The organism is Emticicia sp. W12TSBA100-4 (assembly GCF_040253585.1).
In the GTDB taxonomy this organism is placed as follows: Bacteria; Bacteroidota; Bacteroidia; order Cytophagales; family Spirosomataceae; genus Emticicia.
Genome location: NZ_JBELAU010000001.1, coordinates 345,884 through 461,226 on the forward strand (window position 1 = coordinate 345,884; position 115,343 = coordinate 461,226).

104 protein-coding genes and 1 tRNA gene (2 of these 105 running past the window's edge) are annotated in these 115,343 nt (G+C 36.4%); 57 read left to right on the forward strand and 48 right to left on the reverse strand.

Annotated features, from left to right (window positions below; translation table 11 throughout):
• Positions 1-589 carry the 5' portion of a DUF2157 domain-containing protein gene (locus tag ABR854_RS01585; protein WP_350263588.1) on the reverse strand. 380 nt of this gene lie to the left of the window's left edge, so only the first 589 of its 969 coding nucleotides appear in the window; its start codon is at positions 587-589; its stop codon lies off the left edge, out of view.
• A 239-nt stretch (positions 590-828) separates the two neighbouring features.
• On the opposite strand from ABR854_RS01585, the gene ABR854_RS01590 reads away from it, so the two are divergent.
• Entirely contained in the window at positions 829-2,145 is a 1,317-nt protein-coding gene (locus tag ABR854_RS01590; RefSeq protein WP_350263589.1) for an erythromycin esterase family protein, read from the forward strand.
• A gap of 44 nt (positions 2,146-2,189) precedes the next feature.
• Here ABR854_RS01590 and ABR854_RS01595 read toward each other — a convergent pair whose 3' ends face one another.
• Both ABR854_RS01595 and ABR854_RS01600 read right to left on the reverse strand, forming a co-directional pair.
• Positions 2,190-3,047 (reverse strand): DMT family transporter, encoded by an 858-nt coding sequence (locus ABR854_RS01595; protein WP_350263590.1) that lies wholly within the window; start codon positions 3,045-3,047, stop codon positions 2,190-2,192.
• Positions 3,048-3,077: 30 nt separating this feature from the next.
• Positions 3,078-4,064, reverse strand: a complete 987-nt coding sequence (locus ABR854_RS01600) for a phosphotransferase enzyme family protein (protein ID WP_350263591.1) — start codon at positions 4,062-4,064, stop codon at positions 3,078-3,080.
• A 155-nt stretch (positions 4,065-4,219) separates the two neighbouring features.
• Between ABR854_RS01600 and ABR854_RS01605 the strand changes: the two genes are divergently transcribed.
• Positions 4,220-6,016, forward strand: coding sequence for a 3-coathanger stack domain-containing protein (locus ABR854_RS01605; RefSeq protein ID WP_350263592.1), 1,797 nt, complete (start codon positions 4,220-4,222; stop codon positions 6,014-6,016).
• Between the two features lie 68 nt (positions 6,017-6,084).
• On the opposite strand, the gene ABR854_RS01610 is transcribed toward ABR854_RS01605, so the two are convergent.
• Positions 6,085-8,049 (reverse strand): alpha-1,4-glucan--maltose-1-phosphate maltosyltransferase, encoded by a 1,965-nt coding sequence (locus tag ABR854_RS01610; RefSeq protein ID WP_350263593.1) that lies wholly within the window; start codon positions 8,047-8,049, stop codon positions 6,085-6,087.
• A 174-nt stretch (positions 8,050-8,223) separates the two neighbouring features.
• Between ABR854_RS01610 and ABR854_RS01615 the strand changes: the two genes are divergently transcribed.
• The 3 genes from ABR854_RS01615 to ABR854_RS01625 all read left to right on the forward strand — a co-directional run bounded on the left by ABR854_RS01615 (position 8,224) and on the right by ABR854_RS01625 (position 11,151).
• The gene (locus ABR854_RS01615) at positions 8,224-8,772 is read left to right on the forward strand and encodes an SPOR domain-containing protein (RefSeq protein ID WP_350263594.1); all 549 of its coding nucleotides are present in this window, start codon (positions 8,224-8,226) and stop codon (positions 8,770-8,772) included.
• Between the two features lie 168 nt (positions 8,773-8,940).
• Complete coding sequence (locus ABR854_RS01620; protein ID WP_350263595.1) at positions 8,941-9,684, forward strand: SPOR domain-containing protein; 744 nt, start codon at positions 8,941-8,943, stop codon at positions 9,682-9,684.
• Between the two features lie 204 nt (positions 9,685-9,888).
• Positions 9,889-11,151, forward strand: a complete 1,263-nt coding sequence (locus ABR854_RS01625) for a T9SS type A sorting domain-containing protein (RefSeq protein ID WP_350263596.1) — start codon at positions 9,889-9,891, stop codon at positions 11,149-11,151.
• A gap of 3 nt (positions 11,152-11,154) precedes the next feature.
• On the opposite strand, the gene ABR854_RS01630 is transcribed toward ABR854_RS01625, so the two are convergent.
• The 3 genes from ABR854_RS01630 to ABR854_RS01640 are packed head-to-tail and all read right to left on the reverse strand — an operon-like array spanning position 11,155 to position 16,067.
• Positions 11,155-12,255, reverse strand: coding sequence for an acyltransferase family protein (locus tag ABR854_RS01630; protein ID WP_350263597.1), 1,101 nt, complete (start codon positions 12,253-12,255; stop codon positions 11,155-11,157).
• A gap of 14 nt (positions 12,256-12,269) precedes the next feature.
• Positions 12,270-13,955 (reverse strand): hypothetical protein, encoded by a 1,686-nt coding sequence (locus ABR854_RS01635; protein ID WP_350263598.1) that lies wholly within the window; start codon positions 13,953-13,955, stop codon positions 12,270-12,272.
• Between the two features lie 27 nt (positions 13,956-13,982).
• Entirely contained in the window at positions 13,983-16,067 is a 2,085-nt protein-coding gene (locus ABR854_RS01640; protein ID WP_350263599.1) for an OmpA family protein, read from the reverse strand.
• 372 nt (positions 16,068-16,439) lie between these two features.
• Here ABR854_RS01640 and ABR854_RS01645 point away from each other — a divergent pair, with 372 nt between their 5' ends.
• Positions 16,440-16,760, forward strand: a complete 321-nt coding sequence (locus ABR854_RS01645; protein WP_350263600.1) for a c-type cytochrome — start codon at positions 16,440-16,442, stop codon at positions 16,758-16,760.
• Positions 16,761-16,832: 72 nt separating this feature from the next.
• Here the strand turns inward: ABR854_RS01645 and ABR854_RS01650 are convergent, their stop codons facing one another.
• The 3 genes from ABR854_RS01650 to ABR854_RS01660 all read right to left on the reverse strand — a co-directional run bounded on the left by ABR854_RS01650 (position 16,833) and on the right by ABR854_RS01660 (position 19,651).
• Positions 16,833-17,162 carry a septum formation initiator family protein gene (locus ABR854_RS01650; protein WP_350263601.1) on the reverse strand — a complete coding sequence of 110 codons (330 nt, stop codon included), beginning with the start codon at positions 17,160-17,162 and terminating at the stop codon, positions 16,833-16,835.
• A 126-nt stretch (positions 17,163-17,288) separates the two neighbouring features.
• Entirely contained in the window at positions 17,289-18,566 is a 1,278-nt protein-coding gene (gene eno / locus ABR854_RS01655) for a phosphopyruvate hydratase (RefSeq protein ID WP_350263602.1), read from the reverse strand.
• Between the two features lie 200 nt (positions 18,567-18,766).
• Positions 18,767-19,651, reverse strand: a complete 885-nt coding sequence (locus ABR854_RS01660; RefSeq protein ID WP_350263715.1) for a YicC/YloC family endoribonuclease — start codon at positions 19,649-19,651, stop codon at positions 18,767-18,769.
• A 329-nt stretch (positions 19,652-19,980) separates the two neighbouring features.
• Here ABR854_RS01660 and argS point away from each other — a divergent pair, with 329 nt between their 5' ends.
• From argS to ABR854_RS01675, 3 genes are all read left to right on the forward strand, one after another.
• The gene (gene argS / locus ABR854_RS01665; RefSeq protein WP_350263603.1) at positions 19,981-21,756 is read left to right on the forward strand and encodes an arginine--tRNA ligase; all 1,776 of its coding nucleotides are present in this window, start codon (positions 19,981-19,983) and stop codon (positions 21,754-21,756) included.
• Between the two features lie 13 nt (positions 21,757-21,769).
• On the forward strand, positions 21,770-22,378 hold the full coding sequence (locus tag ABR854_RS01670) for a glutathione peroxidase (protein ID WP_350263604.1): 609 nt from the start codon (positions 21,770-21,772) through the stop codon (positions 22,376-22,378).
• 103 nt (positions 22,379-22,481) lie between these two features.
• Positions 22,482-23,363 (forward strand): 1,4-dihydroxy-2-naphthoate polyprenyltransferase, encoded by an 882-nt coding sequence (locus tag ABR854_RS01675; RefSeq protein WP_350263605.1) that lies wholly within the window; start codon positions 22,482-22,484, stop codon positions 23,361-23,363.
• Here ABR854_RS01675 and ABR854_RS01680 read toward each other — a convergent pair.
• Positions 23,360-23,980: an OmpA family protein gene (locus ABR854_RS01680; protein ID WP_350263606.1), complete on the reverse strand. Its 621-nt coding sequence runs from the start codon at positions 23,978-23,980 to the stop codon at positions 23,360-23,362. The two genes, ABR854_RS01675 and ABR854_RS01680, sit on opposite strands and share 4 nt — an antisense overlap.
• Before the next feature lie 288 nt (positions 23,981-24,268).
• Here ABR854_RS01680 and ABR854_RS01685 point away from each other — a divergent pair, with 288 nt between their 5' ends.
• The gene (locus ABR854_RS01685) at positions 24,269-25,615 is read left to right on the forward strand and encodes a tetratricopeptide repeat protein (RefSeq protein WP_350263607.1); all 1,347 of its coding nucleotides are present in this window, start codon (positions 24,269-24,271) and stop codon (positions 25,613-25,615) included.
• A gap of 97 nt (positions 25,616-25,712) precedes the next feature.
• Here ABR854_RS01685 and ABR854_RS01690 read toward each other — a convergent pair whose 3' ends face one another.
• From ABR854_RS01690 to ABR854_RS01715, 6 genes are all read right to left on the reverse strand, one after another.
• On the reverse strand, positions 25,713-27,482 hold the full coding sequence (locus ABR854_RS01690) for a D-alanine--D-alanine ligase family protein (protein WP_350263608.1): 1,770 nt from the start codon (positions 27,480-27,482) through the stop codon (positions 25,713-25,715).
• Positions 27,483-27,886: 404 nt separating this feature from the next.
• Positions 27,887-28,135: a NifU family protein gene (locus ABR854_RS01695; RefSeq protein ID WP_350263609.1), complete on the reverse strand. Its 249-nt coding sequence runs from the start codon at positions 28,133-28,135 to the stop codon at positions 27,887-27,889.
• A gap of 160 nt (positions 28,136-28,295) precedes the next feature.
• Positions 28,296-29,399, reverse strand: a complete 1,104-nt coding sequence (locus ABR854_RS01700; RefSeq protein ID WP_350263610.1) for an Mrp/NBP35 family ATP-binding protein — start codon at positions 29,397-29,399, stop codon at positions 28,296-28,298.
• A gap of 42 nt (positions 29,400-29,441) precedes the next feature.
• The gene (locus tag ABR854_RS01705) at positions 29,442-30,161 is read right to left on the reverse strand and encodes a YqjF family protein (RefSeq protein WP_350263611.1); all 720 of its coding nucleotides are present in this window, start codon (positions 30,159-30,161) and stop codon (positions 29,442-29,444) included.
• Between the two features lie 92 nt (positions 30,162-30,253).
• Positions 30,254-31,234, reverse strand: a complete 981-nt coding sequence (locus tag ABR854_RS01710; RefSeq protein ID WP_350263612.1) for a GSCFA domain-containing protein — start codon at positions 31,232-31,234, stop codon at positions 30,254-30,256.
• Between the two features lie 221 nt (positions 31,235-31,455).
• Complete coding sequence (locus tag ABR854_RS01715) at positions 31,456-32,913, reverse strand: CotH kinase family protein (protein ID WP_350263613.1); 1,458 nt, start codon at positions 32,911-32,913, stop codon at positions 31,456-31,458.
• Positions 32,914-33,188: 275 nt separating this feature from the next.
• Here ABR854_RS01715 and ABR854_RS01720 point away from each other — a divergent pair, with 275 nt between their 5' ends.
• The 4 genes from ABR854_RS01720 to ABR854_RS01735 all read left to right on the forward strand — a co-directional run bounded on the left by ABR854_RS01720 (position 33,189) and on the right by ABR854_RS01735 (position 38,728).
• A complete protein-coding gene (locus tag ABR854_RS01720) occupies positions 33,189-34,274 on the forward strand; it encodes a sensor histidine kinase (RefSeq protein WP_350263614.1) in 1,086 nt (361 codons plus the stop codon).
• Positions 34,274-34,990 (forward strand): LytR/AlgR family response regulator transcription factor, encoded by a 717-nt coding sequence (locus tag ABR854_RS01725; RefSeq protein ID WP_350263615.1) that lies wholly within the window; start codon positions 34,274-34,276, stop codon positions 34,988-34,990. The genes ABR854_RS01720 and ABR854_RS01725 overlap by 1 nt, the downstream gene beginning before the upstream one ends.
• Before the next feature lie 107 nt (positions 34,991-35,097).
• Positions 35,098-37,836, forward strand: a complete 2,739-nt coding sequence (locus ABR854_RS01730; RefSeq protein WP_350263616.1) for a TonB-dependent receptor — start codon at positions 35,098-35,100, stop codon at positions 37,834-37,836.
• Between the two features lie 25 nt (positions 37,837-37,861).
• Positions 37,862-38,728: a DUF4249 domain-containing protein gene (locus tag ABR854_RS01735; protein WP_350263617.1), complete on the forward strand. Its 867-nt coding sequence runs from the start codon at positions 37,862-37,864 to the stop codon at positions 38,726-38,728.
• 76 nt (positions 38,729-38,804) lie between these two features.
• Here the strand turns inward: ABR854_RS01735 and ABR854_RS01740 are convergent, their stop codons facing one another.
• The 3 genes from ABR854_RS01740 to hpt all read right to left on the reverse strand — a co-directional run bounded on the left by ABR854_RS01740 (position 38,805) and on the right by hpt (position 42,250).
• On the reverse strand, positions 38,805-41,369 hold the full coding sequence (locus ABR854_RS01740) for a M14 family zinc carboxypeptidase (RefSeq protein ID WP_350263618.1): 2,565 nt from the start codon (positions 41,367-41,369) through the stop codon (positions 38,805-38,807).
• 61 nt (positions 41,370-41,430) lie between these two features.
• The gene (locus ABR854_RS01745; RefSeq protein WP_350263619.1) at positions 41,431-41,634 is read right to left on the reverse strand and encodes an MbtH family protein; all 204 of its coding nucleotides are present in this window, start codon (positions 41,632-41,634) and stop codon (positions 41,431-41,433) included.
• 85 nt (positions 41,635-41,719) lie between these two features.
• On the reverse strand, positions 41,720-42,250 hold the full coding sequence (hpt, locus tag ABR854_RS01750) for a hypoxanthine phosphoribosyltransferase (RefSeq protein WP_350263620.1): 531 nt from the start codon (positions 42,248-42,250) through the stop codon (positions 41,720-41,722).
• Between the two features lie 173 nt (positions 42,251-42,423).
• Here hpt and ABR854_RS01755 point away from each other — a divergent pair, with 173 nt between their 5' ends.
• Genes ABR854_RS01755 through ABR854_RS01765 form a run of 3 tightly spaced genes read left to right on the forward strand, consistent with a single transcriptional unit; the run spans position 42,424 to position 46,654 of the window.
• Positions 42,424-43,671: a tetratricopeptide repeat protein gene (locus tag ABR854_RS01755; protein WP_350263621.1), complete on the forward strand. Its 1,248-nt coding sequence runs from the start codon at positions 42,424-42,426 to the stop codon at positions 43,669-43,671.
• A gap of 56 nt (positions 43,672-43,727) precedes the next feature.
• A complete protein-coding gene (locus ABR854_RS01760) occupies positions 43,728-46,091 on the forward strand; it encodes a metallophosphoesterase (RefSeq protein WP_350263622.1) in 2,364 nt (787 codons plus the stop codon).
• 44 nt (positions 46,092-46,135) lie between these two features.
• Positions 46,136-46,654 (forward strand): PEGA domain-containing protein, encoded by a 519-nt coding sequence (locus ABR854_RS01765; protein WP_350263623.1) that lies wholly within the window; start codon positions 46,136-46,138, stop codon positions 46,652-46,654.
• An 87-nt stretch (positions 46,655-46,741) separates the two neighbouring features.
• Here the strand turns inward: ABR854_RS01765 and ABR854_RS01770 are convergent, their stop codons facing one another.
• Both ABR854_RS01770 and ABR854_RS01775 read right to left on the reverse strand, forming a co-directional pair.
• Positions 46,742-47,212, reverse strand: coding sequence for an Lrp/AsnC family transcriptional regulator (locus ABR854_RS01770; protein ID WP_350263624.1), 471 nt, complete (start codon positions 47,210-47,212; stop codon positions 46,742-46,744).
• A gap of 145 nt (positions 47,213-47,357) precedes the next feature.
• Positions 47,358-47,651 (reverse strand): TIGR03643 family protein, encoded by a 294-nt coding sequence (locus ABR854_RS01775; protein ID WP_350263625.1) that lies wholly within the window; start codon positions 47,649-47,651, stop codon positions 47,358-47,360.
• A gap of 100 nt (positions 47,652-47,751) precedes the next feature.
• Between ABR854_RS01775 and ABR854_RS01780 the strand changes: the two genes are divergently transcribed.
• Positions 47,752-47,901 carry a DUF2256 domain-containing protein gene (locus ABR854_RS01780; protein WP_350263626.1) on the forward strand — a complete coding sequence of 50 codons (150 nt, stop codon included), beginning with the start codon at positions 47,752-47,754 and terminating at the stop codon, positions 47,899-47,901.
• On the opposite strand, the gene ABR854_RS01785 is transcribed toward ABR854_RS01780, so the two are convergent.
• The 6 genes from ABR854_RS01785 to ABR854_RS01810 all read right to left on the reverse strand — a co-directional run bounded on the left by ABR854_RS01785 (position 47,893) and on the right by ABR854_RS01810 (position 54,544).
• On the reverse strand, positions 47,893-48,213 hold the full coding sequence (locus ABR854_RS01785; RefSeq protein WP_350263627.1) for an MGMT family protein: 321 nt from the start codon (positions 48,211-48,213) through the stop codon (positions 47,893-47,895). The genes ABR854_RS01780 and ABR854_RS01785 overlap by 9 nt on opposite strands.
• A 79-nt stretch (positions 48,214-48,292) precedes the next feature.
• Positions 48,293-48,880, reverse strand: coding sequence for a DUF3109 family protein (locus ABR854_RS01790; protein ID WP_350263628.1), 588 nt, complete (start codon positions 48,878-48,880; stop codon positions 48,293-48,295).
• A gap of 68 nt (positions 48,881-48,948) precedes the next feature.
• The gene (locus ABR854_RS01795; protein WP_350263629.1) at positions 48,949-50,970 is read right to left on the reverse strand and encodes a LysM peptidoglycan-binding domain-containing protein; all 2,022 of its coding nucleotides are present in this window, start codon (positions 50,968-50,970) and stop codon (positions 48,949-48,951) included.
• 155 nt (positions 50,971-51,125) lie between these two features.
• Positions 51,126-51,764 (reverse strand): O-methyltransferase, encoded by a 639-nt coding sequence (locus tag ABR854_RS01800; RefSeq protein ID WP_350263630.1) that lies wholly within the window; start codon positions 51,762-51,764, stop codon positions 51,126-51,128.
• A gap of 239 nt (positions 51,765-52,003) precedes the next feature.
• Positions 52,004-53,083: a chorismate synthase gene (aroC, locus tag ABR854_RS01805; RefSeq protein WP_350263631.1), complete on the reverse strand. Its 1,080-nt coding sequence runs from the start codon at positions 53,081-53,083 to the stop codon at positions 52,004-52,006.
• Positions 53,084-53,173: 90 nt separating this feature from the next.
• Positions 53,174-54,544 (reverse strand): BatD family protein, encoded by a 1,371-nt coding sequence (locus ABR854_RS01810; RefSeq protein WP_350263632.1) that lies wholly within the window; start codon positions 54,542-54,544, stop codon positions 53,174-53,176.
• Between the two features lie 34 nt (positions 54,545-54,578).
• On the opposite strand from ABR854_RS01810, the gene ABR854_RS01815 reads away from it, so the two are divergent.
• The gene (locus ABR854_RS01815) at positions 54,579-55,601 is read left to right on the forward strand and encodes a WD40/YVTN/BNR-like repeat-containing protein (protein WP_350263633.1); all 1,023 of its coding nucleotides are present in this window, start codon (positions 54,579-54,581) and stop codon (positions 55,599-55,601) included.
• A 77-nt stretch (positions 55,602-55,678) separates the two neighbouring features.
• Here ABR854_RS01815 and ABR854_RS01820 read toward each other — a convergent pair whose 3' ends face one another.
• Positions 55,679-56,029, reverse strand: coding sequence for a DUF6249 domain-containing protein (locus tag ABR854_RS01820; RefSeq protein ID WP_350263634.1), 351 nt, complete (start codon positions 56,027-56,029; stop codon positions 55,679-55,681).
• A gap of 250 nt (positions 56,030-56,279) precedes the next feature.
• Between ABR854_RS01820 and ABR854_RS01825 the strand changes: the two genes are divergently transcribed.
• The 3 genes from ABR854_RS01825 (at position 56,280) to ABR854_RS01835 (ending at position 58,544) form a co-directional block, all read left to right on the forward strand.
• Positions 56,280-56,855: an RNA polymerase sigma factor gene (locus ABR854_RS01825; RefSeq protein WP_350263635.1), complete on the forward strand. Its 576-nt coding sequence runs from the start codon at positions 56,280-56,282 to the stop codon at positions 56,853-56,855.
• Positions 56,856-56,918: 63 nt separating this feature from the next.
• A complete protein-coding gene (locus ABR854_RS01830) occupies positions 56,919-57,992 on the forward strand; it encodes a serine hydrolase domain-containing protein (protein ID WP_350263636.1) in 1,074 nt (357 codons plus the stop codon).
• Positions 57,993-58,046: 54 nt separating this feature from the next.
• A complete protein-coding gene (locus ABR854_RS01835) occupies positions 58,047-58,544 on the forward strand; it encodes a hypothetical protein (RefSeq protein ID WP_350263637.1) in 498 nt (165 codons plus the stop codon).
• On the opposite strand, the gene ABR854_RS01840 is transcribed toward ABR854_RS01835, so the two are convergent.
• Positions 58,536-58,979, reverse strand: coding sequence for a GNAT family N-acetyltransferase (locus ABR854_RS01840; RefSeq protein WP_350263638.1), 444 nt, complete (start codon positions 58,977-58,979; stop codon positions 58,536-58,538). The two genes, ABR854_RS01835 and ABR854_RS01840, sit on opposite strands and share 9 nt — an antisense overlap.
• A gap of 90 nt (positions 58,980-59,069) precedes the next feature.
• Between ABR854_RS01840 and ABR854_RS01845 the strand changes: the two genes are divergently transcribed.
• The 3 genes from ABR854_RS01845 (at position 59,070) to ABR854_RS01855 (ending at position 60,506) form a co-directional block, all read left to right on the forward strand.
• Positions 59,070-59,216: a C1orf53 family protein gene (locus ABR854_RS01845; protein WP_350263716.1), complete on the forward strand. Its 147-nt coding sequence runs from the start codon at positions 59,070-59,072 to the stop codon at positions 59,214-59,216.
• A 91-nt stretch (positions 59,217-59,307) separates the two neighbouring features.
• On the forward strand, positions 59,308-59,547 hold the full coding sequence (rpmB, locus tag ABR854_RS01850) for a 50S ribosomal protein L28 (protein ID WP_350263639.1): 240 nt from the start codon (positions 59,308-59,310) through the stop codon (positions 59,545-59,547).
• A gap of 146 nt (positions 59,548-59,693) precedes the next feature.
• Complete coding sequence (locus tag ABR854_RS01855; protein ID WP_350263640.1) at positions 59,694-60,506, forward strand: purine-nucleoside phosphorylase; 813 nt, start codon at positions 59,694-59,696, stop codon at positions 60,504-60,506.
• A 131-nt stretch (positions 60,507-60,637) separates the two neighbouring features.
• Here ABR854_RS01855 and ABR854_RS01860 read toward each other — a convergent pair whose 3' ends face one another.
• From ABR854_RS01860 to ABR854_RS01875, 4 genes are all read right to left on the reverse strand, one after another.
• The gene (locus ABR854_RS01860) at positions 60,638-63,757 is read right to left on the reverse strand and encodes a TonB-dependent receptor domain-containing protein (protein ID WP_350263641.1); all 3,120 of its coding nucleotides are present in this window, start codon (positions 63,755-63,757) and stop codon (positions 60,638-60,640) included.
• 281 nt (positions 63,758-64,038) lie between these two features.
• Complete coding sequence (locus ABR854_RS01865) at positions 64,039-65,112, reverse strand: FecR family protein (RefSeq protein WP_350263642.1); 1,074 nt, start codon at positions 65,110-65,112, stop codon at positions 64,039-64,041.
• Positions 65,113-65,279: 167 nt separating this feature from the next.
• Positions 65,280-65,834 (reverse strand): RNA polymerase sigma factor, encoded by a 555-nt coding sequence (locus ABR854_RS01870; protein ID WP_350263643.1) that lies wholly within the window; start codon positions 65,832-65,834, stop codon positions 65,280-65,282.
• Positions 65,835-65,894: 60 nt separating this feature from the next.
• Entirely contained in the window at positions 65,895-66,884 is a 990-nt protein-coding gene (locus ABR854_RS01875) for a sugar phosphate isomerase/epimerase family protein (protein WP_350263644.1), read from the reverse strand.
• A gap of 224 nt (positions 66,885-67,108) precedes the next feature.
• On the opposite strand from ABR854_RS01875, the gene ABR854_RS01880 reads away from it, so the two are divergent.
• A complete protein-coding gene (locus tag ABR854_RS01880) occupies positions 67,109-68,323 on the forward strand; it encodes a class I SAM-dependent rRNA methyltransferase (RefSeq protein ID WP_350263645.1) in 1,215 nt (404 codons plus the stop codon).
• A 161-nt stretch (positions 68,324-68,484) separates the two neighbouring features.
• Here the strand turns inward: ABR854_RS01880 and dnaA are convergent, their stop codons facing one another.
• Positions 68,485-69,942 (reverse strand): chromosomal replication initiator protein DnaA, encoded by a 1,458-nt coding sequence (gene dnaA, locus ABR854_RS01885; protein ID WP_502881171.1) that lies wholly within the window; start codon positions 69,940-69,942, stop codon positions 68,485-68,487.
• 204 nt (positions 69,943-70,146) lie between these two features.
• On the opposite strand from dnaA, the gene ABR854_RS01890 reads away from it, so the two are divergent.
• The 22 genes from ABR854_RS01890 to ABR854_RS01995 all read left to right on the forward strand — a co-directional run bounded on the left by ABR854_RS01890 (position 70,147) and on the right by ABR854_RS01995 (position 90,991).
• Positions 70,147-71,523 carry a methylmalonyl-CoA mutase subunit beta gene (locus ABR854_RS01890; protein ID WP_350263646.1) on the forward strand — a complete coding sequence of 459 codons (1,377 nt, stop codon included), beginning with the start codon at positions 70,147-70,149 and terminating at the stop codon, positions 71,521-71,523.
• A 174-nt stretch (positions 71,524-71,697) separates the two neighbouring features.
• Complete coding sequence (locus ABR854_RS01895; RefSeq protein ID WP_350263647.1) at positions 71,698-72,834, forward strand: glycerate kinase; 1,137 nt, start codon at positions 71,698-71,700, stop codon at positions 72,832-72,834.
• A gap of 102 nt (positions 72,835-72,936) precedes the next feature.
• Positions 72,937-73,809, forward strand: coding sequence for a glycosyltransferase family protein (locus ABR854_RS01900; protein ID WP_350263648.1), 873 nt, complete (start codon positions 72,937-72,939; stop codon positions 73,807-73,809).
• A 78-nt stretch (positions 73,810-73,887) separates the two neighbouring features.
• The gene (locus tag ABR854_RS01905; protein ID WP_350263649.1) at positions 73,888-74,097 is read left to right on the forward strand and encodes an AtpZ/AtpI family protein; all 210 of its coding nucleotides are present in this window, start codon (positions 73,888-73,890) and stop codon (positions 74,095-74,097) included.
• Positions 74,098-74,514: 417 nt separating this feature from the next.
• A complete protein-coding gene (gene atpB, locus ABR854_RS01910) occupies positions 74,515-75,579 on the forward strand; it encodes a F0F1 ATP synthase subunit A (protein ID WP_350263718.1) in 1,065 nt (354 codons plus the stop codon).
• A gap of 114 nt (positions 75,580-75,693) precedes the next feature.
• Positions 75,694-75,963 (forward strand): ATP synthase F0 subunit C, encoded by a 270-nt coding sequence (atpE, locus tag ABR854_RS01915; RefSeq protein ID WP_350263650.1) that lies wholly within the window; start codon positions 75,694-75,696, stop codon positions 75,961-75,963.
• Between the two features lie 249 nt (positions 75,964-76,212).
• Positions 76,213-76,707 (forward strand): F0F1 ATP synthase subunit B, encoded by a 495-nt coding sequence (gene atpF, locus ABR854_RS01920; RefSeq protein ID WP_350263651.1) that lies wholly within the window; start codon positions 76,213-76,215, stop codon positions 76,705-76,707.
• Positions 76,708-76,899: 192 nt separating this feature from the next.
• On the forward strand, positions 76,900-77,433 hold the full coding sequence (gene atpH, locus ABR854_RS01925) for an ATP synthase F1 subunit delta (protein ID WP_350263652.1): 534 nt from the start codon (positions 76,900-76,902) through the stop codon (positions 77,431-77,433).
• A 486-nt stretch (positions 77,434-77,919) separates the two neighbouring features.
• A complete protein-coding gene (locus tag ABR854_RS01930) occupies positions 77,920-78,570 on the forward strand; it encodes a Crp/Fnr family transcriptional regulator (RefSeq protein WP_350263653.1) in 651 nt (216 codons plus the stop codon).
• Positions 78,571-78,705: 135 nt separating this feature from the next.
• A complete protein-coding gene (locus tag ABR854_RS01935; RefSeq protein WP_350263654.1) occupies positions 78,706-79,515 on the forward strand; it encodes a sulfite exporter TauE/SafE family protein in 810 nt (269 codons plus the stop codon).
• Positions 79,516-79,599: 84 nt separating this feature from the next.
• Positions 79,600-81,015 carry an MBL fold metallo-hydrolase gene (locus ABR854_RS01940; protein WP_350263655.1) on the forward strand — a complete coding sequence of 472 codons (1,416 nt, stop codon included), beginning with the start codon at positions 79,600-79,602 and terminating at the stop codon, positions 81,013-81,015.
• 169 nt (positions 81,016-81,184) lie between these two features.
• The gene (locus ABR854_RS01945; protein ID WP_350263656.1) at positions 81,185-81,511 is read left to right on the forward strand and encodes a rhodanese-like domain-containing protein; all 327 of its coding nucleotides are present in this window, start codon (positions 81,185-81,187) and stop codon (positions 81,509-81,511) included.
• Positions 81,512-81,546: 35 nt separating this feature from the next.
• Positions 81,547-81,777: a hypothetical protein gene (locus ABR854_RS01950; protein WP_350263657.1), complete on the forward strand. Its 231-nt coding sequence runs from the start codon at positions 81,547-81,549 to the stop codon at positions 81,775-81,777.
• On the forward strand, positions 81,774-82,109 hold the full coding sequence (gene trxA / locus ABR854_RS01955; RefSeq protein ID WP_350263719.1) for a thioredoxin: 336 nt from the start codon (positions 81,774-81,776) through the stop codon (positions 82,107-82,109). Before ABR854_RS01950 ends, trxA begins: the two co-directional genes overlap by 4 nt.
• Positions 82,110-82,473: 364 nt before the next feature.
• Complete coding sequence (locus tag ABR854_RS01960; protein WP_350263658.1) at positions 82,474-83,346, forward strand: sterol desaturase family protein; 873 nt, start codon at positions 82,474-82,476, stop codon at positions 83,344-83,346.
• Positions 83,347-83,504: 158 nt separating this feature from the next.
• Positions 83,505-84,578: a c-type cytochrome gene (locus ABR854_RS01965; RefSeq protein WP_350263659.1), complete on the forward strand. Its 1,074-nt coding sequence runs from the start codon at positions 83,505-83,507 to the stop codon at positions 84,576-84,578.
• A 135-nt stretch (positions 84,579-84,713) separates the two neighbouring features.
• A complete protein-coding gene (locus tag ABR854_RS01970; RefSeq protein ID WP_350263660.1) occupies positions 84,714-85,142 on the forward strand; it encodes a DsrE family protein in 429 nt (142 codons plus the stop codon).
• 12 nt (positions 85,143-85,154) lie between these two features.
• Positions 85,155-86,837 carry a bifunctional metallophosphatase/5'-nucleotidase gene (locus ABR854_RS01975; RefSeq protein WP_350263661.1) on the forward strand — a complete coding sequence of 561 codons (1,683 nt, stop codon included), beginning with the start codon at positions 85,155-85,157 and terminating at the stop codon, positions 86,835-86,837.
• Positions 86,838-87,008: 171 nt separating this feature from the next.
• The gene (locus ABR854_RS01980; protein WP_350263662.1) at positions 87,009-88,412 is read left to right on the forward strand and encodes an OprD family outer membrane porin; all 1,404 of its coding nucleotides are present in this window, start codon (positions 87,009-87,011) and stop codon (positions 88,410-88,412) included.
• A gap of 9 nt (positions 88,413-88,421) precedes the next feature.
• Positions 88,422-88,997 carry a YeeE/YedE family protein gene (locus tag ABR854_RS01985; RefSeq protein ID WP_350263663.1) on the forward strand — a complete coding sequence of 192 codons (576 nt, stop codon included), beginning with the start codon at positions 88,422-88,424 and terminating at the stop codon, positions 88,995-88,997.
• A 21-nt stretch (positions 88,998-89,018) separates the two neighbouring features.
• Positions 89,019-89,519: a DUF6691 family protein gene (locus tag ABR854_RS01990; RefSeq protein ID WP_350263664.1), complete on the forward strand. Its 501-nt coding sequence runs from the start codon at positions 89,019-89,021 to the stop codon at positions 89,517-89,519.
• Positions 89,520-89,797: 278 nt separating this feature from the next.
• Positions 89,798-90,991, forward strand: a complete 1,194-nt coding sequence (locus ABR854_RS01995; RefSeq protein WP_350263665.1) for an NAD(P)/FAD-dependent oxidoreductase — start codon at positions 89,798-89,800, stop codon at positions 90,989-90,991.
• Positions 90,992-91,156: 165 nt separating this feature from the next.
• Here ABR854_RS01995 and tgt read toward each other — a convergent pair whose 3' ends face one another.
• Positions 91,157-92,287 (reverse strand): tRNA guanosine(34) transglycosylase Tgt, encoded by a 1,131-nt coding sequence (tgt, locus tag ABR854_RS02000; RefSeq protein WP_350263666.1) that lies wholly within the window; start codon positions 92,285-92,287, stop codon positions 91,157-91,159.
• A gap of 126 nt (positions 92,288-92,413) precedes the next feature.
• Here tgt and ABR854_RS02005 point away from each other — a divergent pair, with 126 nt between their 5' ends.
• The 4 genes from ABR854_RS02005 (at position 92,414) to ABR854_RS02020 (ending at position 94,811) form a co-directional block, all read left to right on the forward strand.
• Entirely contained in the window at positions 92,414-93,628 is a 1,215-nt protein-coding gene (locus ABR854_RS02005) for a glycosyltransferase (RefSeq protein WP_350263667.1), read from the forward strand.
• 27 nt (positions 93,629-93,655) lie between these two features.
• Entirely contained in the window at positions 93,656-94,285 is a 630-nt protein-coding gene (gene rsmG / locus ABR854_RS02010; protein ID WP_350263668.1) for a 16S rRNA (guanine(527)-N(7))-methyltransferase RsmG, read from the forward strand.
• Between the two features lie 25 nt (positions 94,286-94,310).
• A complete protein-coding gene (locus ABR854_RS02015; protein ID WP_350263669.1) occupies positions 94,311-94,595 on the forward strand; it encodes a hypothetical protein in 285 nt (94 codons plus the stop codon).
• A 142-nt stretch (positions 94,596-94,737) separates the two neighbouring features.
• Positions 94,738-94,811 (forward strand) — tRNA-Asn (locus tag ABR854_RS02020).
• A gap of 103 nt (positions 94,812-94,914) precedes the next feature.
• On the opposite strand, the gene ABR854_RS02025 is transcribed toward ABR854_RS02020, so the two are convergent.
• From ABR854_RS02025 to ABR854_RS02080, 12 genes are all read right to left on the reverse strand, one after another.
• Positions 94,915-96,273 carry a site-specific integrase gene (locus ABR854_RS02025; RefSeq protein WP_350263670.1) on the reverse strand — a complete coding sequence of 453 codons (1,359 nt, stop codon included), beginning with the start codon at positions 96,271-96,273 and terminating at the stop codon, positions 94,915-94,917.
• A 211-nt stretch (positions 96,274-96,484) separates the two neighbouring features.
• Positions 96,485-96,901: a hypothetical protein gene (locus ABR854_RS02030; protein WP_350263671.1), complete on the reverse strand. Its 417-nt coding sequence runs from the start codon at positions 96,899-96,901 to the stop codon at positions 96,485-96,487.
• Between the two features lie 130 nt (positions 96,902-97,031).
• Entirely contained in the window at positions 97,032-97,427 is a 396-nt protein-coding gene (locus ABR854_RS02035; RefSeq protein WP_350263672.1) for a hypothetical protein, read from the reverse strand.
• On the reverse strand, positions 97,424-98,806 hold the full coding sequence (locus ABR854_RS02040) for a hypothetical protein (RefSeq protein ID WP_350263673.1): 1,383 nt from the start codon (positions 98,804-98,806) through the stop codon (positions 97,424-97,426). The genes ABR854_RS02035 and ABR854_RS02040 overlap by 4 nt, the downstream gene beginning before the upstream one ends.
• Before the next feature lie 20 nt (positions 98,807-98,826).
• Positions 98,827-99,951: a conjugative transposon protein TraM gene (gene traM / locus ABR854_RS02045; protein ID WP_350263674.1), complete on the reverse strand. Its 1,125-nt coding sequence runs from the start codon at positions 99,949-99,951 to the stop codon at positions 98,827-98,829.
• A 47-nt stretch (positions 99,952-99,998) separates the two neighbouring features.
• Positions 99,999-100,814 carry a DUF4138 domain-containing protein gene (locus ABR854_RS02050; protein WP_350263675.1) on the reverse strand — a complete coding sequence of 272 codons (816 nt, stop codon included), beginning with the start codon at positions 100,812-100,814 and terminating at the stop codon, positions 99,999-100,001.
• Complete coding sequence (locus tag ABR854_RS02055; RefSeq protein WP_350263676.1) at positions 100,811-101,440, reverse strand: hypothetical protein; 630 nt, start codon at positions 101,438-101,440, stop codon at positions 100,811-100,813. Before ABR854_RS02055 ends, ABR854_RS02050 begins: the two co-directional genes overlap by 4 nt.
• On the reverse strand, positions 101,437-102,381 hold the full coding sequence (locus ABR854_RS02060; RefSeq protein ID WP_350263677.1) for a hypothetical protein: 945 nt from the start codon (positions 102,379-102,381) through the stop codon (positions 101,437-101,439). The genes ABR854_RS02055 and ABR854_RS02060 overlap by 4 nt, the downstream gene beginning before the upstream one ends.
• A gap of 71 nt (positions 102,382-102,452) precedes the next feature.
• The gene (locus ABR854_RS02065) at positions 102,453-104,921 is read right to left on the reverse strand and encodes a TraG/VirB4 family ATPase (RefSeq protein ID WP_350263678.1); all 2,469 of its coding nucleotides are present in this window, start codon (positions 104,919-104,921) and stop codon (positions 102,453-102,455) included.
• On the reverse strand, positions 104,912-105,214 hold the full coding sequence (locus tag ABR854_RS02070) for a hypothetical protein (RefSeq protein ID WP_350263679.1): 303 nt from the start codon (positions 105,212-105,214) through the stop codon (positions 104,912-104,914). Before ABR854_RS02070 ends, ABR854_RS02065 begins: the two co-directional genes overlap by 10 nt.
• A gap of 2 nt (positions 105,215-105,216) precedes the next feature.
• On the reverse strand, positions 105,217-105,555 hold the full coding sequence (locus tag ABR854_RS02075; protein ID WP_350263680.1) for a hypothetical protein: 339 nt from the start codon (positions 105,553-105,555) through the stop codon (positions 105,217-105,219).
• A gap of 12 nt (positions 105,556-105,567) precedes the next feature.
• A complete protein-coding gene (locus tag ABR854_RS02080) occupies positions 105,568-106,122 on the reverse strand; it encodes a hypothetical protein (protein ID WP_350263681.1) in 555 nt (184 codons plus the stop codon).
• A 145-nt stretch (positions 106,123-106,267) separates the two neighbouring features.
• On the opposite strand from ABR854_RS02080, the gene ABR854_RS02085 reads away from it, so the two are divergent.
• The 5 genes from ABR854_RS02085 to ABR854_RS02105 all read left to right on the forward strand — a co-directional run.
• Complete coding sequence (locus ABR854_RS02085) at positions 106,268-108,469, forward strand: toprim domain-containing protein (RefSeq protein WP_350263682.1); 2,202 nt, start codon at positions 106,268-106,270, stop codon at positions 108,467-108,469.
• A gap of 119 nt (positions 108,470-108,588) precedes the next feature.
• Entirely contained in the window at positions 108,589-110,934 is a 2,346-nt protein-coding gene (locus ABR854_RS02090; protein ID WP_350263683.1) for a type I restriction-modification system subunit M, read from the forward strand.
• Between the two features lie 141 nt (positions 110,935-111,075).
• Complete coding sequence (locus ABR854_RS02095; protein WP_350263684.1) at positions 111,076-112,095, forward strand: PDDEXK nuclease domain-containing protein; 1,020 nt, start codon at positions 111,076-111,078, stop codon at positions 112,093-112,095.
• The gene (locus ABR854_RS02100) at positions 112,085-113,401 is read left to right on the forward strand and encodes a restriction endonuclease subunit S (protein ID WP_350263685.1); all 1,317 of its coding nucleotides are present in this window, start codon (positions 112,085-112,087) and stop codon (positions 113,399-113,401) included. The genes ABR854_RS02095 and ABR854_RS02100 overlap by 11 nt, the downstream gene beginning before the upstream one ends.
• A 25-nt stretch (positions 113,402-113,426) precedes the next feature.
• Positions 113,427-115,343, forward strand: partial view of an AAA family ATPase gene (locus ABR854_RS02105; RefSeq protein WP_350263686.1) — the 5' portion only. 216 nt of this gene lie beyond the right edge of the window; the window shows 1,917 of its 2,133 coding nt (coding positions 1-1,917); it begins with the start codon at positions 113,427-113,429; its stop codon lies off the right edge, out of view.

The following is a 115,343-nucleotide window of genomic DNA, read 5'->3' on the forward strand; positions in this document are numbered from 1 at the left end:
CTCCCAGCAAAATGGCCGTAACGACCATATCTTGGCTATTGAAATCATTATTTTTTAGTAGTCGGAGCGGTGTAATACTAATTCCAATCCAAGAAGCTAAAGCCGTAATTGCCATCGACAAAACCCCTCGGTGGTCGAAATAATAAGCACAGAAAATGAATAAAATAGCGGGTAAAAATGCTGCCAGACCGTAGCGTGTACCGAAAAAATTATACTGATACTGAAGATAACCTTCGAGTGTCAGAAAAGTTAAGCATCCACCCAACAGAGCGAAATCGTCAAGGTTGGTACTCTCTTCTAATTCTGCCCAAGAAAAAGGCTTTCGATGTCGGATTGCGTAATAAAAGCAAGCCAAGCAAACCAAAGCGATTAGGCTAATAAGAATATTATGCCCAATGGTATCAATATTTTTGTATATCAGTACGCCCAAACCAGTACTCAAAAACATAATGCCAAGGTAGAGTAACAAACGTAATTCCCAATGGATTGAAAAAGGCTGATTTGAATCAGAAACTTTAATTTGGGAAGCCTGTTCTGCTGAAATAATGTTTTTTTCGGTGAGTGTTTCGAGTAAAGAGGAATTTTGCATTGGCTTTAGCTACTTTTTTGATAAAAGTAGTGAATGTTTTTCATTTGCAAAACTAACCTTTTATTCGATGATTCCTTTTCCTCTCGACTTGCTTATATTTATTTTTTGTTTCATACAACCATTCATAGGCGTTTTTCATTTCATATATAAATACGTTTTTATTAAAAATATTATAATAAATCTTTGATTAGTTTAATTGATGATTTGACAAATTTTCCACCTTTAAATAATTATCGCACATGAAAACTTCTCTTTTTACATTACTTTCTTTCTTCATTTTAATTAGTTGTGATAAAAAAATAGAAGAAACCCTCGTTCCAGCTACCGATGTTTTTCCTTTATCACAGTCAGCTATCAATGATTTTACTCAACTTACTGTGCCAATGAAGCAACAAGAACCTCTCAAACTGACCGATGATGAATTGCGTTATTTTGATGATTTAGGTAGAGCTAAAGTTGTGGGGTTGGGCGAGGCGACGCATGGTACAAAAGAGTTTTTTCAGATGAAACACCGTCTTTTCAAATACTTTGTTGAGCATTTCAATCATAAAATATTTGCCTTTGAAATGGATTTTTCGGAAGCATTGATTTTTGATGAATATGTGCAGACAGGAAAAGGCGATATTGAAAAACTGATGAAAGAAAAAATGTATTTCTGGACATGGAATACTTCAGAAGTAAAAGATTTATTGGTCTGGATGAAAGATTATAACATCGGAAAAGCAGATAAAGATCGTGTGCATATCTACGGAATTGACTGTCAAACCTTCATGTATAATGTACCAGAATTGATAAAAAGAGTATCGGCGATTGATTCAAAAATGGGACAAGATATTGCCGCTTTGTTGACTGATTTAGCTATTGGTAAATTTGAAGGAAAAAAGGCTAATATTCTGACTGTCAATAACTTAATTAAAGATAATAAGTTAAACTTGATTGATAAAAGTTCAGCTTTGGAATATGATTTTATTGAACATATTTCTAATATACTTGTGCAAACTGAAACAATTGTATCCGATAAAAATGAAAGCACAGTTTATACAAACAGAGATTTATTTATGGGCGAAAATGTTGTTTGGCTAAAAAAACATACAGATTTCCCGATGTCGGTTTGGGCTCATAATTTACATATAAAAAATGCTGAAAGTTCGAATGTTGTAGATAGAGCAATGGGGTTTCATATCAATAATAAACTTCAAGGTGGCTACATGACTGTAGGGTTTTCATTTACTGAAGGAAGCGTAACGGCAGTGAATTCTGAAACTTCAAAGTTGGGCTATTATACTTTTGCTGAAAACATTGTTAAAGGTTATTCTAATGAGTTATTTAGTAAATTGAATACCCCTAATTTCTTTTACAGAACACCAAACGTTTATAGAAACACCTATTTTCGAGAATTTTTTACAAAAAAATCATTTTATCAAATCGGGGCAGCTTTCTATCCAAACGCAGCAGCACTGACTAAAGTGAATTTTCCGCCATTATTGGAAGAAAATTTTCTTTACATGATTCATATTAGTAAAACCAACCACTCGAATAATTATTGGGTCAACTAAGTCGATTGCCAACAGTAAACTGGCTATGCTCATGGCATTTCATATTAAGTTGTGACTTTCTTTTTAGATATATATAGCCCTAAAAGTACCAAGATTGTACCCATTATTGCATAAATTGTAATGATTTCATCTAATAAAAAATACGAAAGAAGATACCCCAAAATAGGCGATAGATAAAGCCATTTGCTTGCTTTTACTGTATCTTTTTTTAGCAAATAATACCAAAGCAAAGTAGTGCAGATAGAAATAATAATTGATAGCCAAAAAACAGAAATCGCTAAGTTTTTATCCCATGAAATGTGTTTGTTTGGAGCTAAAATTGCAAATGGAACAAGCATTATGCCTCCAAAAATTACTTGCCAAGCATTAATAGCAATGTTTGATAAGGGCAAATTCATCTTACCATAGTAAACATTGGCAAACGAATACGAAACCATGCCGATGGTCAACACGATAATACCAAAAGGTGTAGCAGTGCTATTTTTTAATGAAGGAAAAGTAGCTAATGCAAGCCCAATTGTGCAAATAATGAAGCCAATTATCTCGTTTCGGGTAATTGGCTTTTTTAGCCAAAAGGTTGATAGTAAAATAATTAGCAGTGGATTGGTAGCGACAAACAAATTAAGTAAACCAACAGAAGTGGTTTCGGTGGCAATAAAGTAGCAACCTGAATAAATAGTTGTACCGAACAGCCCAAAAGTAATTAACTTTTTCCATTCCGTACCTTTTGGGAAAGGGTTACCTTTCGTAAAAACATAATTATATAAGAAAAGTAATGTGCCTGCTATACCAAAACGCATCAAAGCTAAGGTGAGTGGGTCAGCTGACTTTACGCCAATTTTTGTAGCCAACGAACCAGATGCCCAGAAAAATGCAAAGAGTAATCCAATAATGTATTCCATAAGAGTTTTGATAAAATTCAAAGATAGAAATTACCCCAATTTATTCAAATCGAAATAACGCTTTACGAGTAAATTAATGAAGCGTTTGAGATACATTTCATTTAAAAAAGTATTTGACCAATTGTCGAATCTTTGGCACTGAATACCTATATAAAAGAAGTAAAGACTCACCCCAAGCATGGGTAAAATACGTTTTTCTTCATCAGAAATTGGCGTAACCGACTCATAACCAGCCAAGAAACTATCAAGTTTAGATTTACAAATGGCTTCGTCTCTTTCTGTACTATGAAGTTGCAGAATATAGTAAGCAATGTCGAGACAAAGCCACCCATTTCCACAAAAATCGAAGTCAAAAATGGTTATTTTACCGTTTTTAGCAATATTTAGGTTATCAAACCAAATATCTAAATGCACCGTGCCTGTCCTGATTTTTCTAAGATTTACTTTAGCAAATTCATTCAATAGATAGGTTTGAGTTGACCTCATGAAAGCCATTTCTTGGGTATCGCTTGGTAGAAAATTTGGTAAATAATTAAAAATATTTTCGACTAAAACCTGCGGAGTGTAGTCGATTCTCTCTAAGCGGAGGTTTTCTGTAATCTGATGAATTTGAGCCATTAAAATGCCAATTTGAAAATGATTTTCTTCATCAAAACTCAATAATTTCTCGCCTTCAGCATACGAAAACATGACCGCCAAACGCTCGCCTTCTGGAGCATTAATGGTTTGAATGTAGTTTTCAGATTTATCAACAATTGGGAATGAAATAGAAATTTTATTAGCTTTTAGTAGGTTTAGAAGTCGAATTTCTTCTAAAACCTCATTTTTAGTTCGCCAATTAATGCTATAAACTCTGAAAATGCATCGTTTATTTTCGTCTTTTATCAAATAAGTGTGGTTGATTCCTGCCTTTAACAAATTACATGAAGTAGCATTACCAAAACCGTATTTATCTTGAACAAAATCCGCTAAATGAGTTGGTGAGATGTTTGAGCTGATGACTGGAAAATGATTCATTTTAGGTTATTAGGCCTTTTTTTACTTATAAATAGATTTGGGTGTTTTCCTCTTTCAATTATATGATTAATATTTTAATTCTACATACAACTTTTTAGCTTTATATTAGTCATACCTAATAAATGCTATCAATAAATTTCACTATTCCCGAAAGAATGAAAAAAATACAACTCCTCACAATTCTATTGATTTTGTTTCACAAAACAACAATTAATGCTCAAAATGCTCTCAGTATCAAAGGTTTTAATCAAAATGCTGCTCCAGTAAACAATTGGGATAAAACAATTGGTGGAAATTTGGATGATTATGGTTCTTGTATTGAAATGACAAATGATGGAGGATACATCATCGCTGGAGCATCTTCATCGGGTGTGAGCGGAGATAAAATATCTGCTAATAAAGGTAGTTCTGATTTTTGGGTAATGAAATTAAATCAAAGTAGAAATATTGTTTGGGAGAAATCTATTGGCGGTTCCTTAGGAGAAGGAATAGAAACAATTGTTAAATGCACCGATGGAGGATTTCTTCTTGGGGGAAATTCTAATTCACCTCAGGATGGCGACAAATCACAACCAGCTCATTTTTATCCAAATGGATTTCCTTCAAACGATTATTGGGTTGTAAAGATTGATGCCAATGGAAACAAACTTTGGGATAAAAGATTTGGTTGGAACGGCTCAGATTTCTTGCATTATATGCTTCAAACAGCCGATGGGGGTTTCTTATTGGGTGGGAGCTCAGACTCAAATGATGGTGGTGAAAAAACAGAAAACTTGCGAACAGGAACAGACGGCTGGTTAGTAAAAATTGATGCCAATGGTAATAAACTTTGGGATAAAACAATTGGTGGAAGTAGATATGAAAGTATTGAAAGTATGATAGAATTGAATAATGGAGATATTGTGATATGTTTAAATTCATTTTTGGAGGGTTCTGGTGGTGATATTACAGCACCACCACGAGGAGGGAGTGATATTTGGGTAGTTAAATTAAATAGTAGTGGAGGGATTTTGTGGGATAAAAGGTATGGAAGTTCAGGAGATGAGGCTTTTCCGTCAATGATAGAAACCAATGATGGAAATATTTTTATTTGTGCTTTAGCGTATAATACCTTTCAAAACGGAGATATGACAGCTTCCTCGATTGGTTATAGCGATTTTTGGTTATTCAAAATAGATATAAACGGTAACAAAATATGGGATAAACGTTATGGCGGATATGGAAGTGAGGGAAACCCAACCATTTTTAAAACAATAGATAATAGATATATTTTAGCTGGAAGTACTATCTCTGGGGCTGGTGGCGATATTTCTGAACATTATAGAGGGGATATGGATTTGTGGGCTTTAGAAATAGATGATTATGGTAATAAATATTGGGATAAAAGAATTGGTTGTAATAACTTGTATTTTTGGGGACAGCAATTTTTAAAATCAACTGATGATCTTGGTTTTGTATTTGTTGGTCGGTCAACAGCAAATATTAGCGGAGATAAAACAGAAAATTCAAAAGGAGAGCATGATATTTGGTTAGTAAAAACTGGAGTAGGGGCAATAACCAGTCCTGCTTGTGTGCCTCCATTTTTAAATTTTACTTTGCTTGCAACTGGATGTAATGGTACAGTAACTTGGTCAAATAATACAGATGGAACTCTATTACAGGTCAATAATTTAACAGAATCAAGCATCTATACGGCAACTTGTACTGAAAATGCTGTAGTATCATCTACCCAGTTTATTTTAAATGTAGCATGGTATCAACATAATTTATCAAACGATATTAGTGCTGATACAAAAAAATATCATGCAATAACTACGATTAGTGCCAATAATCAGATTCTTTCTGGAGCAAATGTAAAGTATAATGCAGGAGGAAGTATTATTTTGACAAATGGTTTTAAGGCAGATAAAGGCACTGTTTTTAATGCCTATATTGGCGGGTGCAATGATTAATCTTAAAAAAAACTGTGGTACACTTCAAAAGTGTGCCACAGTTAATTCTATATATTTTGGATAAAGCCTTAAATATCTTCAATTCTAAACAAATGGAAAGGTAGAATATTTGGGTCAAGTTCTACGTAGTTGGTATCGCCTTTCCAAATATAAGTTGCTCCCGAAATTAGGTCATGCACACGATAGCTTTCCCATTCATTTTTACCGATTTTCCAAAGTGGAATCTTTACAAAACCACCTTGACGGTTATAGCCATCAAGACTCGTCACGCAGAGAATTCTGTTTCCGTTGGTTGCAGTTTTCAAGTAAGCCAAAATTTGCTCATTGGCAACTTCACAGAAATCAATATTATTAGTGCTATGAAAAGCTGAATTTTCTTTACGAATACGATTCACTTGTGAAATCACATAAGTCAATTTATTGCGGTGTTCCCAATTCCACCATTTGATTTCATATTTCTCCGAAAACGCATATTCCTCTTTGCCAGGGTATGGTGCATGATACATGTACTCGTAAGTCGGGCCAAAGATTCCGTAATTGCCAACGAGTGTTGCCGCCATAAAATATCGAATCAAAAATAACGGCTCGTGACCAGTTTGAAGCATATATGGGTCAATATCGTGCGTATTTGGCCAGAAATTTGGTCGGAAATAATGTCTCATTTCTCCCTTTGTTAGCTCAGTCATATACTCCATTATTTCAGCTTTTGAAGTTCGCCACACATAATAAGTATATGATTGCGTATAGCCCAATTTTGCCAATTGCTGCATTACTTTTGGTTTTGTGAAGGCTTCGGCCAAGAAAATCATATCGGGATAATCTTTCTTCACTTCGGCAATTACCCATTCCCAAAAACAGAATGATTTAGTGTGTGGATTATCCACACGAATGATTTTTACACCCCATTCTGCCCAAGTCGTAATCACAGATTTGAGTTCCTGCCAAAGGTTTTTCCAATCTTCTGTCTCGAAATTTACTGGATAAATATCTTGGTATTTTTTCGGTGGATTTTCGGCATATTTAATTGTGCCATCGGGTAAAATCTTAAACCAATCGGGGTGTTCTTTTACCCATGGATGGTCTGGCGAGCATTGAATAGCTAAATCCATCGCAATTTCCATATCAAATTTCTTACATTCTTCAATCAAATGCTTGAAATCTGCTAAATTTCCAAGTTCTGAATGAATAGCAGTATGACCACCTTCTTCCGAACCTATTCCGTAAGGTACGCCAGCATCGCCTTCTTCGGCATTAACAGTATTATTTTTTCCTTTGCGGTGCGTTTTTCCGATTGGGTGAATGGGTGGTAGATAGAGTACATCAAAACCCATTTCGGCTATGCGTGGTAAAAGGGCTTCTACATCTTTAAAATTACCATGTTTACCAACCTCACGAGCGGCCGAACGTGGAAACATAGAATACCAAGCTGAAAAGCCAGCTTTTTCTCGGTCAACGTAAAGTTTCAGTTCTTGATAACGAAATGCCGACTGGCGTTCTGGATATTTTGTCAGCCATTCGTGCATTTGGTCACTCATCGCAATCTGAATCGCTTCGTTGTAGCGGTTTTCATTGCCCATTGCTTTGGCTGCTTCTTGAATCGCTTTTTTATCATCGCCTTTGGCCAATTTTGCCATGCCGTTCAAGAATAACTCCCCTTGCATCATTTCCACGACAAGATGTTGGCCATCACGTACTTTTAGGTCAACTTCGTGTTGCCAACTCGCAATATGATCAACCCATGCTTCGACAGTATAGGTATAAAAACCTTGTTTGGCGGCTGTGAATCGACCAACCCAACGGTCATTACCCATACTTGCCATCACAACTTCACTCCAGTTTTTATCGGTTTCGTGTTTGTAAAGTAATCGAGCGGCCAAATTATCGTGACCGTCAATCAGAATATCGGCTTCTACCGTAATAATTTCATTAATAATTGCCTTGGTGGCAAATCGACCGCCATCAATTTCTGGTGTTACACGTTCTACGATTGCTCGGCTTTGACCAACAGCAGGGAAAGGAAAGTGATTTTTCATAAATTTGGAAGTAGATGGACTAAACATTTATGAGGCTTTGAGCCTCAATCGTCAGTCAGTGTTATTCATCTTTTAGGTTAAAGAAATATTCCTCAAATTTCTTTTTTTTTCTTCTAAGAAACAAGTTTAGCACGGAGTTTGCTATTATTTAGTCAAATTCAAACAAAAAATACTATGAAAACAGTTTTGTTATCTGCGATTATTACGGTTAGTAGCTTAAGTTTTGCTTTAGCACATAATTATAATGGAAGTGGTACGGTAATCACCCCAAAGGATAATTCTGATAAAATTATAATTATTTCAAAGACATCAAACGAGCAATCTAATAACATCGTGGCTGGTAAAGCCCGTGTGATGGTTCAAGAAATTGAAAACGATGAACTGGGGCAAGAAATGGCTTCAAATACGAAAGAAGTAGAAGTTTCAAGCACGAAATTCAACGATGATAACTTCAAATATGTGAAAGAAAAACGTGATTTGATTGGTTATGCTTTGCAATTAGCCTCATTCTCAGACCTTACTTTAGCTAAAGAATATGCTCTCAAAATTGCTCAAAAAGGCGATGCCGAAAAACGCCAGTTGTTTATCTACACTGTCAATAATCCTGAAAAAACTTATTATAAAGTGTATTTTGGTTTATTGAAAACTGATGATTCTGCTCGTGAAAAGCAAAGAGCTTTTCTTTCGCTTGGCTATTCTCCGTTTGTAAAAGAATTTAGATAAGATTTATTTGATAGCTAAGAACTATCTACTTAAACTCACGATAAAAAAATCGTGAGTTTTTTTTGTGCTCTAAAATGAATTGGCACGCTATTTGAGTCCGCTTAATAAGAAAAGAAAACAAGAAAAAGATTCATTCAAAACACTCATTACCATAAAAATACAATGACTATGAAAGCACGCTTTATTTATTTACTCGGAGCTGTACTTACAAATTTTGCCATAAAAAGTCAAGCTCAAGAAGTTACTGCAAGTTTAGCTGATGACCTCAAAATCAGTAAATCATCGATGGGGAAAGAGGAAAATGCCTCTATGTCTTTCAATAAGAAAGTAAAGTTGACAAATATAGAAAATGGAAAATCGGTTGTGGTAAGAATCAACGACCGAGTAAAATCGGGAGAAAATAATACAACAGCAAACATCTCGAAAACCACCATGGACGAGATAGGAGCAAAATCTGGTAAGGCTAAAGTGAAAGTACAAGAAATTCAAGGTGACGATGAAGTGGAGCGTTTTTGGGCTTCGGCTGATGCTTCTACAAGTGCTTCTACAATTACGGCTTCTGTATTAAAGAAAACTGTAAAAGAAAAAGAAGTGGAAGTAGAAACTACTAAGTTAGATGGTTTTGATATCAATCATGTATATGATTTAAATGGAAAAATGAAAGACCTTTCGGGCTTTGGTTTGCAAATCGCTGCATTTGGGCAGTTGAAGGCCGCCAAAGACTTTGCTTTAAAACTCGCTAAGAATGGCGATACCGAAGTAGAAAAAATATTTATTCAAGTAAGCAAAGCTGCCGACAAACCAATGGTTTACCGAGTTGTTTATGGTTTATTTGAAGATAAAGCAAATGCTGAAGATACTCAAAAGAAAATGGAGAATCTGGGCTTTAACTCATTTGTGAAAGGGTTCTAATCTAAATTTGTCAGGAAAGACGAGTTTCACAATACTTTCTGTTATTGATGAAAATTGATAATTGAAAGTCTTTAGAAAAACCACCAATCGTAAGAAAAGTGGTTGACTCCCCTCGAAAGTGGGGAGTTTTTTTGCTTTTGTGCAATCTTTTGCCGAGAAATTTCGTCTATATGAATAGATTTGTCGGCCAATAAATATTCTTCAATGCGTTTTATACTAACAATTATCGTAGCCTTGATTTTTCAGCAAATGAGTTTTTCACAAGACTCTATGCCAGCTGTGCCTGTTGTTTGTTATTTATCAGAACAAAATAGTTTTACCGAAATTCCAGCCCAAGAGTTTATCTCTGCGAGTAGTCGTTTGGCAGCAACTTCAAATATTGAGGTTACTTACATTGATTTTCCAGAGCAAGCGAAAGTGCCTTTTGAGCAGGCTATTGTAATTTGGGAAAGGTACTTAATTTCTACTCAAACGATTCGTATTAAAGCTACATGGTCGAAAACGATGTCGAATTCAGTTTTAGCCGAAACAGGTGCAACTCGTATTTATAGAAGCAGTACAAGCACTCCTAATCTGCCTTATGCCAATGTTTGGTATCCAACACCTCTGGCAGAGGCACTATCTGGCAAAGAACTCAATTCAGGAGATTTTGATATGACTGTTACACTCAATGGTAATATCAATTGGTATTTGGGTACTGATGCTAAAGCCCAATCGGGAAGGTACGATATGATAACGGTTATGCTACATGAAATTGCTCATGGTTTAGGCTTTTCCTCATCAATGAGCATCATTAATAGTGATACTCAAGGACAATACGGACAGTCGGGGAGTGCTTATATTTTTGATATTTTTATGCTGGACTCCCAAAAAGTAAAACTTACCAATACAGGAGTTTATGGAAATCCTTCAACAGGTTTGAAAACTTCACTTACCAGCAATGCTTTGTATTTTGGACTGAAAAACCCAGCTTTTGCCAATACTTTACCTCGTCTTTACGCCCCTTCACCATTTAAAAGTGGTTCAAGTTTTTCACATTTCGATGAAAGCACTTATACCGTAGGCACACCAAATTCGTTGATGTCGCCGAGTGTGAGAGCCGCCGAAGTAAATCATAACCCTGGCGAATTATTGCTCAATTGTCTTAATGAAATGGGTTGGCAAATTAATGGACTGAATGGTTATGTGGTGACTAATATTGAGAACATCCCAGAACAAACTTTTGATGTATTGGTGTTTCCAAATCCTGTCGAAGACATAGTAAATATAGCTTTTCCTTTGCAAACACAACTAAGAACCATCAAAATTGATTTATTAGATAATCAAGGGAAAAACTTGCAAAGTATTGAAAAGCAAGGTGTTACGGTCGAAACGGTTTCGATTGATATAAGAACTCTACACGCAGGAATGTATTTTCTTAGGATTTTAGACGGTCAGAAACTCTCGGTTAAGAAAATAGTGAAATAAGGTTTAATAGCTAAATTTATCTTTCCATTTATTAATTGGTTTTTCAATCAAAAACCAAGAAATCGTCGAGACTAAAACCGTCACAGCATAAAGAAATATGATTTTAAAAATCATATTTTCATCAATTACAGGTAATTTATTCAATATCTTCACGACTGGGTTTGATGGTGAATTATGGTAGTGATTATAGATGAATTTGTGATAGATATAAATTCCATAACTTATTCGCCCGAGATAAACAGTTATTTTGTTTTCTAATAAGTTTTTCGTTATTCCGCCAAAGCCATAAACGGCATTCCCGACCATAAAAAGCGAGAAAAACGACTCAAAAAGGCGTAGGAAAACTACTGTGATAATGTTGTGCCCATCAGGAAATTGTTTTCCCCAAAGTACAATTCCGATGTATAAAAGCAGACTAACAAGTAGCCAAATTTTATTCGTTACAAACCCTTTAACGGCCTCATTTTTATGAAAATAGAAATAAGCGAATAGCCCACCGATTCCAAATGCATCTAAGCATGTAGGCATTAGCACGTAAGGTGTCATCCAAGCTGTACCGTTGAGGTAGAAAAATAGACGAAGTCCGACCGATAAAACAATAAACCCAAAAAGAATTTTAGGCAAAGAACGAGCTGATAAAAAGAAAACTATAAACGGGAAAAACAAATAAAATTGCTCTTCAACGGCCAACGACCAAAGGTGGTCGCTCGAACCCATCCAAGTTTGTTTGATGGCAATATAAATATTGGTTGTGTAAGTGAGATACCACCAGATTTTTTCACGAACTGGCTCAACATTCCAAATAAACAAGGCCAAAATTGTAAGATAATAAATTGGAAAAATTCTGACTGTTCGACGAATATAGAACTGTTTCAACGAAAACTTATGAGAACGCCCCATACTTTCATCTTTCGAGCGAGCCTGCAACAGAATTCGAGTAATCAGAAAACCACTCAGCACAAAAAACATACAAACACCCAAATAGCTTATCGGAAACTGCAAAGCATCGCCCGACCAATGGTCAATTAAAACCATCGTTACGGCCAAAAAGCGAAGCCCGTCGAGTTGTCTTAAATAGGAAGTATTTGTAGAGTTTTGTGTCATTGTCTGTTATTTTCTTACCAATTTTGTTTTGGTCTTATTTTTTCAATTCGCTGAATATCAATCGTTTGTGTACTCCAAATAACAGATTTTAATTCGTTTTCAACTTTTACTGTACCTATTTGGTATTTACCTGACTGAATATATAATTTACTGATTTCAGCTGTAAAGTTATCAATTTTGATGAGATTATTTATTATAAAATTACGGTCGAGGTAGGCTCTCATTCCCAAAGGTTTGATATGAGAAGGATATAAATAGATATTTTTATCAGATTTCAGAATAAAATATATACCTGATTCAGGACTTGTTAGGTCTATTTTTTCGCCAGTTTTTTGTAGTGTTAGTACGAAGTTCTCTGCTTTTGTTGTTACACTCAAATGTTGTAAAGTGCTATCTTTTATTTGCCTCATTTCATCAATCATCGAATCATAAAATGCTTTTTCGGGTTGTTGCAAAACTTGCATTATTCCTTGCTTTGGGAAAGAGTTTTCGCTGTATTGTTGCTTAAATTGGTCGGTGATTCGCTCTTGATTCAAATATCTAATATTTTGATAATCAGCAATATAAGTGTAAAAGTTAAAGGCAAAGCCCGCAAAGGTAGCCAGTTGTACGAAGTTGTTTTTATACCTTTCAGCAAGCGAATTGAGTGCAACTATATAGAAAATGATAAGGCTCAAGACTGAGTAAATCTTGTATTTGCTCGTCAGCAAAATTTCAATTCCGTAGGAGATTCGAGCCACCACAATTCCTACACTCGTAATGCCAATAAATGCCAAACAAGCCAATAAAAACAAGTCGTTTGTGCGAATGCTTAAGTTATATTTTTTGAATATAACTTGATAGGCAAACAGACACACAAATATCAATAAAAATAACCCGAGTGCCATCGCTAAATCTAAATGTTTGGCTGGTGCTATCGCTGATGAATCAAGTACACTACCGAATGTAGCAAAAAGCCCTTTTATGATAGTTTTGTAACCAGAAAAGTTAGTTTTTACTACATTGTCAGGGTTTTTATGGAAATTAAAGAAAAAACCAAAAATAAATAGAGCGGAGCAACCTAACCATATGAAAATTTGCTTTTTTCGTTGCTGAACAAGCAAAACAAAGCAACCAATGAGCGGAATAATAATGCCATTACTACTCGTAAAAACACCAATTAAGCACGAAAAAAGTGCAAAATAGAAATAGTTTTTGTATGGGTTTTCGATAGAAAAAACGAGCCAATAAAATGTCAGAAAAGCGAAAAAAATCACGCCAAAATTCTGCACTGAAGCCATTCCCCAAAAGGTGTTCTCAAATAAACCTACATTGAATAGAATTAATGAAACCGGAACAAAGGCCAGTAGGGGTAAATTGTACTTTTTTGATACTTGAAAGAAAATAATAAGAAGACCAGCTAAAGTTAATAAACCAATAAACATCAGACTCTTTAAGTTGAGTGTGCCTTGTAAAAGGTAGATAACCCATGCCGAAAGTCGAGTTAATAGAATTCGATGTTCGTTGTGTTGCGAGAATAATAATTTTATTTTTTCCGAAAACGAATTCGTTTCCAGCATTTGAGCTAAAGTATTTCGGATAGCGAAGTCGTCCCAATGAGGGATATTTACGGCATATTTCTGAAAAACTAAGTAAAATACTGCAATGGGAAATAAAATTAAAAATGTAGCAAGTATATTTTTAGTAGAAAAATTTGGCACTTGAAAAAATGAATAAATGAAAAATTGTTAAAGTTTTAGAATCGTAAATTCAACTCTACGATTTTTTTTGCGGGTTTCTTCGGTAGCATTGCTCGCAATTGGTTTCGACTGTCCCCAACCTTTAGTCTGTATCCGTTTGGCTTCGATTTGACCTTTTTCTACCAAATATTTCTTTACTTCATTGGCTCGGTCTTGCGAAAGTTTTACGTTGAGCATCATATTGTCATCGCTTCCGTCGGTGTGGCCTTCAATAATTACCTCCATCGTTGGATACTCTTGCATCAGCTCAATAATTCGGTTGAGTTCAGGGAAAGAGGCAGGCAAAATATCAAACTTACTTTGATTAAAGAAAAGGTTATTCAAAACCATTGTTTGCCCTTCTTTTACTGGAATTAAGTTAATATTCTTCTTTATTTCTCTAAAACGGCGGTCTTTTGTTAGGTCGAGGTTTTCGCTGATACTAATAAAACCTTTTTTTGAAGCATTCAAACTATAAGCTTTTTTGAGCGGCACAACCATTTTATATTCGCCAGTTTCGGGGTCAAATTCTGCCATAATTTTATCTGTTCCTGTGCTATCATTCAATAATTCCATGACCACTTCGGCCGAAATTGTTTTTTTATCAAGAGCATTCAGCACCGTTCCCGAAATAATCGCAACAGGGTCAGGTTTGATTGAAGGAAAAAGTTTGATACGGAAAATGTCTTCTGCCCCAATAGAACGCTCTTCTGAACTGAGATAAGCAAACTCACCCGATGCAGGTATCGTAAAATAGCCATCCCATTTTGAAGTATTTATCAAATCTCCAATGTTTTCGGGTTCGCTCCATTTTGTCCAAGTGCTGTCGAGACGGCGGCTCAGAAAAATATCATTGTCGCCATAGCCAGGGAAACCAGCCGTTGAGAAATAGATCGTTTTGGAATCGGCTGCTACAAAAGGAGTACTTTCACTTTCGGCTGTGTTGATTGTCGAGCCCATATTTACAGGTTTCGACCAAACTTTGTCTTCCCTCAAAAACGAAACATATAAATCTTTTCTGCCTTTGGTATCTTTTCTTTGGCAAGCTATCACCAAAACTTTTCCGTTGGGTGCAAGAGTAAATTCTGTGTAGTCGCTCAGATTTGAGTAGTCAATAATTTTTTCTTCTTTCGGAAACTCCCAACCAATTCGAGTTCGTTTGGATTTTGATAAACCTGGGCGAAATGTGCCATCTGGCATATAAATATTCACTAAATAAATTGTTTTCCCATCGGCCGAAATCGTTGAAACTGCGTTATGTTCGGGCGTATTGATGGGTTCTTTGATGTTTTCGGCTTCTCCCCAAGTGCCGTCGGGCAATATTCTTGACATCCAAACATCTTGTAATTTTTGCTTTCCGATATTTTGATCGTGACTTTCTCTCGTGAAGAACAGTGTTTTTCCATCGGGTGTGATGATTGGGGCAACTTCCCGAACTTTTGAATTAATACTTTTTCCCAGATTTTCTTTAATAATTTCCTTCGGAATATCTTTCGCCAGATTTATTCTTGCTTCAAAAGGCAAATCAATTTCCGAAATTCCGATAGCATCAATCTGATTATAACCTGGGATTTTAGCAGGAGCGACAATCAGTTTGATGGCATGAACTTTATATTCAGTTTGAGGAATAATGATATTCCACATTCTGCCTTTTTCGGTTGGGCCATCTTCTTTATTTTCGTGAATAATGTATTCTCTATCAGTAGAATCATAGGCCAAAACTTTTACAACAGCCCCAGCCCCCCAGTTTTCACCGATAGAAACTTGCTTGATTCTAACAGGGTTTTCAAAGCCAACTTTGATGTATTCTTCGGCATAAGTATCAGCACCAGCCGATGACCATGCACATACACTTTCGCCTTTTTGTGGTAATTTATTAGGAGTGCCTAAAACCTGAATTGCCCGATACTGTGGCCCTGGATTATTGGCATCGACCCTTTCTGACGAAAAGCCCAATACTTTACTTGCCCACTGAATTTTGGGTTGGGCAGATATCGTTTCAGTCGAAAAAAGGACTAACAAGAGTGTACCAAATTGTAATAATGAGGTAATAGGGTAAGATTTACGAGACGAAACATCTTGAGTGAAAAACATTTTCTTTGGAGTAATCACTGTTTTTTGCTCTAATTGGGTTAGTTCTTTTTGTAGGTAACGAAAGTATGCAATTTTAGCAGACTATCAAAATTATCAACGACTACAAAGGTAATTTTATGCTTAGTTTTTTGCAAATTTTATAAAATATGTTTGTAAATCATTCATCATCAAACCATTATCAATATTATTTGTGAATTTTTGTAGCGTGTTTTTATTGTAAATTTTCATTTAACGTTTCGTTAACAAAATATTCTTCTAAAATTTCAACAAATACTTTCATTCTTACGTTTTGTTTACGAATTTAGCAGATGAATTCGGATAACGATCGCCTTGGCGGTCCGATTTAATTAATATCTAAAAGCTCATAGTAAAATGAAAAAATCACTCCTGACCGTTGCGGTTGTACTTGGCATTGCTTCAGTATCAAAAGCACAAACAAAAATTCCACCAGATATTGAGAAGTTACTTCAAAAAAATACATGTTTGGCTTGTCATAAAGTTGATACACGTTTGGTTGGTCCAGCTTATGTAGAAGTAATGAAAAAGAAAAAATATAAGCCAGAGCAAATCGTAGAGTTAATCTACAAACCAAATCCTAAAAACTGGGAAGGTTATCCGCCAATGGCTGCATTGACAAATGTTCCGAAAGAAGAAGCATTGAAAATTGCAAAATGGATTACTACTTTGAAGTAAGCTTCAAATAAATACTAAAAATCCTCTGCTGAACTTTCAACAGAGGATTTTTTATTGTCAAAAATTTATTTTTTAATCATTCTCAACTTTTTCTACCGATTTATTATCTTCATCGACTATCACAAAAACTGTTTCACCTGTTTTTTTCATCAAATATTTTTCTCGAGCAAATTTTTCCATTGATTTATGATTGCCCATAACCTCACGCTCTTCTTCTTTTACTTTTTTGAGTTCTTCTACATAGTATTCTTGCTGATTTTCTAAGTCAGAAAGTTTTTGCCAAAGTTTAAATTGGGCGATAAGATTACTGCCATCAAAAAAGATAGTCCATATTAAAAGACCGAGGAGCGTAAGTACATAAAAACGGTATTTATGTACGAATGTTGGTACGTAGATTTTCATTGTTGGAAATTTTTAAAGCACGATTGTGAATCAAAAGTAGGTGTTTTTGTAAAAAAAACAAAAAAAGCGTTGAACAATATTTGTTCAACGCTTCTAAAATTTTACGCCCTTTTAGGGGATGGGGGTTTAGAACTTCAATCCCGGGAATGTAGCCGCCGAACCTAATTCTTCTTCGATACGAAGTAATTGGTTGTATTTAGCCATACGGTCAGAACGTGAAGCCGAACCAGTTTTGATTTGACCAGTATTCAATGCTACTGCCAAGTCAGCGATTGTTGCGTCTTCAGTTTCGCCCGAACGGTGCGACATGATGCTCTTATATTTGTTTTTGTGAGCTAAGTTTACAGCATTGATTGTTTCGGTTAATGAACCAATTTGGTTTACTTTTACCAAAATAGCATTAGCGATTCCTTTGTCAATACCTTCTTGTAAACGCTTCACGTTTGTTACGAATAAATCGTCACCAACTAATTGGCATTTGCTACCAATCAAGCGAGTTTGCTCTGCCCAACCAGCCCAATCGTCTTCAGCCATACCATCTTCGATTGAGATGATTGGATATTTCTCTACCCAAGTTGCCCAATAAGCAGCCATTTCATCAGAGCTTAATTGCTTACCATCTGATTTTTTGAATGTGTAAAGACCAGTTTTTGCATCGTAGAATTCAGAAGCAGCAGCATCCATAGCGATGAAAACATCTTCTCCAGCTTTGAAACCAGCTTTTTCGATTGATTGCAATACGATTTCGATAGCTTCTTCGTTCGATTTGATGTTTGGTGCAAAACCACCTTCATCACCAACGTTTGTCGAATATCCTTTCGATTTCAATACTTTTTTCAAGGTATGGAAAATGTCAGTTCCCATTTGTAGAGCATGCGAGAATGACTCAGCTTTAGCTGGCATTACCATAAACTCTTGAAAATCAATTGAATTATCGGCGTGTGAACCACCATTTAAGATGTTCATCATCGGTACTGGCAACGTGTTGGCGTTTACACCACCTAAGTAGCGGAACAACGACAAACCTGCTTCGTGAGCGGCTGCTTTAGCAACTGCCAACGAAACACCTAAGATAGCATTTGCACCTAAGTTTCCTTTATTTGGTGTGCCATCGAGGTCAATCATGATTTGGTCAATCAAGTTTTGTTCGAAAACATTTGCTCCCAAAAGTTCAGAAGCGATAGTTTCGTTTACATTCTTAACCGCTTTCAAAACACCTTTGCCTTGATACACTTTTGAATCATCATCACGTAACTCAACGGCTTCGTGAACACCTGTCGATGCACCTGATGGCACAGCGGCACGTCCTAAATAACCGTTATCAGTTAAAATATCAACTTCGATAGTAGGATTTCCTCTTGAATCGAGAATTTGTCTTGCGTGTACTCTAACAATTTGGCTCATAAGTTAAAACTTGTAAGTATTAGGTATTTTGGTTATAAAAAATATTGGAATTGTCCAAAAAAGCAATATTTTCTTTGGTAACAACTGTAAAATTAGCTAAATTTTCAGAACTGGACAAATTGTAGGTGTGATTTCTTCATTAAATAATCCTATTGAAAGTCCAAAATCAAACATCAAGCATTCAAAATCAATCAGTAAAATTATACAATATTCATTGTTTGTTCTTTAATTTTCTCCAATTCGTCTTTCATCTGCACCACCAAACGCTGAATTACCGAATCATTGGCTTTCGAGCCGATAGTGTTTACTTCACGGCCAATTTCTTGGGCAATGAAGTTAAGTTTTTTGCCATTTGAAGCAATTTTTAGCTCTTGTACAAAATATTCTAAATGGTTTTTTAAACGTACTTTTTCTTCTGAAATATCAAATTTTTCTACGTAATAAATCAGTTCTTGTTCAAAACGATTTTTATCGAAAGTATCGCTCGATGACCATTCTGCAACTGCTTTTTCGATACGTTCACGAACCACAGGAATACGTTTTGGATCCTGTTCTTCTACTTGTGAAAGCAGATTCGCAATGCTTTGAATATAATCTTCAAACTTTGCTGCTGTATTGCTTCCTTCTTGCGTGCGGAATTCTTTACACTTTGCAATTGCCTGACTGATAGCACTTTTCATTAAATCCCACTCTGCTTTGGCATCTGCTTCGGTTGCTGCATCGGTATTATAAGCATTGGGCATCATCGAAGCCATACGTAATAATTCGGTTGGACTTGGCTCAAAACCCAGCTCGTTGGCGGTTGCTTTTAGGTCTTTAAAATATGCCTTGATAAGTGGGCGATTTACGACCGTAGCCGCACCAGACTCATCACGGGGCGTTACGTTCATCGTAAATTCTACTTTTCCTCGCTCAAGTTCGGCGGTAAGAATATTTCTTATTTCGATTTCTCTTTCTGAATAAGTGCGTGGAATTCGGCAATAAATATCAAAAAACTTAGAGTTTAACGATTTAATTTCGACAGTTACAGCGATTTTGGCATTCTCGACAGTTGCCGAGCCAAAACCAGTCATTGATTGCAGCATGAATTTGAGTTCTGAGTTCTGAGTTTTGAATGCTGAGTTTTCCGCTTGGACGGTCATACCAAATAAAATAAATTACTTGGTATTTCTGAGATTCTTACTCGTACTATGGTTAGTAAGATTGAAAATTGAGCAAATATCGTAAAAATATAGGAGAGTTGTAGAAGTTTTATGATTGAATTAGAAGAATATTTTATTTCTAAAATTGTAGTCAATAGTAGGCTCAGTAGATATTGGAGTTTATCAATAAACTTTTCTCAAAAAAACTGTACTTTTGCACTTTAGTAGAACAAGCTTCCAACTTGTTTATTATAACCATAGTATCAGAATTCATGAACATCGAACAATCATTAAAAAAAGCCATACAAGAAGCACTTTTGGCATTATATCAATTAGAAGAAGACGTTGTTTTACAACCAACTAAGAAAGATTTTGAAGGAAATTATACGTATGTGGTGTTTCCGTTGGTGAAATCTCTCCGAAAAAATCCTGCTGAATTAGGTAATGCCATTGGTCAACATATTAAAGATAACAACGATTTTATCAGTAGTTTTAATGTTGTACAAGGTTTTTTGAATATTGTTTTAAATGATTCAGTTTGGATAGATACACTTAATTCGATTTTATCTACCGATAATTTTGGTGTTTTACCATCAAATGGCCAATCGGTGATGGTTGAATTTTCTTCTCCAAACACCAATAAACCGCTACATTTAGGGCATTTACGTAATAATTTCTTGGGAGCATCGGTTTCTAATATTTTAACTGCGGGCGGCTTTGATGTGGCAAAAACTTGCTTAGTCAACGACCGTGGCGTGCATATTTGTAAGTCGATGTTGGCGTACCAAAAATTTGGAAATGGAGCAACGCCCGAATCTTTGGGAATTAAAGGCGATCATTTGGCAGGCAAATATTATGTGGAGTTTGATAAAGCCTACAAAGCTGAAATCTCGCAATTAATGGCCGAAGGGAAAACCGAAGAAGAAGCCAAGAAAAACGCACCATTGATGCTCGAAACCCAAGAAATGCTACAAAAATGGGAACAGGGCGACGAAGAAACAATGGCTTTATGGCGAAAAATGAATGATTGGGTTTTTGAAGGTTTTGCTGAAACCTATAAAAAAATTGGTGTTTCGTTTGATAAAGTTTATTATGAATCAAACACGTATTTGCTCGGGAAAGATTTGGTTGAGGAAGGCCTGAAAAACGGTATTTTTTTCAAAAAAGAAAACGGAAGCGTTTGGATTGATTTGAAAGAAGAAGGACTCGACGAGAAATTGGTACTTCGTGCCGATGGAACTTCGGTTTATATCACGCAAGATTTAGGCACAACCGATTTGAAATTCAACGATTATCACAACGATAAGTCGATTTGGGTGGTTGGCAATGAGCAAGATTATCATTTTCAGGTGCTTTTTGCGATTATGAAAAAACTCGGTCGTGCGTATGCCGATGGTTGCTATCACCTAAGCTATGGCATGGTTGATTTGCCATCTGGGAAAATGAAATCTCGTGAAGGAACAGTCGTTGATGCGGATGAATTAGTAGCCGAAATGATAGAAACTGCAGCTGAAACTACCCGTGAACGTGGTAAAATTGATGATTTTACTAAAGAAGAAGCCGAAAATCTTTTCCAAATGTTGGCTTTGGGGGCTTTGAAATACTTCTTATTGAAAGTTGAACCGAAGAAGCGTATGCTTTTTAACCCTGCCGAATCAATTGATTTTCAAGGAAATACAGGGCCATTCATTCAATATACTCACGCTCGTATCTGTTCTATTTTACGCAAAGCGGAATCATTGAATGTACCTGTTAACTCAGAAGTAAAAACAGTTGATTTGTTGAAACCAGAATCAGAATTAATATATCTTTTGAACGAATATCCAACTGCGGTAAAAAAAGCAGGAGATGAATATTCACCAGCAGTAATTGCCAATTATGTTTATGAACTGGCCAAAACTTTCAACCATTTTTATGCTGAGGTTTCAATCATGAATGAAACCGATAGCGATAAACAACAATTTAGACTTTCGCTCATTAAAGTAGTTGCCGAAACAATTAGTAAAGCTACTGGGTTATTAGGAATACAAGTTCCATCACGTATGTAATCAAACTTTGACTATGAAAAGGAAAATCATTTTCGCAACAATTTCTATCTTAACGCTGACAAGTCTTATGAGTTTTCGTTTAATTAAGATGCTTTTTTCTGACAAGAAAATGGTATCTGTAAAACCAGCAAATGTAATGGTAAAAGGTTCATTTTACGATTTCAGTTTGAAATCGCTCGATGGCAAAGAAACGATTGATTTTGCCAAATATAAAGGCAAAAAAGTGGTAGTAGTAAATACCGCTTCTGAGTGCGGCTACACGCCACAGTACGCTGATTGGCAAGCATTTCATAAAGAGCATGGCGATAAAATTGTAGTTTTGGGTGTTCCTGCCAATAATTTTGGTGGCCAAGAGCCAGGAAGCAATAAAGAAATTGCTTCATTCTGTCAGAAAAACTATGGCGTAACGTTCCAAATGCTTGAAAAAGTGAGCGTTGTTGGAAGTGACCAACACCCATTATTTAAATGGTTGAGCAAAAAAGACTTAAACGGTTGGAACGATAAAGAACCAACTTGGAATTTCTGTAAATACGTTATCAACGAAAAGGGAGAGGTTTCTCATTTCTTTGCTTCGGGCGTAAAACCAAATTCACCCGAATTTAAAAAAGCAGTAGGCATTTAAAAAAAAATAAGTGAATGATAGAATGTTTGAATGAGTGAATAAAAAAAAATATTCATTTTGGACTTAATATTCTATCATTCGCTCATTAATACATTCTATCATTATGAAACATTGGCTTTCGGCGGCTCGCCCACGTACCCTTCCTTTGGCACTGGCGAGTATTTTTATGGGTAGTTTTTTAGCAGCATCGGTTGGTCAGTTCAATTGGCTGATCTTTGCTTTATGTTGTCTTACGACAATTGCTTTACAAATTTTATCAAATTTTGCCAATGATTACGGCGATACTCAAAATGGTGCAGATTTAGCAGGAAGAGTTGGACCACAGCGAGCTGTTCAGTCAGGAGCAATCACACCTAAACAAATGCTCAATGGCATTTATGTTTTGGCTGTGCTTTGTTTAATTTTTGGAATTTCGCTACTATATTTTTCTTTTAAAGATGCTTCAATGCAAGTTTTCTGGGGATTTTTTGGACTGGGATTACTTTCAATGTTGGCTGCCTACACTTACACAGCAGGAAAAAAACCTTATGGATATGCTGGTTTGGGTGATATTTCGGTCTTGATTTTCTTTGGTTTGGTGGGAGTTTTAGGAAGCAATTACTTATTTACCAAAAATTTTGATTGGATAAATGTTTTCCCCGCTCTTAGTTGCGGACTTTTCGCAACTGGCGTACTGAATATCAATAATATTAGAGATATTGAGTCAGATACTCGTGCAGGAAAAAAGACAATTCCTTCGAGACTGGGCAAACAAAATGCAATAGTTTATCACTGGTTTCTAATCGGCTTAGGGATGTTGAGTATTTTGATATTTAGTTTTTTACAAGCAGAGAATAAATATTACTACATTATTTGTTTTCCATTATTTTTCTTGAACGGAATTAAAGTTTCTCGTTTGCCAAATCCCGATCCAATGCTAAAACAAATGGCACTATCTACGTTGGTTTTTGTATTAGTATTCGGACTGACGCAAATATTTGCTTAGTTTTTATTTCCTGAAACCTTGGAGGCATCTTTAGACTCTAAAAACTTCTTTTCATTAGCACTAATTTTAACCAAAACTCGTCTGTTTAATTTACGACCTTCTGGAGTTGCATTGCTTGCAATTGGGCGAGTTGCTCCATAACCCGCAATAGCTAATCTCTCAGCCATTACATTATGAGCTTTGAAATATAATGCCACTGTTTTAGCACGTGATTCAGAGAGTATTTTGTTGTTGAGTTGGTTGCCACTACTATCTGCGTGGCCTTCGATAAATATTTCAGTATAAGGATATTGATTTAATACCTCCGAGATATCGTTTAGTATTCCTTTGGCGTCAACGGTTAACTTCTCAGAACTCGACTCAAAATAAAAATCGGGTTGAAATGTAATATTAATACCGTCGGCAGTTCTCACAATTTCAGCTTTTTTGGCGGTTGCTCCAATCAAATCAGTTGCCAGTAAATCAAGCATGTTGCCAATCTTAACGGCGGCTTCGGCGGCGATTGGGTCTTTCTTTTTTGTTGTTTTTTCGTTTTTCGATATTTTTTTTGAAGAATTACAAGCGACAAGCAAAGACAAAATAATGGCCATGCCTGCCAATAAACGCATTGGTTTCATGAGATTAGGTGTTTTTTAGCGACGTAAGTAAATTATTTCTCTGCTCCGAAAAATAATAATTATGTAAAATTGGCAAAAAAAAAACGAATTTGGCAAGCTATTTGGTAAAAAACTTATTAATCGGTAGCAATGATGTAGTTTAATAAAAACTTTTTACCAAAAAGCATTGAGTAAACAGGCATAAAATTTATCTTTGCTAAAATATAAACTGACATGAAAATTCATGTCTTCAAGTAGTTTTACGATAATTTTATAGTTATTCGTGATTTTAAATTTTTTAAAAATCTTATGAAAAAAGTAATTTTACCCTTTTTATCAATCTGTTTGACACTTTGTGTTTTGCAGACAAACGCCCAACAAACAGCTTCAGAATTTTTTGATATTGGTGTAAATAAAAGTAAAGCAGGTGATTACATCGGTGCTTCACAGGCTTATAGTACGGCAATTGCAATGAATCCCGAAAATTCTACGAGTTATTATAATCGTGGTTTAGCTAAGCAACAATTGAAAGACCATCGTGGAGCAATTTTAGATTTTGACCGTACGATTGACCTTGACCCTAAAAATGCGTTGGCTTATTTGTATCGTGGAAAAAGTAAAAGCGACCAAGAAGACCACCGCTCAGCCTTGCAAGATTATAACCGTACGATTGAATTAAACCCAGAAGATGCTTTAGCATTTTTGTATCGTGGTATGACAAGAGCAAAATTATTAGATTATCGTCGTGCGATTCAAGATTTTACAAAGGTAGTAGAATTGAATACTGAAGATGATAAAAAATATCAAGCATATTTTTCTCGTGGTGCGTGTAAGTCTCGTTTAGAAGATTACCAAGGAAGTATATCTGATTTCACTAAGTCGATAGACATGAACCCAAAACGTTCTCAGTCTTTTGCGAGTAGAGGTTTTAGCCGTCTGAAAATAAATGATTTTTCGGGTGCAATCAAAGATTTTGATGAAGCCGTGAAATTAAATCCAGAAGATAGTGAGTCTTATTTCAATCGTGGTTTTGCAAAAACAAAAATTGATGATTTCCGTGGTGCAATGAATGATTACGACAAAGCGATTCAACTTGACCCTAAGAATGTACGTGCCTATTATGGTAGAGGGTTTTGTAGCAGTAAGCTTGGAAATCAGAAAGATGCTAATACTGATTTGACGAAAGCGATTGAAATTGATAACGTAAATATTGATTCTAAGGTATATTATACTGGACGTATGTCAAAAAATACTTTAGATGATTTAAGAAATGTAGTACAAGAAAAAAGTAAAATTAATGAATTTTCAGATGACCGTTCGGAAGCATTTTATAGCCGTGGTATCTCAAAATTCAAAACAGGTGATGGTAAAGGAGCAATCAATGACTTGAATAAGTCAATTGAGTTAAATCCAACTTACGCAGAAGCATATTTTTCTCGTGGTTTAGTTCGTTCTTCTATGGGTTTTCAGAAAGAAGCCTTACAAGATTGTTCGAATGCCATCAAATTAAACCCTAAGTATAGCGAAGCTTTCTATGTAAGAGGTATTATTAAGCACGCTCTGGGCGACGAAAATGCTGGTTGTTATGACCTCAGCCGTGCAGGTGAATTAGGTTATTCGGCAGCTTACAATGTAATTCGTGAGTATTGTAACTAAGATTTTTTTTGAAATGAAGCAATATAAAAAATCTCCGTCTGATGGCGGAGATTTTTATTTACGTTCTTTTGTCAGAAATATTTTTCAAATGATAGATTTATAACTCTATCAAAGTCTCAGTTTCACACTGGAAGATGAACTGAACTGTTTCAGCTAAGTCTGTTTCCGAAAACTTCTTCACTTGCCAATCAAAACTTCCTGCATATTTTGCTGTAATTTTTTCGGCTTTTCGCATAATTTCGGCAATGAATGGATGTTTTGGTTTTCCGATATTTTGCCCAAAATCTTGAATATCTGCCTTGAACATTAAGTTTACAGGAATTTTATACATTTGTCCATTGCGAGCAGCACAAATTGGAACGGGTTCATAGGCAGTTGATGATGCATATTCGCCCAGTTTTTTCTGAGCAATTTTATATTCTTCGTCAGTTTCTCCAAAGATAATAGCTACTTTCTTTCTGTTGGCTGCTACTCGTTCTTCAATCAAATTATCAATTCTTTCGAGTAAATTACGCAATGAAACCGTATTTTTTCCATTACGAATACGCTCACGAATTGACTGACGCACAAAATAGGTAATAGACTGCGTAACGGTCAGACCGATTTCAGCCATTTGTTTGAAAATCAATGAAGCGGGTGACATTCCTGGCAAAGTATTAGGGTCATGTAGTAAAACTCTGCTATCAGGAGTCAAGAAACCATCAATACGAGTAACGACACTGAAACCAAGACTATTGAAGGTTTTAAGCAAGTTTTCGTGAATCTTATGAAGATTCTCGAGGCTTGTTTCTACTGGAATACGTTTTTTAGTTACGTTCGATTTATATTTTGATTTAAAATCAAAAGTCTGAATTTCACCGTAAATTTCGGTAGGAGGTAGGGCAATGGCTGTGCCATCATCGTGCTGAATAACGCCACACGAAAACTCTTGTCCAACCACAAATTCTTCAATCATTACGTGGTCTTCTGCATTGGCCGAAATAGCCGTCACCGAATCAAGCGTAAATAAAAGTGCGTCCAGTTCTTCCATCAGCTCGACTGGATGATGCAAAATTTTGCCATTTACATAAAGCGGAAAACCAATACCTTCATCAAGATTTGATGTTTTTTCCATCAAATGACGTTTCTGGCGGTCGGTCATTTTTTCCCAATCACGTTTCAAGAATGTAACTTCAAAAAAACATTGCTGAACTGCTTTCGTAAATTCTTCAAGACTTCGTTTACGCACAATTGCTACCCCAATCGACGAACCTTGATGCGGAGCTTTAACCACAAACGGAAAACCAATATTATTAATAAGGTCAGTAAACATTTTCGAACGGTCAGCAACCTGCCACTCTTCACGAGTAAACGTGACCATTTTCTTTTTTTGGCCTGTCACGAGTGACATGAGCTTGTTTTGCATAGGTTTGTCGATACCCACCGACGAACCCATCAGACCTGGCCCCATGTATGGAATACCGTACCATTCGAGCAAACCTTGAATCGCACCATCTTCGGCTTGTGGGCCGTGCATGATGGTAAAGGCAAAATCCATGATTTGCGAGAAATCGGTTGGCTGAATCTGCTTTCCAACTTTGTAGATAAGTTTATAAAGTTGGGTTTCGTTGAGTTCGCCCAATGATTCAATATAGACTCTAAAACCACGGTTGAGGTTTTTTGAAGGGAAAAAATCACGGATTGATTCTTCGTAAAGTAATTCGGGATTTATCTGAATAAAATGCCCCAAACTATCAACAAAGATAGGAACAGGCTCAAAAATTGCCTTGTCAATATGCTCAAAGGCCGTTTTACCGCCTAAATACGAAATTTCTCTTTCTCGTGCTTGTCCACCGAAAAAAACACCGACTCTGATTTTATTTGCCATTATTAAATTTTGTTCACAGTTTTTGGTCTGCAAAAAATATTCCAATATATACCTAAAACTTATTGAGTTCGGAAAATAAAATAAGTTTTTTTATCTCATTTTCTTTATTGAGGTATTCTGATTTTTTAATTTTTGTACTTGCTCTATTGCCATCTCTAATGAAAAAGAGGGCTGTTTTGATAAGATTTCTTTCTGAACTTCTTCTATTTCCCGAAATGACATTTCTGATTTCATGGTTCAGTGTATTTATCGAATTACAATTTTACTAAAACTGTTAATTCTTGAAATTATTCTTAATTCAGATAATTTTTATTATTCCAAGTGCAAGTTAATAAAAAAGCCCCTTGCAAAAACAAGTGGCTGATATTTTTAAGCGTAATTTCTATAAAAAATACAATTTTACCTTAAAATGCAGGAGTCAGATTAAGAGCTTCTACTTTCTTTATTTCGGGAACTGCCTTTAAAATGGCTTCTTCCAAACCTGCCTTAAATGTCATGGATGACATCGGGCAGCTACCACATGCACCGAGCAATTCGAGTTTTGCCGTGAAATCTTCGGTTATTTCTACAACTCTTACGTTGCCTCCGTCAGTCTGTAAATAGGGTCTTACACTATTTAAGGATGCTTCTACTTTTTCTATTAAATTCTCCATTTAGCTTATTTTCAGCAAGTATATTTTGTAAAAATAATAAAAAATTTACACGATTTAAAAGATTTTTGGATTTTAGGATTATCATTGCTGGCAATGATTAAACTTTCCAACCAAAAGACTAATCTCACTGTTGACTGCCATCTGTTGACCGTGGACTAATCTATCTCACTTCAACTCTTACGGTTTTTTCGCCAGAAGCATTTCTGATAGCTACTTGGCGGGCTAATTCTTCGGCTGCATTTTTGAATGCTTCGCTTACGATTGGCGTTTCGTCCATCATTACTGGGCGGCCATCGTCTCCACCTTCACGAATGCTTTGAACGATTGGAATTTGACCTAAAAGTGGCACATTGAGTTTTTCGGCCATGTTTTTACCGCCATCTTTTCCGAACAAATAATATTTATTGTCGGGCAATTCGGCAGGAGTGAAGTAGGCCATGTTTTCAACGATACCTAAGATTGGCACATTGATTTGTTGCTGACGAAACATAGAGGCTCCTTTTGTTACATCGGCCAAAGCTACTTTTTGTGGGGTTGTAACTACCACAGCCCCTGTTAATGGCACGGTTTGTACCAATGTTAGGTGAATATCGCTCGTTCCAGGCGGGAGGTCAATCAAAATATAATCTAAATCGCCCCAATCTACATCGCCAAAGAACTGACGCAAGGCTTGACTGGCCATTGGACCACGCCAAACAACAGCACTATCGGCAGGAGTAAGGAAACCAATCGAAATCATTTTGATGCCATATTGCATGATTGGTGTAATCATATTTTTGCCATCTTTTTGGGTAATGAGTGGCTGCATGTTTTCGGCTCCAAACATTATCGGAATTGACGGCCCCGAAATATCAGCATCAATGATACCTACTTTCGCACCAGCTTTTTTAAGAGCCATTGCCAAATTTACGGTAACAGTCGATTTTCCTACACCGCCTTTGCCCGACGAAATAGCAATGATGTTTTTTACACCTGCCAAAACTGGAGCATTGTTACGAATCGACGTTACGTCGGCCGTCATATTTACCGTTACTTTCACATCGGGATTGAGATGCGTATGAATGGCATCGGTACAGTTTTTCTTGATGAGTTCTTTCAGCGGGCAAGCAGGCGTGGTAAGCACAACCGTGAAAGTAACTTGATTGACACCAACCTCAATGTCACGAATCATGTTGAGCGTAACGAGGTCTTTTTTTAAATCTGGCTCCTCGACGGTGCTGAGGGCTTGTAGTACTTTTTCTTTCGTGATGGTTAGTTCTCCCATTTGTTTTGGTTGTACAGCAAAACAAGTTAGAAACTTGTTGTACTAAATTATTACTTTTCCTTTAAAAACTGCTACTTCTGAGCCTTCGGCCAAAAGTACTGATGTGGGTGATGTATCTTTTAAAAAAGCGAATTCTTGGCCATAAAGTTCCTCAAAATTACATAAGATTTGTGAGTTCTGTACTCGATGCACATTCCATCTTGGGTGCTGTACTTGATATTCGTTGGTTTTGTTGGCCGAATAGCCCGCATAGCCCCAATAATGTTCGGTGATAAATTCTTCTTCGCTACCTATTTCGATGGGCGTAGTTACAGAATCGGCATCGACTTGGATATGATTCCAGCCCGATTTTGATTTCCAAGAATATTTTACAAAATGTTGATTATCAATAGTTTTTATTTCGTGCGTGCAAGGATGCGTGGCGTAATTTTCTTTATAGAGCGTGTTGGCTACGAAAGTAATCATGGCTTTTGGAACAATTTCTTTGATAAAAACTACACCTCGTTTCCATTCACCGTTGTCGTTGTAGCGAACATAGAATCGAAGATTTACTTCATCGAAATTTGTATGAAAAGGAAATTTGATGCCCAAAACTTGGGTTTCGAGAAACTGAAAACCTACTAAACTGGCATAACAACGGCCATTCCAAAAGTCAAGCTCGGTTTTGTAGGGTACATATTTTTCTAAGATTTTAGGTGGAATTTCGTAGTTTGCCATTACGAGGTTGCTCCAATGGGCTTTCAGAAAGGTTTTTCCGAACATATTTTTGACTGATTCAAATGAAAAATAACTACTCATAAAACGAAAAAATCAGTGCGAATGTTCACACTGATTTTTTCATAAGAAGCTACTTTTTATGCTGCAACGAGTTGCGAACGAACAATTTCTATTTCGTTGGTTACATCTATTTTTTTGCTTAACACATCCAATTTTTCGAGCAAATCAACTAAAAACTTTTGATGAGCAGGTGTATCGGTCTGAATCGGGCGATGATTGAGCGACATCTTTACTTTATTCCATTCTTTCAGAAAAACATTGAGGTCTTCGGTGAAATAAGTATTGGCAAACTTCTCGAAAATATACTGCTCAGCTTGTTCGTTTGGATGAATCATGTCGGCGGCATAGAAACGATAATCTCGCAAATCGTCCATCATGATTTCGTAGCTCGGAAAGTAATGTACATCATTAAAATCTTGCTCTAAATGATAACAAGCCGTGCGTAAAATACTCTTGCTGACCGAATTAAGCTGTAACGTCTCACGGGTATGGCGTACAGGGCTAACCGTCAAAATAATTTTTATCTTGTTATTTTGCATTTTCAAAGCCTCGTACATTGGGCGGAAACGAAGTAAAATTTCTTTCACAGTTAACATTTCCTTTTTGAAGTTTGATGCAGGAGTTTTGTGGCAATTCGATACGATTTGGCTGTTTTCTTTGAGTTGATGCACAATCGACGAACCGAGTGTAATGACCAAAAAATTAGCTTTTCGTAGAAACTGATTTACTTTTTTGTGCGTAAGATTGAGTTCTCGCTCCAATTCTTCTTTTGAATTGGCATAAAACTTCGAGTGAAAATCATAATGTTGCCAAATACCGTTGTTTTCGAGCATTAGGTGCTTAAAAACGGGTTGATTTTGCAGGCTATGGCTTATCAACTTAAAAATTGAAGAGGGGTTAAATACAGTCCCATAAGGATTACAGAGACATTGTAATTTATTATCAGTGAGCTGACCTCCTATGACCTCGGAGAAACACGAACCAACGGTCATAATCTTAGAGTCAGTGCTGATTTTGAAGCGAGCTGGAGCCACTTCAATTTCAGTACGAAAATCCATTTTGCTTCTTTTTAGGGGTTAGTTTATAGGAACTATTAATTGATTGATTATCAATAGTTTGCGAAAGTAAATCTAACAATTAATACTTCCAAGTTATTTCGTAAAAAAATGTTTTTTGAAACTTTTTAGTTTTATGTACCTCGAAAAAATACAATAAAAAAGCAGAGAAATATTATTCGTTCAAAAATAATACTTCTCTGCTGCTGAAAATATGACCTAAATCATTTCAAAAAATCTTTGACCTCTGCGTTGCGTTTTACAACGTGAGATTTCAGCATATTTAGCTCATTATCAAAGTCTTCAGGTTTATTTAGATGTGTAAATGGTTTTTGTTCTTTGGCAACTGCCAAGGCAATTAATTGATAATTTTTATCAAAAAGTGCTGACATTTTTTCGGGCGTAAAAACATTTTCAGTAAACTCTTTTACGTAGTTTTTGTATTTCGCAAAATAAACTTTATCATCGGCAATATAGCGAAGTAAAGGCCAGCTTTTGCCAACATCTTTCAATGAAAGTGAAACACTACGTCCCATTGGCCCACCCATCGGTGGAGATCCAAAACGTTCGGATGGCTTAAAGCCTTCGGGCATTTTTGAATCTTTGCTTTGTAAACCGTTGGGTGGTCGCATTCCGAATGCAGGAAACTCCATTTTTAGACCCAATGCTTGGTCATGGTCCCACGGAATCCATGTGAGTTTTTGGGTAGGGGAGTTATACAAATAAAAATTATGTGCCATTCCTCCATAGCTGTCCCAATTAACGATGGTATTATTTACGGCCAAATATTTCAGAAAATGTTCCATATTAAAGGTTTTTTCTAAATCAGCTCGCCATAGTGCTGCATTTGTGGTGCGTTCTGAACTATTGAGAGCTTTGATAAATGCCTCAATATCAGCCCAATCGGCTTTTTTCTTGTTGTTTTTTTTCTCGAACTGCTCTTTTTTAAACTTCGTAAAATTTGATTCGGGTTTATAAATATTACCGGCATTTTCTCCAAATTGTGTTTCAATCATGGTGTCGTCAATGACCTCGGTGAGTGTATAAACTCCACAATACTTTTTTCCTTCGCCAAAATCAATATAGATTTTATAGAAAGCTGTTTGTGCGGAAGGAATACCTGCTTCACGGAAAATATCGGCCGTTACTTTTTCTCGAATCAACGATTTATCGCTCATCGCAGGCGAAAATGCTAATTCTTGAAAACCATATAGTTTTTGTTTCTTTTTGTTGGTTTCAAACTGACCAAAATCTAATCTAAACGGTAACTTATACACGCCTTTTCCCCAAGTCATCATTAGGCTTGAGTTTCCTTTCAGTCTAAATGCAACTTTTGGGTAGGTTTTTCCTTTAAACTTTACTGATGTTTGTACATAATTTGGCTCACCTTTACCAAAGCTCATCATTGGTGGACCATCTTCAAAGTTTGGTGGCGGCATGGGTGGCATTTTGCCTCGATTCGGAAAACCTCCTTCGCCAAAATCATTACCAAATTTGGTTTTCATATCGGCTCTAATGCTATCCCATTGGGTTTTAGTAAGGCTAATTTCGAGCGTATTTATTTTGTTTTGTGGAAAAACGACTCCGTAGTTGGGTTGAGTTTTGGGTGGTTTATTTGCCAATAAATTTACCGAAACCAAACAAATGACCAAAAGGATACTTATTTTTAAGAAATTTTTCATGTTGGTAAGCTGTTTTTTGAGCTTTAGATGGACAAATAAATGAGAAACTTGCTTAAAAATTACGGTGTGTAGAAATGGGATTTATATGTGTAGATGCAAAGTTGCAAAAGAAAATTTTCTACACAATTCGGTAGTTTGTATGCACATAAGGGACTGATAGACAGTTGTTTAGTTGATTGTATTTTTTTTGCCGTTATTATGTTCTTGAAAATATTTTCATCATAAATACTCAGAGTAGCTGACAATCTGAAAATCTGTTCAACCAAAGAAAATTAATGAAATCTCTTCAACGATATTCGGTTTTGCTGCACATCATTGGCTGGATAATCTTTAGTATTATTCCATTAATGGCATTACCATTTAATAATATTTTTTCGCCCCCAAATATCAAAATGTTTGTGTTGCCACAATTATTCAGCACTTTTTTGTTGATAATTGTTTTCTATTTCAATCTGCATTTTTTTACGCCAAACTATCTTAATTCTAAAAAAAGCTGGTATTTCTTGGGTTTTTCTTTGTTAGGTTTTTTGCTTGTTTTGGGTTTAAATACGGTGGTTTTTGAGGTTTTCTTTAAACCACATTTCAAAGATTTTCCGTTTCCCAAAATGCGACCGAGATTTAATAACGGGCGACCGATGCCACCGCCATCAATGGTTTTTAATCCAAGGTTTTTTGGCATTTTTTTCTCTTATTTATTATCGGTAATTGCCAGTTCGATGTTGGCTTTGGTGTATGAACGCACACGAAGTAAAGAAGAAAATCAGCAGATTTTGATAGAAAAAACTGCTGCCGAATTGGCAGTTTTGAAATTACAGGTGAGTCCACATTTTTTGTTTAATACGCTCAATAATATCCGTTGGCTGGCTCGCCAAAAGTCAGAAAAAACCGAAGATGCAGTCGTGAAGTTATCGCAACTTTTGCGATACATGATTTATCAGTCAGGCAATGATAAAGTGGCTTTAGAGCAAGAAATTGAGCATTTACGGAATTATATTGATTTACAGAAAATGCGATTGACCGATAAAAATTCAGTCGATTTTATTTGTGAAGGCGATACTTCAAAACTGCGAATTGAACCATTACTTTTTATTCCTTTCGTAGAAAATGCCTTTAAATTTGGCTTGCATAACCAAGAAAAAAGCGATATTTTGATTGGAATTAGGGCTTCGGAGAATGAACTATGGTTTTATGCTGAAAACACTGTTTTTGGGTCGAATATGCCCAGTACTGGAGAAGATTCGGGTATCGGAATTCAGAATGTTGAGCGGCGTTTGGCTTTACATTACCCAAATTCGCACGATTTGCGAATCGGTAATAACGAAGGAAAATTTAGGGTAGATTTAACAATAAAACTTGCATAATGTCGAAGATAAACTGTGTGGCGATTGATGACGAGCCTTTTGCCTTAGAAATTATGGCCGATGATATTCAGAAAATTAGTTTTTTGAATTTGGTCGGTACATTCTCGAATCCGATGGATGCTTGGGAGCTGATAAAACAAGGCAAAGTAGATTTAATTTTCTTGGATATTCAGATGCCTGTCATTTCGGGGACTCAGTTTTTAAGAAGCCTGCCAAAACCTCCGATGGTGATTTTTACGACGGCCTATCAACAGTATGCACTCGAAGGCTATGATTTAGATGTGGTTGATTATCTGCTCAAACCCATTCCGTTTGACAGGTTTTTGAAGGCCGTTAATAAAGCCGAGGAATTATTTCGTTTACGGAGCAAAGAACAGCAAAATTTACCCGTAGTTGAGGATGTAAACTTCTTTTTTATCTATTCAGAATACAAGCAAATCAAGATTTATTTTGATGATGTTTTGTATGTGGAAGGCTTGAAAGATTATGTTAAAATCTACATCAAACAGCAATCGAAGCCAATTTTGACCCGAATGAACCTCAAAATGATGGCAACCAAACTTCCGTCTAATCTATTTTGTAGAGTGCATCATTCATTTATTGTGGCTCTCGATAAAATTTCTGCATTTCAGAAAACTAAGTTGCTTGTTGGTGAAAAAGAATTGCCGATTGGTCGAAAATTTGCGGAGTTTTTTGAGCAACAGTACCAGCAATAATACAAAACATCTACACAATCTAACCGAGTTTCGACACTTGCTTATTCTCGTACATCTCAAAATCTTCATTGAGCGTCTTTGTCATTGAAACAAACATACGCCCAATAATGAAAAAAACTCTTCTTTATTTATTATTCATTCTAACCTACTTTCCCAAAGATTCGTTTGCCCAAGCTCCAAAATTGGCTGACGCAAACACGAAGGTTATCAAAGATGAATTTTACAATAACATTGCTTTTCCTACGGTTTTGGCAGATTTAGAGAAAAAATACGCTTTGAAACTGCTTTATGACAAACAACAACTCCAATTTTTTAATATAACACATTGGTTTGCGAACGAAACGGTTGAGTCAGGTTTGAAAGTAATTCTGAAAAAACTTCCATTGAAACAGTATGTCGATGAAAATGGCTTCATCAATATCGTATCAAAATCTACAAGGGTAGAAACCGCCGTAGATAGGCAGTTTGTTGGAAAAGCTGAGAAATCAAATTTTACGCTTACAGGCCGAATTGTAGATTTGACAAATGGCGAAAATCTCCCTTTTGCATCGGTAGTTGTGAAGGGTGAAAAAATTGGTTCAGAGTCGAATGTGGATGGATATTTTACACTCTTGAAAGTACCTTCTGATACCGTCACGCTTGAGGTGAGTTATGTGGGCTATCGTACTCGAAATTTTCATCTTAATCCAAAATTGGATGTCAATGACCTGAAAATTGAAATTGAGCCAGCCATTGGTGTGCTGGAAGAAGTAACCGTGCAAGGCGAAAAAACAGAAGTTTTGAAAGCTAACGAAATTGTGGGTATGATAAAAATGACACCTCGAAACATTGCTAAATTGCCCAACGTTGGTGAGCGTGACCCATTTCGTGCTTTTCAGTTGATGCCAGGCGTTAGTGCTTCCAACGAATCATCGTCGGGGCTTTATGTGCGTGGCGGTACTCCCGACCAAACGCTCGTGCTTTACGATGGCTTTACGGTTTATCATGTTGACCACCTTTTTGGGTTTTTCTCAGCTTTCAATTATAACGCTATCAAAGATATTCAGTTGTATAAAGGTGGTTTTGATGCCAAATTTGGAGGAAGAATCTCGGCTGTTGCCGAAATTACGGGCAAAGATGGTAATAAAAAAGAGTTTAATGCGGGCGTTGATTTGAGCTTATTGAGTACCAATGCTTACATAGAAACCCCACTTGGCTCAAAATTTACATTCTTGGCTGCTGCTCGACGTTCGTATAAAGGGCCACTTTATAACAAACTTTTTAAGCGTTTTACGAGCGAAAATCAAACACAGACACAAACACAGATGCCAATGGGAGGTGGCCCTGGTGGTGGGCGTTTTGGCAGTTTTACGGCAACGCAAGTGGCAAGTTCTTATTTCTATGACCTTAATTCTAAACTTACCTATACGCCAAATAAAAAGGATATTCTTTCGCTGAGTTTTTATAACGGAACTGATAATATGGATAATTCGGCAAGCTCGGATTTAGGTGGTCTTGGAGGATTTGGCGGAAGAAATATCGGACTAAATTCTTCAAATACGGATGTGTCGAACTGGGGGAATCTGGGCGGTAGTTTCAAATGGTCGAGGCGTTGGAGTGATAAGTTTTATAGCAATTCGTTGATTTGTTATTCTAATTATTACAGCGGAAGAGACAATAGCCGAACGATTTCAACAACTCGTGACGGCGTAACTCGTGATGTAAAAATAGGGCAGTTGGAAGATAATAACCTAAATGATTTTACGGCAAAAACTGATTTTGAATGGAAGATTTTCAAAGGGAATTCCTTAGATTTTGGCCTGCAATACACAAAAAATATCATTAAATATCAGTACAGCCAAAACGATACGATTACGGTTTTGGATAGAAATGACCAAGGTTCAACATCGACTTTTTATGTACAAGATAACGTAAAACTATTGAATGGACGTTTGCATTTAATTCCAGGAGTACGCCTTACGTATTTTGATGTAACGAAGAAAAACTACGTAGAACCACGCTTTTCGGCCAATTTTAACTTAACTAAGCAGTTTAAAATCAAAGCTGCGGCTGGTGTTTATTATCAGTTTGTGAAGCAAATCAATCGAGAAGATATTTCGCAAGGGAATCGTAATTTTTGGGTTTTATCTAATGCAGAATCTTTGCCAGTTACGAAATCAAACCACTTAATTTTAGGCGGAAGCTATGAAGTTGGAAATTATCTGTTCGATGTGGAGTTTTATCAGAAAAACAGTACTAATATCACCGAATATACGCTGCGTTTTGTGCCACAAATTGGGCGTGGACTCAGTGCAAGTGAAACATTCTTTAATGGTTCAGAGATAATCAATGGCGTGGATGTGTTGGTTCAACGGAAATTTGGAGATTTTAATGGCTGGATTGGCTATACTTTGGCCGAAGCCAAACGAAATATTGCAGCATTTTCTGATAAACCTTATTATTCTGACCAAGATGTAAGGCATCAGTTTAAAGCTATCGGCTCATACAAATATAAAAATTGGGATTTTGCCGCTACTTGGATTTTCTCGTCAGGCCGACCATATACGTCAATTTTGGGAGCCTATCAATTGACACTTTTAGACGGAACTGTGAAAAACTTTACCAATCCATCTGATAAAAATGCCAATCGTTTTTCGGCCTATCACCGAATGGATGTTTCAGCTACCTATAATTTTAGTCCAAATTTCAATATTGGTTTCTCTATTTTCAATCTTTATAATCGAAGCAATACTTGGTATAAACGTTTTCAGGTCATTACCGAAGATGATGTCACGGCTTTGCAGATAACTGATGTAAAATACTTGGGAATTACGCCAAATATTACCCTAAGTTGGAAATTGAGATAATGGTTTGAATTTAATCTTGAAAACAATGAGCAAAAAATATATAACCCCATTTTTATTGGTTTTTCAGTGCATTTTATGGTCATGTACCGAAACCAATGATGTAATAAACCCAGGTGATAAACCAATTATTGAGGCATATCTCGCCCCAAATCATCGAGTAAGTTTGAAGGTTTTTACTGAAATTCCTTATTCAGAATCAGCCGAAGGTGTCTCTGAACCCATTGATGGGCTTTCGATAAAAATTACGGGTACGGATGGCAAAGTTTTTAATTTAACTTCACTCGGTAACGGTTTGTACGAATCTTCTAAAACTCAACTAATTGGCTCAGCCAAAACCATTTATACAATGGAGTTTGATTATAAAGGTAGAAAAGTGAGTGCTTCGACCGAAATTCCTGAAAAACCAGTGAGTTTTAAGATTGATAAAACCTCAATTTCTCGCACCCAAATAGATTTATCAACTGGTTTCCCAATGGGTGGCGGCGGATTTGGTGGAGGAGGTGGTGGCCCTTTCGGTGGTGATGAAAACACTTCGGTGGTGCTTACATGGAGTAATCCTAACCAGAACTATCATTTTGTGGCGGTCGAAAATACTGAAACCACTCCAGTTCAGATTGTGATTCCGCCTTCGGGGGCGACTTTGCCAAGTTTTAGATTTTTCAATGAACCACTGACGGGTGTCAATAATACCTTACGTTCGCAGAGTTTTCAGTATTTCGGTAGCCATAATATTGTCTTGTATCGAGTCAATGCCGAATACGCTGCACTTTATCAGTCGAGTGGTACAACGTCAAAGAATCTCAGTACACCACCAACGAGTATAGTTAATGGACTCGGAATTTTTACGGGTATCAATGCCGATACTTTGAAATTTACAGTGAACAAAAATTAAGAGAGTAATATATCTATTTTTTAAGGTTAGTAAACATAATAAAGGGTCGGTTTTGCCGACCCTTTTATTTTGAATTTTACTCTTCCTCGGCTCCAAATTGTCCGCCAGAACTAATATTGCTTCCAAAAAAGAGGGCGTTTAAAAATAATTTGTTTGTACCAAACCAAGTTCCTCTGAAATTAGGGTCATCAGAAAACAGAATGGCTCGGCCACTACCTTCATAACTAATATTAATCGCTGCCGAATTAGCGATTCGTTTCAAAGATTCTGGATGAACATAACCCGTGATTCTCGGACTTTGCGTATAAACCAAAACCGAATTTGCCGCTCCAACACTTCGTTCTAAAATAGTATTGTTGTTTCTATAAATCGCCATTTTTTTGCTGGTATAGCCAAATCCAATCGGACTTGTTATGTCAAGTTCAGCCTCGAATACAGCACCGCCTGTTTGTTTCGCTCCTTCCGATGCCTGAAAATCTTCGTAATTGATGCGAACTTTATTTCGACTACTATCTGGTTTTGCTTCACGAAGTTTTTCTTTAATAATGTCTTGTTTAATAACCCATTCTGTTCCTCCTTTTTGAGTAATTAAAGTTCCGCCATTAGCAACCCAAGCCTTGAGTTTTTGAGCAGCAGTTTTATCAAGTACAGCATAATTTCCACCAACTAATACAATCGTATTATAGCGATTAATATTCAAGCGAGCAAAATTATAAACTTCAACTTTTGTAATTGGCATTCCGATTTTTGTATCCAACAAATGCCAAACTTCGCCCGCTTCAGAAGCCGTCACACCACCACCTACGAGCATCATGGCTTGTGGTTTCTTTACTGTCTGAAAACTATTGCTACCTAAATCAATGCCCGATGTACTAAAACCAGTCGAAACGGTTTCAATAGTAACACCTGTATTTTGAGAAATCTGCTTCAATTTTTGGTATAATTCTTCCGAATTAAATTTTTGTTTTTGCACCGAAATTAATAAAGTACCATGGCCGTATTCTTTTCCACCGATACTAAGTTTCTTAAAAGCTGTTTTTGTAAGTATTTGATTATTAAGTAGTTGGTTGAGTGCTTTGGGGGCATAATAGTCTGTCCAGTCAATCAAATATGCGTATTCGCTTTTGGTAAGTAGGGCAGGAGTAGGTTTTAGATCTGCTTTTGTTATACGTTCGCCTTTTTGGAATGTTCCTTTAAGCTCAGCATGAGGAAGTCCATAAGCGAGAGCTAAATTCCACGCCGAAGCATCATAAAACAAACTATCGGCAAAAGTTGTTGGACGGTCGAAAATTGAGCGAACCATCAAAAACTGAGGCTGTGCTGATGGAATAACAACGGCTTTTCCCTTCTTAAATGTAGTGCCATTTTCTGTAATATCTGCTGTTAGTTGATAAAATTCAATGTTATGCTGAAGCAATAAATCCCAAAATGCTTGATTTCGACTTTGGTCCTTAGCATCGCCAATAATGAAGGCTTTGGTCGTGAATTTTTGCCCTTGAGCAATCGTTTCCGTAAAGAAATTACGTTGATGCTTCAAAAGTGTTTCTTTCTCAATCAACGAAGCACGAACGGTTGCCAAAGCATTCACTAATTGATTTCTGACCGTAAAACCGAAGGTTAAATCCCCATTTTGGCTTTCTTGCACGTGTCCACGAGAACTTGCTTGTTCAAATAAAAGTCCCAAACCACCTTCCATATCGGGGTAGCTTGAACCATACCCTGGATAAAAATTATCGAAAGATTCTTTTGTGTAGTAAAGGGAACCAATTTCGTTCATTGCTTGCTCGAAATACTTCGCAAATTTGCTATTTAAATCTCTGTAAACAGATTTCGGTACAAGTGGATTTTCCGCATTTTCTTTCGTAGGCTCAAAAAAATGCGAAGCGTTTGTTCCCATTTCGTGAAAATCAGTTACAACATTAGGCAACCATTGATGATAAAATGCCAAACGATTACGACTTTCAACATTTACAGCCAAATACCAATCACGGTTCAAATCAAACCAATAATGATTGGTGCGTCCGTTTGGCCAAACTTCGTTGTGTTCACGGTCGTTAGCATCGGCCACCATTGGGTCGCCTTTGTGCATATTTGCCCAATGCGTGTGGCGGTCACGCCCATCAGGATTAATGACAGGTTCCATTAAAATTACGGCATCTTTCAGCCAACCAAGAGCTTCTGGGTCTTCGGTAGCTGTCAAATAATAGGCTGTCAGAATCGATGCTTCACCACCTGAAGGCTCATTGCCGTGTACATTATATCCCAACCAAATAATGGCAGGTGCTTTCTTGGTATCTGGCATAGGTTTGCTTGGGTCAGTGAAGGTCAAATGCTCTTTTCTGATTTCATCTAATCGTTTAATATTTTCGGGAGTAGAAATGGTCACTATTATTTGCTCACGATGCTCATTGGTTTCTCCAATTTTCTGAACTGTCACTCGGTCAGATACTCGGTCGAGTTCACGCATGTACTCAACCAATTTGTCATGACGAGTGTGATGAGAGCCAATGCCATATCCCAAAAATTGTTCAGGAGTTGGGATTGCGGCATTGAGTTGTTTCTTAGGGAAAAAATAATCATTTTGTGCTAAAGAGATAGCAGAAATACCAAAGCAGTAAACAAACACAAGAAGTTTCTTCACGGTGATTTTTAGGGTTTAGTTTGTGATAAAAGTAAATAAATAAAAAATGGAGAGAAGCTATTTAGTTTCCCTCCATTTTTTTTCTGAGCGAAAGCGGACGCATATCTGTCCAAATTTGCTCTATATATTCTAAGCATTCTTTTTTTGTACCTGTTTTTCCAGCGTCTTTCCAGCCAAGGGGATTTTCTCTGACTTCTGGCCAAATGCTGTACTGTTCTTCATGATTTACAAGCACTTTGTACATGATTTCGTCTTCGTAGTCCATGGCTTTAGTGTATTTTAGTTTTTGTTCATAAAAAGTAAAATTTCCTAAAGCAATATATAAATTTAATTGAAATCAGTCAAGAAAATTACTCTTTCAATACATAAATAGCATCTAAATTTCTACCAAATCCATCATAATCGAGTCCATATCCTACCACAAATTTATTTTCAATTTCAAAACCGACATAGTCAAGTTTAAGTGGTACTTTCAACGCTTCGGGTTTAAAAAGCATTGTCATGATTTTTATTGAAGCAGGTTTTTGTGAAGCCAATTGCCCTAATATCTCTTGCATTGTCATTCCCGTATCTACAATATCCTCAACAATAATGATGTCACGGTTCTGAATTTCTTCTTTTAAACCCAAAATCTGCTTTACTTTGCCAGTAGATTCGGTACTTTGATAAGACGAAACTCTGATAAATGTAATTTCACATTCAATATCAATAGATTTGAATAGGTCAGCCACAAACATAAACGAACCGTTCAAAACCCCAATTAACAATGGATTTTTTCCTGCATAATCTTTGTTTACTTCTTGGGCGAGTGCTTTAATTCGCTCTTGAAGAGGAGCTGATTCGATGAAAGGTACGAATGATTTATCTCTGATTTGTTTCATTTTTGGTGGTAATTATATAAGTGTCGCAATTTAAGAAAATGATTTGAATTTTTAAGGAAGGCTTCGCTATTAGCGAAGCCTTCCTTTGGCTTGTTTTAAATAGTTTTAAGAAAATTTTAAGTTTATATAATTTGGAAACCAATCAGGCGTTAATGTTGCATAAAAGCTATTTTATGAAAACCGTGAAAGAGATGTTATTGAAGTTAAGTATTAGAAGTTTGTTTGTTTTGTTGTTGATGAGTCAGATTGCAGAGGCTCAATTTTCGTGGTTTGGTGGCAGTACAAAAAAGAAACAGCATGAAGTTTTGTTAGCCAATCGAGCTATTCAGATTGAAGCTACGCAGGCCATCAATAATATGTATAATTTTAAGTATGATGCTGCCGAACGAGATTTTAGATGGTTGACCGTCAAATATCCTGAGCATCCGATTGGTTTTTTCTTACTTGGACTAAACGAATGGTGGAAAATTGTTCCAGATACCAAAGATGAGTCACACGATGATTCATTTATTGCTAATATGGACAGAGCCATTGATTTGGCCGACGATATGCTTGACGACGATGACGGAGACAAAGAAGCTGCCTTTTTTCAAGCCGCCGCTTATGCCTTCAAAGGGCGTTTACATTCGGAGCGTGGAAATTGGGTAAAAGCAGCTTGGGCAGGCAAGCAAGCCATGAAATATTTGGATAAATGTCGTGGTTTTGGTGATTTCAACCCCGAGTTAGCCATTGGCGATGGACTGTATAATTATTATTCAAAATGGATTCCTGAAAATTATCCCTCTTTGAAACCGATGCTGGTTTTCTTTCATAAAGGAGTTAAAGCACAGGGAATCAAGCAGTTAGAGTATGTAGCATCAAATGCTTTTTATACCCGAATGGAAGCAAAATACTTTTTAATGCAAATCTATTCGATGGAAAATCAACACCAAAAAGCTTACTATGAAGCTGCTCAAATGCACGCCATGTATCCTGAAAATTCATTTTTTCATCGTTATGCCGCTCGTACAGCTTTTATGTTGGGAAAATCTGACGAAGCCGAAAAATTGGCCGAAGAGTTGCTCGCCAATGTGAATGTAGCCAAATATGGCTATGAAAGCACCGCTGGGCGTTATGCTGCTTATATTTTGGGATACATCAATTATAATTACAAACGAAATTTACCAAAAGCGAAGGAGTATTATCAAAAAACCATTGATTTCGCTTTGCAAAATGACTCAAAAGATTCGGGCTATTTTCTTGGGGCAAATCTTACGCTTGGCAAAATTGCCAGTTCTGAAAAAGATTATGTAAAAGCACTGCAATATTTCAATATTGTAACTGACAATGGCGATAAGAAACTTGAAACCTATAAAGAAGCTAAGAAACTGATAGAAGAAACTAAAAAATTGATGAAAGCCGACAAGAAAAAGAAATACTGATATTCTGACTGATGAAAGTACTTTTGAGCGTATTTTTGGGGAAATTTTCCAAAAATATGCTCAAAAAAGTATTTAAACAAATTATCTTCGTTTATTTAATACTAACCTTTCCGATAGGTGAGGGACTTTTCGCCCAAAAAATTACTCGTGGGCCTTATTTACAGCAATTAGGTCAAAATGGTGTCATTATTCGTTGGCGAACTGATGTGCCGACAAAAAGTTTAGTCACATTCTTTTCGAAGCCAGCTAATCCAAATATTACTATTACACCCAAAGTTCAATTTATAAATAGCCTAACGACCGAGCATATTGTGCAGTTGACTGGTTTACAAGTCAATACAAAATATAACTACACCATCGGAACAGAGTCTAACCTTTTAGTTTCAGGCCAAGATTATTACTTCATAACAGCCCCATCTCCAACTGATAATCGACCAATAAATATTTGGGCTATGGGTGATTTTGGTGATAATTCTACCGAAAAGTATATAAACAATCAAACGGCTGTAAAAGAGCAATACCTCAAAAATAAATCAAATCATACTGATTTATGGCTTTGGTTGGGCGATAATGCCTACTGTTGCGGAACGGATATAGAATATCAACACCAAGTTTTTGATTTTTACGGCAGTAGTATTCTCGGAAATACACCGTTCTTTCCAGTACCAGGTAATCATGAATATTATGAAACTACTACCGCTCAAGTTGATAAGAAAATTTCGTATTTCAATATAATAAATGTGCCAACTCAAGGCGAAATGGGCGGTTTAGCCTCGGGAACAAAAGAATATTATTCGTATAATTATGGGAATATTCACTTCGTAGCCCTTGATTCTTATGGTTTAGATGAAGGGAAATACCGACTTTATGACCCACAAAGTCGTCAGTACAAATGGCTAATCAATGATTTAGAAGCCAATAAAGGAAAGTCTCTCTGGACAATTATCACTTTTCATCATCCACCTTATACGAAACGTTCCCATGATTCTGATGGAGAACTTGATTTAGTGGCTATTAGGGAAGGATTAGTGCCTATTTTTGATAAATACAAGGTAGATTTGGTCTTGAATGGGCATAGCCATTCATACGAACGTTCGCATTTGATGAAAGGTCACACAGGAAAAGCTTTTACTTTCAATGATTACATACATCCTACGCAATGGGCCAATGGCAAATATGAAAAAAAAGCAGATTCTCGTCCTTATATCAATAAAGATGAAGGTACAATTTATTGTGTAGTTGGTTCAGCTGGCCGTCTTGATTGGAATGGTGATCCAAATCCGCACCCAAGCTCGATTTACTCTAATATCTCGATTGGAGGCTCTTTGCTTTTTACTGTAAATGACAACCGACTTGATGCTCGTTGGATTTCGACTGATGGCGTAGTTCGAGATAATTTTACGGTTTTTAAAAATGTCAATAAAACTGAGAAAAAAACGGTTGAATTTGGTGAGAAAATACGTTTGAATGCTTCGTGGAAAGGTTCACATTTGTGGTCGAATGGTGTTAATGGACAATCATTTATTGAGTTTTCCCCTCGAAAAGATACGACTCTTTCTGTCGTTGATTCTCTCGGTTTCTTGAAAGATAATTTTCAAATCTCGGTCTTACCGCAACCAATTATTTCGACTGAATTTCCTGAAAATACACAAATTTGTGTAAAAAAATCTGTGAATGTGGCATTTGTGGTAAAGAATACACAAATTGAAAAATGGAATTATCAACTCGAATTATCTGATGCGAATGGCTCATTTGCAAAACCAACGAAACTTGCCGAGTCAAGTAAAAGCCCATTTCAAATCATGCTCCCAGATACTTTGCAAGAAGGGAAAAATTATCGTTTCAGGGTAAAACCTAATGCTGATTATTTTGAAGAAATTCCAAGTAAAAGTTTTGCTATTTCAAGACCAACATCTTTGGGTTTTGTAGGAAATATGACAATCCCTTATGACACAACTTTAACATTAAATTTGCGATTTACTGGCACACCTCCGTTTACATATAAGATTAGCTCTTTGCCCGAAAATATAGCTCAAATAAAAGAAGTAACCCTAAAAGTGAAGCCTATGGGTGCGACTAATTATATGATTGAAAAAGTCAGTAATGTATGCGGAGCAGGCAGCATTTTAGCCGAAAATAGTATTGTAGTTTTAGCCCCACTCGCAACCGAAGAAGAAAGCCAAGCAATAAGTATTTTCCCGAATCCAACGGCGGGTGAAATTACTATCGAAAACCATACCTCAAAGCCATTTATTGGTACTTTGACAGTCAAAAACATAGATGGGAAGTCATTATTGCAAAAAAATCTTTCTTTCAGTGTGCAAGAAAAACTATCTCTCAACGAATTTTCTTCAGGAGTTTATTTCTTAATTTTGAATTCTTCAGAGATGAATGTGAGTAAGAAAATTATCAAAAATTGAATCGTAAATTTGTAATCACCACAAAATTTTAAACACAATTTAAAATGAATTCTACAACTAAAAGAACATTTCTATTATTAATCAGCTCATTTTCACTGTTTGGAGTGATGAGCTGTGCGTCAATTATTCACGGAAAAAGTCAGGATATTTTTATTAGTAGCCAGCCTAAAGGTGCAAAGATTTTGCTTGATGATAAAGATTATGGACTTACTCCTAAAACCTTAGGTTTACCCAGAATGGGTCGAATGGAAGGTGAGCCAAGTAGCAAAAAAGAGTATAAAATCACAATTAAACTCGAAGGTTATATGCCTTATGAAACAATCTTACAACGTAAGGTTGATGGTTGGTTTTTCGGAAATATACTTATAGGTGGAATCATAGGAATTGTAGTAGATGCAGTTACTGGCAGTATGTATAAACTTACGCCAAACCAAATTTCTGCACAAATGAAAATGAATGGAGCAAATGTTTTTAATCATAAGAAAGGTGAAATTTTTATTGCTACTACATTAAAACCAGACCCGAATTGGGAAAAAATTGACCAGATTGAAAAATTGCCTTGATTAAAATAGCAACAAAAAAGCTCTGAAACTATCGGTTTCAGAGCTTTTTTGTTGCTATTTGTCGACTGTGGACAAATCAAATGCCTATCAAGGTACTGGTAAAACCTGTGTATCTTTAAAAGTAGAAAGAATCACCATTGTTTGAGTATTAGCTACTTCTTCAATCTCGTTGATAGTTTCCATGATAAGTTTTTGGTAAGAATTAATATCTTTAGCAATAACTTTCAACAGAAAATCGCATGAACCTGTTACGTGGTGGCATTCGATAATTTCAGGAACTTTCGCTATTTTTTCAACAAATGCTTCTGTAACTGCTTTTCTGTGTCCAGAAAGCGAAACTTGTACAAATGTCATAACTCCAAGACCGACTTTTTCTCTATCTATTTGAGCATGGTAGCTTTTAATGATACCAGAAGTTTCTAATTTCTTAACCCTTTCAAGGGTTGGTGCAGGTGATAAACCTATTTCTTTTGAAAGTTGAGCGTTAGTAATTTTACCGTTACTTTGAAGGATTTCCAGTAGGCTATGGTCTATCTGGTCAAGTTTGTTAATACTCATTTGGAGTAATTGTTTTATTGGAAGTGCAAAATATTATTTGGCACAAAGTTACTGCTTTTTTGAATAAAACAATTATAAATTCTGAAAAATTAACAAAAAAGAAAACTTATTTTGGAAAAATCACCAAAAACAGTAATCATAGCTTTTATCTTTTCGAAACTTTATTGTGCGAAATACTTCGCTGGCGGCTACATTTATGCCTAAAATCATCAATTGATGATTTTGCTAAATGTTTGGTACTACGCCCTTGAACACGTTCACGCCACATTCGCCATGATGATGGTTTCATTTCTCGACGCATCAGTTCTATCACTTCTTGTTCTTTCAATCCAAACTGTATTTCGATGGCATCAAATGGAGTTCGGTCTTCCCATGCCATTTCAACAATTCTATCCTTATCTTCATCAGGAAGTGCCTGATATTTTTCTTTTGAGTTCATGCAAATCAATCATATTTTTCTCTTAGACAACAATTCTAAATACAGATTGTTTATTGAATATGGTGTTTTATAATAGAAAGTGAGAAAAATAATTTTAGGAATGAAAGGAGTAAAAAAAGAAAATCTACCCTCAAAAATATGTATTACTTGCGGAAGACCATTTACGTGGAGAAAAAAATGGGAGAAAGTTTGGGACGAAGTAAAATATTGTAGCGATGCTTGCCGAAGAAGTAAAGGTAGCTCAAAGTAATTCGTCGGTTGGATTCCAAAAAAGTGTTTTAAAATCTACCACTTGGTCTTTTGCAACTTTAATTCCTTCGTTTTCGAGGAGTTCTTGCATTAAATTTCCACCAAAATGGTGCTTTCCAGTCAATAGTCCATTTCGGTTTACAACTCGATGTGCAGGCACATCAGGCATCCCATGAGAAGCATTCATTGCCCATCCGACCATTCTAGCACCTCCACCGCCGAGATATTTAGCAATAGCACCGTAGCTTGTCACTCGACCGTGTGGTATGAGCCGAACAACATCATAAATATCATCAAATCTGTTTTCAGTCATTTTTTATATCAACGTCGGCAAGGTTTTGAACCTTGCCGACGTTATGAAATTTTGAGAAATTAATTGTCAGGGAAAAATTTTAGTCTTTATCGTTTGGAGCATTTAATTTGTCCTTTACTTCTTTTTCTAATTCTGAATACCATGCTTCTCCATAAGCTCTTATGAGTGGTTCTTTCAAGAATTTATAAACAGGTACACCCAGTTTTTCGCCCAATGAACAAGCATCGCTACAGATCGACCAACGGTCATAATTAAGGGCGTGATAGCTTTCGTATTTAGTAATACGAATAGGATAGAGGTGACATGAAATCGGCTTTTTCCACGAAATTTTACCGTCAAGATAAGCCTGTTCGATACCACATTTCAAAATCTTATTTTCATCATAAATGGCATAAGCACATTCTTTATCGCCGATCGTGGTTGTCGAATAATCGCCTTCCCAATCTTTAATATATTTGCCTTGCTCTTCGATGGCTTTAATACCTTCTGGTGAAAGATAAGGTTTTACTTGTTCATAAACCTCCTCTAAAATTGCCAATTCTGCTTCTTCGAGTGGGGCTCCTAAATCGCCCTCTACACAGCAAGCTCCTTTACATTTTTCTAAATCACAGACAAACATTTTATCTGCAACATCATCACTGATACAAGTATTTTCAATTAAAATCATCTTTTTCTCAACTAAAAACCTGTAAAGTCTGTCATAAAGACCTTACAGGTTTGATTTAATATTACACTTTATTTTTTTATTATCAATTTCTGACCAAGTTTTACATTTTGGTCTGCCATATTATTCCACTCTTGAACTTGTTTAGGAGTGGCACCATAACGTTTTGAAATACTGTAAAGTGTTTCGCCTTTTTGAACAACGTGCGAGGTCGTTGAAGTAGCTTGCTTTTCAGTTTTTTGCTCTACAACTGCCGCAGGTGTGCTGCTTTTGGGTTGTCGAACAATAAGAGTTTGTCCAACTTTTACACGCTCACTTGTTGTTATATTATTCCACTCAGCCAAATCTCGTACCGAAACGTTATATTGACGAGCAACACTGTAAAGCGTCTGGCCAACATCAACCGTATGCGTACTTGAACTTGATGCTGTGGTTGGTGCGGGTGTTGTAGTTGTTTTTACTGGTGTGGTTTTTACAGTGGTTGGCGTCGGATTTACTGGAGTATTCTTTACCGAAGCAGGTGGTGTTGGATTCACTGGTGCTTTTTTCGTTTCGGCTGGTGTTACATCGTCTCTATCCGAAATCACAATAATATCATCTTCCTCTCTTGATGGTCGAGACGGTTTCTTAGAACTTTCTTCTACAATTACACTTTCTGGAATTGTAGGTTTCGGTGTTGTATTTATTGGTTTTTCTGTCGTTTCTGGCTGACGTGCATCTTTTACCAAAACTTTCTCCTCTGTTCCGTCATACTGCTCTTTCATTGGTACTTTCTCCAATTCTTCGCTGTCTTTGCCATTTAGATACTCAATTGGTTGGTCTTTTGGACGTTTTTTCTGTAAGTAAACCACTCTTCCTTTTTGAATTCTTTGAACCGTATTCATTCGATTTAGGCGAAGTAAATTCTTCATACGAATACCGTACATTTGTGAGATTTGCCACATTGTCTGTCCTGTCAAAACAACATGGTGAGGTACTGGGCCTTTACGGTCTTTTTTCTTCAAATAATAGATTTTGCCTTCCTCCACTAAATCTTTGTCTGTCATATCATTGTAGCGAAGAAAATCAGCAATTTTCATTTTGCCACTTTTAGCCAATGAAGCAACATCATCGCCTGGTTTTGCCAAAATTCCTTTTTTACCATTGATTTCGTAGAAAATAGGTTCTTCTTCTGAAGCTGTAACTACCGTCACACGCTTCAAAATCGGGAAAGCGGCATCGCTTGTTGCCAGTTCATTCTGGCGATTGAGTTTTGATTGGACATCTTCTAAGTTTTCAGCAGGCACTAAAATAGCTACCGAATAATCTTTATCGGATGGAATCGTGCTTGTGAGCAACCAAGAATTGTGTTTTTTTAATTCGTTTATATCGATATTTGCCATTGCAGCAATATCACTGAGCGATTTTCCTTTCGTTTTCTTGTATTCAACAAACGAGAAACGAGATTCTTTTAGACGATTAATTCTATACTCAAAAGCAATGCGATGAGCAATGGCTTTTAACAAATAGCGGTCGGTTTGGGCATCAAAATTAACTTCATTGGCATAAGACCATTGAGAAGGAACAATTTTACTTATACCAGTGGCACCGAGTGAATAAGAAAAAAGTGAAGAAATCCAGTTTTTATAAATCAAGTTATTGCGTTTTAGATACAATGCAGCTCCTCTGGTTGAGGAATAGATATTTTTACGTTCGTCGATTTCTTTATCGACTCTCAAACCAACTTCTTGGGCAGTTGTTGGTTTCATTTGCCAAAAACCAACCGCATTAGAAGTAGAAATAGCATCGGGTAGAAGCGAACTTTCAGCAACGGCTATATATTTGAAATCTTCGGGTATTTCTTCTTCTTCAAGAATTTTCTCTATGATTGGAAAATACCATTGAATCCGTTCCAGTTTATCAATTAAATATTTGTTTTCAGGAGTAAGTAACGCATTGACTTCTTTCTGAACAAGTTTTTGAGCATCAGCGTCAAGTTTTACGGTTACACCCGCAAACTCCAACTTTTTAGGTACTTCAGGAAGAATTGCCTGTTGGGCAAATACCCCTTGAATGCATACAAGCAAAAGTAGTAAAGCAACGTTTTTTTTCATTTTTATTAGGAAAATATGGGTTCTATTGTAATGGTTATTCGTGAATTATTACTGGTTATTGGTGGACTGGTTATCTGTTATTGTGGAACTGGTTATTTGTTGAAAACAAATTTACTAATAACCAATCTACCAGTAACTAATATCCCAGTAACCAATCACAATTTCCTTACTACAATCAGGCCGTCTCTTATAGGTAATAATATATTTTCGGTACGTGGGTCTTCGTGTAATTTTTGGTTAAATGCCCTAATCGAAACTGTATCTTTATCTTTCTTACTTGGGTCAGCCACTTTTCCACTCCACAGAACATTATCCGAAATGATATAACCTCCTTGTCTGACTTTATCAAAAACTAAGTCGTAGTATTTATCATAATTGAGTTTATCGGCATCAATGAAAACCAAATCGAAGGTTTGAGTGAGTGTTGGTATTATTTCGGCCGCATTTCCAATCTGAAACTCTATTTTGTCTTTGAGTAATGATTGGTTAAAAAAGCTTCTGACGAAGCCTTCCAACTCTTCATTTACATCAATGGTCAATAATTTGCCACCCTCTTGTAGTCCTTCGGCCAAGCACATAGCCGAGTATCCTGTATAAGTACCAATCTCAAGAATATTCGTCGGACGAATCATGTGCGAAAGCATTGATAAAAAACGCCCTTGGAAATGACCCGACAACATGCGTGGCTGCAAGACTTTGGCGTGGGTTTCTCGGTTTAATTTGCTGAGAATCTCGTTTTCGGTCGAGGTATGGGCAACACAATACGCATCAAGTTCGTCACTAATAAACTCCATTTTATACTACACTGATTGTTTTTTTGATAAGCTAAGTGCCTATTAATTACAAAATTAGAACATTTTTTAGAAATCCTAACAAATTAGGTTATTTTTTTTGAAATAATCAAATTTATAATAAAAATAATATTTTCAATAAAAATTGAAAATTAATTCTTATAAATTTTAAAAAAATGAAGCCTTCGCTCAAAGCGAAGGCTTCATTGAAACGTCTTCCTTGAAAATTTAGGTAAAATATCTTATACTTTATTTGATTTTGCTCTCAAACTAAAATCGGCTAAAACTAAAGCCGCCATTGCCTCAACGATTGGCACTGCACGTGGCAAAACACAAGGGTCATGGCGACCTTTACCCGAAACAATTACTTTTTCGCCTTCGGCATTGACACTTTCTTGGTCTTGCATAATGGTGGCTACAGGCTTAAAAGCTACTTTGAAATAAATGTCTTCACCATTAGAAATTCCGCCCTGAATACCGCCCGAAAGATTGGTTTTTGTGTGTACTTTGCCGTCTTCGCCAATAAAAAACTCGTCGTTATGTTCTGAACCGTATAGTTCAACTCCCTCAAAACCACTACCATATTCAAAGCCTTTCACAGCATTGATTCCCAACATGGCTTTGCCAAGTTCGGCGTGTAGTTTATCAAAAACAGGTTCGCCCCAACCTACTGGTACACCTTTAATAACACAAGTAATGATTCCTCCGATTGAATCACCTTTTTTGCGAGTTTCATCAATATAATCAAACATTTTTTGAGCCATTTCTTCGTCAGGACAACGCACAGCATTATCATCTGTTTTTGAAAGGTCAAGCTCAAAATATTGTTTATTAAGTTTTAGCTTTCCAACTTGTGAAACGTAGGCTTGAATCGTAATGTTATTGGTAGAAAGAAGCGTTTTTGCCAATGCACCAGCAGCTACACGAGCAGCCGTTTCACGAGCCGAGCTACGTCCACCACCACGATAATCACGGTTGCCATATTTGGCCGTGTAGGTATAATCTGCGTGTGAAGGACGAAATTGGGTAGCGATGTGGCTATAATCTTTTGAGCGTTGGTCTTCGTTCGGAATCACCATTGCGATAGGAGTTCCGGTAGTTTTTCCTTCAAAAACCCCAGAAAGAACTTGGAATTCGTCAGATTCTTTGCGTTGGGTGGTGATTCTTGACTGGCCAGGTTTTCGTCTGTCGAGTTCGTTTTGAATAAAATTTTCATCAAACTCTACTCCCGCTGGGCATCCATCAACTATTACTCCGATTGCTTTTCCGTGCGATTCTCCGAAAGTCGATATTTTAAAGATTTTTCCGTAAGTGCTACTCATTTATTAATTATCAATTATTAATTATCAATTGTACTTTTTAGCAATTTAAACAGCGAAATTAACTTGCTCGAAGTTCGGTTTGCCTCTCGATTATTCATTATTGGCTTTTTTCTTTCTTCCCCAATTAAATAAATATAAACTTCCTATTAACATGCAGATTATCAGTAAGTTAGAAATGTTTTTTAAGACTTCTTGATAATTGGTTTCGGTTCGAGAAGTATCGAGTTTATCAATTCCTGCAAAAATATCGTTGGAGGCATCTGTTTCTTTACTGGCAATAGTTTTTCCTAAAACCTTGATTTTTAGAGCTGATTTGAGGGTATCATATTGTTCTTTTTTGGTATTGAAAAATACCCAAAAGAAATACTTATCAAATTGATATTGACCAGAGTCTTTGGGTAAAATTCGATATCTGAACAGTTTTTCTTTACTTGGCTGGCCATTGGGATGGTTTTCTTTGATTTCGGGAGGGTAAAAATCAAAAAAACTATCATTGGTAGGAGAGGTAACATTAACGGTTGAAAAGTTGCCATCACCCACAATCTTGAATAAATAACTGAAACTTTTACCTGTATTAATTTTACGAGTTTCGATTTGCTCAACTAAACTAAAATTTCCTGACGAAACTTTATCTTTGAGTGGATGCTCTGGTAAATCTAAAACTGAAATGGTTTGCGGAGTATCTTTGAAAATAATACTTTCCTTGGCATTTTTAATGGTTTGAATCATTCTTAACTCAACCGCTGGAATATTAATAGGTTTGTTGTTAAGTGGAAAATAATTTGCTTCAAAAAACTGGTAAGAAAGATATTTTTTGCCGTTGATTATGGTCGGTATTCCTTTCAAATCCGAAATTAAAATTCTTTGTTCTAAGCAATCGGGCGATTTTATCTTCTTGGAAATAGCATCAACTTGGGCGTTTAAATCATCAGCAAAGTCCATCTTTAATGTATTGCTTTCTGCTACATAGAAAGCAAGCGATACTTTGAAACCTTCGCCTACATAGACTTTACTTTTACTAACACTCATAGCCAAAAAGGCATTGTTTTTAGCTTTTTCGGCTGAAATCGACTCATTGCTTTCATCAGTGTCATCAGCTGGTGAATTTACCACAATATTAAAAGATTCGGTAGTATATTCTTTGCTATTGATCGTCAGTGTAAAGCTCGGAATCTTGAAATTACCTTCTCTGTTTGGTGTGTAGTTTTGGGTGATGGTGTAGCCAAGTGGATTTTTAGAAAATACTTTTTGTCTTGCCCCTTTTGTGAAATTTGGCAATTCTGGAAATGCACTCATTGCAGATTTATCGGTATTCCGAATGAAAACTTTAATCGTAAAGTTTTCTTCCAACAAAATATTTTTTTTACTCAGTTCAATTTTTACATCTTCTTGTGCTAAAGCGAAATTGGATGCTAAAAAAAGTAAAAAAATATAGAAAATATGTATCTTTCGGACGTTCATTCTACAAAAATAACCACTATTCTCTTTCTTTACTATGATTTGCTTGATTTTTAAGAAAAAAGCCCACTTACTATTCCTTTTATTGTGTGCAAACACCATAAATGCTCAATGGATAAAACAAGAATCTGGAACCGATGCTTCATTTAGGTCGATTCACGCCATCAGCAAAAAAGTTGTATGGGCGGGTGGGAGTAAAGGTACGGTTTTACGGACAACCAATGCAGGTGCAACATGGCAAGTATTAAAAGTAAATGGTGCTGAAAAACTGGACTTTAGAGACATTTATGGTGTGAGCGAAAAAGTAGCTTACATTATGAGTGCGGGTTTGGCCGAAGAAGGTGCTGCAAAAGTTTTTAAGACAACTGATGGAGGTAATTCATGGAAAGTAGTACTGGAGTATAAAGATAAAGGTGTGTTTTTCGATTCAATGGATTTTTGGAATGAAAAAGAAGGAATACTAATCGGTGACCCAATTGATGATAAACCATTTATTTTAAGAACACTTGATGCAGGAAACACTTGGCAAAGAATCAATAGAGAAAAGCTACCACCTGTACTTGAAGGAGAGGCGTCGTTTGCCTCAAGCGGCACTTGCGTGGCTGTCCAAGCCAATGGAAAAGCGTGGCTCAACACTCAAAGTAGAATTTTCTTCACGGCTGATAAAGGTGAAACGTGGCAAGTTTATCAAACACCATTTAAACAAGGGCAAACTTCGGGTATTTTTGGATTACATTTTTGGAATGACAACCAAGGAATTGCCGTAGGTGGTGACTACAAAAACGATAAAGAAAAAGTAGAAAATGTGGCGATTACGAACGATGCTGGCAAAACTTGGAAGTTTTTGGCAGCTGCCAAGCCTGATGGTTTGAAAGAATCGGGTTGGAGACTACCCAATAAAAGCCTTTTACTGGTCGGAACTTCGGGTACGAGTATTTTAGAAAAAGATAAAATTGAATGGAAAGCCATTGATAATGAATCTTTCCACTCAATTTCATGCTTCAAAGATGCTTGTTGGGCAATCGGAGGCAAAGGAAACTTAGCGAAATGGGGAAAGTAATATATAAAATATGACGGGGCCGCCCGTGCGGATATGAATTATGTAAAATCTCATAATTCATATCACATATTCCATAATTATTTTGCTCTTTCATCAATTTTGAGCTGAATATAATACGAAACTAACAAACCTGCTCCGCCAAAAAACATAATTAAAGCAGGATAAAGTGCATCGTTATCTTGTTTTATGCTGGCAATCATGTTGGCTACAAAAATGCCGAGTCCGACACCTACAAAAAGGCATCCCCAACGCAATGCTGACGCTGGATTAACTCTTGCACTTTGTTTTTGAGGCAATGTCATACCTTTTTCAATCATTGCCATTTTCTCGTCATTATCAAATTTTCTTAAAAAAAATATTAGTACAACTGTGCCTAAAATGGCGGTAATCGGAATCGACATTGCTACAATCGCTGCTCTTGGGTCCATAATTTTGTATATGTTTATATGTATTGAAATTTTATTTTGCTGATAGGATGCAGGTTTCTGTGCGGAGGTTACAGATGTTTTAATTAAGAATTAAGAATTGAGAATTGAGGATTGTTTAAAGTGTTGATTATAAGTGTATTATCGTTTAAATAGTCGCCCAAATTTTCTTGAAATATTTTCATTAATGTCATAAAAATATTTTTTTGAGTTTTAAGTGTAACTTTTTCCAAACTCTCTGCATCCTATTATCGTGAATGATAATCAGAAAGATATAAACCTCCTCAATCGTATCAGAACTGGCGATAAATCGGCTTATAAGGAGTTGATTAATCGCCATAAAGACTACGCCTTTACGGTTGCGTATCGAATTTTGAATAACCGAGAAGATGCCGAAGAAGTAGCACAAGATGCTTTTATGCAGGTTTTTGGAGCTTTGTCTTCCTTTAATTCCGAATCAAAATTTACAACTTGGTTTTATCGCATTGTTTTTAATGCGGCTCTGATGCAAAAACGTAAGAATAAAGTAGAGGTAGTTGATATTGAAACTTCATCAGAAGCATTTTTAGTAAGTCATTCAAGCGATTCGGCGGAAGATTTAAGAAAAATCGAAAGAAAAAAAGCCATTCAGCAAGCACTCCAAAATCTTTCGGCTGATGATACCACAATGATAACTTTATTTTATCTAAAAGAATTATCGTTGGAAGAAATTGCTGAAGTCACACAAATAAGTGCCGAAACTGTTAAGGTAAAAATTCACCGAGCCAGAAAACGTTTGGCCGAAGAAATGAAAAAACTTTGGAAGGATGAAGTGAAAAGTTTATTATGAAATAAACAAAACGTGCAGAATATTTCTCTTGCCTTTTGTCTAAAATCTTTTGTCTAATTGTACATGAAAAGCTATTTTAAAATTACATTTTTACTTATCGTTATTTTATCAACTAAAACATTTGCACAAACTTTTGAAGCGAAAATTGATAGTTTGATTCAAACAGAATTCAATGAAAAACATGGACCAGGTGGAGTATTTCTGATTGCTAAAGATGGAAAACCGATTTATCAAAAGGCTTTTGGCAAAGCAAATGTAGAGTTAGATGTTGACCTAACGTCCGAAAGTGTTTTTCAGATTGGTTCAATGACCAAACAATTTACGGCCGTTGCGGTGTTGATGCTCGAAGAACAAGGGAAATTGAATGTAAATGACTCAATTGCTAAATATATTGCAGATTATCCAGCGGGCGATAAAATTACGATTCATCATTTACTGACGCATACTTCGGGTATTAAAGATTTTACGAAAATGAAAACGCTTCGTGATATTGCCCAAAAAGAAATGACTCCAAAAATGATGGTCGATTTTTTTAAGAATGAACCCGTTGATTTTTCCCCAGGCGAAAAATTCGATTATAATAATTCGGGTTATGTGGTTTTGGGTTATATCATTGAATTAGTTTCGGGCGAAACGTATGAAGATTTCATAAAAAAACATATTTTTGAAAAAGCAGGAATGAGTCAGTCTTATTATGCCACCGATAGGCAAGTAATTAGTAAACGAGCCTACGGTTATCATAAAAAAGAACACGGATTTGTCAATAAAACCGTTATTAGTTTTAGTGTGCCGTTTTCGTCGGGTTCATTGATGTCGAGCGTGGGCGATATGCTGAAATGGCAAAATGCTTTGAATAAAAACCTACTTTTGAACGCTGAAAGCACCAAAAAAGCATTTAGTAAGTATAAATTAAATAACGGGGAAGAATTTACATATGGTTACGGCTGGCACATAAAAGAACTAAACGGAACACCAAGCCGAGAACACGGTGGTAGCGTATTTGGCTTTAAATCAATGGGTGTGTATATTCCGAGCGAAGATATTTACGTTGTTGGTTTTAGTAACTGCGATTGTCATTCGCCAACCCAAATAACGAGAGATATTGCTGATTTAGCTTTAAAAAAGTATAAAAAATGATTTATTTTGCTTCGAAAATGATTGGGGAGCAGTAAATCAAAAACAAATAATCGTATGAAAATGCTAACTGACGAACAAATATTTGATGTTTTGGATGGTTGTGCTTCAAAAGAATTGTTGACACAGCACCAAAACTTACTGTCTGAATCGGCTGAGTATAAAGCATACTTTGAAGAGTTAGAAACCGTACATTTCGATTTAATTGCTTTACCAATAGAAAAGCCTTCAGCTCAATTTACCGAAAATCTTCTGGCAAATATTGCCTATGCTCCAGTAAAGAAAAAGTCTTGGAGTAGCCAACTTACGTGGATGTTTTTGGCTTTGATGTCGGTATTTTTTGTGGCAACAATCAGCCTGACGCTGTTTTATTTCTCCAGCTCAAATTCGGCCATCGAAATACCGAGGGTCAATCATTTAGAAGTGGTCAATAATTTCTCGACAGATATTTTGGTGAAATTAATGATTTTGGTCAATTTGGTCGTTTTACTAGCAATTTTTGATAAAAAAGTACTTAAACCTTACTTTCTGAATAAGAAAATGCGACTAAGTTAAAGGTATCAAAAAACTAAAACCGTGTTTCTGAAAGCCCAACGATTCATAGAATTGGTGGGCTTTTTCACGTCTAATATTACTTGATAAATTCATTTTGTAACAACCTTTTTCTCGGGCATAATCCATTGCAAACTCCATCATTAGTTTTCCAATGCCTTTGCTTTGCATGGTCGGTAGCACGCCTACATCTTCAACCACTGCCGAAGGCGTTCCCATGTGAGCCATATTTTCCATGATTAATACGGCAAAAGTTCCCACAATTTGCTGTTCAAATTCGGTGACAAATACTTTATAATCAGGATATTGTTGTTGTTTTAGAAATATCCTTTGTGCTTTTTCGAGCGATAAAACTTTTCCATTATCAAGAGATTCAGCATAAATGTGCAGAATATCTTTCACATCATTGAGGGTTGCTTGGCGAATATTTATTTCCATGCTGAATATTTTCAAACTTTTTACACAAACACTAAGTTATACATTCTCAGTTAAAAAATTAAAGTTGTGAGTAAAAGAAAAAGTGAAAATGTGACAGTACTCAATCAGAGGTATGCCACAGAAGACTATTATTATGAGAACGGATTTTTGGTTTTTACGAGTGCCTATCACTTGAAGCGTGGGTATTGCTGTAAAAACGGGTGTCGTCATTGTCCGTATGGTCATAAAAAAAACTAACCTATACTTTTTCCTTTCCAAAAAAATATGTAATTTTGCACTCCGTTTTAGGAAAGTATTCATTTTTTCATAGAAAATATTCAATAAGGCAATGGCAAAAGTTTGTCAAATCACTGGTAAGAAAACGCAAGTCGGTAATAACGTATCGCACGCTAACAATAAAACTAAGCGTAAGTTTTTCCCAAATTTAAAAACTAAAAGATTCTTTTTAGAATCTGAAGGTGTATGGGTTTCGTTGAAAGTTTCGACTTCAGCACTTCGTACAATCAACAAAAAAGGCTTAGAAGCTACTATCGTTGATGCAGCTCGTAAAGGTACTTTAGCGTTATAATTCGCTAAACATTACAGAAAGGCATAAAAGGAAGCATGACTCACAAGGTCGTGCTTTTTTGTGTTGGTTTCGACAATTTTCTAAGAAATTTCGTATATTTCTGAAAAGTAAATAAGAATTAAAAACATACTTGTAAATTTTAAAATATGCTACATATCAACGAAGCAACTGCTTATATTCAATCAATTATCGGCGATTTTAAGCCACAATTTGGAATTATTCTCGGTACAGGACTCGGAAAACTCACAACTGAAATCGAAGTTGAGCATACTATCAACTATGAAGATATTCCTCATTTTCCCATCGCAACGGTTGAATTTCATACTGGAAAATTACTTTTCGGGAAGCTCGAAGGTAAAAATGTGGTGTGTATGCAAGGGCGTTTTCATTATTATGAAGGTTATTCGATGAAACAAGTGACGTTTCCTGTACGAGTAATGAAACTACTCGGAATCGAACGATTATTTGTCTCGAATGCTTCGGGAGGAATGAATCCGATGTATCACGAAAGCGATTTAATGATTATTGAAGACCATATTGCCTTATTTTTGCCCGAAAATCCATTAGTTGGAGCGAATATCATGGGCGACCGTTTCCCTGACATGAGTGAGCCTTATGATTTAGAAATGATCGAAAAAGCCAAAATTATTGCGACCCAAAATAATATTGAAGGTGTACACAGCGGCACGTACGTGAGCGTAACAGGTCCACAACTCGAAACCAAAGCCGAATATAGATTATTGAGAAATTTGGGGGCCGATGCCGTAGGAATGAGTACTGTTCCAGAAGTAATTGTGGCTCGTCAGATGGGGATTCCTGTTTTCGGAATTTCAGTCATTACCGATATGTGTATTCCTGAAACCTTAAAAAAGGCAGAAATTGAAAATATTTTGGCAGCAGCTTTCAAAGCCGAACCAAATATGACACTGATTATCAAGGAATTAATTGGAAGTTTGTAGTGAATTGATAATTATTAATGAAGAATTAAAAATGGAGAATTGATAACTAAAAAGCCTTCTGAGCATAGCTTAGAAGGCTTTTTAGTACTAACCAGTTACCAGTTACAAATTTCCAGTAACCAGTTAATGATTTAGAAATTAAAGCTTAAACGACCGAAAATATAGCGACCATTGAAACCCATTTGCTGTACACGACGTGAGTAAACGAAACGTCCAGCCGACATATTTGCCGAATGTGTATGCACATCTTGGTAAACATCAAAGATATTATTAGCACCAACTGCTACGCTGATAGATTTAGCCAATTGATAATTCACTGTTAAATCTGTAATTACTTTTGGGGTAAAAGTTTGGTCGAGAGTTTCTTTTGTGCCACCATTGAAAGTGTTTGCCACGAATTTATCCGTTCCAGTAATAGTTGGGTCTAAATAAACCACTTCTCCGAAACGCACTACACGAATCATTGCTCCGAATTTACCAAATTTATAGTTTAATGTACCCGTAATTTTGTTTTTTGGACTCGCCACTTCGATACGACTTTGGTCTTCACGGTTAAAATAATTTCCAAGTTGACCCGTTTTTATTAATGTTTCAGAAGCTTTTATAGCTACTTTTCCGTCAGCACCTTTGATTACTTCATTATTGATAAAAGCACCCGCTAATGTGAACTTTAAAGAGTGTTTTTCTCCAATTTTTGTACTATATGCCGCAACAGCCTCCAAACCTCTCGAACGAGTATCAATGGCATTGGTAAAGAAATTGACGGTTGTTGCACCAGCAGCCGATAATTGAGACGCAATTTCAGCATTTCCACCCGAAGTGAAGTTATTTGTCAAGATAATACGGTCTTTAATATCAATTTGGTAAGCATCAACCGTTAATTCCAATTTGCCCAATTGTGCAGTTGCACCAATGCTAATATTTTGCGAAGTTTCAGGTTTTAACTCAGGAATCCCCAAAATTTTTGCTGCTTTGCTATCATTTGGAAATGTACCGCTTTCAACTGGTGTTTGAACACCGTTTACTGTTTGAAATAAAGTATTGGTTTTTGAATAATAACTTTGTTGCAGCGAAGGTGCTCTAAAACCCGTGCTAATGGCTCCACGAAGTGCAATATTATCGGTCAATTTATAACGAGTAGCTACTTTATAATTGAGTGGTGTATTATCGAAGTTAGAATATTTTTCTAAACGCAATGCACCCGAAACAAGCCAAGCTTTCGTAATATCTAATTCTAAATCTGTGTATAAAGCAAAGCTATTGCGAGTGTGCGTTCCTGCATTAGCTGGCAAAAATCCTGCAAAAACCTGTGAACCTGCCGCTACACCCGAAGCCGTATTATAATTGGTGAAAGAACTTTCTTCGCCCGCACGTGTGCCAAAAGCATCTGCTTTATATTCTGTTCCGAAAGCAACGTTCAAACCGTTTAGAACCGTTTCATATCTTTTATTGAAATCTAAGTTTGTAGTGTTTTGTGAGAATGAATTTCCACCTGCATCAAATTTACGTTGGAAATTACTTCCCGAAACCGCTTGAGTGTAATTCACCGAATTGTCAACGCCATAATCGAAGATATTTTTTCCGTAAACATTACTCAAATCAAAGTTCCAAGTTTTGAAGGCTTTCCCACGAACGCCCGCTGCAAATGAAATATCTGTTACATCAGAGTTAATTTCTGGTAAAAAACCATTCGGATAAATCGCAAAAACATTGGTACGAACCGCCGCAGGAACACTGTTCGGATAACGGTAAAATCCTGCCGCATTTCCTTTTTTATTATTCCAGCCACCGAAAGCATAAACTTCAATATTATCATTAATTGGCAAAGCTGCATTCAAGACGATTCCGCCACCTTTTACTTGTGAGTTCCCGATACGCATATCAAAATCTTCACGAGTTAATCCTTTGCTTGCCACAACTTGGTCGTCAGTTTGACCTGTAACGGCTGGAAAAACTTGTCCTGTATAAGTTCCTGTACGGTTAGTTTGGTCACGAGAAACATATTCGCCTGTAAGATTTACAAAACCATTTTTGCCGATTTTAAAGCCATAATTTAGCCCAAATTGCCCTGTTAAACCATCTTGTACTTTAACGCTTGCGTTCTGACCATTGTTAATCGCATAGTTTTTATCATAACTCGTGATATATTCTCCGCCCGAAACGTTTCCGCTCAAACCAATTTGTTTTTTCAAGACAATATTAATGACACCCGCAATCGCATCCGAACCATATTGAGCGGCGGCACCATCACGCAAAATTTCTATTTTTTCAACGGCTGTGGCAGGAATTGCATTCATATCCGTTCCAACTGTACCACGGTTTACTGTACCGTTTACGTTTACCAAAGCCGATTGATGTCTTCTTTTTCCATTCAACAAAACCAAAACTTGGTCAGGGCCTAAGCCACGCAATTGAGCTGGGTCAACGTGGTCAGTTCCGTCAGAAATTGCTTGGCGAGAAGACTGAAACGATGGTGCTACGAAAGTCAAGATTTGGTTAATATCAACTTGACCAACATTATTGGTTACTTGCGAAAGTGGAATTACATCAACAGGAACAGGCGTATCAATTTTTGTGCGGCCACTGCTACGAGTACCCGTAACGACAACTTCGCCCAACGATGAAAGACTTTCTTCCAACGAAACATTAATAACTGATTGATTTTCAGTTACTTTTACCTCTTTTGTATTAAAACCAATAAAACTAAAAACCAATACATCGCCTGCATCTGCGTTGAGTTTAAACGAACCGTCCATTTCGGTGCTTGTTCCTTTCTTTGTGCCTTTGATGCTCACACTTACACCAGGAAGTGCCTCGCCACGGCTATCGGTAATTTTTCCTGTTATTGGGCTTTCTACTACGTTTGGGACGAGTAAAGCGGCACTTTCTGCCTGACGATTCAAGATAATTTTATTTCCACTCACTTTAAAACCAATATTCAAGGGTTTTAAGAGTGCTTCTAAAACGGTAGAAAGTTTTTGTTGTTTGACGTTTAGCGAAACAAAGCGGCTACTTTTGATGAGTTTCGAGCTAAAAATAAATTTAACATTAGCCGATTCTTCGATTTTACTCAAAGCGTTTTCAAGATTCTGTTCTTTCAATTGTAGCGAAACTTCACGGTCGAGTACCTCTTGGGCGTGGCTCTTGTGTGCGTAGCTGAGTCCAGTGAAAAGCAGAGCCAAACATAGTTGTAAAAGGCTCAATTTCATAATTTTTCCGATTAATGAATTGGATTTTGTAAAAGTTAGCATAATTTTAAACGTTTTTGATGATTTTGTGATTAAATGAGACAAAAACACTCCCGATAAGCATTAAATTTTGGTAGAATTTAATTCGGGAAAATTACTTCGGTGATGTTGGTAGCATCACCGATTTTTTTTGATTTTTAGATGAAATTGGTAAATATAATTGAGAGTTAAAAATGTAGAATTAAGAATGAAAATACTATGTTAAGTAGCATATAATCAGCTTATTAATGTGTAATTCCTAATTCTCAATTTTTAATTCTTCATTTTTAATTCTTCATTTTTAATTAATTCCTACATCCTTTACTACTTATAATTACTTGACCATCAATGAGTTGGTATTCTGCTTCGATGGCATTACAGACTAATTCTAATTTTCCATAGAGTGGTTCGTCTGATAATGAGGCTGTTACGGGGCATTCTTTCAATAATTCTTCATCATAAACAATCGAGATGCCGTAGGCTTTTTGAATAGTGGCAAAAACACTGCTTGCCGAAACATCTTTAAATTCAAAATTATATTGTGGCATTTCAGAAAGCATTTCTGGTGCTTCAACCAATGATTTGGAAAAATTGCTTTTCTCTTTATCAAATTTTATTTGTTGATTCGGGATAATTACGACACCTTCGAGAATCTTAACGTTTTTGCTGTTTTGTACTTCATTTAGCTTAAAAACTGAAACCTTTCCCGTACGAACAATTACTTGAATATCTTTTTGCCCTTTAAAAGATTTTATGTTGAAACTTGTGCCTAAAACCTTCGTAACCAGCTCGTTGGCATATACCAAAAAAGGTTTTTCTGGATTTTTTGCTACTTCAAAAAACGCTTCACCATCTAAATAAACTTCCCTTGTATTTCCTTCAAAATTGGCTGGATAACTCAATCGGCTGCCGTGTTGAAGTAAAATTGATGAACCATCGCTTAGCGTAATCAACAAGGGTTTATCTGTATTATTCTCTTTTTCGATGAGAGCTGTCGGAGCATTTTCTACTAATTCGGTATAAATAACTGATTTGCTGTTGTTTTGCTGAAAATACCACCAACCAATGCCCAAAAACAAAATAACCGCCGCTGCCCAACGAATAATTTGTGGACGGCGAAAACTAACTTGTAAAGGCTTAATTTCTTCTAATTTTTCATTTAATTCCTCAAACTTCTCCGAAATTTGCTCTCGTTTCCACTTCAACGAAAGTTTGTCAAGCTGAATAAATGCTTGTTTTATCAATTCTTGGCGTTCGGGGTGGTCTTCTGCCCAATCTTCCCATTCTAATATATCAGCCTCATCTTTTCTGAAATAAAAATTCAAAAAAGATTCATTCACTAAAAGTTCATCAATGGTAAGAGCTGCTTTATTTTTCATGGAAATTGCTATTATGTTGTACGTTTGTAAGAATAATATTCTGCTTTATAAGTACAGAGGAAACCTTTCAGAAAATCTTCCTGATTTTTTTGAATTATTTGTTGAAAACTTTTTCAAGGAAGACTTCGGACTGGGCGTCCCCCTTCAAGCGAAGACTTCCTTAATCTTTACAAAATACCCTTCAGTTTCTTAATTCCTTCGTGTAGGGTTTTGTAAATGCTATCGGTTTGTAGACCAGTTTTTTCTGCAATTTCTTTGAAGCTGAGTTCTTCAAAGTATTTCAAAACAATGATTTCTTTTTGGCGGGGCGAGAGTTGTTCAAGGGCAAGGTGAAGTTGCTTTTTTAGGTGTGTGTCAGATTCTTGTTTTATTAAAATCTCCTCATACGATTGCGTAGAAAGAATGAAGTTTTCGGCATCTTCCCAATTTACTTTTTCGATGCTATTTACTTTTTGAAGTTCTTTGAAAATGCGTTTTTTAAGAGAACTTTTGAGATAAGCCTCAAACGATTGAATATCGCTTAAAGAATGACGATATTTCCATAAGTCACTAAATATCAGTTGGATAGACTCTTCTGTGATGTCGCTATCTAAACACCATTTAAGTCCGATTCGGTAGAGTTTGTTATAAAAAGTATTGAATAAATACCCCAATGCTTTTTCGTCATCTTTGCGAAGTGCTTCTAAAAGTAAGCCATCAAGGTAATTTTCGTTTTGATTCATAGAAAAACACTCTTTTTCAAGAGTTTATCCGTGGCACGGTGTACGTGCCACGGATAGTAGTTAAGCAAATACTAATTTCTTCATGTACTGAGCGTCAGTTTCAACGGCTTTTAGTGGAGTTGTATTGTCGAAACGTTCTTGTTCAACAATATAATATTCCATGCCGTTGGCTTTTGCCGTACTTAATATTTTTGCGAAATCAATGCGGCCTGTTCCCACAATCGTCGAGCCACCAATTGGCCAAAATGGGTCAGTTTGTTTTTCTTTCGCTTCGATTTCTTTCATTTTTTCTTCTTTGTAATAATCTTTTACATGGCAGAGACGGAAACGGTCTTTGTATTTCGTAAGCCATGCTTCTGGGTCTTCGCCAGCTTTTACAACCCAGTATAAATCTAATTCAAAATCGACTAATTTAGGGTCAGTGCCTTCTAATAAAATCTGCTCTGGACAAGTGCCATCTGCAAATTTCTTAAATTCAAAGTGGTGATTATGATAACCAGACTTCAAACCAACTTTAGACGCAATTTCTCCTTGACGATTCAAACCTTCGGCGGCTTTTTTCCATTCATCGGCAGTTTTCAAACTTCCCAAGAAAGGATTTATCAAATATTTCATGCCAATACTTGCAGCATCATCAACCAATTTCTTGAATTTATCTTCCGTTTCTTTTTTCATCGTAAAATCAGGATTACAATGCGTACTGACGATTGACATGCCCAATTCATCCATATAAGTCTTGAATTCTTTGGCGGTCATGCCCCAAAATATGCCTTTATCGCCTTCAAAACTTTCGATTTGCTTGTAGCCGTAACTTGCCAAAGACTTCAAAACGCCCTTCGGGTCTTTTGCCATGTCTTCTTTTACTGTCCAAAGCTGTAAGCCAAATTCTTTTACTGATGGTTCGGTTATAATTGAAGAAGTTGCGGTTGAGTCGGTGTTTTTTTCTTCGGTTTTTGAAGAGGGAGTACAAGACCATAATTCGTTGGCTATCAAAGGAGTAGCTGCGATAAGTCCTGTCTGACGTAGGAAGTTTCTACGGTTGACTTTCATGGTATTTTTAAGGGTTAAGGGTTATAAGTTTAAATCTACTTTTAAAACTTGAAGGTAAATATAATATTTAATCAGTGATATGATTTTATCAAGGCTCATTTTTTTCTTATTTTGTAGATATTTTCATTAGTAAAGACTATCGAATTTCGATTTGGGTATTTTTTTATTTCTCGTAAGTAGGAAAGTATTCGTAAATCGTCATTCGTCATTCGTAAATTTTTCAATTGATGTACGCAAAAGTAATTTTAAACGCAGGAAAAGAAATAGCTGTAAAACGGCTACATCCTTGGATTTTTTCGGGAGCAATTGCTCGCACCGAAGGAAATCCAACCGATGGTGATGTAGTAGAGGTTTTCGATAAAAAACTAACTTATCTCGCAACTGGGCATTATTATAAAGGTAGCATTGCAGTAAAGATTTTTTCTTATTCAGCTACCGAAATCAATGAGGCATTTTGGCTTGAAAAACTAAGTGTCGCTTATCAAGTTCGCCAAAAAATTGTGTTTCAAGGTGGGAGTGGGGTTGTCGATTGCTATCGACTTATTCATGGCGAAGGTGATGGTTTCCCTGGTTTAATTCTTGATTTTTATAAAGGTGTGGTGGTGTTTCAAGCTCATACGATTGGAATGTGGCGAGAAAAAGAAAAAATAGTAGCAGGATTAAAGCAAATTTATGGCGAAAACCTTTTGGCGGTTTATGATAAAAGCAAGGAAGCTTTACCAGATGTCTTTGCAAAAACGGTTGAAAATTTATATCTATTCACTCATTCAAACACACACTCATTCGCTCATTCGTTAATTCCGCATGAAGTTTCTGAAAATGATAATAAGTTTTTAATCGACTGGCAAACTGGACAAAAAACGGGCTTTTTCCTCGACCAACGAGATAACCGTGCTTTATTGGGACAATATGCGAAAGGTAAAAAAGTATTAAATTCATTTTGTTACTCAGGAGGCTTTTCGATTTATGCTCTAAAAGCAGGAGCGGAATTGGTGCATTCGGTCGATGTTTCAAAAAAAGCCGTTGATTTGGTGAATCAGAATGTTGCTTTAAATTTCGGAGAAACTGATAAACACGAAGCCTATGCGGAAGATGTAATGAATTATTTGAAGCGAAACGACCAGACGTATGACCTGATTATTCTTGACCCGCCAGCGTATGCCAAAAACGTAGCCAAACGCCATAATGCGGTACAAGGCTATAAGAGATTGAATGTGGAAGGAATAAAAAGACTGGCCAAAGGCGGAATTTTGTTTACATTTTCATGTTCACAAGTGGTTGACCGAGAATTATTTTATAATACTGTTATGTCTGCTGCACTTGAAGTTGGTCGTCAAGTGAGGGTTTTGCATCATCTCACACAAGGAGCAGACCATCCTGTAAATTTATTTCACCCCGAAGGTAGTTATTTGAAAGGTTTGGTGCTTTATGTAGAATAAAGTGAAGTGAACCGAACGTCTGGCGGTTCCATTTCGCAAAAGAAGAGGAAAATATTATTATTTACAGTTGGATAAAACACAACGGCAATGAAATGAAAAATGAGCGAATTTGGATAAATTCGCTCATTTCTATGGACTATTGACCATCGACCGTGGTCTATTTACTTTCTAAACATCTTCAATAATTTAGCAACTGCTGTGCTGATTTCTTTATCAGTATCCATCAAATCATTGACCGTCTGAATGGCATGAATAACCGTACTGTGGTCACGACCTCCAAAATGATAACCAATTGATTTCAACGAAAGATTTGTCAGTTCTTTAGCCAAATACATCGCTACTTGACGAGGCAACACGATTTCACGTAAACGACTTTTTCCTTTCAAATCTGCCGTACGAACTTTGTAATACTCTGTAATTGCTTCAATAATCGTATCAACTGTCACTTCACGCTCCGAATCTTTCACCAAATGGCGAAGCGTAGTTTTGGCCAATTCCAAATCAATCTCACGGCGAGTGAGCGAAGCTTGTGCTAAAAGCGAAATCATGACACCTTCCAGTTCACGAATGTTTGTATCAATACTATGAGCCAAATATTCGATTACTTCATAAGCAATTTCTATTCCTTCGGCTTGTACTTTTTTCTGAATGATCGCAATACGAGTTTCTAAATCAGGCGTTTGTAAATCTGCCGTCAGTCCCCACTTAAAACGTGATAAAAGTCGGTCTTCTACGCCTTCCAATTCTCTCGGTGGGCGGTCAGAAGTCATCACAATCTGACGACCCGACTGGTGAAGATGGTTAAATATATGGAAGAAAGTTTCCTGTGTTTTCTCTTTTCCTGCCAAAAACTGCACGTCATCAATTATCAAAATATCAATCTGCATATAGAAATTCATGAAATCTTGCAGACTATTATTTTTGATGGCATTGATAAACTGACTCGTAAATTTTTCGGACGAAACATATAGTACAAATTTTCCACCCGCTTTATTTTTCATAAAATTCCCGATGGCTTGCACCAAGTGGGTTTTTCCGAGTCCAACGCCACCATAAATCATCAACGGATTAAACGACGTAACCCCTGGTTTTGATGCAACTGCAAAACCCGCTGCTCTTGCCAAACGATTGCAATCTCCTTCCACAAAATTATCAAAAGTATAATTAGGATTGAGGTAAGAATCAAGGCTTAGCGAATCCAAATCCTTCATCTGAAAAGGATTTTTTACAACATCAGCATTATGATTATCGGGTTTGGCGTATTGTGGACTATGCACTGGAGGCATATTTACCGCGATTTGTGGCTCATTTTTCTGACGATTTCCGCTATCAACCACAATTGAGTATTCGAGCATTCCATCACGACCGATGGCATAATCCAAAGACTTTCTCAATAAATGTACATAGTTTTCTTCAAGCCACTCGTAGAAGAATTGGCTTGGCACTTGGATGGTCAGTTTTTTTCCTTCTAATTTAGCGGGTACAATCGGCTCGAACCAAGTTTTATAACTTTGCTCGGAGATGCTTTCCCGTATCATTTTAAGGCAATTTTGCCACACTATGTCCACCTCACGTTGCAATGTTATATTGGAGTTTTTTGGGGTTTCTAAAACGGTCATTTTTTCGTCAAAATCAAAAGGGTTGCAAAGATAACAAAAAAATCGACCTAACCGAGTGGTGAATTTTGAGATTTTTAAACTAATATCAAAGTATTTCCTAAACTAAATTTTACCAAATAAAATTTGTCTGATAAAAGTACAAAGCTTATTTTTACATTTGTCAGAGTACAACAATTATAATCTTAGAAAAATACAATTTCACTCATGGAACAAAAACTCTTCACCGAATTTCCAGAAATCACCAAGAACGACTGGATTGCCCAAGTAACGAAAGATTTAAAAGGAAAAAACTTCGATGATACGCTTGTTTGGCATTCGCTCGACAATTTCGACATCCAGCCTTACTATGCAAAAGAGGATTTAAGCGATTTACCACTTTCTGCAATTCAAGCTGCTCAGAAAAACAAGAAAACGGGTTCATGGCAAAATCGTCCTTCGGTAAAATATACAAACGAAAGAGAAACTAATTCTTTAATAATCAATTATTTGCAACGTGGTGCAGATGCGGTAAATATTGATTTTTTAAACAAAGACATCAATCAAGTCGATTTAGTAAAATTGCTTAATAATATTAAACTGAGCGATACGCCTATCTTTTTTACAACGCTTCAAGGCACAGAACTACTAACAAATCTTGCCAAGTTTGTTCATTATTTACCAAAAGGTGGCCTTCAAGTAGATGTGATTGCCAATTCTTTTAGCAAAACTTCTTCGGAAGGTGATAAACTTACTTGGGAATGTACAAAAAAAGTGATGATTGAAACAGAACAATTTCCTAACTTTCAAGCATTGATTGTTTCATCTCACGTATTTCATAATGCAGGAGCAAATGCGGTACAGGAATTGGCGTTTACGATAGCAGCTGCGGTAGAAAATTTAGATAAATTGACAGACCTTGGATTATCTGCCGAACAAGTCATTAATAAGTTAGAATTTTCGGTTTCGGTTGGAACTAACTACTTCGTTGAAATTGCTAAATTACGTGCTTTACGCTATTTATGGAGTAAAATACTTGAGTCTTATGATTGCCACTCTCTCATCATAAACTGTCAGATTCACTGCCAAACATCAAGTTTCTATGACTCAACTTTGAGCCCTTATACCAATATGTTACGAGCAACTACCGAAGCAATGTCGGCCGTGATGGGCGGTTGTGATGCTTTAACCGTGCTTGCGTATGATACAGTAATTGGAGAACAAAATTCCGAACTCGGCGAACGAATTGCTCGAAATGTGTCGATTTTGATGCGAGAAGAAGCTCATCTTGATAAAACTATAGACCCATCGGCTGGTTCGTACTACATTGAAAACCTTACAAATCAGCTATCAGTAGCTGCGTGGAAATTGTTTCAGCAAGTAGAGGGCTTGGGCGGAATTTCAGCGGCTTTTGAAAAAGGATTTATTAAGGATGAAATTAATCGATCTTTTGAAGCAAAAGTTAGAAATTTGCAAGATGGAAAAGTGATGGTTGGTGTAAATAAATTTAGAGTAGAACCCGAAAATGAATCAAAAGTTGTTAAAAATTCAACGGAAAGTGCTATTTACTTGGAAAATAGAAGACTTTCGGAGGTTTTTGAATAAAATATGTTTTGAAAACAATAACGTTGATAATTGTTTATTAATAATTGATATTTGGTACTTTGAGTTGAATTCTTGCTCGTAGGAACGTCCAATTTGGACGTTCTTGAAGAAAAATTTGGCTAATTTGAATCAGAATATAGTTTAAACTAAAGTGTAGAAACACTAATAATTGATTTGAAAATCCTTCTTGCTCCCGATAAATTCAGAGGTTCTTTAGATGCTCCACAGGTTTGCGAAGCCATGACTGAAGGTATTCGTATGGTTTCATCCGAAATCGAAGTGGTGAGTTTACCAATGGCTGATGGCGGAGAAGGTACGCTTGATTTACTACTTTGGTATTCGGGCGGGCAGAAACAAACTGCCAAAGTTCAAGACCCACTCGGAAGATTAATTGATGCCGAATACGGACTTTCGGCCGACGGAAAAACTGCTTTTATAGAAATGGCAACGGCTTCTGGTTTACGTTTGTTAAAATTAGAAGAACGTAATCCGTTGAAAACCAGTACATTTGGTACAGGAGAATTGATAAAGCTAGTTTTAGAAGCAGGCGTAGAAAACATTATACTTGGAATTGGCGGAAGTGCCACTACCGATGCCGGAATCGGTATGGCTGCTGCTCTCGGTTGGCAGTTTTTAGATGAAAATGGTAAAGAATTGAAACCAATAGGTGAAAATCTCATTAAAATTAAAGCAATAAAACCATCTTCATCTACCATTTACAATTCATCATTAAACATTAAAGTAGCTTGCGATGTAACCAATCCACTTTTCGGAGAAAATGGTGCGGCTTACGTTTACGGCCCACAAAAAGGAGCAGATAAGCAAGCTGTTGAACAATTAGATAAAGGTTTAAAGAACATTGCCAAAATTTTTGAACAAGATTTCGGAAAAGACTACGCACAAATCGCAGGAACTGGAGCAGCAGGGGGCTTGGGTTTCGGTGCAATGGCTTTTATCAATGCGGAATTGAAAGAAGGTGTGAAGCTTTTGATGGACTTCTGTAATTTTGATAAAAACTTGAAAGACGTAAACCTAATCATTACAGGAGAAGGAAAAATTGATAACCAAACCTTGCAAGGAAAACTCATAAAAGGTATAACTGACCGAGCAACTCACGCCAAAATTCCGATTGCTGCCATCTGTGGAACGCTCGATGTTTCGCCACAGGATCTACAAGAAATAGGTATAAATTATGCTACTTCAATCTTAAATAGTCCTATGAATTTAGAAGACGCACTAAAATATGGTTACGAAGGCGTGCGAAATGCTACTTTTTATTTGGTAAATTTGTGGCACAATTCTAATGATTGAATGATAGAGTTTTGAATGATTGAATAAAACGCATGAAATTTATTGCTGTTTTCCGAAAACACTTACTCATTCACTCATTGAAGCATTCATTCAGTAATTTCTATGAAAATAACAGGTTTTACAATTATCCGTAATGCTATCAAGTACGATTATCCAGTTGTAGAGGCAATTACTTCGATTTTGCCAGTTTGTGATGAATTTGTGGTTGCCGTTGGAAACTCAGAAGATGGAACCTTGGATTTGATAAAATCCATCAAATCAGACAAAATCCGTATTATTGAAACTATCTGGGATGATTCATTGCGAAAAGATGGAAGAGTTCTGGCTATCGAAACTGATAAAGCATTGGCAGCTGTGAGTGATGATACAACTTGGGCGTTTTATATTCAAAGCGATGAAATTGTACATGAAAAATATCATCAAGCTATCAAAGATGCCGTGTTGGCGTACAAAGACGATGTTTCGGTAGAAGGTTTATTATTTAAATACACGCATTTTTATGGTTCCTATAAATATGTAGCAGATTCAAGAAAATGGTATCGAAATGAAATCAGAATTATTCGCCACACAAAAAAAGTTGCGTCTTACCGAGATGCACAAGGCTTCCGAAAAAAAGATAATACAAAACTGAAAGTAAAAGCGATTGATGCCTATATTTATCATTACGGTTGGGTAAAACCACCTATAAAAATGACCGAAAAAGTGCGTGGGTTATCATATTTTTGGCACACAGACCAAGAACTTGACGAACAGCAACCTGCCAACGAAGCATTCGATTATTCAGGCATTGATTCACTCACACTTTTTGAGGGAACACATCCAAAAGTTATACAACCACGCATTGAACACATGAATTGGGCTTTTGATTTTGATATTCAGCAAAAAAAATATTCCCTAAAAAATCGTATTTTAATGCAGTTTGAAAAACTAACAGGCTGGCGGATAGGAGAGTATAAAAACTATAACAGGATTTAAAAGATTTTAAGACAGACAGGATTACTTTAGTTCTTTCTGTAAATCAAGTTTCTAACTTGATTCTTTTTTAAGAAAACAATGCAAGAATCACCTAAAGACAAACAAAACTGGGTCGTTTTTACCCAAATTGGTCTCCAAATGGCATTGACGATTGGTTTGGGTACTTGGGCGGGCTATTGGATTGATGGAAAAATGACCTATAAAAATCCAATTGCTACACTTGTGCTGTCACTACTTTCGATAGGTACAGCTCTATACAATGTAATCAGGCAACTTCCTAAAAATTAAACAACTCATAATGCTACGTACTATCATCTTTACTTTCTTTTTTATAATTGTATTTTTTTTAGCCAAATATTTTGCACTCGATACTTTCTTGCATCCTAAAAGGTGGTTAATACTTGGTTTTTTTGTAGGTTTCTCGTTTTTAATGCATCGGCTAATTGAGATGGGTTTACAAGGAAAAGATAAAAATATCATCATCTTTTACCTTTCAGCTACGGTTTTGCGTCTCATTCTTAGTTTGGCTTTCATAGGTTTTGAGCTTTATAGAGGTCTTCAACAGCAAGAATTATTTATTTTAAACTTTTTTGTACTATATTTATTTTATACAGTGTTTGAGATTTGGAATTTAAGTAGTAACTTGCGGCAAAATTCAGGAAAGTGATGAATTCACTATTAATTGACCGAATAATTACAGAAAATATGTTGCGTAAGATTACAACAAAACTCCTACTCGTTCTTTCATTGTCGTTATTTTCGATAAGTTTCGTATCTGCTCAGGAAGGTCACGAAGCTAATCATGAGAACCACGAAGCTACGTCTCACGAAGAAGAAAAATTTGACATCGGTCAAATGATTATGCACCACATTGCTGATTCTCACGAATGGGAATTTGCTCACGGTCTTACATTACCATTGCCAGTTATTTTATACACCAAACAATATGGTCTTGAAGTTTTTTCTTCAAAAAGATTTGCCGAAGGACACGGCGTTTATAATGGTTATATCAATAACCACGAGCATATTCATCGCCTAAATCCACAAGGTGGACTTGACGAAGAAGTTCACGTTTGGGATTTGTCAATTACAAAAAATGTTGCTTCAATGATATTAAGTGCAATTATCTTAATCACTTTGATGTCAACAGTTGCTAAAAGTTTTGCTCAAAATCGTGGAAAAGCACCAAAGGGTATCCAATCTTTCCTTGAACCAATTATTATTTATATCCGCGATGAGGTTGTTAAACCAAATATCGGCCCTAAATACGAAAAATATCTTCCTTATTTGTTGACTCTATTTTTCTTTATCCTTATCAACAATTTATTGGGTCTTGTACCAGGTGGTGCTAACCTCACAGGAAATATCAGTATTACGCTTTTCTTGGCTGTAATTACATTCTTTATTACACACGCAAACGCTAACAAACATTATTGGTTACACTTGGTTAAACCAGAAGGTGTGCCAGTTGCGATGTTACCTTTGATGTGGGTTGTTGAAATTGCGGGTGTTTTCATGAAGCCAATGTCATTGACAATTCGTCTATTTGCTAACATCACCGCAGGGCACATTATCATTTTAAGTTTACTTGGTTTGATATTTATTTTCAAAAGTGTTGCTGTGGGTGGTATCGTAACTATGTTTACATTGTTTATGAATACCATTGAGCTAATGGTTGCATTCTTACAAGCATTTATCTTTACATTGCTTTCATCAATGTATATTGGTAGTGCTATCGAAGAACACCATGATGTGGACCACGGACATTGATTTTTTGTCCACAGTCGATAGTCTGAAGTCCACAAATAAAACTTACTATCGACTATCGTCAGTGGACGCTTTACTATTTCGCATTTTTTGTTTCACTATATAAATTTTTTTAACATGTCTTTTTTACAAGTTCTTTTACAAGCTGCCACTGATGGCGGACGTGGTCTTGCTGTTATGGGTGCTGCTGCTGGTGCAGGTCTTGCTGCTATCGGTGCAGGTCTTGGTTTAGGTAAAATTGGTAGCAGTGCATTAGAAGGTGTTGCTCGTCAACCTGAGGCTGCTAACAAAATCCAAACAATGATGATTATCATTGCTGCCCTTGTAGAAGCCGTTGCGTTATTTGCAGCTGTAATCTGTTTGTTGATTTCTTTCAAATTAGCGTAAGAATCAACCAAGCGGTATTAACCGCAAACATTTTTAGATTGAAAACCTGCTCCGCTCGCATTAGGCGTCGGTGCAGGTTTCAAACTTTGCCCTTAACAAATTTGCTTAAATAAAGAATTTGAAAACTCGTAAAATTCTACAAATTTCATTTGAAAACTGGCTAATTAGTGCCGTTTTTTAGTAGAACAAAAGACCGAGTTTCATCAATTAGTTTAAAAATATTATTAATTTTTATAATTTTATAATAAAATGGAATTGCTAACCCCTGCCATTGGCCTTTTATTCTGGATGGCATTAGTTTTCGGAATCTTAGTATTCGTTTTGAAGAAATTTGCTTGGAAACCAATCTTATCATCTTTGAAAGAACGTGAGGATTCAATTGAGTCGGCTCTTCGAATGGCTGAGGAAACACGTGCTGAAATGGCTAAATTGAAAGCTGATAACGATAAAATCTTAGCTGAAGCTCGTGCTGAACGTGACAACGTTATTCGTCTTGGTAAAGATGCTGCTGATAAATTAATTGCTGAAGCGAAAGAACGAGCTGTCATTGAAGGAAATAAAATCATTGCTGATGCTCGTGAGGCTATTCAACAAGAGAAAGTTGCGATGATTGCTCAAATGAAGAAAGATATGGCAAGTTTCTCAATTGAAATTGCTGAAAAGGTAATTCGTAGAGAGTTGTCTGATAAAACTTCACAAGAAGCATTAGTGTCAACTTTGATTGCTGATGCAAACCTTAACTAATTAGTCAGCTTTTAGTTCAATTAGTAGCTTTATTTGCATACATTGCTTTATCTTCTGAGATATTCAATATTTTGCGAAGTAAATGCAATGAACTGCAAAAATTATTACACAAAATTTGTTTTATTGAAACACTCGGTTGTACTTTTGTTTAGAAATAAGCTATAAAGCACCCGAGAATTCGCTCAAAATACAATGGCAGACTCAATAGTTGCTTATAGATATGCTAAATCGTTATTCGATTTGGCAACAGAGAAAAATGTCGTTAATGAAGTTAATGACGATATGACTTTGTTTAAAACAGTATGTGACGAAAATCGTCAGTTTTTAGTGGTAATGGGCAATCCAATTGTACGTCACCACACAAAATTAGGAATTTTGAAAAAAACTTTCGAAAAAAACGTTCACCCTGTGACTTTTTCAATTTTCAACGTCTTAACTAAGAAGAACAGAGAAAATCTGATTTATTCGATAGCAGAGGAGTTTGATAAATTGTATAACCAACAAAAGGGAATACAGAAAGTAACGGTAACAACTGTTACGGCGTTGACAGATGCTCAAAGAACTGAATTTACTAAAATCGTTAGTGATGCAACTGGCAAGAAAGTTGTATTGGAAGAGAAAGTAAACGAAAACCTTATCGGAGGTTATATCTTGAGTGTAGGCGATACACAAATTGATACTTCGGTTAGAAAGAGATTAAATGAGTTGAAACTATCATTAGCGTAAACTCTTTAGCGAGAAAGCTCGCATATAAAAAGTATTAGTTTTCATGGCTATAAAGTTGAGAAATCCCCCGCCCTTTAGGTGGGGTTTTTTCTTATATATGGGATTGGTTTCTGTGAGACAATCGTAAAAATTACAATAGCCTATGAACGTTTTGGGAAAATGAAAGATTCAGAGATAACTATTGTATAAATTATACTATCAGAGAAAGAAGTACATAAATAGATAACGTTTTCTATATTCTTAGAGTAGAAGAAATAATAAAGATTCCTCCCTATTGCCTGTTTTAAGGTACTTTTTACTTATAATATCACACTTTTTACTTATTTTCATGTAAAGGCCTACACGAATGGGTAATATCATATAATTTTAATGTTTGCTGAATATCAATAGATTGAATATCAGTGACACGACTTCTTTAAAATTATTTAAATTCAAAGACGAAAGGTAGCCGTGTAAATCAGTTTAACCATATTTAATTTGCTCGAAATGAAATTAGATCTTAGCTTTTTACATAATAAATTCGGAATCATCTTTGAAGTTGGTCTTTTAAAAGAAATTATTGAGTTCGGCACTTATATGGAAGTTGAAGAAGGTTTTACTTTGATGCGTCCAGGTGGATTTATTCGTTCGGTGCCAATAATTTTGAATGGTTCAGTAAAAATTGTGCGTTCGGATGCCGATGGCCGTGAAGCTCTGCTTTACTATTTAGGCGAAAAAGATTCCTGTGCGATGTCGCTTACTTGTTGCTTAAATAGCCGTAAAAGCGAAATTACGGCTATAACCGACTCTCCAACGCAATTAATTCAAGTGCCAGTTCATAAAATAGAAGAATGGATGACCAAATATTCATCTTGGAAAGAATACGTTTTTATGACTTACCAAAAGCGTTTCGATGATTTACTGGCCGCCATTGACCAAATTGCATTTTTTAAACTTGATGAACGTCTGATTGCTTTACTAAAGAAAAAATCGGTTCAATGTGGATGTTCGGTTTTTAATGTTACTCACGAAGAACTGGGTAACGAACTGGCCACTTCAAGAGAAGTTATCTCCCGATTACTCAAGCAACTCGAACGCCTCGGCAGAGTAAAACTTTCAAGAAATAAAATTGAATTGCTCGATGTAGCCTTGAAATAAAATTCAAGGCTTTTTTTAAGGTTTCAAAAAATTGATAAAAATCATAATTTTTTGGCTATGTAACAATTATCACGGAATACCGATTTCGCTCCCGATACTTTTGTAGTGTTATTTACGCAAACATTATAAAAGAAAATGAATTCAACAGAAATAGTAGGCTTCAGTGCTTCAGTGTTAATCGGGGTTAGTTTGGGTTTGATTGGCGGTGGTGGTAGTATTCTAACTTTACCCGTAATGGTTTATTTACTTCATATTAGTCCAGTTACTTCTACGGCTTACTCTTTATTTGTGGTTGGTACAACTTCATTAGTTGGTTCCGCAAGCTTTATGCAAAAGAAACTCGTCAACTACCGAGCGGCTCTTGTTTTTGCCATTCCATCTTTTACAACAGTTTTTCTTACTCGCAAATATTTAGTTCCTGCCATTCCCGACCCATTGATGAGCTTTTCAGGTTTTGATGTTTCAAAAAATGTGGGCATCATGGTGTTTTTTGCTCTTATAATGTTGGCGGCCTCTTATTCGATGATAAAAAATAAAAAAGAAGAAAAAGACGAAAATACGGGCGAGTTGAAATTCAATTATCCAATGATTGCCCTCGAAGGTGCGTTGGTCGGAATGCTCACGGGAATCGTAGGTGCTGGTGGCGGATTTCTGATTATTCCCGCACTCGTACTTTTTGCTCGATTACCAATGAAAATGGCCGTCGGAACTTCACTATTGATTATTGCCGCCAAATCTCTCATCGGATTTTTAGGCGATTTATCGAATTTGACTGTCGATTGGGCTTTCTTATTGCCTTTTACTGCACTTTCAGTCGGAGGAATTTTCGTTGGAACATATCTTTCTAAGTTTATTTCAGGCGAAAAACTCAAAAAATCATTCGGTTGGTTTGTGTTAGTTATGGGAATTTACATCATCACGAAAGAAGTTTTCTTTAAAGCCTAAAAAATCGTGGCTTTGTAATAAATGTCACAGTAAACGTTTTTCAAACAATCTAATTTTGAATCAAATCTAAAACTTAATAAAACTATGTTTTTTCAACATGTATATGATAAATCTTTAGCTCAAGCGAGCTACTTTATAGGTTGCCAAAAGGCAGGAATCGCTATCGTAATCGACCCAAAAAGAGATATTGACACGTATCTCGAAATTGCGAAGCAAAATAATATGAAAATTACACACGTAACCGAAACGCACATTCATGCAGATTTCCTTTCGGGTGCGAGAGAATTGGCAGCCGTTACTGGTGCAACAATGTATCTTTCTGACGAAGGTGGCGAAGGTTGGGAATATGAATTTGAACACGTTGGTCTGAAAAATGGCAGCATAATTACTGTCGGAAATCTGACTCTCGAAGTTTTACACACACCAGGCCACACGCCAGAAAGTATCAGCTTTTTATTGACCGACAAGCCAGCAAGTTTAGAACCAGTGATGTTGTTTACAGGTGATTTCGTTTTTGTTGGAGACATCGGTCGCCCCGATTTATTAGAAAAAGCAGCGGGTGTAGTAGGAACAAAAGAAGCAGGTGCATTAGAAATGTATAAATCGGTGCAACGTTTCAATGCTTTGCCTGACTATTTACAAGTTTGGCCTGGTCACGGTGCAGGTTCAGCTTGCGGAAAAGCGTTGGGTGCAGTACCAAGCTCAACGGTAGGTTACGAAAAAATCAGAAACTGGGCTTTTCAGTACGAAGACGATAAAAATGGTTTTGTGCAATATTTGTTGGCCGACCAACCAGAGCCACCAAAATATTTTGCCATGATGAAACACTTAAACAAAGTGAATCGTCCGTTATTGACCGAAGTTCCGTCGCAAAAGAAACTTTCGGGTGAAGAAGTAAAAGCAGCAATGGCGAAAGGTATTAAACTAATTGATACTCGCAATAAAGTTGATTTTGCGGCAGGATATGTGCCAGAAAGCATTAATATTCAAGGAAACAACGCTTTTGCAACTTGGATGGGCTGGTTTTTGAATTACGAAGAACAATTTATGTTGGTGGCAACAGATGCCCAAATAGAAGACCTTACTCGTAAATTAATGCGTATTGGTTTAGATAATGTTTTGGGTTATATATCAAACGTAAATTCGTTAGGAATTGAATTGAAACAAAGCGATGTAATCGGAATCGACGAGTTTAAAACCTATTTAGACCGTGAAGATACCCAAATCATCGACCTCAGAGGTGTTGCCGAATTTAATACGGGCCACATAGCTGGTGCTGATAATATTTTTGTCGGAACGATTCTACAAAACCTTGATAAAGTAAGCAAAGACAAACAAATTGTTATTCACTGTCAAGGGGGAGATAGAGCGGCAATCGGTCACTCGGTTTTAGAAAAAGCAGGTTTCCAAAATATCAAAAACTATTCGGCAGGAATGAACGAATGGGTAAACAAAGGCAATCCGATTGAAACAACAGTTGTTGAAGCGGCAGTTTGTTAAACTCAACTTATAACCTTTTTAAACCCCAAGCATAGTATGTTTTGGGGTTTGTTTCTTTAAGAGATATTCTCATATTTCTTAATCAAGTGTAACATTTATCACGTTACTTCTTGTTGCAAAATCAGACATTTGTCATAGAAATTATTTACAACACAAAAGCACGAAGACCATGTTAGATTTTTTTAAAACCAAGAAAAGTTACGAAAACGTAAAAGCTGCTGATTTCAGACAACTCATTGCCAACACACCAAACGCTGTTATTTTGGATGTTAGAACGCTTGCCGAACATAAACAAGGCGGCATTGATGGTGCAATAAATATTGATATTATGGGAAGTGGTTTTACGCAAAAAGTAGCTGCTTTGGACAAAGACAAAACTTATTTTGTGTATTGCCGAAGCGGAAATCGTAGCGGGAGTGCCTGCGAAATGATGAGCAAAGATGGCTTCAAAAATCTTTATAATCTTACGGGTGGCATGATGCACTGGCCATATTAAAATTAGTGCATAAATAACTTTAATCTTCAAAAACAATGACAACAATACTCAAAAACTGGGATTTCATGCGACTACTTCGCTTAGGAATCGGACTTTGGCTTGGCTATGCTGCCATTACCGAACACCAAGCTATCATCGGAGTAATGGCTGGGTTGTTTCTTCTTCAAGCCATGATGAATATTGGCTGTGGAAGCAATGGCTGTAATGTGCCTTACCGTAACTCAAATCAGAAAGTTGAAGATATTAGTTTTGAAGAAATAGAATAAAAACCTCTAAGAAAATGGAAACGAGCGAAAAAAGACAAACTTTTGCCGACATCATCAATAGCGAAACGCCCGTTTTGGTCGATTTTTTTGCTGAATGGTGCGGCCCTTGTAAGATGATGACCCCAATTTTGCAAGACTTTGCGGCAGATATGGGTGAGCGAGTGCGAGTTCTCAAAGTTGACGTAGATAAAAATGCAGCGGTGGCACAAGTCTATCGCATTCAGGGAGTGCCTACTTTAATATTATTTCAGAAAGGTGAAACCAAATGGAGACAATCGGGCGTTGTACAAAAAAGACAGTTAGAACAGATAATTAATCAATTTGGTGGCTAAATGAAAGGTTTTTGGAGTGTTTTTCTATAATAAAATCGGCTTCCCAAAAGTCAACAATTTCGTTCTCTAAAAAGCACTCAAAAACAAATATTTTATGTGGGAAAAGGTAATTTTCGGCATCGTTTTACTTCATCTGCTTGCTGGTTTTGGGTGGGTAATTTATAAGATGGAATTTCGGAAGAAAAAACCAGATTGATTCAACTAAGCATTTCTTATCGTGAAACTCTCAGCAAAATTAGTTGTTGAGAGTTTTTATTTCTTTTATGTAACATCCATCACAGACTTTCAATCTTCAATGCCGTTGTTTTGTATCAGTAATTTTAAAGCTATTTCAAAACTGCTCTAAAATATTAATCAAAGCACCATGGAAAAGTACATTGAAACCATTGTAGGTAGTTATACAGGATATTTTAATTACCTGCTTTCTGAAATTTTAAACCCCTCGTGGCACAATTATTTTTATTGGCTTTTGGGACTTTCGTTGGCCGTTTGGACGCTTGAAATCGTGTTTCCGTGGCGTAAAAATCAAGGAGCAATTCGCCACGATTTTTGGGTCGATGTGTTTTATATGTTCTTTAATTTTTTCCTGTTTTCGCTCATTGCTTACAATGCTATTTCAAATGTGGCGGTGCAGGCCTTCAACGATTTCTTAGGGATTTTCGGCATAAAAAACTTGGTAGCCCTCAATGTGGCAAGTTGGCCAGCTTGGTTACAATTACTTACTCTGTTTTTAGTACGTGATTTCGTTCAATGGAATGTCCACCGTTTGCTGCACAAAGTGCCGTGGATGTGGGAAGTACACAAAGTTCATCATAGCATCGAAGAAATGGGTTTTGCTGGTCATCTTCGCTACCATTGGATGGAAAATATCATTTACAGAACCTTAGAATACATTCCTTTGGCCATGATTGGCTTCGGAATACAAGATTTTTTCATCGTTCATATTGTCACTTTGGCGGTCGGACATCTCAATCACGCAAACATTTATTTGCCTTTGGGACCTTTGAAATACATTTTTAACAGTCCACAAATGCACCTTTGGCATCACGCTGAAGAGCTACCAAAAGAGCGAATGAATGGCGTAAATTTTGGCATTACCCTCAGCATTTGGGATTATATTTTTGGACTAAACTATGTGCCAAAAGAAGACGAAACCATCAAATTGGGCTTCGATAATATGGCCAAATTTCCCAAAACTTTTTGGTCGCAACTAACATATTCTTTCTGGAAAAAATAAAATTAAGGTAGAATAAACATTAGGAACAACAAGTCTTATTATTAGGCTTGTTGCTTTTTTATATTCGTTTTATACTATTATTTCTGTGTTTGTGACAAATATCACATAAGGACAATGATATTACTCATAATTTTGTAGTAAATTATCGAAGCTATCTTATGGCAAAATCAGATTCAACCAAAGCTGCAAAACAATTAACTTCTATTTTAGGCTTTTTGAGTGGCTTATTGCTACTGACTATGTTTTTAATTCTCGGGTTTGTCTATGTAAATCTTTTTGGTGTACCTGGCTCAACGACTTCCGAAGAAACTTCTGAGAAAAAAGAAGTCGTAAAAATCGACACCAATTTTGTGCAAGTCTGGACAGCTCCAGCCGAGTGGAGAATTATGAAACTCGAACCCAAAGAGCAAAAACTGGTCAAATACGGTAAAGAACTCATAGCTCATACTTCCGAATATTTAGGACCAAAAGGTAGCATAAAACAGATTTCAAATGGTATGAATTGCCAAAATTGCCATTTGAATGCTGGTACTCAACCGTGGGGAAATAATTACTTTGCTGTTGAAGCCAATTATCCCAAATTTAGGGAGCGTTCGGGGGCAGTCGAAAATCAAGTAAAACGAGTAAATGATTGTTTTGAGCGAAGTCTAAACGGGAAAGCTCTTGATTCGAGTAGCCGAGAAATGAAAGCGATTTTGGCTTATATCAAATGGGTTGGCTCAGATGTACCAAAGAAAACAACACCTCGTGGAGCTGGAATTTTTAAAGTAAAAGGTTTAAAACACCCAACTGACCCCGAAAAAGGACGAGTAGTTTACGAACAAAAGTGTCAATCATGCCACCAAGCAAATGGCGAAGGCTTAATGGCCGAAAATGGGAAAAGCTACACTTATCCGCCACTTTGGGGCAAAAATAGCTATAATAACGGGGCGGGCTTGTATAGAATTTCCAATTTTGCGGGTTACGTAAAATACAATATGCCACTCGGTGCAACCTACGAACGCCCACAACTGACTGACGAAGAAGCGTGGGATATTGCCGCTTTTGTAAACTCTCAACCTCGCCCAGCCAAAGATTTAAGCAAAGACTGGCCAAATATTGCAGGCAAACCTTTCGACCATCCTTTTGGCCCTTATGCCGACCCATTCTCTGAACAACAACATAAATACGGCCCTTATAAGCCAATCAAAGAATGGAAAGAATCCCACAAAAAATCATCAAATTCAAAATAAGCTGAGGATTATTACTTTATTTAAGAAAACGGTATATCGTTAATAATCAGCATTTTATATGTAAAGTCATTCTTAATTTTTAATTCTCAATTCTTAATTGTGCTTTAGCACTATTCAACCTTAAATACTGTATTAATGAAAGCCTTCAATTTGTTATTATTCGCATTTTTAATCATTGCATCTACCGAAGTTTTTGCCCAAAAGCACAAGAAAAACAAAGAACACCAAGTAGTTTTTCACCTTTCTACACCCGATACCGTTGCTTATCGTGCCTTGACCAAACAGCTATCGAATGTGCTGTCGGTCTGGCCAACTGCCAAAATCGAAGTAGTAATCCATAACAAAGGTTTGGGAATGGTGCTAAAAGGCAAAAGCCAATTTGAACCCGAAATCAATAATCTCATCGGACAAGGCGTGTCGTTTGTTGTTTGTGAAAACTCTCTGAAACAACAAAAACTGACCAAAGAACAAATTTTCTCGAAAGCTGGATTTGTGCCAGCGGGTTTGGTCGAAATCATCGAAAAGCAAGAACAAGGTTGGTCATATATTAAAGCAGGATTTTAAATAATTTCAAAGATGCAATCAAGACGAAAATTTTTACAATCGGGGCTTTTGGCCACTGCTGCGGTAGGCGTTTCAACTCCAAGTGCTTTAATGGCCAACAATGAAACTACGGTTTCGGCAAAAAATAATAATGAAACAGCCAAAAATGGCTCAATAACGTTTTTGCAAACAACCGATGTGCATTGTCAGCTTCACGCTCACGATGAGCTTTTTTGGGAAAACAATCAGCTCACTTTTCGTAAAACTGGCGGTTATGCTCATTTGGCAACTGCTTTGGATGTTTTGAAGAAAGAAAATCCCGAAAATACAATTACTGTTGACACGGGCGATATGTTTCAGGGCAGTATGCTTTCGGTAAAAACCACTGGACAAGCCTTCGTGCCTTTGCTCAATGCCCTCAATTATGATATGTATCTGCCAGGAAACTGGGAAGTAGTTTACTACAAAAAAAATATGCAGAAACTCATGGGCGGCTTGCTCGCTCCGAAAGTTTGTGCCAATATGTACCACGATTTAGGCGATGGAAAGAAAGGTGAATTGATTTTCCAACCTTATCAAATTGTGCATCGTTTGGGCGTAAAAATTGGCATTTTGGGCTATACCGACCCACTCGTACCGCTTCGCCAATCGCCACTTTATAGTAAGGGAATTATTTACACAAAACCCGAAGAAAATCTCAAACAATATGTTGAACTTTTGAAGGAACAAGAACAATGTGATTTCGTCATTATTCTTTCTCACCTCGGACTTTCACAACAAATTGCTCTCGGAAATCACCCCGATTGCAAAGGTGTTGATTATATTTTCGGAGCAGATACACACGAACGAGTACGAAAACCAATCCAAGCCGAATACTCAAAAATCGTTGAACCTGGGGCTTTTGGTTCATTCGTTGGAAGACTCGATTTAAAAGTAGAAAATGGCAAAATTACGGGTGAAAAATATCAACTCATCGAGGTAAATCCACAGAAATTTCCAGCAAAAAAGGAAGTTTTAGAAATTATTGAGCAAATAGAAAAGCCTTATAAAGAAGAAATTAACAAGGTTTTAGGATATAGCACCGTACCACTTTACCGAAATTTTGTGGTAGAAAACACCATTGATACGATGATTGTTGACGCCCTAAAATGGAAAGTTAATGCCGATATTGTGCTATCGAATGGTTTTCGTTTCTGCCCGCCTCGCACGGCTGGAAAAGATGGCAAAGTAGCCATTACTGAAGGTTATTTATACGATATGCTTCCTGTTGATTCTACCATCAGAACCGCCAAAGCCACTGGTCAACAAATCATGGATTGGCTCGAAAAAGAGCTACAAAATGTATTTGCTCAAGATGCTTCCAAACGTTTTGGCGGTTGGCTGATACGCTTCAAAGGTATGCAGGTTGAGTTTAAGGCTTTTGAAAGAGTCGGGCATCGGGTACAAAAAGTAACGATTGCTGGCCAGCCGCTCGATGTAACCAATAGTTATACCCTATGTGCCTGCGAACGTGATGGCGACCCAGATGATATGCTTTGCCGCATGAAAGGAGTAAAAGAAGGCACAAATACTGCCTTTACGCTACACAGCATGATGAAGGAATATTTACAAAAATTTTCACCCGTAACACCAACATTAAGGCACGATGCTAAAATTTTAGATGCTCCGCAAGATTTATTAAGTCAAGTTTCAGGCATTGATTACCAATTTGTATAAAAGTTTTTTCGAGTACAACAACCTTTGATTTATGTTTGTGAAAGAGATGTTGCCGCAATGGAACGTCTCTTTTTTTTCTTAGTGACTAAGTGGTAAAAAAACTTCAATGTAACATTTGTCACGGATTTCGCATCTTTCAACGGATACTTTTGTAGCATAAAGTATCAATTTATGAGAAGAGTCAATTTACAATATGTTGTTTGGTCATTTTTTCTGTCGTTTAGCTTCGCAAATGCACAAGGCATTCATGCTCACCTCGAAGCAGAAAAAGATACCAATTCATTAAGCCATTTTTTTGAAAGAGGTCGCTTTTATGGTCATGCTCGTTCTTATATGTCAGGCACAATCAATCAAGATGATTTGTCTGATTATTATGCTTGGGGTATGGGGGCAGGAATTGGTTATGAAACTCCGAAATTTTTCAAACACTTTCAGATTGGATTGAGTGGCTTTTTTATGTTTAATCTAAAATCATCTGATTTAAGTAAAGCTGACCCAAAAACTAACCAAGTAAATCGATATGAAATAGGTTTATTCGACATCGAACGCCCCGACGACCACGAAGATTTAGACCGACTCGAAGAATTATTCGTCAAAACTCATTTTGGTAAGAAATCAACTTTAACAATTGGTCGCCAAATTCCACAAACGCCATTTATCAATCCACAAGATGGGCGAATGCGTCCAACGTTGGTCGAAGCAGCCGTTTTAGAAATAAAAGAATTAAACAATCTGAATCTTCACGGCGAATATATTTGGCGAATTTCACCACGTTCAACCGTTCGATGGTTTGAAACGGGCGAAAGCATGGGTATTTATCCAGTTGGGGTTGATATTTCTGGAAAACCGTCACAGTATAAGAATAATGTAGAGTCGGCAGGTGTCGGAATTGTTGGAGCAGTTTACCAAAAGAAACAATGGAATATTCAACTTTGGGATACTTACATTGCTAATGTTTTGAACACCGTTCAAGTAAAAGCAGAGTGGAAATCGAAGCCAAATGCTGGCAAAAACTGGATTTTTGGCGGACAATATATCCAACAAAATGCCGTAGGAAATGGCGGAAACGAAGACCCAACGAAGGCATACACGCAAAAAAATAGTAGCTCAAATGTATTTTCTGGGCGTTTGGGGCAGCAATTAATCAAATTTGATTGGTTTCTAAGTGGTACTCGAATCACGGCCAAAGGTCGTTATCTGATGCCACGAGAGTGGGGACGTGAAACGTTTTATACGTTTATGCCTCGTGAACGAAACGAAGGTTTTGGCGATGTAACGGCCGTAACGCTGAACACTTTTTTCAAACCTGAAAAACACATCAAAATAGAATTGAGCGGCGGCTATTTTCAGCTTCCTGATGTGAAAAACTTTGCTTTAAACAAATACGGCGTACCTACTTATTCACAAATAAATTTGGGTTTGACTTATCAATTTGACCATTATTTGAAAGGACTCAACGCTCTACTTTTAGTGGTTCGTAAAGATGATATTGGCGAAACTTACCAAAACGACCGCTTCGTATTCAATAAAGTAAACATGACTCACTTAAACTTAATTATCAATTTTCATTATTAACAAAAACGCATGAACCAATTATTTGATTTTATTCTTCAGCCTTGGCCTTGGTATGTTGCAGGCCCACTTATCGGACTTACCGTTCCAACTCTTTTACTGATTGGCAATAAATCTTTCGGTATTTCATCATCGCTTCGCCACGTTTGTGCGGCGTGTTTTCCTGCCGATATTCCTTTCTTTAAATATGACTGGAAAAAAGAAATTTGGAATTTGATTTTTGTATTGGGTGTTTTTTTTGGTGGAATCATCGCTAGCAATTTCTTAGAAAATCCAAACGATTTTGTTCTTTCAGAAGCCACAATCAATGATTTAAAAGCCCTTGGCATCAAAGATTTTGCAGGTTTAATGCCCGCTGATTTATTTTCAGTTGAAACCTTATTTTCAGTAAAAGGACTCATTTTCTTTGTTGTTGGTGGCTTTTTAGTGGGTTTTGGTACTCGTTATGCAGGCGGCTGTACTTCGGGTCATGCCATCATGGGGCTATCAAACTTACAAGTTCCATCGTTAATTGCTACTTGTTGCTTCATGGTTGGCGGCTTCACGATGACGCACCTAATTATGCCAATCATTTTTAAATTATTCTAATATTCTAAGCTAATAAATTCGATGAAAAATATTCAGAAAATTCAAGATACCGCTGTTGTTGAGCCATTTGTTTGTGAAGCTCCGAACGACATGAAAAAAGCCGAAAGCTGGACAGACAACATAAAATATTTGATTGTAGGAATCTTATTCGGAATTGTGTTTGTGAAAGCTGAAATCATTTCATGGTTTCGTATCCAAGAAATGTTTCGTTTGCAGAGTTTCCACATGTATGGCGTAATTGGTAGTGCCGTGGTTGTGGGAATGATTTCAGTTTTTTTAATCAAGAAATTTAATATCAAAACAATCGCTGGTGAGACCGTCGATTTTCATCCTAAGAAATTCCAAAAAGGTCAAGTTTACGGTGGTTTGCTATTTGGTTTAGGTTGGGCAATCACAGGAGCTTGCCCGGGTCCACTTTTTGCCCAAATTGGTAGCGGTTATGTGGTTGTAATCGTAACGCTTTTTAGTGCAGTTGCAGGTACTTGGACGTATGGTTTATTGAAAGATAAGTTGCCGAACTGATTAATATAATCACCTGATTATAAATAAAATATCAGAAAATAAGCCAGTAAAAGCTATAGTACTTTTGCTGGCTTTCTTGTTTTTAGTACAATTCAATCATCAAGCTTAGAGTCAAGCTCCAAAATAACTAAATTGTTCGATAAACTACGTGAATTATCCTAATAATAATTGATTAATACGAATTAAATTTGTAATTATATAAAGAATTGTTTATACTTTATGAAGTTAGCTTAAAGCATTTACCTTAAATACTCTAATTAACCTTAATAGTTAAATCAATGAAAAATCATCATCAAATCATCATCATCGGTGGCGGAAATGCAGGAATTTCGGTAGCAGCACAGTTGTTTCGTAAGAATAATAAATTGGATATTGCTATCATTGACCCTTCCGAGAAACATTATTATCAACCCGCATGGACTTTGGTAGGAAGTGGTGTTTTCGATATTGAAAAAACCGAAAGAAATGAAGCTGATGTAATGCCCAAAAAAGCAGTTTGGATTAAAGAATTGGTTCAAACATTTAATCCTGATGCTCAGGCAATTACGACCGATAAAGCTACATATACTTATGATTATCTGGTAGTTTGTCCAGGTATTCAGCTCAATTGGAGTGCTGTAAAAGGTTTACCCGAAACGCTCGGCAAAAATGGTGTTTGCAGCAATTATAGCTTCAAAACTGCACCTTATACATTTGAGTGCATCAAAAACTTTAAGGGAGGAAAAGCTATTTTTCACAACCCTCATACACCTGTAAAATGCGGTGGGGCTCCGCATAAAATTATGTACATGGCGACCGATTATTTTCGTAAACATGGTGTTCTGGACAATGCTGATATTCAGTATTGGAGTGGAGCCGCCAAACTTTTTGCCGTACCTCAGTACGAAAAAACGCTTTTAGAAGTTTGTAAACGTGGCAATATAAAACTCAATTTCATGCAAAGGCTCGATGAAATTGATGGGCCGAACAAGCGTGCAAAGTTTGTGGGTTTTGGAGAAAATAATAAAGATGTTGAAACTTGGGTAGAGTTTGATATGATTCACGTAACACCGCCACAATCTGCTCCTGATTTTATCAAAAATAGTCCACTCGCTAATGCTGGCGGTTGGGTCGATGTCGATAAAAATACACTTCAACACGTAAAATATGCCAATATTTTCTCGTTGGGTGATGCGTCTGGACTACCAACCTCAAAAACTGGTGCTGCCATTCGCAAACAAGCCCCTGTTGTAGTGGCCAATTTACTATCGTTGATTGAAAGTCAAGCATTCGGAGCAAGTTATACGGGCTACACTTCTTGTCCACTTGTAACGGGTTACGGAAAATTAGTTTTAGCAGAATTTGATTATAATAATCAACCGATGGAAACTTTCCCATTCGACCAATCCAAGGAGCGTTGGAGTATGTATATGCTCAAAAAAGAGATTTTACCAAGAATGTATTGGGGGCAAATTCTGACAGGAAAAGCGTAAGCTTCTCAAAACTGATTATATTTTACAAGCCCCGAGAGTTACTTTGGGGCTTGTTTATTTTTTATATATTGTGATAACTTTTAAGCGAAGTTTTCAACTGTCAACACATAAATTTCGACTCAAGTTGTTCGATTGTAACCAATTTGATAATCTTACAAGTTTAAATCATAAGCGTTGCATTACCTGCTTTACCATTGCATTTTTCCAAGTTAAGAAATCTCCTGCTAAGATATGCTCACGGGCTTGCTCGACCAACCATAGGTAAAAGGTAAGATTATGCACACTGGCAATTTGTGCTGCCAAAATCTCATCACATTTTACTAAATGACGCAAATATGCTTTTGAATAAAACGTACTCGCATATCCTCCGAGCGTTTCATCAATTGGTGTAAAATCATCTTTCCATTTTTCGTTTCGGATATTTATGATTCCTTGCGTTGTAAATAACATACCATTTCTGGCATTTCGAGTTGGCATTACGCAGTCGAACATATCAATACCGAGAGCAATTCCTTCCAAAATATTCTCTGGCGTACCAACTCCCATCAAGTAGCGAGGTTTGTCCTTTGGCAAAATATCATTGACATAATCAATGGTTTCGTACATTTTTTCGGCAGGCTCGCCTACTGCCAACCCTCCAATTGCATTTCCTTCACGATTTTGCTCGGCAATAAACTCAGCCGACTGAATACGTAAATCCTTATAAGTACTTCCTTGCACAATAGGGAATAATGCTTGTGAATACCCATATTTTCCCTCGGTGCTATCAAAACGATTGATACAACGAGTTAGCCAACGGTGGGTCATTTCCATGGATTTCTTTGCATACATGTAGTCGCAAGGGTAGGGGGCACACTCATCAAAAGCCATAATAATGTCGGCTCCGATAGTTCGCTGAGTATCCATCACATTTTCTGGTGTGAACAAATGTCTTGAACCATCAATATGCGATTGGAATTTTACACCCTCTTCCGAAATCTTTCGAATATCTTTCAATGAAAATACCTGATAACCGCCAGAATCGGTGAGAATCGGCCCCGACCAACCATTAAATTTATGAAGTCCACCTGCACGTTCGAGAATATCCAGACCTGGACGAAGATATAGGTGATAGGTATTTCCTAAAATAATTTGAGCTTTAATATCACTGGCCAACTCACGTTGATGCACTGCTTTTACGGTAGCGGCTGTACCAACAGGCATAAAAATTGGCGTTAGAATTTCGCCGTGGTCAGTCGTAATTTTGCCAGCACGGGCTTTCGACTGTGCGTCTGTTTTATGTAATTCGTATTTCATACAGCAAATTTCACCCTTCATTTTGGCTAATACAAGTATTTATTCATTGATTTTTAGCAATAACTTTCTATTGGTTTCATTGAAGGTTTGTATATTTGCACAAAGTTTCACCTAAACCGCAATTGCATGGTGTTTTGGCACTATTTACTACCGTTTATATTTTTTACTGCTTTAGTCGTCCAACTCGTCTATATTTTGGGGATTTTCACTCGTTTGCTTTCGCATTATGATAATGAACCAGATACCGAACAAAAAAAGAAACCGAGTGTTTCGATTGTTGTGGCAGCTTGGAACGAACTTGAGAATCTGAAGGAACTTCTTCCTCTACTTGAAGCACAAGAATATCCTAATTTTGAAATCATTGTTTCAGACGACCGTTCGGTTGATGGAACTTACGATTATTTACTTTTTAACGAAGGAGATTACAAAAAGGTAAATTTCGTAAGAATTGAAAGTCTTCCTGCCCACTTTACCGCAAAAAAGTATGCAGTGACGATGGGTATAAAAAAAGCCACTAAGGAAGTAATCTTATTAACAGATGCTGATTGTCGTCCGACCAGTCCACATTGGATTGATTATATGGTTGCTCAATTGACCCAAGGCAAAGATATTGTTTTAGGATTTTCGCCTTATGAATATGCCGACAGTAAGCTCAATTCATTGATTCGTTATGAAACATTTCAAACGGCTCTTCAATATTTCTCTTATGCTTTATCAAGGATGCCTTATATGGGTATTGGTAGAAATTTGATGTATCGTCGGGAATTATTTTGGGTAACAAACGGTTTTGCGAGCCATCACGGACTTTTGGGTGGAGATGATGATTTATTTGTCAATGAAGCATCAAACAAAGAGAATGTTGCGATTTGCATTGAGCAAGAAGCACACGTGATGTCTGTTCCGAAGAAAACTTGGGGCGAATGGATTATCCAAAAACGTCGTCATCTTTCAGTAGGAAAACGTTATAAACTACGTGATAAGATTTCTTTAGGGCTATTGGCGGCCAGCCATCTTATTTGTTGGTTTTGGTTTTTACCAGTGTTTTTTATCAAACCTGAATGGTTTGAAGCACCTGAGTGGTCACGCATTCCTACCTATTTATTAGATGATAATAATTTACAAGATTTTTATTTATACAACGATTGGATGCGTTTGGTAACGTTTGTGTTTTTCTTGTGGCTTTTTATTCGTTGGATTGTGCTGGCAAAAGCCAATAAAAAACTCAATAATACCGTTAGTTCTTGGAAGATACCTTATTACGATATGTTGTATGCAGGTTATTATTTAATTTTTGGTCTAATCACTTTGTTTTCAAATCCTAAGAAAATTAAATGGCGTTAAGCCGTGCGACGGTCGCCCAAATTGTTTATGTCAGACGTTTCTTTAATTACAAAATACTTTACGAACCTTACAGAAAAACAGTTACACCAATTTGGACAATTGCAAGAACTTTATAGTTTTTGGAATTCCCAAATCAATGTAGTTTCTCGTCAGGATATTGAAAATCTTTACGAAAAACACGTGCTTCACTCGCTTGGTATTGCGAAGGTTATGCAATTTAAGCCTGGCACGGAAATTTTAGATGTAGGTACAGGCGGAGGTTTTCCTGGAATTCCGTTGGCAATTATGTTTCCTGATTGTCAGTTTCACTTAGTTGATTCTATCGGAAAAAAAATAAAAGTTGTAACCGAAGTCTCTCAAGCTATTGGGCTAACAAATTTAACTGCCCAACACGAACGTGCAGAAAACGTTGTGAATGATTATGACTTTATTGTAAGCCGTGCCGTAACACGTTTAAAGCCATTTTATGGGTGGATTAAAGACAAAGTAACTAAAAATCAGTTTAACGACCTTAAAAATGGGATTTTGTATCTAAAAGGCGGTGATTTGACTGAAGAGCTCGATGAGTTTGGTGGAAAATATAAATTGTATGATTTAGCCGATTATTTCACAGAAGAGTTTTTTGAGACAAAAAAAGTAGTGTATGTGCCATTTTAATTTTTATTTTTAAATATTTAGAGATATGAACGAAAGATTTTCAGCAAGTACCCTAAAAAATCCTTTGTTACCTGATGAGGTCATATTCAGCGAAAAAGGCGTTACATTTAAAGAACGTAAAGTGTTTAGCAGCACCGAGAATTTTGTTTTCTATAACGATATTGCAGGTGTAGAAATCGACTCTGGTATCTTTTTTTCAACCATCAGAATCAAAGCAAGAGCGAGAGAACAAGAAATTTTGATTAGAAACTTTGCCAAGACCGATGCACGTAAAGTAAAGGAATTAATTCTTGAGCGTGCAAGACATTGATTATCAATACACTAAAAAAAACTTTAAAAAAAAGCAAAAAAAACTTTCGCTTAGGTATTGACAACAAAAAATAAATCCCTTACCTTTGCATTATGATTTCGGAACGAAGAAATGAAGAACGAAATTATAACCGAAAAAAGTTTCCCGAATAGCTCAGTCGGTTAGAGCATCTGACTGTTAATCAGAGGGTCGCTGGTTCGAGCCCAGCTTCGGGAGCAAGTTAAAATCTTGATAATCAGAGAGTTACAGTAAAATGTAGCTCTTTTTTTATGCCTTAAAAAATTGGTCTCACTACAAGTCTCACTACAAATTCGGCAAATCATAATTTATCTAAATATTTGTCTTCTACTTCTTTTTCAAAACTCCCCAAATAACTTTCAGTTGTAGAAATCTTTTTATGTCCTAATTTTTCTTTTATCATTGCCAAAGGTGCATTACTTCTTAATAATCTCGTTGCAAAGCTATGGCGTGCTACATAAGTATTAAGCTTTTCTTTTATTCCTAACTTAGCCCCAATCTGGTTCATATAGTGATTCGTTACTTTAACAACTTGATGCACTTCAGCTTTACGTTTTTCAAGTGAATTAATACCGACCAGAAAGGGAAATACAAAGTCTTTCTCATTTTTTTGCTTATTTGCCCATCGGTCTAATACCTCTCTCATAGTATCATTTATTCTCACCGAAATATCCGTATTACTTTTCATCGTTTTCTGTCTTTGAAACAAGATTTTATCATCATTTATATCTTGCCAGGTTAAGTGGATGATATCAGTAAAATTCATACCATTGCCGAAGTATGAAAAAAGCCACAAATCATGCGAACGTTGTTCTAATGTATTTGGTGTTGGGACATACGCTTTGATTGCATCAATTTGACTGGTAGAAAGTGCTTTCTTAATATTACGACCCACAGGCGGAGAAAAACGTTTATTTCCAAATGGATAAGAATCTCTCTCAATAATTTTTGCCTCAATCGCATCATTAAAAACAACTCGTAGGGTTCGGCTATAAATCCCAATTGTTGTATCAGAAGCCCCCGATGCTCCTATTGGTACACCATCCTCCTTTTTTTGAGATACTTTACCATGTTCTTTCATAAATGAACTCCAATCATTCAGAAAGGTGCTATCAACATGATTAAATCTTAAAACAAAATTCTTCTTTGGCTTTAATCGGTTCGGTTCTTCTATTTGTAAGTATTCAACAAATCGTGTTAATGACTTTGCCACCAAACCAAAATTAGTACCATGTGTGATTTGTCCTTTCGCTTTTAAAGCCTCACATTTTATATTTAATGTTTTGATTAAATCAGTTTTCTCATCAAAAGACATCATTTCTTTGCCATAATTATCAAACTCGCTTTTGAAATTATCAAAGTCAAAATTGTCTCCTAATTTTTTAATAATCGTTTTTGCACGCAGGATAAAACCGTCTGCAAAAATCTTTCTATTATCTTTTGCTGCGTAGAGTAAATGATGATAGTGAATTATTTCATTATCACGGATTCTACCATCTATTTCGCTCCCTTGCTTTTTTAGTTTGTCAAAGATTGAGGTGGCAATCTTGATTTTTGTAGAATAGTCTTTTTGTTCACGATTATGCGTGATTCTAAGTTTAATGATACCAAAACCTTCATCGGTTTTTCGAGTATCAAGGTAGTAATTTACTGTTGCCATGCTTATTTTATTAAAATATGGAAAAGATAAAGGCAATGATACCGTATTTCAGTATCAGAAAATGAACTATTTCTTATGAAGTTTTTTTAGCTAAAAAGCTGACTATTAATTGCTTGAAAGACAATAGTCATGTTAAAACTACCAGTAGTAATGAAAACGTCGTTTGAAAAGCAATAAAGTTGTTTATTTAAATTGTTTGATATTAAAAATGCTATAAAGCTTCGACTAATTTCTTTATTTCGTCAATCTGCCAAGTAGAGTAATCTTTGTTTTTATTGGTCTTGCGGATGTGAATTTGCATATTACTCAAACCTACTTTATGGTAGAAAAATTGTTTTTTGTACCCCTTTTCGGCAATCATTTTATCAATGTTTTCAAGCACTTCAATATAATTATCGACTATTTTAGTATCTTTTTTTAGAGCTTTCAGTACGTTTTTTATTTCGCTAGCTTTCCAGTCTCTTCTTCCTTTTTTCTTGTTGGAAACTGCCGAGTTGGATAAACCTAATGCTGTTGCCCAAAAAGTCAGTGGTTCAGGACTAGCATCTATCATTGAGGGAATTTCTTGGTAAATAGACTCATATATTTTAATCGCATCTAAGGCAGATGCTTTAGTAGGTAGTGTCATTTTATTTAGAATTTTTTACGGTTTGCTTTACAAATATAATGCAATACGTGTATTAATTTGAAAATTATCTCAAAAAAATACCCAGTAAAACCGAGCATTTTTTTGATTTTTATTCTAAATAAAATAACATTTATTTAGTGGAAATACTTAGTTTCCACGCATTATCTTCAAAGACCATTGCTTGTTGAATGGTGCCAACATGACCACCGATGTAAATCAAATCAATGTTTAAAATAACTGAGTCTTTCGTAACGGCTTGTTGGTCTTTTATTTCAGCAATTGCCAATGTCCCTTTTTTTGTGAGTGAGAGTAAACTATATGGCATCAAAAGTGGCAACGAATCAATCATTTTCTTGGCTCTTCTGGACAAATGCTTGTGTAAATACTCCACTTCCGAAGTATCGCTATTGACTACTTCATTTGCTACTTTGAAATACTTTAACATGACACCTTCAGGATTTTCTTGACAGGAAATGCAGCAGCTTAGCATGACAACAATTTGAGTAATGAGGGCTATTTTTCTCATAAAGTCATCTTGATTAATGATTTTCTAATCATTTCCTTTTGCCAAACTGCATCCAATTGTTTTTGTTCATCAGTGCGTTTTAAGGCTTCCAAAACCAAAGCATCGGCTTTTTCTCTTAGTTCTTGGGCTTTAGTGATTAAGTCAATAGAGAATTTATTTCCTGCAATCCGTTCGCCTGTGCTTATACGTAAGCCTGATTTTGTGCCGAAACTACTTGAGGTGAAATTAAGGCTATTCAAAAGCCCCGAATAATTTCCATCCTTACCCTCGAAGGCAGTTTTTAGGATATTATTGTAGATTTCGGTTTGTACGGCATTGGCTTGATTTTGTACTTTTGCTTCCATTCTCTGTTTAATTATTTCATCTAAATACACTTGGGGTGTTTTTGGCCCTCCTTTGAACAAAGAGCCAATGAGTCCAAAAGGATTTGCCATTAATTCATCGAAAGCATTACCCATTGCAGACTTTAGATTGGGATTATCTTTTAAAAATGCTTCCATTGCTTGTTCTTTTGCTCCAAAACCTAAATCTTGTGTAATAAAATTGCCTTTATCATCATACACATTACCCGTTGCATCTAATACATAATTTTGTCCATTCACCTTTATTACTCCTGACGAAGTAAAATTGGGTAATTCCACCGAATTAGATGAAAATAAATCATCAAATAGCCCACCAGTATTGGTAGATTTGTTGAGTCCAAAAACGCCTTTATTTTGTAAAGTGAATGGTTTTCCTGCTGTTTGACTTTTCATTCCTTCGTTCAGTGCCATTGCTTTTGCTTCCAGTTCGTCAGCCATTTTGTAGTAAGTCAGAGCCTGTTGAATTTTCTTTTTCTGCATAACCGTTTGCAAAGCATATTGGCGGTTATAAAGTTTATTCAGATTGTCATAGTAGCCATTAATGGTATTTGTACCTTGCTTATTATCCAAAGAAATCCCTTTGGTAAGGACATCATAAAATTCAGAACCGCTATTAGCCGAGTAGTTTGTCCCCATCAAATAAGCTTGTAAGTCATTTACTTTCCAAGTACTACTATTCAGGTTATTGGAGATATTACTTTTCAAATTTTGGCTAAAACGACTCAAATTATTCAAATCGCTATAAGCAGTATTATTAAACGATAAACGAATGTATTCATCGCTATCTCTTAAAAAGTCTTCGATTTTACCTTGTGCTTCTACGAGAGCCGTTGAGTTGGCTTCGTCGCCCATTGTGTTGGTATCAATGTTTTTTTGGAGTGCTAAACCTTTTTTCAAGGTGGCAACGGTATTTTTCAACTCAATCAATCGTTGAATTGCCGTTGGGTCAATGCTTGGAATCTGGGCAAAACCTATTTTTCCAATCAATAGGAATAAAATTAAAATACGTTCTTTCATAAGATTTTGTTTGGTTTAAATTATTGTTGAATAAATACCCTGTAACCTTCTTCTAAGGTGATTTCACCGATGTTTTTCTGTACGCCACCGTAGCGAATACTCTTAGAAATTCCATTTATTACGCCAACCCCTGTTGATAGAGCTGCACCTGCTGTACCCCCAATTTGTGGAATGTTATTAATCACATCATTGCTTGCTTGGTCAATGCCCGAATTGCGTTGTTGGCGAATGCTTTGTTGCACCTCAGTCTCATTGCTAAAGGCGATACCTGGCAATAAATCTTTATCGAAAACGATGCTTTTGATACTCATTTGTTGTCCGTGAACTTGGACAGAGGTAAGAGCAATGGTTACTCGGTTTGACCCAAGTAGGGCAATACCAGTACATAGGCTATTTGGGGGAATTGTTTGTCCATCTACTGTGAGCGATTCTAATAACCTTATCCGAACTTGTGAGCCGCTCCTAACCGTTTGATTGCCATAAACTACCGCTTTATAATAGCGTTTTGGTGATGTAAATTCCTTATTTGTTGTATTTTCAACCGACTTTTTTGATGAAACTACAACGGTATTGAATCCCTCAGTGTCTGGTATGATTTCATTTTTTGAAACCTTGATTTTCTCCCTTTTGCTTTTTGCTGCGAAAATTTGAGTGTTATTCTTTGGTCTTACAACCCTCATATCATTTTTTTCTACAATCTTGATAGTATCTTGTTTTGTAACTGCAACCTTTTGCACTTCATTAGATTGTGTTTTTTTATAAGCATTTACCATCGAAAACTGTACTAATTCGTTAGAATCGGCTTCCATAGTTTTCGTTTCATTAATTTGATTATTGGCTTGGCCAGCCGCACCAACTCTATCAATTTGTGTCTGAGCTTCCTCTTTTGCTTTGTTTTCTTTAGCTAAATCGGGGGTTTCCCCACTTTTGAAACCTGCTTGCTCACCTGTTTTTGATTGTAAGTCATTTTTAACTGATTGCAAGACAATATATGAGCTAATGGTTAATAGGAGAATCAACAATACAGCCCAGTTTTTTTTCAAGAAAACTTTGATTTTGGCAAATCTGCTCAGTATTGGTTTATTAGGAATCTCAACTTCCTTTTGGGCTTCTTGATTTTCTTCTAATCTATTGGCTGAAGACATAGTTTTATAATTCGTTTTGAAATGATAGTATTGAAAATTCTTCCAGACTAAAAAAGTTCTGCACGAAGGATTTTCTTAAAGGGAATTTCGATGATGATACTTCGTAAACCTGCTTTTTCTCTAAAAATTACTTGTAAGAAACCATCTTCTGTGGTAGAATACAGCGGTAAAGCATACAAATACTCATTACTTTTTCTCGATTCGGTGAGTAATTTTTCGAATTTTATCAAGGGTTCAACTTCCTGCAAACCACCATTCAAGGTATTAATCCTTTTGGTCGTCCGTTTACGTTTTTCGATATAGGCAAAACTTACATAGTCTAAATCATAGATAATACTACTCTGATTTTGGAGCGAAAATCTCAAAAAGGTAGCCTCATTGTCATTGTACAAATTCAGTAGATTAAGTTCAATTTGCTGCTTTTTAGCTTTAATATTGACATTTCTTGGCAGACTTGTTAGGAGTTTGAGCTTATTTTCTATTTGCTTTTGCTCGGTATTTTCTACAATTTCCTCTTTCGGTAATTGCTTTTTTCGGAAATCATAAAAGGCCTGCGAGTTCATTTTGAAGGCGACGTAAGCAGTCAATATCTCATCGCCGTGCGTTACAACAATCGTACTTCGTTTGGCCAAAGTTGTTTTGGCTCGAATGAAAAGAATATGAGGGTCGTCGGCTTGGGCTTCATAGTCTTTACTGCCCAAGTTGAACAAACTTATCGGTTCGTCAAAAATCAAATATGTTGTACTTTCAGTGCTGACATAAATGGTATCGTATTTCTGCCCGATGGAATGCCGTCCAACGTCACGCTGCCCGTAAGAATGAAAGTTTAACAACAATAGTGCTAATGAAAGTAACTGTCTCATGGTTTTTCAATGGCTTGATAAGTGATATAATTAAAGTTGGTAATCAACATGCCAAAGGGATTTTCATCGGAGTATAGAGCGGGTATTAAATTAAACTTTGCTCCAATCGGATTAGCTACTTCTTTACCATCATACACAATTATTTGTTGCATCAAAACCGTACATTGGTAGGGAATAATGTTCATATTGATTGAAATACTGTCCACTTGTAGCCTTGAAAAACTGTTGTATTTGAAATGATTTTCTAAAACTTTTTCTGCATTAAATCCTCTAACAATTGCTTGACCATCTTTGGCAGTGATGAGTGTGAGTGCGGTATTGAGCCGTTCACGGTAGTTTTCGGCATTATTTTCAAACAATAGTTCAGTAAAGGCTTCAATCAAACCACGTGCTTGATAGATATTTCTACTATCAGAGCTACTTTCTAAATTGGCTGAAAATAAACTTTTACCAGAGCGAACATATACTTTTTGGTCGGCATCTTTGCTGACTTGCCACTGCCAAACTACCCAAAATATATTGCTAAAAACCAATGCCCCAATTGAGAAAAGCATCAAATTGTAAAGCCGATTCGTAACTCTATCAATGTTACCAGAACTAACTCCTTTTTCAAATAAATTTTTCATGATTTGTTTCGTTTAGCTGAATTTCCATTCAATTTATCTTTCATTGTCGCATACCCACGTTGAGCATAATTTGACACTTTACTACCAATTGACCCTGCATTTTTATTCATAAAACCACTGGCGGCATAAGCTACTCCACCCATCGTTCCACCCATGCGAGACATGATGCCCGATGCTGCTGCATGGCCAATGTAAAGACTCGTGAGCAGTGGCACACTGATGTACATGATGATGATGGCAAGGTTTAGCACCACCAAGTCAATCATCGCATCGGCTGGGTCTGGTTGGTAACTTTTGAAAAAAAATACCATGAAATTATCCAAAATTGCCAAAGTCAATGACCAAAACAGCATGTTGAGCAGGTTTTTGAGCCAATGCCCAAACGAACTACCAAAGCCTGGAATCGTAGCCAACATCGCAGCGAAAATCCCTGCTACGTACATAAATGATACCAACATTACCTGCATTTTGCCTATCAGTAAGCGTACAAATAGCGATAAGCCTTCTTGGATTTTACTCATCAACCAAGCCACGAAACTTGAAAAATCATCGTAGGGCAAAGTTCCGAGAATGCCCAAAGAGGTTTCGTGGGTTTGTGTAATATCGCCAGTGGTAATTTTGCCCAAAGCATTCAAAATATCTTTTTTTGCCTCAAATAAATTGCTGATATTATCCGCCGTCCAAATAATTGAAGTAGCTAACTCATTGTAGAAACTGATGAAGAAGATGAAGCCCAGCACTCGAAGAACAGCCATTAAGTCCCAAGCTTTTTGAAAAACAATGACTTGAGTAATCATCCAAAAAACTTGGATTGCCAGCATAGAAAATGCTATGCTCAAACAAGTGCCAGAAGCGGTACTTACCAAAACTTTTGCAGCTCCCAATGCTCCTTGAAAAGTACCATTTTCCATGATACCAGGATTTGAAAAAATTAGAATCATAGTATTTTTCTTTTAAGTATTAAAATGATTTTGCAAATGAAAATTATTGATTACAATGAATCCTTAACTTTCTAATCCGAGCGTTGATTTGTCTTTTGCTCTATCCATCGGTTTAAGGCCAACGTGATATTCTCCCCATTTTCACCTGCTAAGTTTCTGATATAATTACGGTCGTCAGGAAAACTGGTAATCAAACCCGCAATGTAAAGCGGTACTTCTACTCGATACACTTTAGCAAATTCTCCTTGTTTGACAAATATTTCTCGCCACTTTTCCGACTTTCGGAGCGATTTAGCTAAATCTTCCTGGTGTTCGGTCAAGCCCATGTATTCACATAAACCTTTCAACACATCACTATCTTCGTGGTTCAAAATAATAATCGTTGAGCTATTGGCTTTTACAATTTCGCCAATACCTGATTTTTTGATTTCGTTGATGCCTTGGGTAATGATGCCAATAACTCCCTTGATTTTCCGAATGGTTCGGTACATATTTTCAATGAAATTGCCCAGCCCACTCAACATACTCCATGCTTCGTCAATGTAGATGCGTCGAATATCATTGGGATATTTGGCTAAAATATCGGCAGCCAGTTCGCTTATCATCATGCCCACAATGGGGTAAAGCGTAGGGTTTTCTTTGATTTTAGCTAAGTCAAAACAAATTAATGAGAAGGCAGAAACATCGTCTAAGGTTTCGGCATTGAGGATTTCACCGTATAAACCACCTTTGGCGAATTGTTTAAGGGTGATAATCAGTTTATTGAAGTCAAAAAAGCGTTGTCGCCTTTCATAGTCAAGGTATTCAAATGATTTTGGGTCAGCAATGCCTTTCTCTCGATACGCCAACACATGTTGATAGAAGCCATCAATGCTTGGTACACCCAGTAACGTTTCATTGTAGGCATCGTAATAACCCACGATTAATTCACCCAAAATTGCTAATTCAGCGGGTTCTAATTTCCTGTCCGTGCCAAGCCAAATGGTGGCAATCAGACTGATTAAAAAGGTTGGTTTTAACTCATTATCCTTAGATTTTAGGTCATAAATGCCATTATTACTACGATGAATCAAGAAAGGATTGTACTTGAGTGGTTCGCTGGGATTGTATTCATAATACAGGCTTTTACGATTACCAAAGAAAATAGTTTTGTATGTGCCACCTACATCTATAATGATTTGCCTTTCACCTTTTTCTTGTCTTTGGATAATCATGTAACCGATGGTATAACTTTTCCCCGAACCAGTCGGCCCAATCACCATAAAATTATTGCCGTTCAATTTGGGTGAATAAAAATCAGCATAGACGGGCGAGCCGTATCTGTCACAAAGTAATTCTCCTTTGTTTTCGCTTTGATAATTACTGATGTAATTGGCATAAATGGCCGCATTTTCATTGGTTATTTTTTCAATCCAACGATAATTTTGGTAGGAATTAGCGGGGGAATTGCAGAAAAACAAGGCCGATGTGTCGGTTTGCTCAATAAATGCACTGGCTCGGATTTTACTAAAAGCCCGACCAACGAGGTCTTTGTTTTGGCTAAATTGTCTTTCACCAATGCCCCAAAAAATCACACTCACATTCATATCGAAGAGTTTTCTACCACCTTTGGTTACTTCGTCAATGTGTTCTTTGATTTCTTCACTTTGGGTATCGTGGGCTTGGGAAGACAAAAAGCCTAAATTATTCGTCCAACGAGCTTTACTTTCGAGGCTATGAATAGCGGGTTCGGTATCCAATGATTTCCAAGTGATAGAAAGAATGTGTTCCAACTCCAGTTCATTGCCCAAAGGTAAAATCGTTGGTGTGCAAACTCCCTGTTCGTTCTTATGGTCGTAGAAAATCTCTTTGGCTTGTCCATCCATAGTGGCAATGCCTACCAGTTTTTGTCCGATTTGCAAGCAATCTCGGTGAGGTTGGAACGCATTGCTGATAAAATGCTGTGGTTCATCGAATTTAAGGTTGAAATATTGCAGCACTACACTTTTGAGAGCTTCTTTACCCAATCGAACGTAGCTAACATTGTTTTGCGTCACCTTTGAAATGAAGGTATTCGCCATGCGTTCAAGCTGTTCTTTTACCTTTTCAATACCTTTAAATGGATTAGCAACATAAGCCATTCCTTTTCTGACATACAGATTATTAACGGCACTTTTTTCTTTAATATCAGCCGTTCCATAGGAAATAAACAAGTATTGTTGGTGCTGTTGAATCGGTCTTTGCAAGTAATTCATCAAAATTTTATACTCATAATTTGACTTGTCCTTTAAGTCAGCATCGTAGGGTAAATAATGATAAAATCCCAACAATTGCACTGTAACATCGGGCGGTAGGTCAGCCAATGCAGCAGTAAAACTTTCCCCAATTTTATTGTATTCGCCCGAACTGAGTTTTTCGGTTTCAATACAATTGACTTTAAAACCAATGCCTACCCGACCGTCTTTGAAGATGATTTGCCCCTGCCCATCAAGGTTTTCCTCCATTGCCCAAATCGGAAATAGGTCTTCAAAACTGGCTTTTTTGATAAGATTTAGTTGCATAAAAATACTTTGGGTTGTTGTACATCAATCAAATTGGTTTGCATGAATTGCCAAGATATTTCACTTCTTAAAAACGAAGGATGTTTTTTCTTTGAAGCTCGTTTAAGTAGGACTAAAATCAAAATAAGACTTACCAAACTAAGCAAATAATAGTAAGGCGAGATATTGAACAAGGAACGTAACACACTCATTAAGATGCACGAACTAATCCAAAGCACGAGTGAAAGCCCCAAATCGGAGGCATCAATTCCTTGTATTTTAATCGGATTTTCTAAAGATTTTCGGATTTCCATATTTATCGAACGATATTAGGGTCAATTTTTCCACTACCACCAAATGAGCTTTGAATATCTCCGATAATCATCGAGAAACCATACCAAATGGCTACACCCACAATGAGATAAATCAATCTTTGGTGCTTGTTGGGAGCATCAGCAATGTACCCAAACACGGCATAAATGAGTCCGAAAACCAATGCAGCGGGAAACAAAATGTTGATAACATCAATGAATTTCTTCACAATACTTTGAGCTCCCGCCGCCGATTGGGCGAAGGTTTCTAAGGGTAAAATACTCAAAAGTGCAAAGGCAATGATGAGCGTTGAGATGGGTAATAGAGTGAGTTGTTTTTTCATTGTTTTTTTCTTTTAAAGAGTTAAAACGTTTTCAGCTTTAGCCCTTCGGTGTTTGGTTTGGTTAATTTTATTTTTCAAATTCATCACTTCATCGACTTCTAAAGTTGCACTATTATGCAAGGATGGTAAGATTACACCGATTCTATTTTTTTGAGTATTTTCAGTAGGTACAATTTTTTCTTCCCCTTCCGTTTTGTACAAAATTCTTTTCAAGCGTTCCGTTTCTATCAGGCAAGATTTATTAAAGTCTGTCCAATCTCGCACATCGAATTGAGGTTCGTCTTTGAATTTATCAAAACTCATATCGGGAAATTTATTTCTCCGAAAGTCATTATTCAGATAAGCCGAAAACACGCAATAGGCAATGCCAACCAATGAACAATAGGCGATTATTGCCAAGAGTCCTTCTGTATTTCCTATCTCATTGGGTCGGCCATTATTAAAAATTGCTTCTGATTTAATTAGACTAAAAAGCATTTCATAAGTATTTAGAAACAGGCTTATGAAAAGTACCAATAGCAAGATTTTTACTTGGTATCTCAATACTATTTTTGAAATATTTTTCATTATAGTATTTTAATGTATTTGTATATGAAAATTAAATAACATAGTTTAACACAATTTCTAAGAAACAAATGTATTAAAATATTTTCAAAAACAAACTATAATATATATTTAAAAGAAAAATTCAAGCTATTTTAATTTAAAAACGATGGAAAATACCACAGTCAGTGCCGCAGAAAAAATACGTCAAGCCAAGTTTGAAATCAATTTGGTAGATTATGCTGAAAGGCAAGGTTATCAGGTAAATAAACAAAAATCAACGGCAACCGATGTGATTTTACAAAAGAACATTGGACAAGAAAACTTGGATACAATTGGCGTTCGTTATTATCCCGAAACCGGTTATAAATACTGGACGGCAATGGACAGTAGCGACCGAGGCTCTTTGCTTGATTTTGAAAAAAACAAGAATCATCTTGACCTGTCGAGTGCCGCAGGTAAAAGGAAATTGTATCAGAAAATTGATGAGTTTTTGGGTAATCCTCCAACACAACAATCGGTAAAAGTGAAAGCTATTAGTAGAAAAGCAGAAACAGAAAAACGCTTAACTGACCGAGAGTTGAACTTGTTACCTTTGACTGATACCCGATATTTAGAAGGTCGTGGCATTACCGAAAAAACGTATCGTTCGCCCGAATTTCAATACCAAGTATATAACGAAAAGGTAAGTTTAAACTATCGAAAGACCTACACAAACACCGTTTTTCCAATCAGAAATGAAGAGATTTTATTGGCAAAAATTCGTAGAAATGATGAAGAATTGGGCTATCGAGGCGGGCAATTCAATAAAATTCAAGAAAAAAGAGAGAATGGAATTCATTCCTCTAATTTTCCCAAGCAACAACTTGACAAACTCTATTTGATTGAATCACCGATTGATGCGATGTCTTATTTTGAGTTGAAATATGCAGAAATAAGGTCAAAGAATTTGCAAGTAGCATTTATTTCAACCGTTGGTAATCCGAGTAATTCGGCTTACAATACCATTCAAAAATTCATTAATGCTTCCGAACCGAAACAAATTATTTCGTTAATGGACAACGACCGAGCAGGAAAAGTATTTACAATTAACCTTCTTGGCCGACTGTCTAAACCCGAAAACGATTTATCGAATAATATCAAAGCAGAAATCAATGTCAGCCAAAAGACGGAAGCAACTTTGAGCATCAACTTTTCTTATGATACTGATGAAAAACGCCGAGTAATGGCAAACAACCTAAAAGAATATTTGATTGACCCACTGAAAAATAATATTGCCGAAGGTAGTGAAGCGGCTGTGAAAGTTATCACTATAACCAAATCTACTCATAATGCTCAGATTGAAATCAAGTTTCCTTATGATAATACCAATTTACTGACGGTGGAAAAAGGTTTGATTCAATTGAAAGGTTTAACCAATGAATTTGTTTTAGAACACCCCATTCAAAAAGATTGGAATGATGAATTGAAACGCCAAAAGCCTTTTGTGGTAACGGTAGAAAAACAGGGTGTTGAGTTGCCAGAAAAACGATTTTCGCAAGGAGTTGAAGCGTTTTCGTATGCAGAACAGCGGGGTTTAGAGCAAAAGCAGACCATAAAACTCTATTTAGAAAAATATAATCTTTCGCACGAAGTAGATAAACCACAGGTTTTTGCCATCATTAGACAAGGTAAAATTGAGGAAATTAACCCCATTTTAAAACAAGAAGTTGAAAAGCAGCAACGAGACTTTTTACTACAACGCACATTACAAGAAGAAAAACTTTTGGCTTTGCAACTCAGCAAAGAGCTTTTTCCTATCAACGATTGTGTGATTGTCAAAACTATTCATCAAGTTAGTACACATCAACATTTTATAGAGTTTCAGAAGATTCAATCAAATGATAAATTACAGAATTTTGCAGGAATTGATGCTGGTTTTCAAGAAAAAATCAATACTTCAGATGCACAGAATTTCGTCATTACTTTCAATCGCAATACAAATTCAGTGTATCTAATGATACCAAATTTGAAAGAAAGTACTCAAATTGACAAAGATTTCATAGAAAAGAACAAAGGCTATTTAGCCGAAAAGTCAACTCCTGAGAAAGACGAAATGCTTAAAAAAAGTTTAGAAAGCGAGTTCGGAGAACTATTAATTTCTGACAAAAAAGGTGCTATTATTGCCACGGCTGATTACAATGTTTCAATCGAAAATGGCAAGCCCATCATTCATAAGATAGAAAACTTTGAGTTTGACAAAATTAACCGTGACGGGCTGGATATTGGGCTTATTAAAAATGATTTAGCTGACGGATTATCAAAAAATGCTATTGATGATTTAGTTTTTACGCAGAAAAAAGAAGATAATTCGATGGAGGTTGGAATATGACTTTACCCTCATATTCTGTTTTTGGATAGAGAAAATGTTCAAAAGTATTCCATCATTTATTATCCCAAAACACAATTTTTTACCGATATTTACCCATTATTTCACTCCAAAAACAATACATGAATACTGCCGTACACAACAAATTAGTCTCTTTTATATGGTCGATTGCTGATGATTGCCTCCGTGATGTTTATGTCCGTGGAAAATACCGTGATGTTATTCTACCAATGGTTGTTTTGCGTCGTTTAGATGCTCTTCTCGAACCCACCAAAACAGCAGTTTTAGAAGAACTTGCTTTTCAAAAAAATGAAGTAGGTCTTACCGAACTCGACGAAAATGGTCTTAAAGAAGCCTCTGGCTACGTTTTTTATAATATCAGCGACTGGACTCTCCAACGCTTGCACGATACCGCCACCAATAGCCAACAAATATTACAAGCCAATTTTGAAGACTACCTCAATGGTTTTAGTGCCAACGTAAAAGAAATCATTGAGAAGTTTAAGCTCAAAAGCCAAGTGCGACACATGGCCACCAAAGATGTTTTGCTTGATGTGTTGGAGAAATTCACTTCGCCATATATCAATCTGACACCTTTTGAAAAAGCCGACCCCGAAGGCCGAAAACTCGCTCCGTTGAGCAATTTGGGCATGGGTTATGTGTTTGAAGAACTTATCCGTAAATTTAACGAAGATAATAATGAAGAAGCGGGCGAACACTTCACACCTCGGGAGGTGATTGACCTAATGACGCATATCATTTTCGACCCTGTAAAAGACAAACTACCGCCCGTAATGACCATCTATGACCCCGCTTGCGGCAGTGGTGGTATGCTGACCGAATCTCAGAATTTTGTCAAAGACGAAGAAGGCGACATCAAAGCCAAAGGCGATGTTTATCTCTATGGCAAGGAAATCAACGACGAAACCTACGCCATCTGTAAATCTGATATGATGATTAAGGGTAATAACCCCGAAAATATTAGGGTTGGTTCTACGCTTTCGACGAATGAGTTTGCGGGTACAAAGTTTGATTTTATGCTCTCAAATCCACCCTACGGTAAATCTTGGGCGAGTGAGCAGAAGTACATCAAAGATGGAAAAGAGACGATTGATAGCCGTTTTCAGATAAAACTCAAAGATTATTGGGGTATCGAAGAAGATGCTGATGCCATTCCTCGCTCTTCCGATGGTCAGTTATTGTTTTTGATGGAAATGGTTGATAAAATGAAACCGCTCAACCAAAGTCCGCTTGGCACTCGCATTGCTTCGGTGCATAATGGTTCGAGCTTATTTACGGGCGATGCTGGCGGCGGAGAAAGCAATATCAGACGCTACATTATCGAAAATGATTGGCTCGATGCCATTGTTCAACTGCCCAATAATTTGTTCTATAATACGGGTATCACGACCTACATTTGGGTATTGAGCAATAATAAAGCTACACATCGCAAAGGCAAAGTACAGTTGATTGATGCTAGGCAGCTTTACCGAAAATTGCGTAAGAATCTGGGTAATAAAAACTGTGAGTTTTCGCCCGAACACATCAAAGAAATTGTATCGGTTTATACAAACCTACAAGCCATTGAACGAGTGGGCGAAGAAGGTATTGCCGCCAAAGTATTTGATAATCAAGATTTTGGGTATTATAAAGTAAGCATCGAACGCCCAAAACGCTTAAAGGCTCAGTTTAGCGAAGAACGAATTGCGGAACTGCGTTTTGATAAATCATTACGTGAGCCAATGGCGTGGGCTTACGAAACTTTTGGAGAAGAAGTTTATACCAATCTCGAAAAACACCAAAAAACTATCTTGGATTGGTGCGAAAAACAAGAACTCAACCTCAATAATAAACAAGCAAGTACGCTAACCAACCCCGCTACGTGGCAAAAACAAATAGACTTGCTCACGATTGCCAGCCAACTAATGACCGCCATTGGTACGGACGAATACAGCGATTTTAATGTTTTCAGAAATGATATAGAGTCCGAATTGAAGGCAAGCAAAAGTAAATTATCATCTTCCGAGAAAAACGCCATTCTGAACGCCGTGAGTTGGTATGACCCAACCGCCGAAAAGGTCATAAAAACTACGACCAAACTTACGGGCGAAAAACTCACGAAACTATTGGAGCATCTCGACTGCACTGAAAACCAATTGTCTGATTATGGCTATTTTGCTACCACAAAAGCGGGCGAATACATCGAATACGAAACCGAATCAGATTTGCGAGATACTGAAAATGTGCCTTTGAAAGAAAACATTTACGATTACTTTTTGCGTGAAGTAAAACCCCACGTGCCAGAGGCTTGGCTTAACCTCGATGCCACCAAGATTGGCTACGAAATCAGTTTCAACAAGTATTTTTATCGCCACAAGCCTTTGCGTAGTTTGGAAGACGTAACGACTGATATTTTGGCACTCGAAACCGAAAGCGATGGTTTGATTGCTGAGATTTTGGGGTTTTAAACTGCTGAATTTGGCAGACAAGTCTGCCAAATTTAAAAAGCAATCAATTTTGCAGACAATTTCTGCAAAATTCAAATTTACTCCAATTTTACAAATTGGTCAGACAGTGGCTGACCAATTGAAAAACAAAAAGATTTTATTATGAATTTAGATACGCATCAGATAGAATTTATTGCTGAAATAAAGCAAAAAGTGCGAGAGGCTCAGTACCAAGCCCTGAAAGCAGTAAATGTGCATCTCATAAACTTATATTGGGAATTGGGCAGAGCCATCGCTGAAAAACAAACACTGGGCTGGGGCAAAGCCATTGTGCCTACTCTCTCTAAAGAATTACAAGCGGAGTTCCCATCAATGTCTGGACTTTCTACTACAAATCTTTGGTATATGGTACAGTTTTATAATGAATATAACGGAAATACAAATCTCCAACCATTGGTTGGAGAAATTAGTTGGAGTAAACATTTGATTATTATGTCGAAATGTAAAGACTCACAACAACGTTTGTTTTATACAATTTCGACCAAAAAATTTGGATGGACAAAAGATATACTAATTCATCAGATTGAAAACAAAACCTACGAAAAATACTTGCTCAATCAAACCAATTTTGATGATGTTTTGCCTGAAAAAATAAAAAACCAAGCTCATTTGGCAGTAAAAGACCATTATAATTTTGAGTTTTTAGAAATGGCAAACGAGCATAGTGAGTATGAATTGGAGCAAGCTCTAATAAAAAACATCAAAAGCTTTTTATTAGAATTAGGGGCTGATTTCAGTTTTATTGGCAACCAATACAAAATATATGTAAGCAACAAAGAATATAAAATTGACTTGCTGCTGTTTCATCGAAAACTGCAATCGCTCATTGCAATTGATTTGAAAATCGGTGAGTTTGAACCCGAACACAAAGGAAAAATGGAATTCTATTTATCGGTGTTGAATGATACTGTGAAACTACCGCACGAAAACCCTGCCATCGGTATTATTATTTGCAAAAGCAAGGACCGAACAATTGTTGAATATTCGCTAAAAACGGCAACATTGCCCATTGGAGTGGCAACTTATACTACAACAAATAGCCTCCCAGAGGCATACAAAGCACTTTTGCCAGCCACTGAACAAATTACCTCAAAACTACAGAGTCTTTTAGATGAACAATAAACTACAAAAATACGATAATTATAAACCCTCAAACGTCGAGTGGCTCGGTGAAATCCCGCAACATTGGGAGGTGACAAGAATAAAAAATCTATTCAAAGAGATTAATGAAAGAAGTATGAATGGAAATGAGGATTTACTTTCTGTTTCTCAATATACTGGTGTAACAAAAAAAGGTGATAAATTAGAAGAAGGTGAATTATTGACAAATGCAGCAACATTAGAAGGATATAAAAAGGTATTTAAAGGCGATTTAGTTTCAAACATAATGCTTGCTTGGAATGGTAGTTTAGGTTTCTCAGAATTTGAAGGTATTACAAGCCCTGCCTACTCTATTTATAGGCTAAAAGTAGAAGGTGCAAAAAAATATTTTCACTATTTATTTAGAACAGAATTATACAAATCTGAATTCAAAAGAAATTCTTCAGGAGTAATTGAAAGTAGATTAAGGCTTTATACTGATGATTTTTTTAGAATTCCATCAATCCTGCCACCCCTATCCGAGCAAGAAAAAATAGCTCAATTTTTGGATGAAAAAAACACCAAAATCGACAAAGCCATTGAGATAAAAGAACGCCAAATTGAACTATTGAAAGAACGCCGCCAAATACTGATTCATCGGGCGGTAACTCGTGGTTTAGATGTAAATGTACCTTTGAAAGATAGTGGTATTGAATGGATTGGAGAAATTCCTGAGCATTGGGAAGTGAAAAGGTTGAGATACATCGGAAAATGTCAAAATGGTGTTAGTAAAGGTGCTGAATATTTTGGTACTGGATTTCCTTTTGTTAGTTATGGAGATGTTTATAAAAGCATAGAATTAGCTGAAAATGTAAATGGTTTAGCAGAGTCGAGTATTGAAGATAGAAAGCAATATTCTGTAAAAGAAGGTGATGTTTTTTTTACGAGAACCTCCGAAACTGTTGAAGAAATAGGATTTGCTTCAACTTGCTTAAAAACAATCGAAGATGCAACTTTTGCAGGTTTTTTGATTCGATTTAGACCAAGCAAAGATATTCTTTATAAAGGTTTCTCAAAATTTTATTTTAGTAGCAAAACTCATAGAGCCTTTTTTGTAAAAGAAATGAATTTGGTAATTAGAGCATCATTAAGTCAAGAGTTATTAAATAGAATGCCAATCATAATTCCTCCATTTGAAGAACAAATTGCCATTTCAGAATATTTAGAAAACATTTCCGCCAAAATCTCAAAAGCGATAGGCTTAAAAGAGCGAGAGATAGAGGTTTTGAAGGAGTATAAGAGTAGCTTGATAAACAGTGCCGTAACGGGGAAGGTGAGAGTTTTTTAATATATTTGTACAAAAAGATAAAAAAATGGAACAAGATAAATATATATCTCAACATATAGATAGATTAATGCTCGATGCCAATAATTATCGGTTCATTGATAACAAGGACTATAAAAGGGTGGCAGATGCCGAAATCAGCGATAAGCGTATCCAAGACCGCACCTATAATCTATTAGTTGGAAAAAATGAAGAGAATATAAGCGATTTGATAGTTAGTTTTAAAGCAAATGGCATACTCAAATTAGACCCTATTCAAGTTAGAGAATTACCCGAGAGGAGTTTTCTTGTGGTGGAAGGTAATCGTCGTACGGCTGCCCTAAAATATCTTTATGACCAATTTAAAAGAGGAAATGATGTTGGGAAATTAAGTGAATCTGATTTTAAAAAAATAGAAGTTTTGTCAATTTCAGGTGAAAGTCCTGTGAAGCATCTTATCACAATGGGTTTACATCATATCAGTGGTAAGAAAAAGTGGAGTTTGATTAATCAATCTCAACTCCTACATGATTTGATGTATAAATATAACCTAAGCGAAGATGAAGTTTATAATTCATTAGGGATTGGGAAAGTAACCCTTAGGAAGAGTCTGAGAGCATTGGCTCTTATAGAACGCTACAAAGCAAGTGATTATGGAGACCAATTTCACAGTAACATGTTTGCTATTTTTCAAGAAATAGTTTCTAACGTGAAAATAAAAAGTTGGTTAGTGTGGAATGATAGTGATATGCGACCGCATTCAACAATAAACGAAGAACGGATTTTTTCATGGCTATCAAAAGATGTATATACCGAACAAAACGATGATGGCAGCGAACAGGAAATTATAAAAGAGCCAATTATTACCAAAAGAGATGAGGTACGAGAATTAGCCAATTTTATAGATGAGCCAAAGGCTATCGAAGAGATGGAGAAAGCCAGAAGTATTACTGCGGGTTTTGCTCTGAGCGATGCCGTAGGCGAAACACGCCTCAAAAATGCTATGGAAAACATGAGTAAGGAGGTTCAGATGGTATTTCAGTTTAGCGAATATATGACCGATGAAGAATACCAAAAAGTTGTTAAATTGAAAGATAAGATAGAGCGATTATTGCCAAATAACCGAGCAAATCTTGAGTTACTTGAACGGAAATCAAATATATATTTCAACCAACTCACAAGCCATTTTACCATAATTAAAGTAAAAAAGTACAGAAAACTACAAGATATTGAAATTCAAAAGCTAAGCCGAGTGAATATCTTTGCAGGTGGGAATAACACAGGAAAAACTTCTGTGTTGGAGCTAATCTACTTATTTACTCGCTTGAACACAATTCAATCATTAATCGAGCTTGAAAAGTTTCGAGGAAGATTTTATCAAAACTTATCTCCAAAATGGTTTGATAAATCATTTGTTGAAGATATTGATATTGAAGGAATTTTTAATAACAAAAATTGCTCGCTTTCAATCAAAAAATACGAAACAAGTGAAAACATAGAAAAAAGCTTTTATTTGAGTAGCATTGAGTCCGAAGCAAATGTAAATGGTGATACTTTTCAGAGTAATATTCATTTATTTTCAAACCGTGACCCACAACTATATTTTGACAAAAGCCAATATCTATGCGATGCCACCTTTAGTAGTCCTTACCGATATGATGGTGATTTACTCCGTAAAGCACACGCCAAAGCTGTACAAGAGAAGTATTTCGATGATATAATTGGTTTTATTCAACAAAAAATGGATGCCAGTATCGAAAAAATCGAAATGGTGAGTATCGAAAATGAGAGTAGGTTCATGGTGAGTTCTTCAAACCATGATTATGCGATTGACTTAACAAAATATGGTGAGGGTTTGCAGCGAGTGTTAGAAATAGCTCTACTGATGGGATATAGTAAAAATGGCATTATGTGTATTGATGAGTTAGACAGTGCTATTCATAAAAGTTTGTTGATAGATTTTACT

Coding starts and splice junctions, on each gene's coding strand:
- ABR854_RS01715 (WP_350263613.1), bottom strand. CDS start 32,913: ATGAAAAATTTCTTAAAAATAAGTATCCTTTTGGTCATTTGTTTGGTT.
- ABR854_RS01690 (WP_350263608.1), bottom strand. CDS start 27,482: ATGGCAAATAAAATCAGAGTCGGTGTTTTTTTCGGTGGACAAGCACGA.
- ABR854_RS01790 (WP_350263628.1), bottom strand. CDS start 48,880: ATGATTTTAATTGAAAATACTTGTATCAGTGATGATGTTGCAGATAAA.
- ABR854_RS01795 (WP_350263629.1), bottom strand. CDS start 50,970: ATGAAAAAAAACGTTGCTTTACTACTTTTGCTTGTATGCATTCAAGGG.
- ABR854_RS01815 (WP_350263633.1), top strand. CDS start 54,579: ATGATTTGCTTGATTTTTAAGAAAAAAGCCCACTTACTATTCCTTTTA.
- ABR854_RS02005 (WP_350263667.1), top strand. CDS start 92,414: ATGGTGTTTTGGCACTATTTACTACCGTTTATATTTTTTACTGCTTTA.
- ABR854_RS01755 (WP_350263621.1), top strand. CDS start 42,424: ATGAAAACCGTGAAAGAGATGTTATTGAAGTTAAGTATTAGAAGTTTG.
- hpt (WP_350263620.1), bottom strand. CDS start 42,250: ATGAAACAAATCAGAGATAAATCATTCGTACCTTTCATCGAATCAGCT.
- ABR854_RS01990 (WP_350263664.1), top strand. CDS start 89,019: ATGAAAAATATTCAGAAAATTCAAGATACCGCTGTTGTTGAGCCATTT.
- ABR854_RS01890 (WP_350263646.1), top strand. CDS start 70,147: ATGGAACAAAAACTCTTCACCGAATTTCCAGAAATCACCAAGAACGAC.
- dnaA (WP_502881171.1), bottom strand. CDS start 69,942: ATGACCGTTTTAGAAACCCCAAAAAACTCCAATATAACATTGCAACGT.
- atpB (WP_350263718.1), top strand. CDS start 74,515: ATGTTGCGTAAGATTACAACAAAACTCCTACTCGTTCTTTCATTGTCG.
- ABR854_RS01870 (WP_350263643.1), bottom strand. CDS start 65,834: ATGAATCAAAACGAAAATTACCTTGATGGCTTACTTTTAGAAGCACTT.
- ABR854_RS02065 (WP_350263678.1), bottom strand. CDS start 104,921: ATGCAACTAAATCTTATCAAAAAAGCCAGTTTTGAAGACCTATTTCCG.
- ABR854_RS01685 (WP_350263607.1), top strand. CDS start 24,269: ATGAAAAAAGTAATTTTACCCTTTTTATCAATCTGTTTGACACTTTGT.
- ABR854_RS01975 (WP_350263661.1), top strand. CDS start 85,155: ATGCAATCAAGACGAAAATTTTTACAATCGGGGCTTTTGGCCACTGCT.
- ABR854_RS02070 (WP_350263679.1), bottom strand. CDS start 105,214: ATGGAAATCCGAAAATCTTTAGAAAATCCGATTAAAATACAAGGAATT.
- eno (WP_350263602.1), bottom strand. CDS start 18,566: ATGAGCCAAATTGTTAGAGTACACGCAAGACAAATTCTCGATTCAAGA.
- rpmB (WP_350263639.1), top strand. CDS start 59,308: ATGGCAAAAGTTTGTCAAATCACTGGTAAGAAAACGCAAGTCGGTAAT.
- ABR854_RS01930 (WP_350263653.1), top strand. CDS start 77,920: ATGAAATTAGATCTTAGCTTTTTACATAATAAATTCGGAATCATCTTT.
- ABR854_RS01605 (WP_350263592.1), top strand. CDS start 4,220: ATGAAAAAAATACAACTCCTCACAATTCTATTGATTTTGTTTCACAAA.
- ABR854_RS01875 (WP_350263644.1), bottom strand. CDS start 66,884: ATGAAAGTCAACCGTAGAAACTTCCTACGTCAGACAGGACTTATCGCA.
- ABR854_RS01610 (WP_350263593.1), bottom strand. CDS start 8,049: ATGAAAAATCACTTTCCTTTCCCTGCTGTTGGTCAAAGCCGAGCAATC.
- argS (WP_350263603.1), top strand. CDS start 19,981: ATGAACATCGAACAATCATTAAAAAAAGCCATACAAGAAGCACTTTTG.
- ABR854_RS01710 (WP_350263612.1), bottom strand. CDS start 31,234: ATGGATTTTCGTACTGAAATTGAAGTGGCTCCAGCTCGCTTCAAAATC.
- ABR854_RS02040 (WP_350263673.1), bottom strand. CDS start 98,806: ATGAAAGAACGTATTTTAATTTTATTCCTATTGATTGGAAAAATAGGT.
- ABR854_RS01735 (WP_350263617.1), top strand. CDS start 37,862: ATGAGCAAAAAATATATAACCCCATTTTTATTGGTTTTTCAGTGCATT.
- rsmG (WP_350263668.1), top strand. CDS start 93,656: ATGTCAGACGTTTCTTTAATTACAAAATACTTTACGAACCTTACAGAA.
- ABR854_RS01830 (WP_350263636.1), top strand. CDS start 56,919: ATGAAAAGCTATTTTAAAATTACATTTTTACTTATCGTTATTTTATCA.
- ABR854_RS01615 (WP_350263594.1), top strand. CDS start 8,224: ATGAAAACAGTTTTGTTATCTGCGATTATTACGGTTAGTAGCTTAAGT.
- ABR854_RS01775 (WP_350263625.1), bottom strand. CDS start 47,651: ATGAACTCAAAAGAAAAATATCAGGCACTTCCTGATGAAGATAAGGAT.
- ABR854_RS01865 (WP_350263642.1), bottom strand. CDS start 65,112: ATGAAAAATAAAGCAGCTCTTACCATTGATGAACTTTTAGTGAATGAA.
- ABR854_RS02050 (WP_350263675.1), bottom strand. CDS start 100,814: ATGAGACAGTTACTTTCATTAGCACTATTGTTGTTAAACTTTCATTCT.
- ABR854_RS01960 (WP_350263658.1), top strand. CDS start 82,474: ATGGAAAAGTACATTGAAACCATTGTAGGTAGTTATACAGGATATTTT.
- ABR854_RS01780 (WP_350263626.1), top strand. CDS start 47,752: ATGAAAGGAGTAAAAAAAGAAAATCTACCCTCAAAAATATGTATTACT.
- ABR854_RS01630 (WP_350263597.1), bottom strand. CDS start 12,255: ATGACACAAAACTCTACAAATACTTCCTATTTAAGACAACTCGACGGG.
- ABR854_RS01600 (WP_350263591.1), bottom strand. CDS start 4,064: ATGAATCATTTTCCAGTCATCAGCTCAAACATCTCACCAACTCATTTA.
- tgt (WP_350263666.1), bottom strand. CDS start 92,287: ATGAAATACGAATTACATAAAACAGACGCACAGTCGAAAGCCCGTGCT.
- ABR854_RS01645 (WP_350263600.1), top strand. CDS start 16,440: ATGAAAAAATCACTCCTGACCGTTGCGGTTGTACTTGGCATTGCTTCA.
- ABR854_RS01760 (WP_350263622.1), top strand. CDS start 43,728: ATGCTCAAAAAAGTATTTAAACAAATTATCTTCGTTTATTTAATACTA.
- ABR854_RS01625 (WP_350263596.1), top strand. CDS start 9,889: ATGCGTTTTATACTAACAATTATCGTAGCCTTGATTTTTCAGCAAATG.
- ABR854_RS01680 (WP_350263606.1), bottom strand. CDS start 23,980: ATGAAACCAATGCGTTTATTGGCAGGCATGGCCATTATTTTGTCTTTG.
- ABR854_RS01905 (WP_350263649.1), top strand. CDS start 73,888: ATGCAAGAATCACCTAAAGACAAACAAAACTGGGTCGTTTTTACCCAA.
- ABR854_RS01745 (WP_350263619.1), bottom strand. CDS start 41,634: ATGGACTACGAAGACGAAATCATGTACAAAGTGCTTGTAAATCATGAA.
- ABR854_RS01965 (WP_350263659.1), top strand. CDS start 83,505: ATGGCAAAATCAGATTCAACCAAAGCTGCAAAACAATTAACTTCTATT.
- ABR854_RS01800 (WP_350263630.1), bottom strand. CDS start 51,764: ATGGAGTTTATTAGTGACGAACTTGATGCGTATTGTGTTGCCCATACC.
- ABR854_RS01945 (WP_350263656.1), top strand. CDS start 81,185: ATGTTAGATTTTTTTAAAACCAAGAAAAGTTACGAAAACGTAAAAGCT.
- atpE (WP_350263650.1), top strand. CDS start 75,694: ATGTCTTTTTTACAAGTTCTTTTACAAGCTGCCACTGATGGCGGACGT.
- ABR854_RS01650 (WP_350263601.1), bottom strand. CDS start 17,162: ATGAAAATCTACGTACCAACATTCGTACATAAATACCGTTTTTATGTA.
- ABR854_RS01725 (WP_350263615.1), top strand. CDS start 34,274: ATGTCGAAGATAAACTGTGTGGCGATTGATGACGAGCCTTTTGCCTTA.
- ABR854_RS01765 (WP_350263623.1), top strand. CDS start 46,136: ATGAATTCTACAACTAAAAGAACATTTCTATTATTAATCAGCTCATTT.
- ABR854_RS01980 (WP_350263662.1), top strand. CDS start 87,009: ATGAGAAGAGTCAATTTACAATATGTTGTTTGGTCATTTTTTCTGTCG.
- ABR854_RS01700 (WP_350263610.1), bottom strand. CDS start 29,399: ATGGGAGAACTAACCATCACGAAAGAAAAAGTACTACAAGCCCTCAGC.
- ABR854_RS01675 (WP_350263605.1), top strand. CDS start 22,482: ATGAAACATTGGCTTTCGGCGGCTCGCCCACGTACCCTTCCTTTGGCA.
- ABR854_RS01590 (WP_350263589.1), top strand. CDS start 829: ATGAAAACTTCTCTTTTTACATTACTTTCTTTCTTCATTTTAATTAGT.
- ABR854_RS01940 (WP_350263655.1), top strand. CDS start 79,600: ATGTTTTTTCAACATGTATATGATAAATCTTTAGCTCAAGCGAGCTAC.
- ABR854_RS01695 (WP_350263609.1), bottom strand. CDS start 28,135: ATGGAGAATTTAATAGAAAAAGTAGAAGCATCCTTAAATAGTGTAAGA.
- traM (WP_350263674.1), bottom strand. CDS start 99,951: ATGTCTTCAGCCAATAGATTAGAAGAAAATCAAGAAGCCCAAAAGGAA.
- ABR854_RS01985 (WP_350263663.1), top strand. CDS start 88,422: ATGAACCAATTATTTGATTTTATTCTTCAGCCTTGGCCTTGGTATGTT.
- ABR854_RS01950 (WP_350263657.1), top strand. CDS start 81,547: ATGACAACAATACTCAAAAACTGGGATTTCATGCGACTACTTCGCTTA.
- ABR854_RS01620 (WP_350263595.1), top strand. CDS start 8,941: ATGAAAGCACGCTTTATTTATTTACTCGGAGCTGTACTTACAAATTTT.
- ABR854_RS01935 (WP_350263654.1), top strand. CDS start 78,706: ATGAATTCAACAGAAATAGTAGGCTTCAGTGCTTCAGTGTTAATCGGG.
- ABR854_RS02025 (WP_350263670.1), bottom strand. CDS start 96,273: ATGGCAACAGTAAATTACTACCTTGATACTCGAAAAACCGATGAAGGT.
- ABR854_RS01720 (WP_350263614.1), top strand. CDS start 33,189: ATGAAATCTCTTCAACGATATTCGGTTTTGCTGCACATCATTGGCTGG.
- atpH (WP_350263652.1), top strand. CDS start 76,900: ATGGCAGACTCAATAGTTGCTTATAGATATGCTAAATCGTTATTCGAT.
- ABR854_RS02060 (WP_350263677.1), bottom strand. CDS start 102,381: ATGATTCTAATTTTTTCAAATCCTGGTATCATGGAAAATGGTACTTTT.
- ABR854_RS01995 (WP_350263665.1), top strand. CDS start 89,798: ATGAAAAATCATCATCAAATCATCATCATCGGTGGCGGAAATGCAGGA.
- ABR854_RS02085 (WP_350263682.1), top strand. CDS start 106,268: ATGGAAAATACCACAGTCAGTGCCGCAGAAAAAATACGTCAAGCCAAG.
- ABR854_RS01840 (WP_350263638.1), bottom strand. CDS start 58,979: ATGGAAATAAATATTCGCCAAGCAACCCTCAATGATGTGAAAGATATT.
- ABR854_RS02035 (WP_350263672.1), bottom strand. CDS start 97,427: ATGAGAAAAATAGCCCTCATTACTCAAATTGTTGTCATGCTAAGCTGC.
- atpF (WP_350263651.1), top strand. CDS start 76,213: ATGGAATTGCTAACCCCTGCCATTGGCCTTTTATTCTGGATGGCATTA.
- aroC (WP_350263631.1), bottom strand. CDS start 53,083: ATGAGTAGCACTTACGGAAAAATCTTTAAAATATCGACTTTCGGAGAA.
- ABR854_RS01660 (WP_350263715.1), bottom strand. CDS start 19,651: ATGCTGCAATCAATGACTGGTTTTGGCTCGGCAACTGTCGAGAATGCC.
- ABR854_RS01705 (WP_350263611.1), bottom strand. CDS start 30,161: ATGTTCGGAAAAACCTTTCTGAAAGCCCATTGGAGCAACCTCGTAATG.
- ABR854_RS01770 (WP_350263624.1), bottom strand. CDS start 47,212: ATGAGTATTAACAAACTTGACCAGATAGACCATAGCCTACTGGAAATC.
- ABR854_RS01970 (WP_350263660.1), top strand. CDS start 84,714: ATGAAAGCCTTCAATTTGTTATTATTCGCATTTTTAATCATTGCATCT.
- ABR854_RS01595 (WP_350263590.1), bottom strand. CDS start 3,047: ATGGAATACATTATTGGATTACTCTTTGCATTTTTCTGGGCATCTGGT.
- ABR854_RS01860 (WP_350263641.1), bottom strand. CDS start 63,757: ATGCTAACTTTTACAAAATCCAATTCATTAATCGGAAAAATTATGAAA.
- ABR854_RS01670 (WP_350263604.1), top strand. CDS start 21,770: ATGAAAAGGAAAATCATTTTCGCAACAATTTCTATCTTAACGCTGACA.
- ABR854_RS02080 (WP_350263681.1), bottom strand. CDS start 106,122: ATGAAAAATATTTCAAAAATAGTATTGAGATACCAAGTAAAAATCTTG.
- ABR854_RS02090 (WP_350263683.1), top strand. CDS start 108,589: ATGAATACTGCCGTACACAACAAATTAGTCTCTTTTATATGGTCGATT.
- ABR854_RS02015 (WP_350263669.1), top strand. CDS start 94,311: ATGAACGAAAGATTTTCAGCAAGTACCCTAAAAAATCCTTTGTTACCT.
- ABR854_RS01785 (WP_350263627.1), bottom strand. CDS start 48,213: ATGACTGAAAACAGATTTGATGATATTTATGATGTTGTTCGGCTCATA.
- ABR854_RS01730 (WP_350263616.1), top strand. CDS start 35,098: ATGAAAAAAACTCTTCTTTATTTATTATTCATTCTAACCTACTTTCCC.
- ABR854_RS01835 (WP_350263637.1), top strand. CDS start 58,047: ATGAAAATGCTAACTGACGAACAAATATTTGATGTTTTGGATGGTTGT.
- ABR854_RS02055 (WP_350263676.1), bottom strand. CDS start 101,440: ATGAAAAATTTATTTGAAAAAGGAGTTAGTTCTGGTAACATTGATAGA.
- ABR854_RS01900 (WP_350263648.1), top strand. CDS start 72,937: ATGAAAATAACAGGTTTTACAATTATCCGTAATGCTATCAAGTACGAT.
- ABR854_RS01855 (WP_350263640.1), top strand. CDS start 59,694: ATGCTACATATCAACGAAGCAACTGCTTATATTCAATCAATTATCGGC.
- ABR854_RS02095 (WP_350263684.1), top strand. CDS start 111,076: ATGAATTTAGATACGCATCAGATAGAATTTATTGCTGAAATAAAGCAA.
- ABR854_RS02075 (WP_350263680.1), bottom strand. CDS start 105,555: ATGAAAAAACAACTCACTCTATTACCCATCTCAACGCTCATCATTGCC.
- ABR854_RS02100 (WP_350263685.1), top strand. CDS start 112,085: ATGAACAATAAACTACAAAAATACGATAATTATAAACCCTCAAACGTC.
- ABR854_RS01810 (WP_350263632.1), bottom strand. CDS start 54,544: ATGAACGTCCGAAAGATACATATTTTCTATATTTTTTTACTTTTTTTA.
- ABR854_RS01820 (WP_350263634.1), bottom strand. CDS start 56,029: ATGGACCCAAGAGCAGCGATTGTAGCAATGTCGATTCCGATTACCGCC.
- ABR854_RS02030 (WP_350263671.1), bottom strand. CDS start 96,901: ATGACACTACCTACTAAAGCATCTGCCTTAGATGCGATTAAAATATAT.
- ABR854_RS01640 (WP_350263599.1), bottom strand. CDS start 16,067: ATGTTTTTCACTCAAGATGTTTCGTCTCGTAAATCTTACCCTATTACC.